The organism is Janthinobacterium sp. PC23-8 (genome assembly GCF_002250505.1).
GTDB lineage: Bacteria > Pseudomonadota > Gammaproteobacteria > Burkholderiales > Burkholderiaceae_D > Janthinobacterium.
This window is the reverse complement of sequence record NZ_NJGY01000001.1, coordinates 230687-317451: the sequence shown is the minus strand read 5'-3', so window position 1 is coordinate 317451 and position 86765 is coordinate 230687. Positions and strand designations below refer to the sequence as shown.

Sequence of the window (86765 nt, the reverse complement as noted above, 5' to 3'; positions counted from 1 at the left end):
CCATGCGGGAGTAGCTCAGTTGGTAGAGCGCAACCTTGCCAAGGTTGAGGTCGAGAGTTCGAGACTCTTCTCCCGCTCCAAGAATTCTGAAGGGAAGCGCAACTGGCTTCCTTTTTTTATCCGCCGCCTTCGATGGCGTAGCGTGATGGTAACAGCTCCATGCGGGAGTAGCTCAGTTGGTAGAGCGCAACCTTGCCAAGGTTGAGGTCGAGAGTTCGAGACTCTTCTCCCGCTCCAGTTTCAAGATGTGCCGCAACGCACATCGCAGCAGTTCCTCTGGCGAGGTAGCAAAGAGGTTATGCAGCGGCCTGCAAAGCCGTTTAGACGGGTTCGATTCCCGTCCTCGCCTCCAGTACAAGCAGTCGAAAAAAACCCGCAGCGATGCGGGTTTTTTTCGTCTGCGGACATCCCATGCGGGTGTGCCTGCTCGGTGTCAGCCGGCCGCGCGCGGTGCGTTACCGCCAGGCCCGGGCGGCGACTGCGCCGGCGGGGCCCTGAACCGAAGCAGCTGGCTGGCGCCGTCGCCGTCGTTCACATGGATCGAGTGCAGATCGGCGCCCTCGCGCTCGGCATGCACTTCGCGCGGATGGCGTATCATGTGATCGAGGCCTTCCGCCATCACGGCGAGCAAGTCATTTTTCTCGTCATAGGTGATGCCGAACAGGGGCAGCCATTTTGCGGCCAACTGGTTGCCGATCGCCAGCGAGGCGATTTCAATTTCAACCTGCCTGCCTTCGAGTTGCCTGGAAACGTGATCAAAATACGTTTTCCAGGCTGTCCTTTCAAGTTTGATGGTCTCGCTCATGATAGTTCTCCACTGGGGCTGTCGGAGTTGGACCCGCTTTGATTACGCGAGTTCATCGCCTGTCCTACCGGCATGCGCTTGCGTGGAACAGGTTCTTCCATGCTTGACCTCTGGCGGGTACTGGCTGATCCGGACGATCTTGTATAATCCGGGGCTGGCCAGGCAGCGCCGCCCGGCGCGCGGTTTATCGTCCCATTGCGCCATGCCGATGTAGTCATTGACCTTCCGATTGTTCGCCATGCGCCGGCTTCCCATGGGGCGCTGTCGCCGGCTTGTGCCTGGATGCATCGCACCAGGCGCCATTTTCTGTTTCAACCTTGGGTAGTGCAATGATCAACGCGACGTTTCGGGCCGAATGGCTGCCGAACATACAAAAAAATTTCCTCGCCGGCCTGACCACCTCGTTTGCCCTGGTGCCCGAGTGCATCGCTTTTGCCCTGGTGGCCCAGCTCAATCCACTGATGGGCTTGTATGGCGCCTTTATCATCTGCGCCATGACGGCCGTGTTTGGCGGGCGGCCCGGCATGATTTCGGGCGCGGCCGGTTCGATGGCGGTGGTGATCGTGGCGCTGGTGGCCCAGCATGGCGTGCAATATCTGCTGGCCACCGTGGTACTGAGCGGCATTATCATGGCGCTGTTTGGCATTTTGCGCCTGGGAAAATTGATCCGCATGGTGCCGCATCCGGTGATGCTGGGGTTTGTCAACGGCCTGGCCATCGTGATCGCCCTGGCGCAGCTCGAGCATTTTCGCCAGGACACGCCGCAAGGCCATGGCTGGCTGCAAGGCACGCCGCTGGCGGTGATGGGCGCGCTGGTGGCGCTGACCATGGCGATTGTTTACCTGCTGCCGCGCCTGACGAAAGCGGTGCCGCCGGCGCTGGTGGCGATTCTCGGCGTGGGCGTGCTCAGCTACGCGCTGCAGCTGCCCACGCGCACCCTCGGCGACCTGGCGCATATCGCCGGCGGCTTGCCGGCCCTGCATTGGCCTAAGGTACCGTTCGATGGCGAGACCTTGCGCATCATTTTCCCGTATGCGGCGCTGATGGCCATGGTGGGCCTGCTCGAAACCTTGCTGACGTTTAACCTGACCGATGAAATGACGGAAACGCGCGGCCAGCCCAATCGCGAATGCGTGGCGCTGGGCGCCTCGAACGTGGTGTCGGGCCTGTTCGGCGGCATGGGCGGTTGCGCCATGATCGGCCAGACCATGATCAATCTGAGCTCGGGCGGCCGTTCGCGCCTGTCGGGCCTGACCAGCGGCGTGATGATCTTGTTGTTCATTCTGTTCCTGTCGCCGCTGATCGAGCGCATTCCGCTGGCCGCGCTGGTGGGCGTGATGTTCGTGGTGGCGCAGGAAACGTTTGCCTGGGGCTCGCTGCGCGTGCTGGGCAAGGTGCCGAAACACGATGCGCTGGTGATCGTCGCCGTCACCATCATCACCGTGTTGACCGACCTGGCGATGGCGGTGGTGTGCGGCATTATTATCGCAGCGCTCAATTTTGCCTGGCAGCATGCGCGCGAGATGCGCAGCGAGATCGACGACAGCGAAGCCGGCCTGCGCGTCTATCTGCCGCATGGCACCCTGTTCTTTGCCTCGACCGCGCATTTCCAGGAACTGTTCCAGGCCGCCACCGACCCGGCGCGCGTGGTACTCGACTGCAAGCATCTGCATATGGCCGACCATTCGGCGATTGCCGCGCTGGAAAGCCTCTATGAGCGCTACGCGCGCGCCGGCAAGCATCTGCAGGTGCGCCATTTATCGAAGCGTAATGAAGCGCTGCTGGCGCGCGCCGGCGTCGACGTGGGCATGGCCTGATGGTGTTCAATCAATTAGCGGATAAAGAGGTGGCAATGCTGAAGCAGGAACAGGAACAACAATTGCAACGCAGCCTGGCGGCGTTCGATGTGTATTACGACGAGCTGGGCGCCTCGCTGGTCGGCTTTGTCGAGCGCCTGGGCATGCAGCCGGCGCACGAAGTGCTGAACAATGCGGCCGAATACCTGCCGTATATCGATGCGGCCATGCGCACGATTGCGATTCGTGATGAAAGCTGGCAATGGGTCAAGACCATGCTCGGCTACTTTTTGGGCGAGTATTTCGTGCAGACTTATGCCGGGTGCTGGTACGTGGAAACGCGTCCCCAGTCGCCGCATTTCTGCCGCACCATGGTGGGCGGCTTTGAAACGGGCCTGCCGCTGGACGCCGCCATCGAGCCCGAGGCGCTGGCGCTGGCCTTTCTGGGCCAGGCTCTGCCGCGTCAACTGGCCTGCCTGGTCAGCGACACCGAAGCGGGACTGGCCGGCAGGCACTGACAACATGATTGCGGCGCGAGCGTGGCCGCCGCCGTGGCCTGCGTGCTGCAACCTGGAAACTCTCTTAGAACTCTTCCCACTCGCCTTCGCCGCTGCCGGCCTTCGGCTTGCCGCGCTGCGCCGGCAAGCTCAAGGCGCGGGCAGGGGCCGCCTGCCGGGCCGGTGCCGGGCGTGCTGGCCGGCTGGCGCTTGCTGGTGCCGCGCTGCTGGTGTCGAGACGAAACACGCTGACCACCCGCGCCAGTTCGCCGGCCTGCTCCTGCATCGCTTCGGCGGCCGCCGAGGCTTGTTCCACCAGCGCCGCATTTTGCTGGGTGACCTGGTCCATTTCGGAAATGGCCTGGTTCACTTGCTCGATGCCCGCGCTTTGTTCTTCGCTGGCGTTGCTGATCTCGCCCATGATCGAGGTAACAAAGCCGATGCTCTGCACGATTTCTTCCATCGTGCGGCCGGCCTTGTCGACCAGGCGGGTACCGGCATCGACCTTTTGCACCGAGTCGTCGATCAGGCCCTTGATTTCCCTGGCGGCGGCGCTGGAGCGTTGCGCCAGATTGCGCACTTCGGTGGCGACCACGGCAAAGCCGCGGCCTTGCTCGCCGGCGCGGGCCGCTTCCACGGCGGCGTTCAGGGCCAGGATATTGGTCTGGAAGGCAATGCCGTCGATCACGGAAATGATATCGACGATTTTCTTCGACGACGTATTGATGTCGCCCATGGTGGACACCACGTCGGCCACCACGGCGCCGCCGCGGCTGGCGATGTCGGCCGCGTCGCCGGCCAGCTTGTTGGCCTGGCGCGCATGGTCGGTATTTTGCTTCACGGTCGAGGTCAGCTCTTCCATCGACGAGGCGGTCTCTTCCAGCGAGCTGGCCTGCTGTTCCGTGCGCGCCGACAGATCCTGGTTGCCGGCCGCAATTTCGGACGAGGCCGTGGCGATGGTGTCGGTGCCGCTGCGCACCTGGCCGACGATGGCCACCAGGCTGTCGTTCATGGTTTTCAGGGCCTGCATCAGCTGCCCCGTTTCGTCGCGGCTGGCGACCGTAATGGTGCTCGTCAGGTCGCCGGCGGCCACGGTCTGCGCCACCTTGACGGCGGCGTGGATCGGCTGCGTGATCGAGCGCGTGATGCGCCATGCAAAAGCGACGCCGACCACAATGGCCAGCAAGCCCAGTTCGATCAGCAGGTTGCGCGTGCTGGCATAGCTGTCCATGATGCTGTCGGCCACGCCGTCGGCGGCGTTGATCTGCATCGCGGCAAAGCGTTTGACTTCCGCCAGGTAGGCGGTGGTGATGGGCGCGAGGTCCTTGTAGAACATCTGCTTGGCGCCGTCGAAGTCGCCATCGGCCTTGAGCTGAAAGGCGCGGCCGCGCACGGTGACGTATTGCGTGCGCACCTTGCGCACAACCTCGAACTGCTGCTTGACGGCCGGGTTGCGCAGCGAGGCGGCGATCTGTTCCTGCAACTGGCTGGAGCGCTCGGCCTGTACTTTCAGGTCCTGCTCCATCTTGGCGCGGGCGGCCAGATCGTTCATTTCGAAGGTGGCGACGCCGCGCACGCTGTTGATCTCGATGATCTTGGCCCATTCGGCCACCATGCGCTGGTTCTTGATGCTGGTATGGATCAAACGATAGGTCAGGTCGCTGGCCGTTTGCATGCGCACGATGGCGGTCACGGTCAGCGCGGTGAGCAACAGCAAGACGACGGCAAAGCCGACGCCGAGGCGCCCGCCGATATTCAGGTTTTTCATGGTGGTCCTAGCAGTGAGTATTCATGATCGCCGCCGCCGGCAAAGGGCGGGAAAGCGCCGCAAGGCGCAGGGGATCGGGGTTTTCATGTGCCGCGTGATTCGTTGCGGCAAGCCACATCAAGCGTGGCGATGGCGGTACAGTCAGGGAAGTTTCGATTGCGACTATCGTCTTCCAACAGGCGTCGAGTATAGCATTGATGAAAATAAATAGTTTTTCAAGGAAATTTAAATATTTTTTTGATATCGATCTGCTGTGGCTTATTTACCTCAAGTTAGCTGTCTATGCGTACTGCTACTTACCTTGCGCAGCCAACACTGCTATTATTATGAGAATGGTTCTCATTCAAATACATGACAGGAGTTGTATGCAGTCGCGCAGCAAGCCAGGATTTACCCCAATCGCCATCGCCCTGCTGGGCGCGTTTGCCGCCAGCGCCTTGCCACAACTGGCCCAGGCCCAGGAAAGCCTGCCGGCCGTGACCGTCACAGCCGCAAAAGATGGTGCTGCTTATATGGCGCCCAGCTCGGGCAGCGCCACCAAAACGGACATGGCGCTGCGCGATGTGCCGCAGACCATCAATGTGGTGCCAGCGGCCGTGATCCGCGACCAGCATGCGTTGTCGATCCAGGACGTCATGAAAAACATTCCGGGCGTGGGCTTGTCGACCGGCGACGGCCAGCGCGACCAGGTGTTCATCCGCGGCTTTACGGCCATCGGCGACCAGTTTGTCGACGGTTTCCGCGACGATGCCCTGTATTTCCGCGACCTGTCGAACGTCGAGCGCCTGGAAGTGATCAAGGGGCCGGCCGCCGTGCTGTATGGCCGCGGCTCGTCGGGCGGGCTGGTCAACCGCATCACGAAAAAACCTGGCCTGGACATCACCGACGTGGCGCTGAGCCTGACCAATACGGCGGGGCGGCGTGGCGAAATCGACGTCGGCCGGGTTGGCGAGGACGTATCGTGGCGCATGACGGGCGCGCGCGAGTTGTCCGACAGCTATCGCGACCAGCAGTTCCTGAACCGCACCGCATTGGCGCCAACGGTCGCAATTCGCCTGTCCGGCGACACCCAATTGCTGCTGCAGGGCGATTACCTGGAAGACCGCCGCCTGACCGATTTCGGCATTCCGTCGTACCAGGGCCGTCCCGTCAACGTCGATCCGGCCACCTACTTCGGCGCGGCCAACGCGCGCGATGCGGACTTTTCCCAGTCGCGCGTGGTGTCGACTTCGGCCACTCTGACGCACAAGTTCAGCGACACGTTGTCGCTGCGCAATGCCTTCCGTTACTACGACTATCACCTGGACCGCAACAACACGAATATCTCGGGCAATGTCAACGAGGTGCGCGGTACCATGAGTCTCGGGCATGCCAAGCTCAACCGCGATGAAAACGGCTGGTTCAACCAGACCGAGCTGACGCAAAAGCTGGCGACGGGCAAGGTCCGCCACGAAGTGCTGTACGGCGCCGAGTTCGGTACCCAGGGCAAGGATGCCAGCAGCTGGGCCGCCACCGTGGTGGCGACCAATGTATCGATCTTCAACCCGGTGCTGCCGCAGGTTGACCGCAGCAAACTGGGCGTGCGCAGCGACACTTTCGGCACCTATGACACGGCCGCCGGCTATGTGCAGGACGCGATCACCTTCAGCGATGCATGGAAGGCGCTGGCCGGCCTGCGCTACGACCGTTACCAGCAGCGCTCGCGCCTGGTCAATGCGACCGGTACCACCACCGCCGACCTGTCGCGCACCGATTCGGCATACAGCCCGCGCGCCGGTCTCGTCTGGCAGCCTGGCGCCACCCAGTCGTATTACGCTTCGTGGAGCCGGTCGTTCCAGCCCAGCGGCGAGAACTTTGCGCTGGCCGCCAATAACGCCGACCTGGCGCCGGAGTCCACGCGCAATACCGAAGTGGGCGCCAAATACGATCTGATGGACGGACGCGCCAGCGCCACCGTCTCGCTGTTCCGCCTCGAGCGCGACAATATCAAGACCAGCGACCCCGTCACCAACCGCATCGTGCCGGTCGGCACCCAGCGCACCGATGGCCTGGAGCTGACCTTCAACGCCGACCTGCGTGGCGGCTGGAAGATGACGGCCGGCTATGCTTATCTTGACGCCACTATCACCGATTCGATCGCCGTCGACCGCAGCGTCAATACGCCGGGCAGCACTACCGCCAGCTCGGTCGCCATCAAGGGCAAGCGCGCCACATTAACTTCGCGCAATACGGCCAATCTGTGGCTGACCAAGGATCTGGGTTCCGGCTTCACGGTCGGCGGCGGCGCCAACGCCATCGGCAGCCGTTTTGCCAATCCGGGCAATACGGTGCTGCTGCCCGGCTATGTGACGGCCGACGCCATGGCCGCCTACCGCAGCGGCAGGTACGAGGTGCAGCTGAACGTCAACAATATCGGCGACACGCGCCATATCGTATCCGGCCACGGCAGCAGCCCGAACCTGAGCTTGCCCGGCGCGCCGCGCAATCTGGCGCTCACCTTGCGCTACAGCCTGTAGTTGTTCATGGGATACTGGCGTTTTGAACGCCAGTCATCGCCATGGATTCCACCGACCTTGCATTTTTTGCCGCCGTGGCGCACGGCGGCAGCATCACGCGCGCCGCCGCCCGGCTGGGCACGGTGCCGTCGAACGTCACCCAGCGTATCCAGCGCCTGGAGCAGCAACTGGGCGTGCCGCTGTTTTATCGCCACGGACGCGGCATGACCTTGAGCCACGCCGGTGAGCGCCTGCTTCCATACGCCTCCACGGTCGCGCACACCCTTGCCGAGGCCGGCAAGGCGATGCAGGCCGGTGCCGAGCCTTCGGGGCCGCTGCTGGTTGGCGCCATGGAAACCACGGCCGCGCTGCGCCTGCCCGACATGCTGGTGCGCTACGCCATGGATTTTCCCGAAGTCGACCTGATTCTGCGCACCGGCACCTCGCAGCAGATGCGCGATGCCGTGCTGGCGCGCAGCCTCGACGCGGCGCTGGTGGCGGCCAGCGTGATCGATTTGGCCGCCCAGCCCGAGCTGCTGGCGGAATTGGTTGGAGTGGAAGAGCTGGTGCTCGTCACGGCGCCGTGGGTCAGCTTGTTCGGCCCAGCCAGTATCTGGTCGAGCTTGCAAGACACCAAGTTGATCGTGTTTCGCGACGGCTGTTCCTACCGCGCACTGCTTGAATCGGTGATGCGGCGCCGTGGCACCGCCCGCTTGCGCATGATGGAACTCGGTTCGCTCGACGCCATCCTCGGCTGCGTGCGCGCCGGCATCGGCGTCAGCCTGCTGCCGCGCGCGCTGGTCGAACCGCTGCTGGTTGATGCTGGTCTGGCCAGCCTGGCCATGCATGTGCTGCCCGATGGCGCGGGCAGGGTGGAAACACTGTGCGTGCGCCGCCGCGACGGCTTTGTGTCGGCCGCGCTGGCGGCGTTCCTGCAGCGCGTGCGCCAGCAGTTCGACCATTCGGTATTGGTGACGCCAGCGTTGCCGCTGACAGAAAGCCCGCTGGCATAGTCTAATGGGGCAACCCCCTGACGAAAGGACCGCCATGACAAATAATTCGCCTGACCAACGCGTCACCCGCTTGCTGGGCGTGGACCTGCCCGTGATCCAGGCGCCGATGGTGGCTGCCGCCATGCATGAGGTGGTGGTGGCCGTGGCGCAGGCCGGCGGCCTCGGCTCGCTCGCCTGCGCCGGCCTCGACGCGCAGCAGATCCGCGCTGAAATGCAGGTCATCCGTGCCGCCACCGACAGGCCCGTCAATCTGAACTTCTTTTGCCACCAGCAGCCTGAAGCCGATGCCGCGCGCGAAGCGGCCTGGCGCGATCGCTTGCACCCATATTATGTAGAACTGGGCATCGATCCGGCGCTGCCGATTCCCACCTCGGTGCGCCGGCCTTTCGGCGAGGAGATGTGCGCGCTGGTCGAAGAACTGCGCCCCGGCGTGGTCAGCTTTCACTTCGGCCTGCCATCGCAAGACTTCCTGGCGCGGGTCAAGGCGACTGGCGCAGTGATCCTGTCGTCGGCCACTACCGTGGCGGAAGCGCTGTGGCTGGAACAGCACGGTTGCGACGCCATTATCGCCCAGGGCTGGGAAGCGGGCGGCCATCGCGGCATGTTTTTGACCGACGATATCGATGCGCAAGTCGGCACCTTCGCCCTGGTGCCGCAAATGGCCGACGCCGTGACGGTGCCGGTGATCGCCGCCGGCGGCATCGCCGACGCGCGCGGCGTGCGCGCCGCGCTGGCGCTGGGCGCCTCGGCGGTACAGGTGGGCACGGCCTATTTGCTGTGTCCCGAAGCACGCACATCGGCCATCCACCGCGCCGCCCTGGCCGCAGCGCACGACGACCAGACGCGGCTGACCAATGTCTTTACGGGGCGGCCCGCGCGGGGGCTGGCCAACCGGCTGGTGCGCGAAGCCGGACCGATGTCGGCACTGGCACCGGCGTTTCCGCTGGCCGGCGGCGCCTCCTTGCTGCTCAAGCAACAGGCCGAAGCGCAGGGCAGCGGCGACTTCAGCCTGCTGTGGTCTGGCCAGGCGGCGCGCCTGGCAGCGAGCTTGCCGGCCGGCAGCTTGACCTTGCAACTGGCCGCAGCAGCGGGATTTGTTGTATAAAAGAAACTATACTTTAGTAGAGGAAAGTATTGTATTTCAGGAATGAAGATTTCGGTGCGCGGCCTCATCCGTGATTGAGGCGTAAAATAAGGTGGTATGGCAGTGCGATGCCATCCTGACTTTTATTTTTACTCACCTCATAGAGGCCTGATATGGTTCAGATGTCAAGGCGCCAGTTCCTCCGGGTAACTGGCGCGACCATTGCCGGCTCCAGCCTCGCCATGCTCGGTTTTGCACCGGGCCAGGCGCTGGCGGAAGTGCGGCAATACAAGCTGTCCCGGACCACCGAGACACGCAATACCTGTCCTTACTGTTCGGTAGGGTGCGGGGTCCTGTTGTACGGCCTGGGCGACGGCGCGAAAAACGCCGTCTCCAGCATCATCCACGTGGAAGGCGATGCCGATCACCCCGTCAATCGCGGCACCTTGTGCCCGAAAGGCGCCAGCCTGATCGACTTCATCCACAGCCCGAACCGCCTGAAAGTGCCCGAGTACCGCGCGCCGGGCGGCACCGAATGGCAGCCGATTTCCTGGGATGTGGCGCTCGACAAGATCGCGCGCCTGATGAAGGATGACCGCGACGCCAACCTGATCGAAAAGAATGCCGCCGGCCAGACCGTCAACCGCTGGCTCTCCACCGGCATGCTGGCCGCGTCCGCCGGCAGCAACGAAGTCGGGTATCTGACCCACAAGACAGTGCGCAGCATGGGGATGCTGACCTTTGATAATCAGGCGCGTGTATGACACGGACCGACGGTGGCAGGTCTTGCCCCGACGTTTGGCCGTGGCGCGATGACGAATCATTGGGTCGATATCAAGAATGCCGATGTGATCCTGGTCATGGGCGGCAATGCAGCGGAAGCCCATCCTTGCGGCTTCAAGTGGGTGACGGAAGCGAAGGCCCATAACAAGGCCAAGCTGATCGTGGTCGACCCGCGTTTTACCCGTACCGCATCCGTGGCAGATTACTACTGCGCCACGCGTACCGGCACGGACATCGTCTTCCTCGGCGCGATCATCAATTATCTGCTGACGAACGACAAGATCCAGCATGAGTACGTGCGCAACTACACGGACATGCCGTTTATCGTGCGCGAAGATTATGCTTTCGAGGATGGCCTGTATTCGGGCTTCGACAAGGAAAAAGGCAAGTACACCGACAAGAGCACCTGGGACTACGAGATCGGCGAAGACGGCTATGCCAAGGTCGACCCGACCCTGGAGCACCCGCGCTGCGTCTACCAGATGATGAAGAAGCACTACGCGCGCTACACGACCGAGATGGTCGAACGCACGTGCGGCGTGTCGGCCGACAAGTTCCACAAGGTGGCCGAAGCACTGGCGTCGACTGCCGTGCCGGGACGCGCCGGCACCATTCTGTACGCGCTGGGCTGGACCCACCATTCGACCGGCGCGCAGACCATCCGCACCGGCGCCATGGTGCAGCTGTTGCTGGGCAATATGGGCATCGCCGGCGGCGGCATGAACGCCTTGCGCGGCCACTCGAACATCCAGGGCCTGACCGACCTGGGCCTGATGTCGAACCTGCTGCCCGGCTACATGACCTTGCCGAACGAGGGTGAGCAGGACTTCGACGGCTATATCAGCGCGCGCGCCACCAAGCCGCTGCGGCCGAACCAGCTCAGCTACTGGAGCAATTACCGCAAGTTCCACGTCAGCTTCATGAAAACGTGGTGGGGCGACTTTGCCACGGCCGAGAACAACTACGCCTTCGACTACCTGCCCAAGCTCGACAAGCCGTATGACCTGATGCAGGCCATCGAGAACATGCACCAAGGCAAGATGACCGGCTATATCTGCCAGGGCTTCAATGTGCTGGCCTCCGCGCCGAACAAGCAGAAGGTCACCGAAGCGCTGGCTAAGCTCAAGTTCCTCGTCATCATGGATCCGCTGGCGGTGGAAACCGGTGAATTCTGGAAGCCGCACGGCCAGTACCACGAAGTCGATCCGGGCAAGATCATGACCGAGGTGTTCCGCTTGCCGACCAGCTGCTTCGCCGAAGAGCGCGGCTCCCTGGTCAGCTCCTCGCGCGTGCTGCAGTGGCACTGGCAGGCGGCCGAACCGCCGGGCCAGGCGCGCAGCGACCTCGAGATCATGTCGGGATTGTTCTTGCGCATGCGTACCCTGTACCAGAAAGAGGGCGGCAAGTTCCCGGACCCGATTCTGAACCTGACGTGGAATTATGCGCGGCCGCATGATCCGCAGCCGGAAGAGATCGCCCGAGAATTCAACGGCCGTGCGCTGGCCGATCTGTACGATCCCAAGGACGCGAGCAAGTTGCTGGTCAAGAAGGGCGAGCAGCTCGCTTCGTTTGCGCAGCTGCGCGACGACGGCACCACCACCAGCGGTTGCTGGATTTTCGCCGGCAGCTGGACGCAGGCGGGCAACCAGATGGGACGGCGCGACAACAGCGACCCGACCGGCATCGGCCAGACGCTGGGCTGGGCCTGGGCGTGGCCGGCGAATCGCCGCGTGCTGTACAACCGTGCCTCGTGCGACCTGAAGGGCAAGCCATTCGACCCGACCCGCAAACTCATCGAGTGGAATGGCAGCAACTGGACCGGCGCCGATATTCCCGACTTCAAGATCGACGAGCCGCCCGAAAACGGCATGGGCCCGTTCATCATGCTCGGCGAGGGCGTGGCGCGTTTCTTTGCGCGCGGCGCGATGGCCGAAGGACCGTTCCCCGAACATTACGAGCCGTTTGAAAATCCGCTCGGCTACAACCCGATGCATCCGAAAAACCCGCAGGCGACCAGCAATCCGGCCGCGCGCGTGTTCGCCGATGACCGGAAAATGTTCGGCACGCATGAGGAGTATCCGCATGTGGCCACCAGCTACCGCCTGACCGAGCATTTCCATTACTGGACCAAGCATGCGCGCCTGAACGCCATCATCCAGCCGCAGCAATTCGTTGAAATCGGCGAAGAGCTGGCCAAAAGCATCGGCGTCGTCGCCGGCGGCGAGGTCCGTGTCAGTTCCAAGCGCGGCCATATCATCGCCAAGGCCGTCGTCACCAAGCGCATCAAGGCGTTGACGATCGAAGGCAAGCAGGTGCACACCGTCGGCCTGCCGCTGCACTGGGGCTTTACGGGGGTGGCCAAGCCGGGGTATCTGATCAATACCCTGACGCCGGGCGTGGGGGATGCGAATTCGCAAACGCCGGAATTCAAGTCCTTCCTGGTGAAGGTGGAAAAAGCATGATGGGAGCTCAATAATGGCACTGCAATCTTTGGATATCCGGCGCCTGTCCGCCACCACCGTCACCGCGCCGCAGGCGAGGACGCCGGTGACGGGCACGGTCGCCAAGCTGATCGATGTGTCGAAGTGCATCGGCTGCAAGGCTTGCCAGACGGCGTGCATGGAATGGAACGACTTGCGCGACGAAGTCGGCGAAAACCATGGCACCTACGACAATCCGACCGACCTGACGCCGCAATCGTGGACGGTGATGCGTTTTGCCGAACACGAAAGTAACGACGGCAACCTGGAGTGGCTGATCCGCAAGGACGGCTGCATGCACTGCGAAGACCCGGGCTGCCTGAAAGCCTGCCCGGCGCCTGGCGCCATCGTGCAGTACACCAACGGCATTGTGGATTTCCATCAGGAAAACTGCATCGGCTGCGGCTACTGCGTGGCCGGCTGTCCGTTCGACGTGCCCCGCATTTCGAAAAAGGACGACCGCGCCTACAAGTGCACGCTCTGTTCGGACCGCGTGGCCGTCGGCCAGGAACCGGCTTGCGTGAAAACCTGTCCGACCGGTGCCATCTTGTTCGGCACCAAGGAAGACATGAAGGTCCATGCCGAAGAGCGCATCGTCGACCTGAAGTCGCGCGGCTTTGACAACGCCGGCCTGTACGATCCGCTGGGCGTGGGCGGCACGCACGTGATGTATGTGCTGCACCATGCCGACAAGCCGCGCCTGTATTCCAACCTGCCGGACCGGCCGCGCATCAGCCCGATGGTCGGTTTCTGGAAGGGCTGGTCCAAGCCGCTGGCCGTGGCCGGCATGGCCGCGACCGCACTGGCCGGCTTTTTCCACTACACGCGTGTCGGTCCGAACGAGGTGAGCAGGGACGAAGAGCGCGAAGCCCTGGCAGAGGCCAAGCGCCTGCGGGAGGATCAGCATGAGCCACGATAATCTCCACGGGCATGACCCCTTGCGCGACAAGGACGGCAATCCGCTGATACAGCGCTACAATCCCAATGAGCGCAGCAATCACTGGATTACCGCCATCACCTTCGTGCTGCTGGCCTTGTCGGGCCTGGCCATGTTCCATCCCTCGATGGCGTGGCTGGCGCTGCTGTTCGGCGGCGGTCAATGGACGCGCATCCTGCATCCGTTTGCCGGCCTGGTGATGTTTGTCTCGTTCGCGATCCTGGTGCTGCGCTTCTGGCACCACAACCAGTTCGAGGACGGCGACAAACAGTGGCTGAGACAGATCGATGATGTGCTCAATAACCGCGAAGAGAAGCTGCCGAAGATCGGCAAATACAATGCCGGCCAGAAGATCCTGTTCTTCGTGCTGCTGTTCTGCATGGTCGGTTTGCTGCTGTCGGGCATCGTGATCTGGCGCGCGTATTTCGCGTTCTATTTCCCGATTCCCGTCATCCGCGCGGCCGCCTTGCTGCATGCGATCTGCGCCTTCGGCATCATCTGCGCCATCATCGTGCATATCTATGCCGCGCTGTGGGTCAAGGGCTCGATCGGCGCGATGGTGCGCGGCACCGTCACGTACGGCTGGGCGCGCAAGCACCATCCGAAGTGGTTCGAGGCGGTGATCCGCAACAGCAAGCGCTAGGCTTTTTTAGCCCAAGGCAACAGCTGGGGTCAGTCGTGACAGACTGGCCCCGTTCTTTTTATCGATTAAAATGCTTTACAGCACCGTTTTTTGATGGGAATTCCATTGGTACAACGCATACTCCAGCCAGGCGAAATCGAAGGCCTGGACCATAACGCGATTGCGCGCCTGCTGCTGCCGCAGCCGTCAAACCTGTTTACGGCGCGCGCGCAGCGCCTGCGCGAACTGGCGCAGGGAAACATCAAGGGCATTCCGGTCGATGCCGGCATGCGCGGTTACCTGGTGCTGATGGCCGCGCTGGCCGATGCGCAGGCGGCGGTGGTCTCGACACTGGCGCCCGGCGCCGTGTCGGTGGCCGACGCCGATGCGCTGCGCCGCGCCGTCCAGCACCGCATGCCGGTGCTGCCCGTCAGCGGCGCGCGGCCGCCCGTCTGGCGCACCATCTTCCATGATCTGCTGGGCGAACTGGCTGCCACGGCCGCCGCCCAGCCGGCATTGTCGGCCGGCCTGACGCAAGTGCTGGCGCAGCTGCGCGCGCTGGACGAGGCGGCGTTGGAGGCCTGCGCCGACGCGGTGCTCGATGAAAACGGCGACAACCTCAACCCCATGCACGCGCCGTTTGTCGCTGCTGCGCTGCAGATCCTGTGGTCCACTTCGGCCAGCCAGTTGCGCGCCACGCGCGTGCCCGACCTGGAGACGGGCACCCTGTGCCCCGTCTGCGGCTCGCACCCGGTGGCCAGCGTGATCCGCATCGGCGGCCAGTCGCAGGGCTATCGTTATCTGCACTGCGGTATTTGCGAAAGCGAGTGGCATATGGTGCGCGTGAAATGTTCGACTTGCGAGCAGAACGGCAAGATCGCCTACCAGGGCCTGGACGCCAACGACGCGGCGCCGTTCGATCCGGCCGCGGCCAAGGACGACAAACTGGCCAACAAGGCCAATGATCCGAAAAAAGTGGCGCGCGCGGAGACCTGCGACGATTGCCATACCTACCGCAAGGTCTTCAACCAGGAGCACGATTACAAGGTCGAACCGCTGGCCGACGACCTGGCCAGCCTGATGCTCGATCTGCTGGTCGGCGAGGCGGGCTACCAGCGCGCCAGCGGCAATCCGCTGCTGTGGCTGGGCAAATCCGAACCACAGGGAAGCGAAGCCTGATGAAGACTGTGCAAACCGTGCGCCTGCCGTCGGTGGACCGCATACTGGGCGACGCGGCTTGCCTGGAGCTGATTGCGCAATACGGCCGCGTGCAGACACTGGCCTGCGCGCGCGCGTTGCTGGCCGAACTGCGCGCCGCCATGCTGGCGGGCGCAGTCTGTGAGGAGGGTGCTTCGATCGCATCGATCGCCGCGCAAATGGCCGAACGGCTGCAGGCGCAGTCGCGCTCGCACTTGCGCGCCGTGTTCAACCTGACCGGCACCGTGCTGCACACCAACCTGGGCCGCGCGCTGCTGCCCGACGCGGCGGTGCAGGCCGTGGTGGAAGCGCTGCAGTGGCCGATGAACCTGGAATTTGACCTGGGCACCGGCAAGCGCGGCGACCGCGACGACCTGGTCGAGGAACTGCTGCGCGAACTGACGGGCGCCGAAGCGGCCACCATCGTCAACAACAACGCGGCCGCCGTGCTGCTGATGTTGAACACCCTCGCGCAGGGAAAAGAGGTGATTGTCTCGCGCGGCGAACTGGTGGAAATCGGCGGCGCCTTCCGCATCCCCGACGTGATGACGCGCGCCGGCGCCGTGCTGCGCGAAGTGGGCAGCACCAACCGCACGCACGTGCGTGATTACGCCGATGGCATCAATGAACAGACGGCCTTGCTGATGAAGGTCCATTGCAGCAACTATGCGATTACCGGTTTTACGAAAAGCGTGGAGTTGGACGAACTGGCGCCGCTGGCGGCCAGGCATGGCGTGCCGACTGCCGTGGACCTGGGCAGCGGCACCCTGGTCGACCTGGCGCAATACGGCCTGCCGCATGAAACCACGGTGCGCGAAACCATCGCGGCCGGGGCGGACCTGGTCACCTTCAGCGGCGACAAATTGCTCGGTGGCCCGCAATGCGGCGTGATCGTCGGCCGCGCCGATCTGATCGCGCAGATCAAGCGCAACCCATTGAAGCGCGCGCTGCGGGTCGGCAAGCTGACGCTGGCCGCCCTGGAGCCCGTGTTGCAGCTGTACCGAGCGCCCGACCTCCTGGCTGAACGATTGAGCACCTTGCGCCTGCTGACCCGTCCTGCATCGGCCATGCGCGTTCAGGCTGAAACGCTGCTGCCGCAGTTGCAAACGGTGCTCGGCGCCGCCTACGTCGTCACGACTGAGGCGATGAAAAGCCAGATCGGCAGCGGCGCCTTGCCGGTCGATCAACTGCCCAGCTTTGGCCTGGCGATCCGCAGCGCGCCGGCTTCGCGCCTGAGCAACCCGCTGGGCACCTTGGAGCAGCGCTTGCGCGCCTTGCCGTGCCCCGTGATCGGGCGCATCGCGCAAGACACTTTATGGCTCGACCTGCGTTGCCTGGAAGCGCCGCATCAATCAGCCTTTATCGACCAGCTGGAAGAACTCAATTCATGATCGTCGGCACCGCAGGCCATATCGACCATGGCAAGACCACCCTGACGCGTGCCTTGACGGGCGTGCATACCGACCGCCTGAAGGAAGAACAGGCGCGCGGCATTTCGATCGAACTCGGTTACGCCTATTTGCCGCTGGCGGACGGCACGGTGCTGGGCGTGATCGATGTGCCCGGCCACGAAAAATTCATCCGCACCATGGCCTCGGGCGTGACCGGCATCGATTTCGCCTTGCTGGTGGTGGCGGCCGACGACGGCGTGATGCCGCAAACGCGCGAACACCTGGCGATTTTGCAGCTGCTGGGCGTGACGCGCGGCGCCGTGGCGTTGAGCAAGATCGACCGCGCCGATGCGGCCAGGCTCGCCGAGGTAGAACGCGACATTGCCGCGCTGCTGGCGGCCACGCCGCTGGCCGGCAGCCCGGTCTTTCCGACCAACGCCAGCGTCGAGAACGATCCCGGCGTGGCGGCCTTGCTGGCGCATTTGTCGCAAGTGGCGCGCAGCCTGCCGCAGCGCGATGAACGGCGCTTGTTCCGCCTGGGCGTGGACCGCGTGTTCACCCTGTCGGGGCAGGGCACGGTGATTACCGGTACGGCGCTGGCCGGCCGCGCCCGGTTGGGCGACACCTTGCAGCTGGCGCCCGGAGCCGAGACGGCGCGGGTACGCAGCATCCATGCGCAGAACCGCGCGGCCGATGCCGGCATGGCCGGCCAGCGCCTGGCGCTGAACCTGGCCGGCATCGACCGCGACGCCATTGAGCGCGGCAACTGGATCGTCGCGCCCGAGCTGGCGCAGTGTTCCGAGCGCATCGACGTGGAACTGCGCCTGCTGCCAGATAGCGGCGTGCAGCTGAAAGCCTGGTCGCCGCTGCATGTGCACCTGGGCGCGGCGCACCAGCTGGCGCGCGCCGTGGTGATCGATGGTGATACCCTGGCGCCTGGCCAGGTCGGGCGCGTGCAGCTGGTGTTCGACGCGCCGATGCATGCCGTGCCCGGCGACCGTTTCGTGGTGCGCAATGCGCAGGCCACGCAGACGCTGGGCGGCGGCATGGTGCTCGACCCGTTCGGCCCCGCGCGCAAGCGGCGCAGCCCGGTGAGGCTGGCCTGGCTCGACGCCCTGGCCGCCTTCATCGCGCATGGCGACTATGCGGCGCTGCTGGCGCAAAGCCCGCTGGGCCTGCGCGAGTCCCTGCTGGTGCGCCTGTCGCTGCTGCCGGCCAGCGCGATGGCGCTGCCGGACGACACGCGCCGCATCGCCCTGCGCGGCGGCGACGCATTGCTGCTGGCGCCGCCGGCGCTGGCGGCTTTGGCGCAGCGGGTGCTGGCGGCCCTGGCCGCCTTCCATGCGCGCGCACCCGATGAAGCAGGGCCGGAACTGTGGCGCCTGAAGCGCATCCTTGACGCCGACATCGAAGACGCGTTGTGGAGCCACCTGGTCGACGCCTTGCTGGCCAGCGGCGCCGTCATGGCGCGTGGCGCCAATCTGCACCTGCCTGGCCATAGCGTCGAGCTGACGCCCGAAGAGCAGGTCATCGCCGAGCCTTTCCTCGCTGCGCTGGAGCAGGGACGCTTCGAGCCGCCATGGACGCGCGACCTGTCGCGCCGGTTCGGCGTGGAGGAAGACGAAACCCGCCGCCTGCTGCGCAAACTGGCCAAGGCGGGCCAGATCAACCAGGTGGTGCACGATTTGTTCTACCACCCGGCCGCCCTGGCCGAGCTGGCGCTGCTGGTGCGCCAGCTGGCCGAAAAAGCGGAAGCGGAAGGCGGCTTGCCGGCGGGCTCGGGCGCAGTGGGCGCGGCCGCCTACCGCGACGCCAGCGCTCTGGGCCGCAAGCGGGCGATCCAGGTATTGGAATATTTCGACCGGGTCGGTTATACTCGCCGCGTTGGCAATGGGCATCTTTTACGCCCGCACGCGCAGTGGTCATTCACGCCCGCCGCCGCCAATGGCTAGATCCTGCACCGCGGAAAGCACACTCATCCGGTGATGTGGCCGGGCTTCAAACCCGGTGGAGGGCGTCAGACGTTCTCCCGTAGGTTCGACTCCTACTGTTTTCCGCCATTTCCCTCACTAGCCGTATAGCCATCGCGCAGGTCGGATTGCGCGGCGTTGCGCATCGCTGATCCGGCCTGCACTGCCGTTCTTTTACGATGAGCGCTTGCTGGCAAATACCGCCCCCGCCAGCACGATAAAGGTTCCGACAATCACTTTCTGCCAGGTGCTTGGCACGCCGGCCAAAATCAGCACATTGTTGATCAGTGTGACCAGCAACACACCCAAAAGGGTGCCACTGACGCTGCCGCTGCCGCCGGTGATGCGCGCGCCGCCGAGGATCACGGCGGCGATCACGTCGAGCTCCATGCCGACCAGGTCGAACGGGTTGGCCAGGCGCGTGCTCGACACGTGGACGATGCCGGCCAGGCCGGCCAAAAATCCCGCGTAGCCGAACACGAAGATGTGCACGGTGCGCAGGTTGTAGCCCAGGCGCTCGGCGATCGGCAGGCTGCCGCCGATGGCGTACACGGCGCGGCCCATCAGGGTGCGGTTCAGCAGCCACCAGGTCAGGCCGGCGGCGGCGACGAGCACCAGCACGGTGGCCGGCAGCACGGCGTGCACGCCGGTGGCCGTGTCGTGGCGCCAGACGGCCAGCTTGCCGAACGCGTCCATCGAATGCGGCACGTTCATGAAGAACACGGTGCCGACAAAGGTCAGCAGAATGCCGCGGTACAGATACTGCGTGCCGATGGTGACGATCAGGGAAGGGGCCTTCAACCAGTCGACCATCAGGCCGTTGAGCACGCCCAGCAAGGTGCCACCGGCGGCGCCGGCGATCAAAATCACCGTCATGCTCGTTTCCGGGAACTGCGTCATCACCAGCTTGGTAATGCCGTACATGGTCAGCGCCGCGATGGCCGCGAACGACACGTCGATGCCGCCGGCGGCCAGCACGATCATCACGCCCAGCGCGAACAGGCCCAGCACGGTAGAAGCGCGCACGATGTCGAACACCATCGCCAGCTGGAAGAACTCGGGATTGATCGCACCGACGACCAGGCAGACGGCGACGATCAGGGCCAGCGTGAACAGCTGCGGATGGCGCGCCAGGCGCTGGCGCAGCGTGATTTTCGGCGCGCCCAGGTCGGCCGGCGTCATGGTCATGCTGCTGTTTTTCAGGGTACTCGTAGTCATGCAGCCACCTTGCTGTCGGAGATAAGGGCGTGGTACAGGGTTTCTTCGGCCAGGCCTTCGGCGTCAAACGTATTGGCGATCTGGCCCTTGCGCATCATCAGGATGCGGTCGCAGTTCTGCAGCAGTTCGGGCAGGTCGTCGCTGACCAGCACCACCGCCAGGCCGTCTTCGGCCAGGCGCTGGATGATGCGGTAGATGATGTCCTTGGAGCCGACATCGACGCCGACCGTGGGGCCGTGCAGTATCAGCACGCGCGGCTCGATCGCCAGCCAGCGGCCGATCAGCACGCGCTGCTGGTTGCCGCCCGACAGTGACTGCACCGGTCGGTCGACATCGGGCGTGGCGATCTGCAGGTCTTTCACGGTTGCCAGCGCCAGTGCCTGGGCGCGGCCCGCGTCGAGCGCGCCGAAGCGGCTGCGCAGGCGGTTCAATACCGTGGTGATGATGTTTTCGCGGATCGATTTGTCGAGAAACAGGCCTTCGCTCAGGCGGTCTTCCGGCACATAGCCGATGCGCTGCGTGATCGCGTCGCCAGGGTTGCGCAGGGTGATCTCTTTGCCGTCGAGGAAAATCGCGCCGCTGTCGGCGCCGTGCACGCCGGCCAGGGCCAGCGCCAGTTCATTGCGGCCCGAATCGAGCAGGCCGGTGATGCCGAGGATTTCGCCCTTGTGCAAGGTCAGGTCAACGCCGGAAAAATAGCCGCGCCGGCCCAGGCCCTGCACGCGCAGCAGTTCGCCGTCACCATCGACGTGCAAGCGGCGGCTGCGGTAACGCCCGCCATCGATCTGCTTGCCCGTCATGGCGTGCGTCAGTTCTGCCTTGCTGAAGTTGGCGATCGGTCCTTGCACGACCTTGCTGCCGTCGCGAAAGACGATGGCCTGGCCGCCGATGGCGTAGCATTCATCGAGCTTGTGGCTGACGAACAGCACCGCCACGCCTTGCGCGCGCAAGCCTTCGATGACGGACACCAGGTTGTCGACTTCCTTTTGCGTGAGCGAGGTGGTCGGCTCATCCATGATCACCATCTTCGCGCTGGTGGCCACCGCGCGGGCGATCGCCAGCAGCTGGCGCGTGGCGATCGGCAGTTCATCGGCGCGGGTGGACAAAAAATGGGGATCGGACGGCAGGCCGACGGCGGCCAGCGCACGCGCGGCGGTGGCCTCGACCACGCGGCGGTCGAAGCGCCGCGCCAGGCGGCCGTTGCCGGCCACCAGCTGCTCGCTCAGGGCCACGTTTTCGGCCACGCTCATGTTCGGCAGCAGCGACAGATCCTGGTATACGGTCTCGATGCCGAGCGCCAGCGACTGCAGCGGCGTCAGTGCGTCGTGCGGCTGGCCGTTGATGCGGATGCGCCCTTCGCTCGGAGGATGGGCGCCGGAAATGATCTTGATCAGGGTGCTTTTGCCGCAGCCGTTTTCGCCCAGCAAATGATAAATTTCGCCAGCTTCGATGGTCAGGTCGATGCCGCGCAGCGCATGCACGCCGGCATAGCGTTTATGGATGCCTTCGAGCTGCAGGAATACCTCGGCCTTGGCCTCGGCCTTGGCTTCGGCCTTGGCCTTCGGCGTGGCCGCCGGAATGGGGTTGGTACTGGTCATGAATCGTTTCTTTCTGCGATAGACGATGTCGCACGCGGCCGGCGTGCGCTAGACGATGCCGCACGCGGCCGGCGTGCGCTAGGCGTTGCCAGCATCGGCCTGACACGCAGGGTGCCAGGCCGATGGTCAGGACACCGTTTTAGAATGCGTATTTCTTGTAGTTGGATTTATCTACCTCGACCCACGCCTTGCCGGTGACGATAATGCCCACGCCAGGACCTTTTTTCACGGTGACCGCGTTATAGCCCGGTACGCCCATGTCCATGCCGTTGGTGATGGTCTTGCCCTGCACCAGCATCAGTGCCGCCTTGTTCATCATGATGCCGGCATCCTTCGGATCCCAGAAAGCGATGCCGCCGACCGCGCCCGATTCCAGGAACTTGGCCGCTTCGCTCGGCAAACCGGTGCCGTAGACGCAGATCTTGCCGGTCAGGCCAGCTTCTTCGATGGCGCGGCCGATGCCGAGCACGTCGAGCGAGGATGAACCCTGGAAGCCCTTGATGTCCGGGTGCTTGCGCAGGATTTCCTTGGCCTTGCCATAGGCTTTTTCAGCGTCGTTGGCGGTTTCGTTTTTCGCGTCGACCAGGGTCATTTTCGGATACTTCTTGGCGTTGTTGGCGCCGCCGTCAGCCCATTGCACTTGCGACTGGCTGCCCAGGGAGCCCAGCAAGGAGGACCATTTGCCGGTCTTGCCCATGCACTCGGCCAGGCGTTCGTTCAGACGCGCGCCGTAGGCGGTGTTGTCGAACGCTTCGATGTCGACCAGGGTGTTTTTCTGGTTGTCGGCTTCATGCGTGACGACCTTGATGCCGCGGTCGAGCGCGCGCTTGAGCACCGGTTCCAGGGTCAGCGGGTCCATCGAGACGACGGCGATGGCGTCGACCTTCTTGGCCACCAGGTCTTCCACCAGACGTTGCTGCTGCGCCGCGTCCGATTGCGCAGGGCCGATCTGGCGCGTCGTGGCCACGCCGACGTTGGCGGCGCCGAACTCCTTGACGCCCACTTCCATGCGGTTGAACCAGCTCAGGCCGGTGATTTTCACGACCGTGACGATATCGACCGGCTTTTTATTTTGTGCGTGCAGCACACCGGCGACCGACAGGGTGCCCAGGGCGATGATGGCGGCGGCGCATTTTGTTTTCGTAAGCATGTTGTCTCCAAACCCTCGTTATTTATTCGTTGAACCAGGAGGGGACTGGGTCAGCGTTGCGCTTTTGCGCGGCGTGAAAAAGTGGTAATCAGCAAGATTGATGCGGGCCGAAGCCAGGAAGCACAGCAACAGCATGCCCCAGGCGCAGTCGCGGAAGAAATTCGAGATGTCGAGCAGGTTGAAGGTGCTCGACAGCAGTTGCAAGGCGGTGGCCGAGAAGAACAGGCAGACCATGCGGCCATAGCCACCTTGCGGCCGCACGCCGGCCATCACCGCCACCAGGATGGCGATCAACAGGTAGGAGCTGCCGTAGTCGGCCTTGACGCTGGCGGTACGGGCGGCGATGATCACGCCGGCCAGGCTGGCCAGCACGCCGCACAGGGCGTAGGTGATGACCAGCATGCGGGTGCCGGGAATGCCGGCGTAGCGGGCCGCCTTGGCGTTGGTTCCCAGCAGGAACAGACGGATGCCGAAAGGGCTGTAGCGCAGCAGCCAGCCGATTGCCAGCAGCACCACCATGAAGATGATGAAAGGAATCGGCACGCCGAACAGGTTCTCGTTGCCGAGCATCGACATCGGCTCGGCGCTGGCCAGGCGCACGCTCGAACCCTTGCTTAATACAACGGCGGCACCGGTGAAGATCAGCTGCGTGCCCAGGGTGCACAGGATGGGTGTCAAGCCCACGCCGGCGATCAGCCAGCCGTTGAGCAAACCGCCGAGCAAACCCGTCGCCAGCGCCACCAGAATGAAGGTGCCCGTATAGCCCCACGGCGTGGCGTCGGCGTCGACCAGCAGCGGCACCACGGTGGCGGCGACCACGCCGGCCAGGTTGGCCATGCCCAGGCCCGACAAATCGATACCGCCATTGCCGGCGATCATGGCCAGCGAGACGCCGATGGCCAGCAGGGCCAGTTCGGGCAGCTGGCTGGCCATGGACTGGAAGTTGTACACGTCGAGGAAGTCGCCGTGCGACAGCACGGTCGCGGCAACCAGGATCAGGACGTTAATGCCCACCAAAAAATTCAGCTGTGGGTCGGAAAACTGGCGCTTCATGGCGACTCCAAAAGGTGTTCAGAAAAACAAAAACTCGGCGAAAAACTCAGTTCCTTGCCAGCAGCGCATCGACGTCCGCGCGCTGCGGCATCGACGGCGCCGTGCCGGCCCGCGTCACCGAAATGGCGGCCAACGCTGCCGCAAAGCGGGCCGCTTCCCCTGGCGCGGCGCCTTCGGCCAGCGCCGCCGCAAAGCCGCCATTGAAAGCGTCGCCGGCGCCGGTCGTCTCCAGCACGGGGCCGGCGTTGAATGGCGCGATCAAGACCGATTCGCTGGCGCTGTGCAGCAGCGCGCCTTGCGAGCCCAGCGTGATCAGTGCGCAACCGACGCCGCGCGCCAGAAAGACGTCGCCGGCGGCGCGCGCTTCATCGAGGCTGGTGACGGGCAGGCCGGTCAGGATGGCCGCTTCGTGTTCGTTGGGCGTGATGAAGTCGCACAGCGGATAGACGGCGTCATCAAAACTCAGTGCGGGCGCGGGATTGAACACCGTGATGGTGCCGGCGGCGCGGGCGATTTGCAGGCCGCGCAGGGCGGCGTCGGCGGGCTGCTCGAGCTGGGTAACAAAGACGCGCGCCTGTTCGATGGCGTCAGCGGCCGCTTCCACGTCGGCCACGCCGATCAGGCTGGCCGCGCCGGACACCACGATGATGGCGTTGTCGCCGTTTTTCTCGTTCAGGTAGATAAAGGCGGCGCCGGTCGGGTGCGTGTCGACTTGCCTGACGCGTGGCGTGATGCCGTCGCCGCGCCACAGGGCCAGCGCATTGTCGCCGAACGAGTCGCGCCCGAGGGTGCTGATAAAGGTGACCTCGGCGCCCGCGCGGGCGGCCGCCACGGCCTGGTTGGAACCCTTGCCGCCGGGGCCCATGGCAAAGCCGGAGCCGGCGATGGTCTGGCCGACGCCCGGCATGTGCGGTGCGCGGAAGGCCAGGTCGGCCACATAGATGCCGAGGATCGCGACCCCGCGTTTGGCAGAAACGGCGCCCATCTTATGCCTCGGGGGCGATTACGCCCTTTTTGAACACGAAGCAGCCGTAGAAGCGGCGCTCGCCGGTGGCGATCACGCAGTAAGCCTTGCGCGCCACATCGTAGAAGGCGAAGCGCTCGATCGAGCCCATGATGCGCTCGCGCCCTTCGGCGCGGTTGATTTCCAGCTGGACTTCGTGCTGCACCGGCAGCACGTTGTCGGGTTCACCGACGACTTCCATGCGGTGGGCGGCCACGTCGACGGCGGTGTCGAGCGCCATCACGGACAAAATGGCGCGCGCAGCTTCCCTGGTGCCGACGCCGTCGATGCGCAGCACCTTGCCCAGCATCGTCTGGCGGGCTACGGAATCGGCGGGGAAGTTGGCGTCGCACAGGATCAGTTCATCACCGTGGCCCATGGCGCGCAAGGCCTGCAGCACATCCGCATTCAACAGCGGGTCGATATTCTTTAACATTTTTGTCTCCAGATCATGATTCAATTTGTGCAGCGTTGTACGCCAGGCTTGCCGCTCGTCGTCGGCTTGCCTGGCACTGCGTTTTTACTTATTTTTTACTTACTCGCCATACGGTATCCACACATTCTTGATCTGCGTGGCATGGCGCAGCCAGACCGGGCCTTCGGCGGCCATTCCGTCGCTCCAGTCGGTGGCCAGGCCGTAGTCGACCAGCGTGCGTTTCAGGTTGCCCGTCGATAATCGCTCGGTAGTGGCCGACAGGGCCGCGTCGCCGAACGTCCAGACGGCGTCGACATCGTCGTGCTCGGCCAGGGTCGGCAGCAAGGTCGCTTGCGCGCCGGTGACGATATTGATCACGCCGCCCGGCAGGTCCGACGTTTCCAGCACCTGGTAGAAATCGGTGGCGATCAGCGCATGGCGCGTACTCGGCACGACGACCACGCGGTTGCCCATGGCCAGCAAGGGCGCGAGCAGGCTGACAAAGGCCAGCAGCGGCGACTCGTCCGGGCAGATCACGCCGACCACGCCGACCGGTTCGACCATGGCCAGGGCTACGCCGCGCATCGGCGGCACGTGCACGGCGCCTTCGTATTTGTCGGCCCAGGCGCCATAGGCGAACAGGCGGCTGATCGATTGCCCGACTTCGTTGTTGGCGGCCTCCAGGCTGACGCCGGTCAGTTCGACCAGGCGCGCGGCAAACTCCGCAGTGCGTGCCGACAGGTTCTCGGCCAGGTAGTACAAGGCTTGCGCGCGGCGGTGCGGCGTGGTGGCCGACCAGGACGCGGCGGCGTGCGCGGCGGCCACCGCATTGCGGATATCCTTGCGGTTGCCGAGGCCCACTTCGCCGGCCAGCTTGCCGTTGGCGCCAACCACGCCAAGCGACTGCTCGCCGTCGGAACGGGCCTGCTTGCCGCCCACATATAGCTTGGCGGTGCGGTCGACCAGCGGCAGGGAAGCAGCAGCTGCCACGCTGTCAACGATGGCGGCAAGCGATTTCTCGGAACTTGCCGCCTTGCGCGCCACGCGTTTGGCCCAGGCGCGCGGCTTCAGGTATTCGTAGCAGCCTTCGCGGCCGCCTTCACGGCCGAAGCCCGACTCGCGCACGCCGCCGAAACCGACGCCGGCGTCGAACAGATTGGTCGAATTGATCCACACCACGCCGGCCTTCAGGGCCGGCGCCATGGCCAGCGCCAGGCCGATGGTTTCGCTCCACACGCTGGCGGCCAGGCCGTAGCGCGAGTTGTTGGCGATCGCCAGCGCTTCATCGTGGGTGCGGAAGGTCATCGCCACCAGTACCGGCCCGAAGATCTCTTCGCTGGCCACGGTGCTGGCCGGATGCACGTTGGTGAGCAAGGTCGGCGGGAAGTAGCTGCCGCCGACCGGCATCGAGATATCGGGCTGGTAGCAGGTGGCGCCTTCCTTGACGCCGATCTCCACTAACTTGCGCACGCGCTCGTGCTGCGACGGCGCGATCAGCGAGCCGAGATCGATGGTCTTGTCGAGCGGCGTGCCGGCGCGCAGCATGCCCATGCGGCGTTTCAGGCGTGCGTAGAAGTCCTGTGCGATGCCTTCCTGTACCAAGAGGCGCGCGCCGGCGCAGCAGACCTGGCCCTGGTTGAACCAGATGGCATCGACCACGCCTTCGATGGCGGCGTCGATATCGGCGTCGTCAAACACGATGAAGGGCGACTTGCCACCCAGTTCCAGGGTCAGCGACTTGCCGCTGCCGGCAGTTTTTTCGCGGATCAGGCGGCCGACGTCGGTCGAACCGGTAAATGCGATCTTGTTCACATCCGGGTGGGCCACGATGGCCGCTCCCGTGGCGCCGTCGCCGGTGACCACGTTGAGCACGCCGCTTGGCAAGCCCGCTTGCGCGGCCAGTTCGGCGAACAGCAAGGCCGACAGTGGCGTGAATTCGGCAGGTTTCAAGACGACGGTATTGCCCAGCGCCAGGGCCGGGGCGATTTTCCATGCCAGCATCAGCAGCGGGAAGTTCCATGGCACGATCTGGCCGATCACGCCGAGCGGCACCTGGTCGGCAAATTCGCGTTCCTGCAGTTGCGCCCAGCCGGCATGGTGATAGAAGTGGCGGGCGACCAGCGGCACGTCGATATCGCGTGTTTCGCGGATCGGCTTGCCGTTGTCGAGGGCTTCGACCACGGCGAACAGGCGGGCGTGGCGCTGCACCATGCGCGCCAGGGCGTACAGGTGGCGCGCGCGGCCATGGCCGCCGATGGCGAACCAGTTTTCCTGCGCCGCGCGGGCGGCGGCAACTGCCGCGTCAACATCAAGCTGCGTGCCTTGCGCGATGCGCGCCAGCGGCTTGCCGGTGGCCGGTTCACTGGTGTCGAACAGCGAGCCTGCCGTGGCGGGCGTGAATGCGCCGTTGATGAAATGGCCGAAGCCGTCGCTGTGGCGCGCCAGCCAGGCGCGCGCGTCGGTGTCGCTTTCAGGGGCAGGGCCGTAGTCCATGGTGTCGAAGTAGTGTTTAATGCTCGTCTGGCTCATATGAATTATCCGATCGCGTGGCGGTGGAAAGCCGAGTAACGGCCGGTAACGTGGTGTTCGAGCTGGCGTTCGATATCGGCCAGCAGGGACGAGGCGCCGATGCGGAACAGGTCCGGTTCGAGCCACTCGCGTCCCAGTTCTTCCTTCATCAGGATCTGGTAATTGAGGATGTCCTTGGCCGCCGATACGCCGCCGGCCGGCTTGTAGCCCACCTTGTAGCCCGTGCGTTGCTGGTACTGGCGGATCATGCGCAGCATGATCAGGCTCACCAGCAGGGTCGCGTTGGTCGCTTCCTTGCCGGTCGAGGTCTTGATGAAATCGGCGCCTGCCATCATGCAGATCATCGAGGCCTTGGCCACGTTGCGCAGGGTTTTCAGTTCGCCCGTGGCCAGGATGGCTTTCACGTGGGCGTCGCCGCAGGCGGCGCGGAAGTCCCGCATTTCCGCGTACAGCGCTTTCCAGTTCCCGGTCAGCACGTGTTCGCGGGTGATGACGATATCGATCTCGGAGGCGCCATCGCGCACCGACGCTGCGATTTCCTTGAGCTTCAGATCATGCGGGATCAGGCCGGCGGGAAAGCCGGTCGACACGGCGGCCACCGGAATGCCGCTGCCGGCCAGCGCTTCGACGGCGGTTGCCACGTAGCGGTGGTAGACGCAGATGGCACCCGTGTGCAATTGACGGTCGCCAAAGCCCAGCGCGTCGAGCAGGTCCCGGCGCACCGGCGCGATGGCCTTGGCGCACAGGCGCTTGACGCGCTCGGTGGTGTCGTCGCCGGACAGGGTGGTCAGGTCGATGCAGCTGATGGCTTTCAACAGCCAGCCCGCTTGCGCGTCTTTCTTGACCGAGCGCCGGCCGGGCAGGGTGGCGACGCGACGCTCGGCGGCCGACAGGTTGACGCGGATATCGTCGAACCAGCTGCTGTCATACGGTACGCCCGGATTGCGCGCATGAACATGAAAGCCGGCCGGCACGATCGCTTGCACGCTGGCCGCGACGATCGCTGGCGCCGCTGCGGCGGCTTTGGCCGCTTCGGTGCGTGCGGGCGCTGCCGGGGCGACGCGCGGTGATTTGGAAGTAGTTGTCATGGTTGTGGCGACGCCGCGCAGTGGTGCACAGGCCGGTCCGAGTGATGGTGGGCGGTAGGCATAGCTTGAATCTCCGTGAACGCACTGAGCGCGTTGCATTATTGTTACTGTCCGGTGGCAAGGTGATCGAGGAAAACTCACACATTTGCACAACGGTTTTATGTTACGCCAATAACATTTATTTGTGCAACCACTTTTTTCTAATAACATGCGCAATAGTTACTGTTACAATCGCCATCTACACGTTATTAAGAACGAAAGTATTACCATGCGACAAACTGCAGGCGCCAAGGCGCGCCAACTGCGGCTGGAACGGATGCAGGCTCTAGTCAAAAGCTCGGGCCCGGCATTGTTGAGCCGTGTTGCCGAATTGCTCGGAGTGACCGAGATGACGATACGCCGCGACCTGGCGGCCGGCGACAGCACGCTGTCCTGTCTCGGTGGTTATGTTTTGGAAGCAACATTCCCAGTTGCCGCAGAAAAATACGTGCTGGCCGAGGAACTCGACCAGCATACGGTCAGGAAGCGCCTGGCCTGCCAGCGCGCCGCCAGCTTCGTCAATGACGGCGACATGCTGTTCATCGACTGCGGCACGACCATGATGCAGTTTGCTTCGGTCTTGCCAGATGAGATCGCCCTGACCGTGGTTTGTTACTCCATGAACATTGCCAATATCCTCAGCAAGCGCAGGAACACCCAGTTGATACTGCTCGGCGGCTTGTTCCAGGCCTCGTCGGAAACCTTTTATTCGGAAGAGGCGGTGCAGTACCTGGGCCACCTCGGGGTCAACAAGGCGTTTATTTCCGCCGGCGGTGCCGACCCGGTGCGTGGCGTCAGCTGTTCCCATTTTCATGAGGTGGCCGTCAAGCAGGCCGCCATCCGCAGCGCCAGCGAGCGCATACTGGTGGTCGACGAGAGCAAGCTGGGGCGGGTGCGCACGGCGTTTTTCAGCCCGCTCGACGTGTTTTCGAAAATTGTCGTTGGCGGCGAACCGACGCCGGCCCTGCGCGAGCAGTTTCAGGGTTGGCCGCTGGAGATCGCAGCGGCGTAGTTGGCTGGCAAAGCTGCCGTTGTTCAGTATCGGAGGGCAAACATGAAACAACGATCACTCGCATCGCTGCTGCTCGCCGCTGCAATGATGGCGCCCGGCAAGGCGGTGGCGCAAACCCTGCGCGTGGTCAGCGAAGTCTTGCCGCCCGCGAGCATGATGGAAAACAATGTCGTTGTCGGCCGCGAAACGGCCAAGGTGCGCGACTTGCTGGCGCGCGCCGCCATCGCCTATACGATCGAATTGCTGCCCTGGAAGCGCGCCTATGCGCAAGCGCTGCGCGAGGCCGACACCTGTATCTATTCCACCACGCGTACGCCCGAGCGCGAAGCGCTGTTTCGCTGGATCGGTCCCTTGAACGAGGCCGAATGGATCTTGTACGGCCTGGCCAGCCGCAACTTCAATTTGCGCAGCCTCGACGATGCGCGCGGCCTGGTGATCGGCACCGTGCTGGGCGACGCGCGCGACGAGTATTTGCGCGGGCGCGGCCTGGCAGTGGCGCCCGTGACGCAGGAGTGGCTCAATGCGCAAAAGCTGCTGCTGGGCCGCATCGACCTGTGGGCGGTGGGCATGGCGGCGGGCAGCCGGCCATTTGCCGGCAAAGAGTGGGAAGGCCTGGTGGTGCCGCTGCTGACCTTCAACCGCGTGCAGACTTATCTGGCCTGTAACCGGCAACTGCCGGAAAGCCAATATGGCGCCATGCAGCGCGCCGTGGCGGCCATGCGCCGCGACGGCGCGCTGGCGCGCCATGATGCGCTCAAATAAGCGGCCCGCATCATCCATCCCGCCATACGCGCACGCAATTGCGTCCGTCGCGCTTGGCCTGGTACAGTGCCTGGTCGGCATGGCTGTAGGCGTTTTCAAACGTGGTGCCGGCGCGGTTCCAGCTCATGCCCACGCTGACGGTCACCGGGCGGGTGATTGGCGCTGGCGGCTGCCGCGCGGCGATGGCGTCGCAAATGTCCTGCGCCACCTGCCGCGCTTCCTCGCGCGAGGAGGTAGGCCAGACCACCGAAAATTCCTCGCCGCCGACGCGACCGATGGGCGTGTACTGGCCCAGCAGGTCCTGCAGGCAGTCGACCACGGCGCGGATGACGCAATCGCCGGCCGGGTGGCCGAAGTCGTCGTTGACCTGCTTGAACAGGTCAATGTCGAGCACGATCAGCGCCATGTCGCCTTGCGCCAGGAGGCTTGACGCCTGTTCGATCACGGCGCCGCGATTGAGCGCGCCGGTCAGCGGATCGTGGGTAGCGCGGTATTCCAGCTGGCCGGCCAGCGCCTGCAGTTCGCGGTTGAGCACATGCATGTCGCGTTCGGCGCGGTCGCTGCGGCGTATCAGGCGGCGCGTTTCGCGCATCAGGCGTTCGTAGTGATGGACCAGCTCACCGAGCATGCGGCGCTGCGCCTCGACTGACGCACCATCATCGGCGTGCAGCGCGCGCGCGGCCGCCAGCACCGCCGATTCCTCGGTAAACAGATCGGGTTCCAGGCTTGAAGCGGACATCTGCGCGCCCACGTGCTAGTCGCCCACGGCGTGGTCGTGGAAGTCCAGCGCCGTGAAGTCCTGCTGCAGTTCCTGGCCAAATTCCAGGATGGTGTCGTCGTCCTCGTCGTGGTACCAGTTCAGGCGCACGCGGTTGCCGTCGATGGCGGCCTGGTTGAGGATATCGAACAGGGTAAACAGCATCTTGGTGCTGGAACTGTTGAAGTAGGCCAGCGAGACATGCACGGTAATCTGCGCGTCGTGGCAGGTTTCCACGTAGTTGCGCACGGCGGCATTCAGCGGACCATAAAAGGCGGCCGCGTTTTCGGGGTACGACTCGCCCTTGATCGACAGGGTGTGCTGTTCGAAGCGGAAATCGATTTCGGGCGAACTCGGTGTCGCGGCAAGGAACAACGGTGGCAAAGGGGACGATGATTGCATATGCTTTCCTGGGTCGGCTCTTTCAGATGATGGCTTTGATGCAGAAGATGGTGCTGCCCGGCTCCTGAGCGTCCTGGGCGAACTCGAATTCCAGCGGTTCGCTGGCGTCGCGCGCCAGGGTCAGAAAGCCCAGGCCGGCGCCCTTGCTGTCGGCCGGCGCCTCCTCGCGCAAGGCTTTTTTGTAGGCCAGGCGGATTTCTTCCATCGTCATCGTGTGCAGCGGTTCCAGGCGGCTGCTGATCTGCGTCACGTTTTCGGTCGAAACGGGATTGGCGCACAGCAGGAAAAAGCTGTCGCCGCGGGTGCCGATGCAAAACGAGCCGCGCCGCATCTGCTGGTCGTGCTGGGCGTTCGGCGTCAGGCTGTCGGACGAGTAGTGCATGACGTTTTGCGACATTTCGATAAACGAGGAAAAGATGCGCCGGCGCGTGGGGCCGGCCGCGCCGGCCGTGTCCAGGCGCGCCTTGATGGTTTCGGAAATGGCACTGACCACGTGCTGCGAAAAATAGCCCGTGTAGAAAAAGATGATATTGCGCTTGCGCGCCACATCCCAAAACTCGTTGAATTCTTGATACAGCACGTCAGTGCTCCTGGATGGTAATCGTTGCGGTGAGTGAAAGTGAAACGCCGCTCTACAGGCGGAAACAGAAAAACGTCAGGTCGTCGCGGCGCGGCTGCTGGCCTTGCCATGCGCCGAAGTCGTGCAGCAGGGCCGCCGCCACCTCGCCAGCTGGCGCGGTGCGGCGTGCCAGCAGCTGTTCGCGCATGCGCCGCTTGCCATAGGCGATGTCGCGCGCGCCGCCGATCTGGTCGAGCAGACCGTCGGTGGTGATAAACAGCAGGCTGCCCGGCGCGACCTCGAGCACCTGGTTGTGCCAGGCGTGGCCGGCGGGCGTATCGATATAGCCGACGCCCATGCGCGCGCCGTCCAGGCAGCGCACCTCGTCCTGCCCGGGCGCGACCAGGTACAGCGACTGTTTCGCGCCGGCAAAATGCAACTGGCCGCTGGCCTCGTCGTAGCAGATAAAGGCGCAGTCCATGCCGTCGTTCGAGCCGGCGCCATGGCTGGCGCCCGGCGTGGCGGCGTCCTGGCCCAGCAAGGTCTTGATGGCGCGGCTGACGGCGCCGATCAGGGCGGCCGGATCGCGGGGGCCAAGATCGCGCAGGGCCTGGCTCAGCGCCGAGGAGGCGATCAGGGTCATGAAGGCGCCTGGCACGCCGTGGCCGGTGCAGTCGGCCAGCGCCGCGAACCAGCCGCCCGCATGGCGTTCGAACAGATAAAAGTCGCCGCCGACGACATCGCGCGGCTGCCATTCCAGGTGGGCGTCGGGCAGGGCCGCGCGCAACTCGGCAGAAGACGAGCGCAGCAGGGCGCGCTGGATCACGCTGGCGTAATCGATGCTGTGCATGATCTGGCGGTTTTTCTCGGCCTGCAGGGTGGCCACCACGTTCATCAACTGCAAGCCGAAGCCGACGCCGGCCAGCACGCCGTCTTCGGTGATGATGAAGCCGTCGGCCAGCGCCTTTTCGCCGGCCTCGACGGCACGGAAAGTCAGGTCCTCGATGCTCGTGGCGGCGTCGACGATCAGCGGCTCCTTGTCCATGAAGGCGATGCAGCTCTTCTTGCCATACACCTCGTGATAAAACGGCTTGGACATCTGCGACATGAAGATATTGCGGCTGATCAGGCCGATCGGGCGTTGCTGTTCCGTTACAGGCAAGCTCATCATGTCGCGCCGTTCGGTAAACAGTTCCAGCACCGCGAAGTTGTTGGCGTCGGCCTGCACCGACTCGGTGGCGATGCACAGGTCGGCCGCGACCGAAGAGCGATAACGGGGAAGATGCAATCGAGAGGCGTTGAACTCCACGGGCGGCTACCTTTACAAGACGATCGGCGCCCGCTTGCCAACACCACAAGGCGGCTGGCAAAAAGGCAATCTCGATATGGTAGCGCCGGAATATGACAGGATGATTACCAACTTGCCAAACGTCTATTTGAAATGGCCGCATGGCAAGCTTTATAGTTCAAGCCAGCCTGCTTGCGAGGGTGCCCGCCTGCGCCAGCCACCGCGCGCGCTGCTGGTCCGTGGAATGAAGCAGCGGCCCGTAGCTGACGACACTGACCGGTTTGATGCCGCAAAATTCCAGCGTGGTCTTGCGCACCTGATGAATGCCCGGCATGCGGTAGACCCAGCGGAAATACCAGGGCGGCGTGTCCATTGTCACCAGCAGCTGGGCCGTGCGGCCCGCCAGCAGTTGCGCAGGGAAGGCCTTGCCGGGACGGTATTGAAAGGCAAAGCCGGGCAGTAACACGCGGTCGATGAAGCCCTTGAGCAGGGCCGGCGCACCGCCCCACCAGATCGGGTAGGCGAACACCAGGTGGCGGGCCCAGATGATCGCTTCCTGTGCGGCCAGCAGGTCCGCTTCCAGCGGCTGCACCTGGCGGTAGCCTTCATGCAGGACGGGATCAAAGGCGAGCTGGCCCAGGCGCAGCTCGCGCACCTCGTGGCCGGCGGCGCGCGCGGCCGTCACGTAGGCGTCGGCCAGGGCGGCGCAAAAACTGTCGTTCGAGGGGTGGCCGAGAATGACCAGGATGCGTTTGCGCATGAGGGCGGCTTTCATGAAGTGAGCATTCCTCATGCTAAAGCCTGTCCCATGGGGCAGAGTCAAGCGCCTTGCAAACAATCCCTGATTTGCGCATCGATGGATTCCAGCTGCGCGTTGAGCTGCCGCAGGCGGGCGATCTCGTCGTGCACGTGCGCGCGCTTGGCGGCGATATGCAGGCGCAGTGCCGCCCAGTCGGTATCGTTGCCGGCCAGGATGGGCAGCAGTTCGGCCAGGCGGAAGCCCAGGGCTTGCGCCTGGCGGATCAGGGTCACCTGTGCAAGGTTTTGCTGCGAATAGCGGCGGTAGGCACCGGTGCGCTGCACGCTTTTCAGCAGGCCCAGCGATTCATAGTGGCGCAAGGCCTTGGGGGTGGCGCCCGTCAGGCGCGCCAGTTCTCCGATATACATGCGGCTCCTTTCAACGTTGCCGCATTGTATAGCCTGGTTCCCGCACTGTCGTCAGGGCCGGCGCGCAGGAACCTTCTTTGCCGTACAGTCGGCGCAAGTGCCGTACAGCGACAGCGCGTGTTCATGCAGCACGAAGCCGCGTTCGGTGGCGATTTCGTGCTGGCGCAACTCGATGCCGTCGTCGACGAATTCATCGACCTTGCCGCAACCGGTGCAGACCAGGTGGTCGTGGTGCTGGCCCTGGTTCAGTTCGAACACGGCGTGGCCCGATTCGAAATGGCGGCGGAACAGGATGCCGGCTTCGGCGAACTGCATCAGCACGCGGTAGATGGTGGCCAGGCCCACGTCGATCTTTTCAGCCAGCAAGAGTTTATAGACCTCGTCCGCGCTCAGGTGCTTGATCGTTCCTTCTTGAAACAGTTGCAGAATCCGCAGGCGCGGTATCGTTACTTTCAACCCCGATTCGCGCAGTTCCTTCAATATATCCATCTCTTCCATCCCCTCTATGAATGCCAGATCAGTACGTATTATATCGCAAATGATTATCATTACTATTCTCATTTGACGAATGCGGCATCGGGTATTTTCGTTGCGGTGCATCATTTTCTTGATCTGTGCAAGGAAAAAATATGGGTGTTTTATGCCTTACGGCACTATTTGATGTGGATCAAAGTTTTTGCTGCACCGCACTCTTAGACTTCGCTGCGTTACTTAACGATAAAAAAGAGGGAACCAGAATGAAAAAGTCCGCAACTAAAGCCGCAATCGTTTTGGCCGCCATCGGCGCTTTCGCCGGCAACGCCATGGCACAGGAAAGTCCATGGCTGGTACGCGCGCGCGTGGTGCAGATCGATACCGCCAATAAATCCGCTCCAGTGGCTGGCGTTGGCGCATCCGACCGTATTCACGTGAGCGACAAAACCATTCCTGAAATCGATATTTCGTATTTCTTCACGCCCAACATCGCCGCTGAACTGATCCTGACCTACCCGCAAAAACATGATGTGACGCTCGACGGCGCCAAGATCGGCACCTTCAAGCATTTGCCGCCGACCCTGTCGCTGCAATACCACTTCATGCCCGAGAAACAGTTCAGCCCTTACCTGGGCGCCGGTGTCAACTACACCAATATCTCGGATGTGAAACTGCTGGGCGGCGCTGGCCGCCTGGAGCATGACAGCTGGGGTTACTCGCTGCAAGCCGGTGTCGACTACAAGCTCGACAAGAACTGGTCGCTGAACTTCGATGTGAAGAAAGTGCAGATCCGCAGCGACGTGTTTATCTCGGGCGTAAAAGCCAGTGAAGTCAAGGTCGATCCATACCTGATCGGCGTAGGCGTCGGCTACCGCTTCTGATTCATCGCACAGCCGAGAAAACGTCCATGGCGGCGTTGCACGGTCTCGCCGTACTGGCGTACTGTCTTCGACCATGCGCCTTGCCCTGAACGTTTTTCGACTGCGCGAAAAGATTGTCACATCCGGCTGCCCGCAGCCGGATTTTTTTTGCCCGTTTTTTCTTGCCGCCGCATACAATTTATATTTGTAATCAAGCGAGACCACCATGCCATTGAGTTCCTACCTGAGTACCCGGCCCGTGCTGGGCGAGCGTGTCTACCTGCACGATACGGCGCAAGTGATCGGCGACGTGCACATCGGCGACGACTGCTCGATCTGGTGCAACAGCGTGCTGCGCGGCGACGTCAACCGCATCGTGATCGGCGAGGGCAGCAATATCCAGGATTTTTCCATGGGCCATGTGTCGCACAAGAATGCGGCCAAGCCCGACGGCTCGCCCTTGACCATCGGCAAATACGTCACCATCGGCCACTCGGTGATCCTGCACGGCTGCACCATCGGCGACGAATGCCTGATCGGCATGGGCAGCATCGTGATGGATGATGCGGTGGTGGAGAAAAACGTGATGCTCGGCGCCGGCAGCCTGGTGTCGCCTGGCAAGGTACTGGAAAGCGGCCACCTGTACGTGGGCCGGCCGGCCGTCAAGGTGCGCGCGCTGACCGAGGCCGAGATCGCCCGTTTGCGCTATTCGGCCGAGCACTATGTGAGGGTCAAGAACAATTACCTTGCGGGCAAGGACGACGTTTGAGGCGCCGCCGAGGCCAGTGCTTCAACGATTGATCAAGCCTGCGGCGCGGCCGCCGGTTGCGTGTACTTGTCGAAGTTGTTGATGTAGTCGTTGAAGTTGTCGGTCAGCATGCGCTTGTACTGCTCCGTGAAAAAGGCGACCGCTTCGTCTTTTTCCTGCTGCATCTTGCTGACGTCGTTGGTCTTGCTGGCGACCAGGAAGGCATTGAAGCGGGCGGCCGCGTACAGCAGCGAGGTGGCCACGTCATTGGCCGGGTTGTGCGCACATTGTTCGTTGGCCAGGGCGATCACCTTGTCGGCGCGTTCCCAGAACTCGGGGCCAGAGGTGGGTTTGGTGGTCGGTGCGTTCATGGGATTCCTTTTCAAAGTGCGCATCAGTCTACACAGCGCATGGCGGGCTGTCCACTCACCGCCCGGCCGTCACGGCGTGATGATGGCAGGCGACTATTCTTCCAGCGTCACTTCGAGCAGGTCGATTTCGCGCAGCAGGCGCAAATGGATTGCATCGTCCAGTTCGCCTGAAATGCGCTGGCGGAACAGTTCGTCGCGTTCCGCATTGAGCGCTTCGAGGCGCAAGGCGCGTTCGGCCCTGGCCAGTTCATGCATGCGGGCCGCTTCGTCGTTGCTGCTTTCGCCATAGGCCATGCGGCGCCGGTAGGCGTCGATCAGGCGATTGGCCGCCTCGGTGACGACCTGCTCCTTGCCATCGCTGGCTATGCCCGAGCACATTTTTTCCAGCCGCGCGACAGCCGCCTCGGCGGCGGCGGCGCGGGCGTTGCGCTCCTCGCTGGAGCGGCGCGCGGGGGGCGCGAACACCAGGCCCTTGGTCAGCAGGGGCAGGGTGACGCTGGCCAGCAGCAGCGACAGCAAAATCACGCCCATGGCCAGGAAAATCACCAGGTCGCGCGCGGGAAAGCGCGTGCCGTCCGGCAAAAACAGGGGCAAGGTCAATATGCCGGCCAGGGTCAGCGCGCCGCGCACGCCGGCAAACGAGGCCACCAGCAGCAAACGCAAGCCGGGGCGGTCCTTGCTTTCCAGCGCCGTACCATTTCTGGCGGCATTTTTCTGGTGCTTGAACAAGGTCAGTTTCATCGAAATGGCGACCCACACGAAGCGCATGAAGGTCAGCCCCGCCGTGATGGCCACCACGTAGAGCGGCAGCTTCCAGGCGCTGCCCGCGCCCACTTCGGCCGAGGCCGCCTGCAGGCTGGTGATGGTGGTCGGCAGTTGCGCGCCCAGCATGACGAAGATCACGCCGTTGAGGACCAGTTGCACGGTATCCCATACGGCCTTGCGCTGGGTGCGCGTGGCGGCCAGCGGGCGGCCGATCAGGTCGGCGTAGTGCATGGACACGCCCGCCGTGGCGGCGGCCAGAATGCCCGAGCCATGGATCTGCTCGGCGCCGAGATATGCCGCGAACGGAATCAGGATGCTGATCAGGATCTGCAGGCCCGGCTCTTCGCCAACCTTGCTGACGAGCCATTTGTTGGCCAGGCCCACGCCCCAGGAAATGGCCAGGCCGATCAGGATGCCGCCGCCCGCTTCCTGCAGGAAGCTCAGCGAGGCCGCGCCGATGGAAAAGCCGCCCGTCATCATGGCGCCCACGGCAAAGGTAAAGCACACCAGGCCGGAGGCGTCATTCAACAGCGACTCGCCTTCGAGGATGTGCATCAGGCGCGGTGGAATCGGGTTGCCGGCCGCAATCGCCGACACGGCCACCGGATCGGTCGGCGACAGGATGGCGCCCAGCGCAAAGGCGACGGCCAGTGGCACGCTGGGGATCAGCCAGTCGATGAAAAAACCCATGCCCAGCACCGTAAACAGCACCAGGCCGATGGCCAGCATCAGGATCGAGCGCGCGTCGGAAAAGAAGGCGCCCTTGGGAATGCGCCAGCCATCGAGGAACAGCAGCGGCGGAATGAACAGCAGGAAAAATATCTCGGGATCGAGCGGCACTTGCAGGCCGAACAGGGCCAGGCCCGTGCCGCCGGCGATCTGAATCAGCGGCAGCGGCAGCTTGATCCAGCGCGAGCGGGCAAGAAAGCCGCACAGGACGACGGTCAGGACCAGGACAAGGATGATGGTGACGGTATGCATGAAGGAATAGGGGGGCTGGTACTAGTACGGAAACGACGATTATAAGTCGCTGCGCCCGCTTGCCGTCGTGCACTTGCTGACACAGGGCGGCGCCAGGTGCTATTGCTTACATACAACAAGTCGCAATCCGCGTAAAATCCTGCCGTTGGAGCGCGCCGCCTGCGCGCCTGTTTTATTACTGGAAAGTCTTGTTCAAGAAAATCTGTACTGGCCTGCTGATATTGCTGGGCCTGATCGTGCTCGCCGCCGGCGCCGTCTACGCCGCTTACTGGCGAGCCGCGCTGGCGCCCGTCGATCCGCCCCCGCCGAGTTCCTTTTCCGCCCAGGCCATCGCCGAGGGCCGCATCCTGGCCGGCATCGGCAATTGCAGCGCCTGCCATACGGTCAAGGGCGGCGCCGCCTACGCGGGCGGGCGCGGCCTGGCCACGCCGTTTGGCGCCATCCACGCCACCAATATCACGCCCGACCCGCAGACGGGCATCGGCCGCTGGTCGCTGGCGGCGTTTCAGCGCGCCATGCGCGAGGGCGTGGCACGCAACGGCGAGCACCTGTTTCCCGTGTTTCCCTACACACACTTCGCGCTGGCCAGCGACGCCGATATTGCCGCCCTGTATGCCTATTTCATGACGCGTCCAGCCGTGGTTGCGGTCACGCCGCCCAACACGGTACCGTTTCCCTTGAACCAGCGCGCCCTGCAGGCCGGCTGGAAACTGCTGTTCTTCAAGCCCGGCAGCTTGCCGCGCAATACTGCCCAGGGCACTGACTGGCACCGTGGCCGCTACCTGGCCGAAGGCCTGGCCCACTGCGCCGCCTGTCATACGCCGCGCAATGCGCTGGGCGCGGAAAGGACAGTCGCAGCCTACCAGGGCGCCGCCATCGACAACTGGTATGCGCCGCCGCTGACGGCCGCCAATACGGCGCCGCTGCCGTGGAGCCGGGACGAGCTGTACGCTTTCCTGCGCACCGGCGCCACCGCGCTGCACGGCGTGGCCGCCGGGCCGATGTCGGAAGTGGTGCACGAAGGCATGGATGCCTCGCCCGACGCCGATATCCGCGCGCTGGCCGCCTATTTTGCCGACCTGGCCAGGCCGCGTGATGCAAACGAGCCGGCCGTCGATACGGCGTCGGTGATCAAGGCCAGCCTGGCCCGTTCGCAAAAGGTCGGCATGGTCGACAACGACCGTGGCGCCAGCCTGTACGTGGCCGCCTGCGCCTCCTGCCATTCGAACAGCGATGGCCAGCCTGCGCTGTTGCGCCCGGAACTGAGCCTGAACAGCGCCGTCAGCGCGCCCGACCCGTCCAACCTGATCCAGGTGATCCTGCATGGCGTCGGCAAGGACGAGGGCCTGCCCGGCGCGCTGATGCCGGCCTTTGCCCATGCGCTGTCCGACGCAGACATTGTCCAGCTGGCCGCTTATTTGCGCCGCAGCCGCAGCCATCGGCCGGCCTGGACCGGCCTGGAAGCGACGGTGGCGCGCGTGCGCGCCGGCAAATAATCAAGCAAAGCGAGTCATCTCATGCATCATTTCACGCTCAATGGCCAGCCGTTTGCTGCCGATGTCGACGCCGAAACGCCGCTGCTATGGGTGCTGCGCGACGAAGCGAAATTGACAGGCACCAAGTTTGGTTGCGGCATTGGCCTGTGCGGCGCCTGCACCGTGCATGTCGATGGCCGTGCCGTGCGCTCCTGCATCACGCCCGTGTCGGCCATCTCCGGTTCGGCCGTCACCACCATCGAAGGCCTGTCGCCTGATGGAAAACACCGCTTGCAGCAAGCCTGGATCGCCATGCAGGCGCCGCAGTGCGGTTATTGCCAGTCGGGCCAGATCATGCAGGCGGCGACCCTGCTGCGCGACTATCCGCAGCCGACCGACGCCAATATCGACGCCGTGATGAGCGGCAACCTGTGCCGCTGCATGGCCTATGTGCGCATCCGCAAGGCGATCAAGCTGGCCGCCAGCCTGCGGGAGACGCCGCATGCTTAAGCTGCCGAAAGACCATGGCGCGTCCTTGCCCGCTTCGTTGGCGCGGCGCGGCTTCCTGATCGCCGCCGCCGGCAGCGGTTTTACTTTGGCCTTCCTGCGCGCCGACACCGTGCTGGCGGCCGGCAAGGCGGCCAAAGGGCCTGCCGTGATACCTGCCGCGCCCGTGTTCGACCCTGGCATCTGGTTCGAGATCGACCGGCAAGGACTGGTGACCATCAATATTGCCAAGGCGGAAATGGGCCAGCATATCGGCACGGCGCTGGCGCGCATCGTGGCCGACGAGCTGGAAGCGGACTGGACCAAAGTGAAGCTGCGTTATGTGGACAGCGATCCGAAATGGGGCCTGATGGTCACGGGCGGCAGCTGGTCCGTCTGGCAAAATTTCGAGCCGCTCAGCCGCGCCGGCGCGGCCGGGCGCCTGGCGCTGGTCGAGGAGGGCGCGCGGCTGCTGCGCCTGCCGGTGTCGGCCTGCGCGGCGAAATCGGGCGTGGTACACGGGCGCGGGCGCTCGATCACCTATGGCGATATCGTGCGGCGCGGCAAGCTGGGGCGCCACTATACGCCCGAACAACTGCTCTCCATCGTGCTCAAGACGCCGCCGCAGCGCAAGCTGGTGGGGCGCACCGTGCAGGCGCTGGACGTGCCGGCGAAAACCAATGGCAAGGCCATCTACGGTATCGATGCCGGTGTCCATGACGAGATCGAAGGCCTGGTGTATGCACGCCCCAAAATTCCACCGACGCGCTATGGCTCGATGGTAGTGTCCATCGACGACTCGGCCGCAAAGAAGATCAGGGGCTACCTGAAGTCCGAAGCCTTGATTGACCCCAGCGGCACGGTGCCGGGCTGGGTGATGGTGTATGCGGACAGCTATGCGGCGGCCAGCCGCGCGGCCGACCTGGTGCGGGTGAAATGGCGCGCCGGCGCGGCAGCCCATGTGTCGGAACAGGACATCCTGCATTACGGCGCGAAACAGATCGCCGACCCCGCCCTGGGCGCGCGCGTGGTCAATGACGAAGGCGTCGAGCAAGCGTTTGCCGGGGCGGGACTGACTCTGGAGCGGCACTACACCACGGCCACGGTGCTGCATTTCCAGCTTGAACCCGTGAACGCCATGGCGCAACTGGTCGATGGTGTCTGGCATATCCATGCCGGCACGCAATGGCAGTCGCTGATCTTGCCGGTGCTGGCCAAGGCGCTGCGGGTGCCGGAAAGCCAGGTGGTGCTGCACACCTATTTGCTCGGTGGCGGCTTTGGCCGGCGCCTCAATGGCGACTATTGCATTCCGGCCGCGCTGGGCGCGCAAGCCCTGGGAAGGCCCGTGAAAATGATCTGTTCGCGGGCCGACGATGCACGCTTCGATTCGCCGCGCTCGCCGTCGGTGCAGCACTTGCGCATGGCGTTCGACGCCGCCGGCAAGGTAAGCGCCATGCAGCATGAAGCGAGCGCGGGCTGGCCGACGCAGGCCCTGGCGCCCGGCTTGCTGGCCAGGGACAAGCAAGGCCATCCTTACGATCCATTTGCGATCGCCGGCGCCGACCACTGGTACACGGTGGGCGCGCAGCGCGTGCGCGCCATATCGAATGACCTGGCCAACAGCAGTTTCCGGCCGGGCTGGCTGCGCTCGGTGGGGCCCGGCTGGACCAACTGGGCGGTGGAAAGTTTTATCGATGAAGCGGCGCAGGCGGCCAAGGTCAATCCGCTCGATTTTCGCCTGTCGCTGCTGCAGGCCACGGGTCGCAACGCCGGCAGCGCGCCAAACGCCGTCGGCGGCGCGCAGCGCCTGGCGCAGGTGTTGCTGCGCGCGGCGGAAAAAGCGGGTTGGGGCAAGGCGATGCCGAAAGACACGGGCCTGGGAATTGCCGCCACCTTCGGCCAGGAACGCGATATGCCGACCTGGACCGCCTGCGTGGCGCGGGTGCGGGTCGACCGCAGCACCTGCATGGTGCAGGTCGAAAGACTGACGATGGTGATCGACGCCGGCACCATCGTCGACCCCGACGGCGCGCTGGCGCAGGCCGAAGGCGGCGCGCTGTGGGGCGTGAGCATGGCGCTCCACGAAGGCACGGCGTTTCTGAATGGCGAAGTGCGCGATACCAACCTCGCCAGCTATACACCGCTGCGTATCGCCGACGTGCCCGAGCTCGATATCGAATTCATCAACAGTCATGAGGCCTCGACGGGCATGGGCGAGCCGCCGACCACGGTGGTGGCGCCGGCGATCGCCAACGCCATCTTTGCCGCTGTCGGCGCGCGTGTGCGGCATCTGCCAATCCGTCCCGAAGCCGTGCTCAAGGGGCTGGACCGCTACGGTGCGGTTTGAACCTGGCGGCGAGTTTGCTACACTGAGCATGCGGCCAGGCTCCTGCCTTGGCGCCGCCCGGGAAGTCCGGACTGTACGTCAGGGAGGCAACCATGCAAGAGCAATTTGTCAGCATTACGGCAGACGAAGTGGAACTGGACGGCATACTGATGTTGCCGGAACGCCCGGTAGGCGTGGTGCTGTTTGCCCACGGCGCCAGCCTGGACGGCGGCCACCGCAATGCCGCCACGCAAGCAACCGCCATTGACTTCGTGCGCGCCGGTCTCGCCACCCTGTGCTTTGACCAGGCCGGCGTTACGCCCGGCGGCGGCGAGGGCGGCCACCGCTATTTTCTGCACGCCGATATCGTCTTGCTGGCGCGCCAGCTGGAAAAAGCGCTGGGCTGGCTGCGCATCGACCCGTCCACGCGCCAGTTGCCCTGCGGCCTGTACGGCCATGGCGCCAGCGCGGCGGTGGTGATGCAACTGGCCGCCTGGCGCGGCAGCGAGCTGGCCGCCCTGGCCGTGTGCGACGCCCAGGTGGCGCTGGCAGGCAAGGCGGCGTTGGGCAATGTGCGCGTGCCCTCGCTGTTGATCGTTTCCGGGCGCGACCCGGACGTAGCCGGCCTGAACCGGATGGCGTTCGCCGCGCTACGCGGCGACAAGCAACTGGAACAGATCGCCGCCCCCGGCAGCGTTGATGCGCGCCATCAGGCGGCCTTGCTCGCTGGCGACTGGTACACCCGGCATTTCAACGGGCGTTCCGGCGGCTGAGACTCAGGTCCCGCTGCGCAAATTGCGCGCATGAAAGCGCAGATGGTCTTCCACGAAGGTGGAAATGAAATAATAGCCGTGGTCGTAGCCCGCATGGCGGCGCAGCGTCAGGGGCTGGCCCGCGTCGCGGCAGGCCGCTTCGAAGACGTTTGGGAACAGCTGGTCGGGCAGGAATTTGTCGGCCAGGCCCTGGTCGATCAGTATGCCATCAGGAAATGGCGCAGCTTGCCCTTGCATTGCTGCCATCAGCGCGCTGGCGTCATATTGCCGCCAGGTGCTGGCGTCGCCGCCCAGGTAGCCCGTAAAAGCCTTCTTGCCCCACGGGCATTGCGAGGGCGCGGTGATCGGCGCAAAAGCCGATACCGAGCGGAACAGTCCGGGATTGCGCAGGGCCAGCACCAGCGCGCCGTGGCCGCCCATCGAATGGCCGAAGATGCCAGTGCGTTGCGGGTCGAGGTTCAGTTCCTGTTCCAGCAGCGCGCGCAGTTCCAGGATGTAGCTGTACATGCGGTAGTGCGCGCTCCATGGCGCTTCGGTGGCGTCGACATAAAAGCCGGCGCCGGCGCCGAAGTCCCAGCCATCCGTTTCGCCGGCGATATTGGCGCCGCGCGGGCTGGTGTCGGGGCTGATCAATATCAGGCCTTCCTCGGCCGCCACGCGCTGGGCGCCGCCCTTGATCATGAAGGTTTCTTCGGTGCAGGTCAGGCCGGCCAGGTAGAACAGGGCGGGCGACTTGCCTGCCTGGTCCCTGGTGCTGGCCGGAATAAATACCGAAAAGCGCATCGGCAAGCCGATCGCTTGTGCATCGTGGCGATAAAAGCGTTGGACGCCGCCAAAGCAGGCGTGTTCACTCAACAGTTCCAGCATGAATTCTCCTTGTCAATATCGTAGTATAGCCAGCCTCGCTCAGGCGAGCATGGCGGCGACCGTCGGCAGCAGTGTTTGCGCTGGCGCTGCAATCTTCAAGCCGAGCAGGTCATCGGCGCGCGTCTTGCCCAGGTTGATGGCGGCCAGCGGCTTGCCCGCTTCGGCCGCCATGCGGCACAGGCGAAAGCTGGAATACACCATCACGGACGAGCCGATCACCAGCAGGGCGCTGGCGTCCCGCATCTTGTGCGCCGCTTCGGCGGCGCAGGCGGCGGGCACGCCGTCGCCGAAAAACACCACGTCGGGTTTCAGCGTGCCGCCGCAGTGCAGGCAGCGCGGCACGGTAAAGCTGGCCAGCTGACCCGGTTCGAGCAGGGCGTCGCCATCGGGCGCCGGGGTGGCGGTGGTGCCCACCATCTGCGGGTTGTCGTATTCCAGCATGTCCTGCACCGTGCGGCGCGCATAGTGGGCGTGGCAATCGAGGCAGACCACCGCATGTATGCTGCCGTGCAATTCGGTGACGTCAACGCTGCCGGCCTGCTGGTGCAGGCCGTCGACATTTTGCGTGACCAGGCTGCCGATGCTGCCCTGCTGCGCCAGTTGCGCGATGGCCAGGTGGCCGGGATTGGCCTGCGCGCGCGACAAGGCAGGATAACCGACCATGCTGCGCGCCCAGTAGCGGCGCTGCACGGCCGGCTGGCGCCGGAAGTCCGGCCCTTGCACGGGCGCATTGCCGCGCCGCACGCCATCGGTATCGCGGTAATCGGGAATGCCGGACGCCGTGCTGATGCCTGCGCCCGTCAGCAGCAGTACGTCGGGATGCCGTTGCAGGAAGTGCGCCAGCTGTTCGGCGGCCTCGCCGTGGCTGGCGCAGGGCGGGCTGGAGGAAGTAATGGTATGCATGATTCACATGCTACGCGAAAATCCCCTTGCCCATGCGCGTCGCTGTTACGTACATGCTTACTTCAACGCAGTGCCGAACCGTGAAAATCGCGGCTGCCAGTGGTCCTGGATATTGGCCGACACCAGGATGGTCTCGGCCTTGCCGATCAGCAGTGCGCGCGGCACGAAGCCGAAATAGCGCGAGTCGGCGCTGTTGTCGCGGTTGTCGCCCAGCATCATGTAGTGGCCGGCAGGCACGGTGACGGCGGCGAAATTGCGCCGCGCCGGCACTTGCGGCAGCAGCTGGATGCGGTGCGGCTGCGCCTGGCCGCTGCCCTGTTCGCTGACCAGCTGTTCCTGCAACTGGCCGACGGCAGCGACGGTTTCCGCGACCGTGTCGAGTGCGCTGTACTGCGCCGCCTGGCCGTTGATGACCAACTGCTCATTGCGCATTGCCACCGTATCGCCGGGCAGGCCGACGATGCGCTTGATCAGGCGCGTGCCGTCAAGGGGCGAGGAAAAGGTGACGATGTCGCCGCGCTGCGGCTCGCCCGTATGTTGCAGCACGATGTCGGTCAGCGGCACTTTGAGGTTGTAGGCCAGGCGATTGACGAATACCACGTCGCCTTCGAGCAGGTTGGGCCGCATCGATGCCGAGGGGATAGGATTCCAGTCGGCCACGGCGGTTCGGAACACGCCGAACAGCATCAGGAACATGATAAAACCTTTGTTGGCGCGCAGCCAGGTGCTGATCGGCATGGTAATACTTTCTTGTCAGGGTCGGATGGTGGGGTGCTGTCTGGTTGGCAGCACCTGCCCACGATGCCCGGCGAGACTGAAGCGATTCTTAAACAGGGCGCTTGCCTGTGCAAATTGCCGTGCACTGTTGCGCGCCGGCCTCATGGGCAGGACTCAGGGCCGTCGGCAAGGCGTGGCCGGGTCGTTTCTGTCGCCCTGCAAGGGCTGGCCACGCAGCTCTTCCCATAATTCGCCCAGCGCCACCAGCAAGCCGCCGACAACCAGGGGGATCGCCACCAGCCACGGCGAACTGGCTAGCCATGGCGCGAGCACGATGGCGCAGATCAAGGCGATGGCGAGCGAGGTCAGCCAGAAACGGCGGGGATGGCGCAGGATAAGGATGGCATCCAGGGGATGGCGCGGATTCATATGTCCTCCTTCGATAACAATTGGTACAGGCGGGCGGCAAGGATGCTGCTGGCGGCAATGACGACGCAGCCATCGAGAAAAAACAGCACCATGCCGACCAGGTGCATGCCATAGACCAGATAAGCCGGCAATTGCAAGGTTTCGGCCCACTGCGTCATCCAGACCAGCACGATGGCGGCGCCGAAGATGGCCAGGGCCAACAGCAGCATCAGCAGCACGTGTTCGAACAGGCGGTGGCGCAGTTTCATGTTGGACTCGCCAAGAGAGAGAAGATTCCCGGACCTTGAGTTTGTCAGTCCGACGTTGACGTACTTTGCGCTCGATTAAAGTCGCTGGCGCTGGCGAAAAAACAGGATGGCAGCCAGGAAAGACGCTGTTTGCCGCTGCGCTTGCTATGCCTTGCGGCGCTCGAAATACAGCAGGTCGCGCCAGGCGCCATCGAAATACATGGCTTGTTCCGACGTGCCGTACTGATGGAAGCCATTACGCTGCAGTACTTTTGCCGACGCCAGGTTGGGCAGCCGCACGGTCGCTTCCAGGCGCCACAGGTCCAGCGGCCCGAACGCCTGTTCCAGCAGCAGCGCCACCAGCCGGCTGGCATAGCCGCGCCCGCCAAACTGTGCGCCGATGCGGTAGCCCAGCTGCGCCTTGTTGAAATAGGGCCGCGTCACCGCCGTCAGGTTGACACGGCCGACAATCTGTCCGTCGAGCCTGGCCAGGAACTGGTAAGACTGGTCCTGCTCGCGTTCGCGTTGCGCCTGTTCGATCATGGCGGCAACCGCGTCGAGCTCGTAATACGACTGTGCGCGGGCCGTGACCCAGGTTTCGAAGTGGGCGCGATTTTCGACCTCGAAGGCGAGCAGATCATGCGTGTCGGCGGCGGTGGGGGCGTGCAATTGCAGGCGGCTGATAGCGGTCATGATGGCGTACCAAAAAGAGATGCGCCATTATAATCAGCCCAGGGTAATACCGGTCGTCCCTGTTTGCTTCGAAAGGAAACGCATGCTGTCCCATCTTTGCCTCGGCACCAATGATTTTTCACGCGCTTATGATTTTTACGCAGCCTTGCTTGGCGAGCTGGGCCTGGTGCAGAAATTTCACGACCCGGCCAAGCCGTGGGCCGGCTGGATGACGCCGGATGTGCCACGCCCGCTGTTCGTGCTCGGCGCGCCGCACGATGGCCAGGCGGCCTCGCCCGGCAACGGGCAAATGATGGCGCTGCTGGCGAACAGCCGGGCCCAGGTCGAGCGCAGTTACCAGGTAGCGCTGGCGCATGGGGCCGTGTGTGAAGGGCCGCCCGGCCTGCGGCCCCATTATCACGACAATTATTACGGCGCCTACTTTCGCGATCTCGATGGCAACAAGCTGTGCGTCTGCTGCCACCAGGCTGAATAGTTCAGCGCGCTCCCCAGACCGATGCTTCGGTCCAGCCCAGCTGCGCAAAATCCTGCGCCCGCAGGTCCGCCTCGCCGCTGCTGAAAAATTCGTCCAGCTGCGGCGGCGCAATGGACGTGCCGGACAGCATGGCGTGCACCTGGCCCCGGTGGTGGATCTGGTGCTGGAACAGATGGGCCAGCAGGCGCATGCGCGTGTCGATCTGCGGCGTATCGCGCAAGATGGTGACGGGGCGCGCCAGGTCGGCGTCGGTCAGCTGCCGGCAGTGCGCGATCAGTCGTTCATCCGACGCGCGCTGGGCCGCCTGCAGTGCCGGGCAGTTGTCGAACGGTTCGTCCTGCGCAAAAAACACGTAACAGTCAGGGTGTGGCGGCTCGCCGCGCAGTTCGCGCTCGAGCGCATCGAGATAAAACCAGTCGCACGTCAGGATATGATTGAGCGTGGCCTGGATGGTGGGGAAAAAGCTGGTGCGCACGGCCTGGAACCCGGACGGCGACAATTGGACGCAGGCCTGGTACAGGCGGTGGTTGGCCCAGGCGTTGTTATACGCCTGGGTACTGATGTAATGCGCAAGACTGTTGTTCATGATGATCGTCCTTTCTGTCCGAAGTCGATTCGGGATCGCTTTCTGCGTCAGCACCACTGTATCACTTTGCAACAGCGGGACCAGGCTGGCCAGAATTTGCCGTTTGATCGGTGCGCTGATCAGGTAAAATCACGGGGATGATATTTCCCGATAGTGAAGCATAGAGAGCTGGGGACGGCAAAATGAGTTGGATAGGAAAATTACTCAACGGCGGCGAGGAAAAAAACAAGCCCGCGCCAGTCACCGCAGCGGCGGCACCCAAGGTCGAGCACCAGCCGGCCCCGATTGCCGAAATCGACGCTCGCTACTACCGCTGGCTTGCGGCTGTGGGGCCGGCGCAGGCGCAGGCGCAGACCGAACAGCAGATCCTGGACGAGTTGACGCGACTGGTCCGTGAGCCCATCGCTGGCGCTGCCCTGGTGCCGCGCATTCCCTCCATCATTCCGCAGTTGATGCGTACCTTGCAAGAAGATGACATGAACGCCGCCGAACTGTCGCGCCAGTTGGGCCAGGACGTGGTGCTGGTCGCCGAGGTCTACCGCGAAGCGAACCGGCCCTGCTACCAGTCGCGCTATAACGCCAGTCCATCGATCACCAATATGGACGGCGCCATCATGCTGCTCGGGCAAACCGGCATGCGCATGCTGCTGGCCCGTGTCGCCTTCCGTCCCATCGTCAGCATGCAAAGCGGTGGGCTGACCGTGCGCACGGCGCCGCTGATCTGGCAGCAGTCCGAGAAATGCGCGCTGGCCGCCAGCCTGCTGGCGCCAGCCATGCAGGCGAACACCTTCGACGCTTATCTGGCGGGCCTGATGAGCAACGTCGGCCTGGTGGTGGCGTTTCGCCTGATCGACCAGATGCATGGGGCCGATGCCTTTCCCCAGTCAAGCGCCTTTATCGCCGAGGTATTTGCGCAAGCACGGATCTTGTCGGCCAAGATCGCCGAATTATGGGAGTTTCCCGACTCCGTCACCAGCGCGATCACCCAGGCCGGACAGCTTGATGCCAACGCCCAGGCGCAAGCGCTGTCGCTGGGCGAGCGCCTGAGCAAGCTGCGCATGCTGGTCGATGCCGCCCAGTTCGATGCCGACGATCCTTTTGTGGTGGCCGGCCTGGGCAGGGGCGCGCTGGCGGCGTTTGAGAAGCTGGCCGACGAACAGGAATAAAGCTCCTAACGGGCGAAATACAGCGCGTGCAGATGCTCCAGATCGACCTCGGATGCCGTCTGCGACAGCGCCACCTTGCCGCTTTGCATCAGGTAGACATGATCTGCCACTTTCACCGCGCGCGCCGTGTTCTGCTCGACCAGCACGATGGTGCGGCGGCCGTCATTGAGCCGCGCCAGGATCTCGAACAGCTCGCCCACCACCAGCGGCGCCAGGCCCAGCGACGGCTCGTCGATGATCAGCAACTGCGGGTCCGACATCAGTCCGCGCGCCATCGCCAGCATCTGCGCTTCGCCGCCCGACAGCGAGCCGGCCAGCTGCCGTCTGCGTTCGCGCAGGCGCGGGAACATGGCGTAAGACAGTTCGAGCCGCTCGCGCACATGCGCGCGGTGCGCCTTCGGAAACGCGCCCATGATCAGGTTTTCTTCCACGCTCATGTCGCGAAACGTCATGCGCCCTTCCGGGATCATCGTCACGCTCGAATCGCTCATCTTCCAGGTCGGCGTGCCGTTCAGCACCTTGCCGTCCAGGCTGATGGTGCCCGCGCTGGCCGGCACCAGGCCCATGATGGCGCGCAGCAGCGTGGTCTTGCCGGCGCCGTTGGGGCCGATAATGGTGGTCAGCTTGCCTTTCGGTACGCGCAGCGACACGTCCCACAGTACATTGATGGCGCCATAGCCGGCGCGCAAATTGGTCACTTCAAGCATCTGCCGCTCCTGTATAACTTTTGATGACGGCCGGATCGCGGAACACCGCGTCCGGCGTGCCGTCGGCGATCAGCTGGCCAAAATTGAGCACGGCCACGCGCGGACACAGATTGCTGATGGTCTCGATATCGTGTTCGATCATTACGATCCCCACGCCGAATGTGGCATGCAGGTCCTTCAGCATGCCCATGAAGCGGCGCTTGCCGGTTGTCTCCAGGCCGGCCAGCACTTCGTCGAGCAGCAGCAGCTTCGGGTTGGTGGCCAGCGCTTTCGCCACTTCCAGCGCCTTCAATTCGGTCAGCGCCAGTTCGCTGGCCGCATCGCGCCCGGCCTTGGCGGCCAGGCTGGTGAAATCGAGGATTTCATCGATTTTTTTGTGATCGACCTGGCCCGTGCCGAAGCGCTGCGCGACGACCAGGTTTTCGCGCACCGTCAGTTCATGCATCGGTTGCGGAATCTGGAAGGTGCGCCCGATCCCCAGGCGCGCGCGCCGGTACATGGGCGTGGCCATCACGTCGCGTCCCTCGAAGCGGATCGCGCCGCTGGTCGGGCGCACCAGGCCGGAAATCGCATTGAACAGCGTGGTCTTGCCGGCGCCGTTCGAGCCCACCAGGCCGATCACGTCATTGCTGGCGATACGCAAGGTAACCGAATCGACCGCCGTCAGCCCGCCGAAGCGTACCGACACATTCTCAAGTTCAAGCATGTGTTTTCTCCCTTGCCTTTTCCTTGAACAGCGCTCTTTTCAGCCATTTTTTCAGCAGCGGCAGCAGGCCGTTCGGGCTCAGGACGATCATCGCCACCAGCAGCACGCCCAGCACCAGCTGGTGGCCGGTGGGGATCAGCGACTTGAAGATCAGCTGGTCGACCAGATAGACCACCACCGCGCCCAGCACGGGGCCGAGGATGGTGCGGTAGCCGCCGAAAATCGCCGCCACGATGGGCAAGGTCACCCACAGGCTGTTGAAGGCGTAATCGGGTTCCAGGAAGTTGATGTAGTGGGCGTTGAAGGCGCCGAACAGGCCGGCCATGAAGGCCGATACCAGCAGCATCGCGCCTTTGAGCAAGGTGCTGTTGACGCCGACCACGCGCGTGGCGTCCTCGCTGTCGTGCATGGCGCGCAGGGCGATGCCGTAGTAGCTGGAGCGGATGCGGCCGTAGGCGAACGCACAGGCCACCACCAGCGTCAGCACCACCAGGTAGGCGCCGGTCTTGCTGGCCAGGTCAACGCCGAACACGGTGGGAAGTGTCGGGATATTGGCCACGCCGCCCGAGCCGCCGGTCAGTGAACTCCATTCGGTGGCCACGATGCGGAAGATATGCGCGTAGGCGAGAATGGCCAGCGCAAAATACGGTCCGCGCAGGCGCAGTACCGGCAGCATGATGACGGCGGAGATCGTCGCGCCGACGCCGCCGAGCAGCATGGCGGCAAACACCGGCAGGCCCAGTTTCACGGTGGCGAGCGCCGAGACATAGGCGCCGACGCCGAAGAACGCCGCATGGCCGAAGCTCACCATGCCGCCCAGGTTGCCCAGCAGGGCCCAGGACAGGGCCACGCCGCCGATGATCAGGGCCGCCACCACCATGCTCATCACATAGTGATTGCCGCCCAGCGCCAGCGGCACGGCGACATAGGCGGCCAGCAGCAGCACGATCGTGGAGATTGTCGAAGCAGTTTTCATCCGCGCCTCCGTACCGCGCCAAACAGGCCGTTCGGCATGATGAACAGCACCAGCAGGAACAGCACCATGCCGGACAATTCCTGCAGCGCCGAACTGGCCAGGGTCACGGTCAGCGCTTCGGCCACGCCCAGCAGCACGGCGGCGATCAGCACGCCCGGGATCGAGCCGATGCCGGCCAGGACCGTGATGATGAAGGCTTTCACCGTCAGCGCGCCGCCGTAGGCCGGCTGGATCACGCCATAGCTGAACAAAGCCACGCCCGCAAACGCGGCCAGGATGCCGGCCACCAGGAACGACACCATTTCGGTGCGGCCCGGGTCGATGCCCATCAGCTTGGCCGCGTCGCGGTTGCTCGATACGGCGCGCACGGCGCGGCCATACCAGCTGGTCGACAGCCAGCGCCACAGCGCGGCCATCAGCGCCAGGCTGACGCCGAAGAAAATCACTTCGCTGCGCATGCTGAAGAACGGCCCGATTTCAATGCCCTCCTGCAGCCAGCTCGACGAGGTCGAGCGGATATCGGCCTTCCATACCAGCAAAATGAAATTGGTGAGGATCACGCCGATGCCGTAGGTGAGGATCAGCGAATTGATTTCGCGGTCCTTCCTGATGCGGCTGACGATGTAGTAGACGCCGACCGAGGTCAGGCTGACGATCACCAGCGCGATGGGAATGGCGAACATCGGGCCCAGGCCCAGGCCGGACTCCACGCTGTAGGCGATATAGGCGGCGAGCAGCACCAGCTCGCCGTGCGCCAGGTTGATGATCTTCATGGTGCCGAACACCAGCGCCAGACCGAGCGCGATCAGGGCGTAGGAGCCGCCCTGCAGCAGGCCCGAATACAGGGCCTGCAGGATTAATTCTGTCATGTCGTTATCCCGTCAGGCAGCCCGCCGTCGCCCTCGTGGGGCGATGGCCAGGCTGTCGTTTATCGGCGCGCGCCCGGAACCGGCGCGCGGGAGACTCAGTGCGCGCTACCAGGGCAGGGCCGGGTAGACCAGCTTGCCGGTGGCGTTTTCCTTCGGCCAGACGATCACCACTTTCTTGTCCTGGTGCTGGGCCATGCGGTGCACGAAGTTGAGGTTGTCGCCATTGGCGGCGAACTGCACCCGGCCGATCAGGGTTTCGCGGTCGGTCTTGCGCATTTCCTCGGCCACGCCGCCTTTCTTGAGCGTGCCCTTGTCGGCCGCGCGCGCGATCGCTTCGAACAGCAGCATCGACTGCACATAGCCGAACTGGCCCAGGTAATCCGGCTCCTTCTTGTACAACTGCTTGTAGGCGTCGCTGAAGGCCTTGCCGTCGGCCGTCTTGAATTCGGTCGGGAAGGGCAGGAGCGCCGTGCCGAACACGTTCGGCATCAGGTCGGGGAAGTCGGCCGCCATTTTTGGCGTGGCCAGCGACCACACGCCCACCATTGCCTTGATCTTCGGTTTCAACACGCGCGCGGCGCGGATGATGCCGACGTAGTCATTTTCATAGCCGACCATGGCCAGCACTTCCGATTTGTCCTGCAGCTTGATCTTGTTGATGATGGGCTTGAAGTCGGTAATGGCCGGATCGAACGAGTGGGTCGTCACTTTCACACCCTTGGCCAACAAGGCTTTTTCCACGTCCTTCGCCAGGCCGGTGGTGGCGTCCTTGGTCGAATAGACGATGGAGACCGACTTGGCGCCCACCTCCTGCAGCATGCCCAGCATGGCTTTTTCGTAGCCGGCCGTGTTATTGATGCGGAAAAAATTCTTGCGCCCGCTCGTCACCAGACTGTCGTCAACGCCGCCCGAGGTGATATACACCAGGCCCAGCTTGTTGGCCGTGTCCGAGGCGGGCGAGATATTGTTCGAGCCGTAGCCGCCGGTAATGGCCACCACGCCCTGGCTGGCCAGTTTTTCCACCGCAGCGATGGCTTTGGCCGGCGCCGATTCGTCGTCGACGGTCATGATTTTTACCGTGTGCTTGCCGTTGGTCTTGTTGAACACTTCGGCCGCGACCATGATGCCTTCCTGCATGCCGGCGCCGACCCGCGCCAGGTTGCCGGTCAGGGGGATTTCGGCGCCGACCAGGAATTCCTCGGCGCTGGCGGCGGACATCCAGGCGCCGGCAACCAGGGTGGCCAGGGCGATGCGTGTCAGTGTGCGTTTCATGTTTGTCTCCTCTGTTGTGCGTTTCAAGCTGCCCGCTGGTGTTTGATTGTCGGGCGTATTGGCTTTCAGTGCAAATCATTGCTGCTGCTGCTCCTGCCGCTGCTGCGCCATCTGCCGCAGCCGTCCTTTCAGGATCTTGCCGGTGGCCGCCGCCGGTAGCGCTTCCATCACGATAATGGCGGACGGGCATTTGTACGGCGACAAGGTCTGCGCCAGGTGAGCCTGCAAGGCTTCCAGGGTGGCCGGCTGGCGTGGATCGAGTTCCACGTAGGCCACCACATCTTCATTGCCATCGGCCGTGCCGCAGCCAACCACCGCTGACTGGATCACGGACGGGTGGGCGTTCAAGGCCGTCTCCACTTCCAGCGGATAGACATTGAAGCCGGAACGGATGATCAGTTCCTTGGTGCGCCCGACGATGAACAGCGCGCCATCGTCGCCCTGGCGCGCCATGTCGCCCGTATTGAGCCAGCCGCCGTCGCGCATGGTGGCGGCCGTCATTTCCGGCTCCTTGTAATAACCGGCCATCACGTTTGGCCCGCGTATCCACAGTTCGCCAGGCGCTCCGGCCGCCACGTCGCTGCCTTCGGCGTCGACGATGCGCGTTTCCACGCCGGGAATGGGCGCGCCGACCGAGTCGTCGTGGCGCGGCGAATCGAGGCGCGTCTGGCTGATGGTGGGCGAGCTTTCCGTCATGCCGTAGCCATTATGCAGCGCGGTGCCGAGCAGCAGCTCGACGTCGTGTTTGAGCGACGGCGCCAGCGGCGAGCCGCCCGCATAGGCAAAGCGCAAGCGCGTCGCCAGCGGCGTGGCCGCGCCGCCCAGGGTTTGCAGCAGCTTGGCGTACATGGCCGGCACGCCCTGCACGATGGTGATGCCGTCTTGCGTCAAGGCCGACAGCAGGCCCTCGACGGAAAAGCGCGGCACCAGCAACAGTGCAGCGCCCGCATACAGGGTGCCGAGCGCCACCGAGGCCAGGCCATACACATGCGAGATCGGCAGCACGCCATAGGCGCGGTCAAGCTGCGTCAGTCCGCGCAGTTTGCTCGAAACGGCGGCGATGAACAGCAGGTTGCGGTGCGTCAGCATCACGCCCTTGGGGTGGCCGGTGGTGCCGGTGGTGTAGATCAGTGCGGCCACCTGTTCATTGTCCGCTTGCGTCGCTTCGGCCACCGCTTCCTGGTTCAGGGGGCCGGCCAGCAGTTCGCCCATGCCGTCGATGGCCACCGCGATGCTGTCCACGCGCTGCGCATGGGCCGCCGTTTCCTGCGATGCGTGGTGCAGGTACAGCACCCGCCGCGCCGTCGAATGGGCAACGATGGTATCGATCTCGCGCGCCGACAGGCGCGCATTGACATTGACGATCCAGGCGTCGATGCGGGCGGCGGCGAAAATCAGGGCCACCTGCAGCGCGCAGTTTTCGCCGACCACCACCAGTCGGTCGCCGGCACGCACATCGAGCTCGCGCAGCCGCCGCGCGGCATCCTCGACGCTGTGCCGCAGCTGGGCGTAGCTCCAGTGGCGCGGGCCTTCGTGCAGCGCCGGTGCGTCGGGGGTGTCTGCGGCCCAGCGCTCGGGGATGTCCGACAGGCGCGCCGGCAAGCTGGCCAGCAGGGCGGGGATATCCTCCATCGCGGCGTCCTTCACTTTTGTGCTGCCTTGATCATGTTGCGGGCGATAACGATCTGCTGGATCTGCGTCGTGCCCTCGTAGATGCGGAACAGGCGCACGTCGCGGTAGAAGCGCTCGGCCGCGTATTCGGAAATATAGCCGGCGCCGCCGTGGATCTGCACCGAGCGGTCGGCCACCCGGCCACACATTTCGGAGGCGAACAGCTTGCAGCACGACGCCTCCGTCGAAATATCCTGCTTGTTGTCGCGCCGGCGCGCCGCGTCCAGCACCATGCTGCGCGCTGCATAAATTTCCGCCTTGCTGTCGGCCAGCATGGCCTGGATCAATTGAAATTCGGCGATCGGCTGGCCGAACTGCTGGCGCTGCATCGCATAGGCCAGGGCGTCGGCCAGCATGCGTTCGGCCGCGCCCACGCAGACGGCGGCGATATGCAAACGGCCCTTGTCGAGCACCTTCATGGCCGTCTTGAAGCCCACGCCTTCCTTGCCGCCGATAATGTTGGCCGCCGGCACGCGGCAGTTGTCAAAGATCACGTCGCAGGTATGCGCGCCTTGCTGGCCCATCTTCCTGTCGATCTTGCCCAGGGACAGGCCCGGCGTATCCTTTTCCACGATAAACGCGGAAATCGCCGAGGCACCACGTTTGGCCGGGTCGGTGCGCGCCATCACGGTGAAGATGCTGGCCTCGGGCGCATTGGTAATATAGCGCTTGCTGCCGTTGAGGATGTAAAAGTCGCCATCGCGCACGGCGCTGGTGCGCAGCGAGGCCGCATCGGAACCGGAGCCCGCTTCCGTCAGCGCGAACGAGCCGATGATCTCGCCGGCCGCCAGCTTGGGCAGATAATATTGTTTCTGTTCTTCCGTGCCGTCGATCACGATGCCCTGCGAACCGATGCCGTTGTTGGTGCCGATCAGCGAGCGGAAGGCAGGCGAGGTGTGGGCGATTTCAAAGGCGACGCGCACTTCCTCTTCCATGCTCAGTTGCAGGCCGCCGTAGGCTTCGGGGATCGACAGGCCGAACAGGCCCAGTTCGCGCATCTGCGCCACGATGGCCGGCGGGATGGTATCGGTTTCGGCCACCAGGTTTTCGTTCGGCACCAGCACTTCGCGCACGAAGCGGCTGATGCTGTCGAGCAAGATATTGAGGGTTTCTTCGTCGCGTATCATGGTGTCCTTCGAGGTTGAATAGCGGGCGCAGGGCGTGGAAATCAGCTGCGGCCCAGATTGGATTCGATTGTTTTCACCAGCGCCACCAGGCGCGGGCCCAGGTCCGATTCGAGCTGCTCGCGCGACAGCAAAAAGGCGGGGCCACCGCAATTGAAGGCCATTACCTGCCCGCCGTCCGCACCCGGCATGGGCACGCCCACGGCGTGGATATCGTTCTGCCATTCGCCGGCCGAGATGCAAAAACCGCGGTCCTGGTAATCCCTGAAGCCCTGTTCGACGCCGGCGCGGATGCGCGGCCAGCGTTCGGTGTCGTGCGTGCGCGCATGGTCCATCAGGTAGTCGCGTTCGGACTGCGGCAGGATGCACAGCAGGGCCTTGCCCATGGCCGTCGTCATCAGGGGGATGCGCGAACCGACGTCCAGGCGCAAGGTGACATTGGCGCTGCTGCGGCAGGTTTCCACATACACCATGCTGAGACGGTCGCGCGTGCCCATCGACACCGACGCCTGCGCATGCTCGGCCAGTTCTTCCATCAGCGGGCGCGCCATCTTGCGCACGTCCAGGTTCGACAGCATGCGGTAGCCCAGCGCCAGCACGCCGGCGCCCAGCTGGTACTTGCCCAACTGCTCGGAATAATTGAGGTAGCCCAGTTTCGTCAGCGTATAGGTCAGGCGCGAGATGGTCGGTTTCGGGATCGCCGTGCGCCTGGCCATGTCGGCGTTCGACAGGTGGATTTCGCCGGGACGAAAGCAGCGCAGCACTTCCAGGCCACGCGCCAGCGCGTTGACGAACTGGCGGTCCTTGCCCTCGTCCTCGTCGCTGAACACGACGATGTCGGGATCGCTTGCTGGCTGCAGGTTTTTCATCTTGGCGTTCATTTTGACTCGCTCCTGCAGACCAGTTTGCCTAGCCGGCTACACCGTGTCAATCGTTTTTTGGAACATTCGTTCGCATAGCGAAATGGTGCGGCGCACTAAAATGGTGCCGAATCTGGCCCGCAGGTGGTCACCATCGGTCGTCATCAGACGGTAACAGGAAGGTGCTATCGTGCCGGCACTCTCAACCCACCCCTTGGAAAACATGATGCCGCTTTACCCACGCCTGTCCCCGCGCTACCTGATGATCCCTGCCGCGATTGCCATCGGCATCGTTGCCGTTGCCTGCGGCGGCGACGATACCTTTGTCGTCCCGCCTGTCCCCCAAGGCCGCTGGATCGCCGGCGACCTGCATACCCATACCGCGCAGTCGGCCGACGCCGATGTCAGCCAGACCCTGGACAAGGTGCTGGGCAAGGCATTCACGACGTTCGGGCTGGACTGGATGGCTGTCTCCAATCACCTGCGCGTGTCGACCCGCGACGACAAGGGCAATCTGCTGGCTGCGCCGATACCGATGGCGACCGGCGTCGAACGCTACGAACTGCCGCGCCTGAACGCGCTGCAGGCGCCGGGCGCCGTCTACGCCGACAAGCTGATTTTCTCGGGCTTCGAATGGGATATGCCGACCCATGACCATATCGGCATCGGCATCTTCGACGGCGCCGACAAGCTGGCCGTCAGCACCCGTGGCGTGCGCGAATTCGAATATCTGTTTACCACGCGCGACGCCACCATGTTCGACAGCGCCGATATCGCGGCCTGGAAGGCCAAATATGGCGAGACGCGCTACAACAAGACCGGCGACGATGCGCTCAAGGCCATCAGCTGGCTCAAGGACAATTACCCGAACACCAGCTATGCGGTGATCAACCACCCGTCGCGCAACAAGGGCAGCTACACGGTGGAAGACTTCCGCCGCTTCAACGACATCGCGCCGAACATCGTGTTCGCCATCGAAGGCATGGTTGGCAACCAGATGGAGCCGGACCGTGGCGGCTATACTGCCGCTTACACGCCGGAGAACGCACCGCTGCGCGCCTATGGCGGCGTCGACTATGTGGTGGCCAGGGTGGGCGGCATATGGGACGCCTTGCTGGGCGAAGGACGCCGGGTATGGAACCTGACCGATTCCGACACCCACTTCAAGATCGTCGGCAACAACAGCAGCGGCTATTTCCCGGGCGAGTACGCAAAAAACTATGTGTTCAACAGCGCCACCGGTGCCGCCAACGCGAAAGACCTGCTGCAGGGCCTGCGTTCGGGCAAGATGTTTTCGGTCTATGGTGACCTGATCAACGCGCTCGACTTCAACCTGGCAGGCAGCAAGGAACGCAAGGAAATGGGCGGCGAGCTCCAGGTGGTCAGTGGCGAGAAGGTGACCATTACCATCAGGTTCAAAAGTCCGGCGAAAAACAACTACGAAAAGCCGGTCGACAGCGGCATGACGGCCAGCGTCAAGCCGGTGGTCGACCATATCGACCTGATTGCCGGCGATGTGGGCGCCAAGGCCGCGCAGGGTACAAAGGCGTATGCGGTGGCGACCAACGTCTCGACCCGCGTGGTCAAGCGCTTCACCAGCGCCGACTGGAAGCTGGGCACGGACGGCTATTACACCATCAGCTATGACACCGTCGCTTCAAAAAACCAGTACTACCGCCTGCGCGGCACCAACCTGGGACTGGACGTGGCCGGCCTGACCCAGGGCGGCGAACCGCTGGCCGACCAGCGCACCGCCGGCGCCGACAATACCCAGCGCTTCAACGACATCAACGACCGCAACTACCGCAGCCTGTGGTTCTATTCGAATCCGGTGTTCGTCACGGTGCGCTGAACGCTCCCAGATCCGGCGCCGTGCCCTTGAATGGCAGGCCGACATCGACGCCCTGGCCGATCAAGGCACTGCTGCTGCGCAAGTGATAGCTGCGCAGCAGCGGCAGGCTGCCGTCGGCCTGGCGCGGCGCATCCCAGCCGGTGGCGGAGATGTCGTCGAAATCGCTGTCGCTCACCGGCGCCGGCAAGGTCCATGAATTGTGCGCCATGTCCAGGCCATCGGCATGGACGATCAGGCGGCCCTTGTAGGCGAGGTTGTTGCGCAGATTGCCGGCACTGATGCTGGAGCCGTCGGGCGCGATGCCGAGCATGTCGAAGTTGCTGCCGTTGCCAAACGCAGTATTGTTAAAGAAGTCGATCGCCAGCGGATGGTGGTTGGCATAGAAGCCTGCCGCCTTGTTCAGAAAAGCCACCGAAAAGCGCACCGTGTGCTTGACGCCGTTCGGCACATACACGCCGCCATAGCCGCCGGCCTTGATGCCGTTGCCATTGCCGGCCGCCAGCGGCGTGGTGGTGCCGGGCAGATAGCCTTGCCGCCAGGCCCAGGACGATTCGATGGTGACGGGCGAATAGGCGTTGATCAGGTCGAAGCCGTCATCGCTGTTGGCCCAGGCGCGGCAGCCGCGAAACACATTGCCCGGCTGGTTCGCCTTCACATGGGCGCCGAAGCCGTCGGCGCTTTGTCCGGCCCCATTCGAGGTGTACGGGTCATAGTTGTGGTGCGAGTCGCTGTTGAGCACCAGGTTATGGCTGCCGTTCTGGATGAACAGGCCCGGTCCCATATTGTGATGCAGGTCGAGCTGCTCGAACCTGTCGTGGCTGCCGTTGATCCACACGCCCCATGATTCGTGATTGAGGCGATTTTGCGGCTGCTGCGGCGCGCCCGTGATTTCCAGCCCCTTCAGGTGTACCCAGCTGGCCTTGACGGTCAAACCCTTGACCCGGCAATCGTCTTTCATGGCGCTGAAGTCGAATACGGGCTTTTCGCCCGGATACGCCCAGTAGCGTATCGGCCGGCCGGCACTGCCGCTCTTGTCGATCAGGATGGCGTCGACCACCGCAGTACGGCTGGCGCACGTGTTGACGCCGGCCGTGATGGCGTAGCGGCCGCCACGAAAATACACGGTGTCGCCCGGGCGCGCCTGCGACTGCGCATGCATCAGCGTGGCCCAGGGCGCCGCCTGATTGCCGGCGGCCTGGTCGTCGCCTTGCGGCGCCACGTAAAAATCGGCGGCCTGCGCCACCGATGGAGCGAGGCTGGCGCAAACCAGCGACAAGGCGGCAAGGTATTGGTTCATGCCGCCTATTCTAGACTGCGCAAGCCGGCCCTGGCGCCGGCTTGCGCTCAGCCTGGTGCGTGCGATTCGGAGGTCGACTTGATGTCATGCGCATTGGCGCGTTCGAAAATTTCCTTGACGACCTTGATCTGGTCCGACGATTCGGTGTGCACCGAGATCAGGATATTGCCGTTGCGGACCTTGTCGTCGTACTGCTTGGCTTCCAGTTCCGGAATGCCCATGCCGACCAGGCCGCCGACGATCCCGCCAGCTGCGCCGCCGATGGCCGCGCCACCGAGCGCTGCCATGATCGGACCGGCCGCGATGAAGGGACCGACACCGGGAATCGCCAGCGAGCCGATGCCCACCAGCCAGCCCAGCACGGCGCCGGTGCCCATGCCGGCGACGCCGCCGGTGGCCGCGCCTTCGGGCATCTTGGTGTTCTGCTCATGGGCGAAATCACGGGTGCCGGTCTTGTCCGGGAACAGCACCGAGATGTCGTTGTTCGAAAAGCCGGCGTCCTTCAGCGAGTTGACAATGACTTCGGCCTGGGTGTGTTCCTGGGCGATGCAGTAAACGGCGTTCTTGCTCATGGTAGATCTCCTTGATGGGTTTGCTTAGTTGGTCTTGATGTCGAGTTTGTTGGCTATGCTGTTCACGCCGGCCAGCGGCTTGATCAGTTCTTCAACTTTGGTTTTTTCCTCGGCCGATTTGACCGGGCCGCGCAGGGTGACCACGCCGTTTTTCACGAGGATTTTCACGTTATGGGCGGTGGTGGACAGCGACTCGTCCTTGACCACGGCCTTGCGCGCTTCGGCCAGCAGGGTGCGGTCGCTCCTGGCGTTCGACTGCTTCTGCGGCGTCTGGCTGGCAGTACCCTTGTCGCGTGCGTTCATGTCCGAGTTGTCGGCGGCAGGGCTGGCTACGCCAGGCTTGCCTTGATCGTTGGCATGCGTCGCCGTTTGCGCGGTGGCCATCGAGGCGCTGCACGCCAATGCCAGGGTCAGGCTGATAAGTTTCATTGCATTTCGCATTCCATGCTCCTTGTAAGTACCGGCGGTTGTGGTGCCGAGAACTTCAGCATAGAACAGACAAGATTGACACGGTGTTAAGTACTTCACCTTGCGGCGAAGTAAATGGCTGCCGCAAAAAAAGTTGCCGGTGATAATTTTTTTATATTGCTTTGAGTAATCTCTGGACTAGACTCGACGCAACCGTTGGTCCATGGAGTCCCTCATTTTTCCGCCTGCCCGCCGCCTGACGCTTTCTTTTCTGCTGAGCCTGCCCCTGTTCGCCCACGCGCTGCCCTTGCCGCTCGAGGCGCGTCTGCGCGAAGAAATCATCATGCTGCCGTCCGGCGACGGCGGCCGCGAGCGGCTGGAAACGACCATCTTCCGGCCACCCGGCCCCGGGCCGTTCCCGCTGCTGCTGATGAATCACGGCAAGCAGCCCGGGCCGGCACGGCAACAGCCGCGCGAACGCTTTATTTATATGGCGACCGAATTCGTGCGCCGAGGCTACGCCGTGATGCTGCCGATGCGCGCCGGCTATGCCGGCTCGACGGGCGCCTACCGCGACCATGGCTGCGACATGGCCGCCAATGCCGCCGGCCAGGCGCGCGACGTGGGCGATGCGCTGGCCTATGCGCGGCGCCAGAGCTGGGTCGACGCCAGCCGCATCGTCCTCGCCGGCCAGTCGTATGGCGCCCTGGCGGCGCTGTCGCTGGCCACGCAGGTGCTGCCCGGCGTGCGCGGCGTGCTCAATTTCGCCGGCGGCCTGCGCCTCGATGACGGCGTGTGCGACTGGCAGGCAGCGCTGGGCCAGGCCTTTGCCGCCCTGGGTGCGGCCAGCCGGGTGCCCGGCTTGTGGCTGTATGGCCAGAACGATGGCTATTTCGCGCCGCCGCTGGTGCGCCGCCTGCATCAGGCTTATACGGCGGCCGGCGGCCAGGCCGAGCTGCTCGCCTACGGCGCCTTCAAGCGCGACGCGCACCTGACCCTGGGCAGCCGCGACGGCGTGGCCGTCTGGCTGGTGCCCACCGAGCGCTTCCTGCGCCGCATCGGCATGCCCGCCGCGCCGGTGGTGGCGTTGCCCGAACGCCTGGACCTGCCGGCCACGCGGTTTGCCAGCCGCGCCGATATCGGCGCCGTGCCCTACCTGGCCGACGGTGGCCGCGCCGCCTACCGCGCCTTTCTCGGCAAGCTGCAGCCGCGCGCGTTTGCGGTCTCGTCCAGCGGCGCCTGGGGCTGGGCCGAGGAGGGCGAAAGCCCGGAGGTGCGCGCGCTGGACGCGTGCCAGCAGGGCAGCAGCGCGCCCTGTCATTTGTATCTGGTCGATGACCAGGTGGTGTGGCCGGCGGGCGGCCAGTAGGGGCGCGTACGACAAGAGTACGATAAGAGTTCGTGAAAACGGGGGCGGGCGAATATACTATGGGAAATAACGGGTGGCATCAGCCGCCCAGGCAGGCCTGCTGCGACTGCCCGCTTCGGTATAATCGGGGCAGGCCAACCCATTACTTGAGAACAAATTCCTATGGCGTCATCCCCAGAAAACCTCAGCATGGCCGTGTTTTGCGACTTTGAAAACGTCGCGCTCGGCGTGCGCGATGCAAACTACGAAAAATTCGACATCAAACCCATCCTCGAGCGCCTGCTGCTCAAGGGCAGCATCGTGGTCAAGAAGGCCTATTGCGACTGGGACCGCTACAAAAGCTTCAAAGGCACCATGCATGAAGCGAACTTCGAGCTGATCGAGATCCCCCATGTGCGCCAGTCCGGCAAGAATTCGGCCGACATCCGCCTGGTGGTCGATGCGCTCGACCTGTGCTACACCAAGGCCCATGTGAACACTTTCGTCATCATCAGCGGCGACTCCGACTTCTCGCCGCTGGTATCGAAACTGCGCGAAAACGCCAAGCAGGTGATCGGCGTCGGTGTCAAGCAGTCGACCTCCGACCTGCTGGTGGCCAACTGCGACGAATTCATTTTTTACGACGACCTGGTACGCGAAAGCCGCCGCACGGCCGCCAAGCGCGGCGACGCGCGCGATGAGCGCGACACGCCGGCGCCGAAGCGCTCGCCCGACGAAGAAGTGCGCCGCAAGGAAAAATACGAGTCGCGCAAGACCGAGGCGATCGAGATGGCCGTCGCGACCTTCGATGCGCTGGTGTCCGAACGCGGCGACAGCGGCAAGATCTGGGCCTCGATGCTGAAAGAGGCGATCAAGCGCCGCAAGCCCGATTTCAGCGAATCGTTCTACGGTTTCCGCACCTTCGGCAACCTGCTGGAAGAAGCCCAGGCGCGCGGCCTGCTGGAGTTTGGCCGCGATGAAAAATCGGGCGCCTATGTCTACCGCAGCAGCAGCCAGGTGGCCGCCGCCGCGCCGGTTGCGGCCAATGCCGACACCGCCAGCGACAGTGTGACAACAGAAGTTGTCGTCGCGGCGGAAGAGAACAACCGCGAGAATGGCAACCCCGGCAACCCCGGCAACCCCGGCAACCCCGGCAACCGCCGCGACTCGCGCCGCAATGGCCGGGGCGGGCGCAAGCAGAATGACAATCGTCGCAATGACACCGCGCCGCAGGCCTTTGTGCCGGTGGCCGAGACCGAGGTGGAAACGCCGCTCGCCGTCATTGAAGCGGCCGAGGAAGCACCGGTCGTCATCGACTTTGTACCCGAGACCGTCACTGAAGAGAACAACGCCAAGCGTGGCTCGCGCCGCAATGGCCGTGGTGGCCGCAACAACCGCGACGCGCGCGCTGCGGTGGTGGAGGTGGTCGACGCTGCGCCGGTGGCGGAATTGGTGCCGGAGCCGGAGCCGGTCGTCGAGCCTGTGAGCGAAACGCCTGCGGAAGTCCAACCGAAGGCAAAGCGCACACCGGCCCGCAAGGCGGCTGCTGCCAAGAAGCCGGCCAAGGCGGCCGTCGAGGTGGTGGTCGAAGCCGAACCGGTGGCCGAGGCGGCGCCACCAGCGCCACCAGCGCCAGTGGTGGCAGAGCAGCCAGCCAAGGCACCGCGCAAGACGCCAGCGCGTCGTCCTGCGCGCAAGAAGGCTGAAGAAGCTTGATCGTCTGCGCAAGCTCGTCCTGAGCATGTACCCCGGCGAACGCTTCAACAGCATCTCCCACGTGGTCGGCGCCGTGCTGGCCGCCATCGGCGGCGTGGTGCTGATCGTGGTGGCGGCGCTCACTGGGGATGTCTGGAAAATCGTCAGCTGCGGCGTGTATGCGGCCATGCTGCTGACCTTGTATCTGACTTCCTCCCTGTATCACAGCGTGCGCAGTCCCAGGGTCAAGGCGGTATTGCAGCGCCTCGACCATTGCGCCATCTATCTGCTGATAGCAGGTACTTACACTCCCTTCATGCTGGTGACCCTGCGCGGACCGTGGGGCTGGTCGCTGTTTGGCGTGGTGTGGGCTCTGGCCGTGATCGGTATCGTGCAGGAATACCTGTACGCCAGGGGTGCGCGCATCCTGTCGCTGGTGATCTATGTGCTGATGGGCTGGCTGATCGTGATCGGCTTGAAGCCCTTGCTGGCGGCGCTCGAGTGGAACGGCTTTCTGTGGCTGGCCGCTGGCGGCGTGTGCTACACGGGCGGCATCGGATTTTACGCCACCGACCACAAGCTGCGCCATGGCCACGGCATCTGGCATCTGTTCGTGCTGGCCGGCAGCATCTGCCATTTTGTCGCCATTTTGTTCTACGTTGCCTGACGTCGAGGGTGAGCCTGGCGCCCTGCCTGACTATTGCCAACAATCTATTATAATGCCCTGATTTGTGAAACAAGGGCAACAATGGACATCCACTCGGACGACCTGAAAATCTTCGTCACCGTGATCGACAGCGGGACCCTGAGTGCCGCCGCGGTGCATCTGGGGCAAACCACCTCGGGCGTGAGCCGTGCCTTGTCGCGGCTGGAAGACAAGCTGGCCACTTCTTTGCTCACGCGCACCACACGGCGCATGGAACTGACGGAAGAAGGGCAGTTGTTCCTGGCGCGCGCGCGCGCCATCCTGGCGTCGATGGAAGAGGTGGAAGAAGCGATCCGCATCCGCCGCCAGAAGCCTGCCGGGCGCTTGTGCGTCGATGCGGCCTCGCCCTTCATGCTGCACTGCGTGGTGCCGCACGTGGCCGAGTTTCGCGCCATGTACCCCGAGATCCGGCTCGAACTGACCAGCAACGACCAGATCGCCGACCTGCTGGAACACCGCACCGATATCGCCATCCGCATCGGCGCGCTGGCCGACTCCACCCTGCATGCGCGCGCCTTGAGTTCCAGCCCGCTGCATTTGCTGGCCACGCCGGCCTACCTGGCGCGCCATGGCGCACCGAGCACGCCGGAAGACCTGGCCCATCACGCGCTGCTGGGCTTTGCCCAGTATGACCTGGGCAATCACTGGCCGTTGCGCCACGAAGCCGGCAACAGCCTGCAGATCGTGCCGGCGCTGGCCGCCTCCAGCGGCGAAACCTTGCGCCACTTGGCGCTGCGCGACCAGGGCATCGTCTGCCTGTCGGACTTCATGACGAAGGGCGACATCGCCGCCGGGCGGCTGGTCAAGGTGCTGCAGCCGTTTTATACCGGCTACCGCCAGCAGATCCACGCCGTCTATTACCGCAACACGCAGCTGGCGCAGCGCATCAGCTGCTTCCTGGAGTTTTTGCAGCAGAAGCTCTAGCGCTCCACGCACGCCGCGCCGCGCAGCAGCAGTTCCACCTCGTGCGCCGGCAGCGGGTGGCTGAAGTAAAAGCCTTGTGCTTCGTCGCAGCCGTGGCGGCGCAGGTAGTCCAGTTGCTCGGCCGTCTCCACGCCTTCGGCCACCACGCGCAGCTTCAGGTTGTGCGCCAGCGCGATGATCGACACCACGATGGCGGCGTCATCAAGGTCGCTGGCGACGTCGCCGACAAAGCTGCGGTCGATCTTCAGCACGTCGATCGGGAAGGTGCGCAGGTAGGCGAAGCTGGAGTAGCCGGTGCCGAAGTCGTCGATCGACAACTGCACTCCCAGCGCCTTCATGTCGTGCAGCTGGCCCACCGCCAGCGCCACGTCGTGCATGAACAGGCTTTCCGTCAGTTCCAGTTCCAGGCAGCCCGGCGCCAGGCCCGTTTCGGCCAGCACGCCGGCGATCAGGGCCACCAGGTTGGGCTCGTTGAACTGGCGCGCCGACAGGTTCACCGCCAGGCGCAGTTGCCCGAGGCCGGCCGCATGCCAGGCTTGCATCTGCGCGCAGGCCTGGCGCAAGACCCAGGCGCCGATCGGCACGATCAGGCCGGTGTCCTCGGCCAGCGCGATAAAGCGGTTGGGCGCCACCATGCCCAGCTCCGGATGGCGCCAGCGCAGCAGCGCTTCGACGCCGACGATGCGCCCGCTCTCCAGGTCCAGCTGCGGCTGGTAGTACAGCACGAACTGGTCGCGCTCGAGCGCGTTGCGCAGCGCCGTTTCGATGCGCAGCCGCTCCAGCGTGGCCTGGTTCATCGCCTTGGTATAGAACTTGATGTTGTTGCGGCCCTGTTTCTTGGCGCTGTACATGGCGATGTCGGCCTGCTCGATCAGATTTTGCGTCTCGCCGCTGAGGGTCATATCGCCGGGCGCGTCGAACTGCGTGGTGTCGTAGACGGCGACGCCGATGCTGCAGGTAACAAAGAATTCCTTGCCATCGAGCAACATCGGCTGCGCCACGGCATCCATGATGCGCTGCACCACCGCCTGGCTCAGCACTTCACCGGGCTGCTCGCACAGGATGGCGACGAATTCGTCGCCCGACAGGCGCGCCACGGTGTCGCTGTCGCGCAGGCTGGCCTGCAGGCGCGCGGCGATGGTTTTCAACAGCAGGTCGCCGGCCTTGTGACCGAGGCTGTCGTTGACGAACTTGAAGCGGTCCAGGTCGATCAGCAGCACCCACAGCGCGCGGTGCTTGCGGCGCGTCAGCGCCATCGCCTGCGCCAGCCGGTCGCGCAGCAAGCCGCGGTTGGGCAGGCCCGTCAACACGTCATGGTGGGCGATATGCTGGATCTGCTGCTCGGCCAGCTTGCGCTCGGTAATTTCGGAACCGGTGCCGCGATAGCCCTTGAAGTCGCCCTGGTCATCGAACAACGGTTCGCCATTGATGCTGAACCAGCGCAGCTTGCCGTCGCGGTCTTCCATCGCGTATTCGAGATGGAAGAAGGGCAGGTGGGCCTGCAGGTTGGCGATATGCTGCAGGCCCCAGCGCGCATTGCGCATCTCGGCGTTGTGCTCCCAGCGCGTGGCGCCGATAAAGCGCTCGAGCGGCATATTCGATTTGTCGGCAAAGCCGCTGGTGATATGGGTGAAGCGGAAGTTCGCATCCTGTTCCCAGTACCAGTCCGAGGACAGGGCCAGCAGGCGGCGAAAGCGATTTTCGCTTTCCTGCAGCGCCCGTTCGGTACGCTGGCGCGCGCGCACGTCTTCGCTGAGCAGCTCGTTGCTGCGTTTGAGGGCGACCGTGCGCTGCTCGACCAGCAGTTGCACGCGGCGCGAGCGCTGCGTCAGCGATTGCACGAAGGCGGCCGTCAGCAGGCTGAACAACAGGCCCGCGAGCAGGGTGAATAATGAGCCCAGGTGGTCGGCCATGAAGGGGCGCGGATGGGCCGCCACGCGCACGTGCCAGGAGCGGCCGGCGGCGGCAAAGCCGCTGTCGTAGTGGTTGTGGTAAGCAAAATGCAGCCGGCGCGGAAGGATAGGCCAGAGCGCGGCCGGGTCTTCTTCGGCCACCGCGCCGTGCTGGAAGATGCGCTTGGCGGCTTCGGCGGCGGCGCCCGCGTACACGCTGATTTCGAGCTGCGGGTCGGCCAGCAGTTCGGCGCCGGACAGGATTTTTTGTACCAGTTCGCTGGCGCGGATGACGGCGGCTGTGTCGCCGATCAGGGCTGCGCGGCGCTGCGCGACGGTAGCGAGCGGCACCCCGTGACGGTACACGGGGCGCAGGATGACGAAGCCCTTTTCCGGCCCCTGAGCCAGGTTCAGCAGGCCTGTCGCCACCGTCAGGTTGCCCGTCACCGCCTGCTCGAGCGCGTCGGCCAGCAGGCCGTCGGGGCGCACGTTCAGGCCAAAGGCGGGCAGGTTGCCCTGCATCGGTTCGAGGTAATCGACCACCAGGTAGGCGGCACGCCTTGGCGCTTCCAGCATCGCGCCGTCATGCATCTCGAGCATGCGGTAGCCGGGCACGATGGCGCGCAATTGGGCCTCCAGCGCGGCGCGCTCGCCGTGCGTCACGCGGCGGTGGAAATTGAAGGCCTGGATAAAGGGATGGCGCTGCAGCAGCGGCGTGGTGAAGTCGTGGAACTGCTGGCGGGTGACGGGCACGATGGCCGAAAACAGCTGGTTGGTGATGGTCAGCACTTCGACCGCGTCGTCCAGGCCCTGCTCGATGGCGGCCACGCGCGCGCCGGCGCGCTGTTGCAGGCTCAGGCTCATCTTGTCGTACTCGAGCTGGCTGATGGCGGCAAACAGCACGATGGTGACCGACAGGCCGCAGGCAAACGTCAGTGCGGCCGCAGCGGAAATGGAATAGGGCAGACGGCCACGCAGCATGGAAAGAAGTCTCGTTCAGGATGACCATGACCCATGGAGACAGCGGGCCGGCAGAGCCGGTAGTGTGTCATAAACGCTGTCTGGCGTGCTGATTTTGCAGCTGTGCGGTGCCATTCTGCAACAGAGTTTCAGTCCGGCAGCCGCTGGCGCCGCCGCAGGCGCCACAGCTGCCAGGACGGCAGCAGCCGGTTCAGGAAGCCCAGCCCGAACAGGGCGCGCCAGCGTACCAGCGCTACCATGCGCACGGCACGGCCCGGCTGCGTGGGTTCCGGCTTGGCGGCAAAGATGATGCGGTTGTTGCCGGCGATGCCGTCGAAACTGCAGACACTGCCGCGAAAGGTCAGCATCAGGCGGCCCAGCATGGCCGCATAGTGCGGGTCGTAGTTGAACAGGTTGGCCACCAGCACGCCGCCCGGCACCAGCGCGCGCAGGCAGTCGGCATAGAAGCGCGCGCTGCCCAGCGCCGGCGGCAGGCCGCTGGCGTCGAAGCCGTCGAGCAGCAGTACGTCGGCGCTGCCAGGGTGCTGGCGGATATAGCTGACGGCGTCGGTCTCGATGATGCGCAGGCGCGCGTCGTCGGGCGGTACCATGAATTGGTCGCGCAGCGCGATCACGTCGGCGCGCAGCTCGAGCACCGTGATGCGCGCCCCGGGCAGGTGGCGGTGGCAGAATTTCAGCAGCGAGCCGCCGCCCAGGCCGACCATCAGGATATGCCGCGGGCGCGGCACGAACAGGGTAAAGCACATCATGGCGCGCGCATAGCGCAGCAGCAGGTGGTCGGGGCGCGACAGCAGCATTTCGCTCTGGATCATGCCGGGACAAAACTCCAGCCGGCGCCGGTCGCCGTCGGTATGCACGAGGGGAGGGTGGTTGGTGGCCTGTGCGTCGATGGGCATGAGTGAACGGGTGGAAAGGATGCCAGGTTTTGTTGCATTCAAAGAAATCTGATAAGCTTCCGACAGCATACTCGATTTATCATCCCCATAGGGCCGCGGCGCTCTGGCCCACGGCCGCGCAGCCGCACCATCGGGCACCATGGAGACAAACATGTTTTTGGATCACCCCACCATTACGGCCACCAACAGTTTTACCGAACCTGACCGCATCGAGCGGCTCACGCGCGTCTACGGTTATGCCGCAGCCATGGCCGACCAGGCCGGCAACGCACAGTTCATCGAAAAAGTGGCGCAGATCCACGACCACAAGGGTACCTTGATCGTGTTCTGGTACGACGCGCCGACGGAAGAGGAAAAGCATTATTTCGTGCAGGCCTGGGCCAGCAAGGTGGGCGATGGCAGCACCAATGTCGAACACGAGATCTGAGTTGGCGCGCAGCGACCGGCGGGCATAAGCGATGGATATCAAGACCCTGGTACTGGCGCTCGCGCTGGGCAACCTGAGCCTGTGCGCGGCGCTGTTCTTCTTTGAATACGAGCGCAAGAAATCGTTCGCCATGTCGACCTGGGCGCTGGCCAAGCAGTGCCAGGCGGTGGCCTGGTGCCTGCTGTACCTGCGTGGCGTGGTGCCCGACTTTTTCGCCATTTTGCTGGGCAACAGCCTGCTGTTTGCCGGCATGGCGCTCGACGCCGGCGCCTTGTGGCAGGCAGCGGGCAAGAGCGGCTGGCGCCACCGTTTGCTGCCGGCGCTGGGCGTGGCCGTGCTGCTTTTCGCGCTGTGCTATATCTTCGAGGTGGCGCCGCTGCTGCGCAGCGCGGGCGGCTCGCTGATCGTCGCCGGCTTCTTCCTGTCCGGCGTGGCCGCCCTGTCGCTGAAGTGGCGCGAAGCGAGCATGTTGCGCCGCTTCCTGGCCGTCGCCATGGGCGTGCTGTCGCTGCTGATCGGCGCGCGCGGCGTGCTGGCCGCCTTCGTGCCCGATTTCGACGCGCAACGGATGCAGCTGGCCGGCTTTGGCGCACTGTACCTGATGATGCTGACCAACGCCTTCGGCTATCTGCTGCTGACGCGCGAAAAACTCGGTGGCGAGCTGGCGCGCCTGGAAGTGGTCGATCCTGCCACGGGCGTGCCGAACCGGCGCGGCTTTTACCAGGCGCTGGCGCCGTGGATGGCGCTGGCGCGCCGGCCCGGCCTGCCCACCGCGCTGGTGGTGCTCAATGTCGACGATTTCAAGCGCGTCAACGACAGCTACGGCCATCCGGTCGGCGACGCGGTGCTCAAAAGCGTGGTCGATATCTGCCGCCAGCAGCTGCGCGACAGCGACCTGATGGGTCGCCTGGGCGGCGCCGAATTCGCCGTCTTGCTGCCGCGCACCAGCCTGGTCGACGCGTTGATGGTGGCCGAACGCATCCGCACCGCCGTCGCCGCCTTGCCCGTCAAGACCGAAAAAGCCGTGCTGAACCTGACGGCCAGCCTGGGCGTGACGACCATCCGCGCCGAAGACAGCACGGTGGCGCTGTTCAAGCGCGCCGACGAGGCGCTGCAGGCGGCCAAGGAGGCGGGGCGCAACCGCGTGATGGCGGCGCCGGAGACCGCCACACTGGACATATAAGCTCTAACTTATATTTAAGCCAAGCAAGTTATGATGCGAAAGACCTTGTCTTTCGCATGCATTTTCCCACTCTTGCCAGGCCTTATCATGAAAAGTCTCACTTCCCTGCCCGTATGGCCACTGGCCGCCCCGATCGCCGGCTGGCTGTTGCTGGGCGGCGCCAGCTTCGGTTTCGGCGGCGCCTACCAGATCCTGCTGGTGCTTGGCCTGATCGCCAGCGTGCTGGCCGCCGTCTACCACGCCGAAGTGGTGGCGCACCGCATCGGCGAGCCGTACGGCACGCTGGTGCTGGCGCTGGCCGTGACCCTGATCGAGGTGGCGCTGATCGTCTCGCTGATGCTCGCCGGCGGGCCGGAGACGACGGGCCTGGCGCGCGACACCGTGTTCGCCGCCATCATGATCATTTTGAACGGCATCGTCGGCATCTGCCTGCTGCTGGGCGCCGGGCGCCACAGGGAGCAGACCTTTGGCCTCCTGGGCGTGAGCGCTTCGCTGGCCACCCTGGCGGCAATCGCCATTCTGACCCTGGTGCTGCCGAACTATACGTCGAGCGCGGCCGGACCGTTCTACACGTCCAGCCAGCTGATCTTCATCGCCGTCATTTCGCTGGTCCTGTACGGCACGTTCGTGCTGGTGCAGACGGTGCGCCACCGCGATTACTTTTTGCCCAAGGAGGCCGTTGGCGACGAAGAAGTGCATGCCGAGCCGCCCACGCCGACGGTGGCCTGGATCAGCGCCATCGCGCTGCTGGTATGCCTGGGCGCCGTGGTGCTGCTGGCCAAGTCGCTGGCGCCCGCGCTGGAGACGGCGATTGCCGCCATGGGCGCGCCAAAGACCCTGGTCGGCATCGTGATCGCCGCCATCGTGCTGCTGCCGGAAGGCCTGGCGGCCGTGCGCGCGGCGCGCGCCAATCGTCTTCAAACGAGTTTGAACCTGGCGCTGGGTTCGGCCCTGGCCAGCATCGGCCTGACGATTCCGGCGGTGGTAGTGGTGTCGCTGGCGACCGGCCTGACGATCACCCTGGGGCTGGACGTCAAGTCGACCGTGCTGCTGCTGCTGTCGCTGATGGTGGCCACCCTGTCGCTGGGCACGGGCCGCACCACGGTGATGCAGGGCACGGTGCACCTGGTGATCTTTGCGGTCTACCTTTTCACCACCATCGTGCCGTAAAAACCGGGCCTTGCCTGTCACGATCCTGTCATGCCCCTGTCATATCATGGCGGTAGTGTGGTAGGATTTTTAAATCGTTTAAATGATTTATATAATTTCCCTGCCAGGCAGGCCTGTTTCGGTCCGGCCGGCGGGGCAGTGACCAGACAAGAGGCCAGTATGTATGCAGCAGTGGACCTGGGGTCCAACAGTTTTCGTTTACACGTCGGCAAGCATGACGGCGACACCATCCGCGTCATCAAGAGCGTGCGCGACCCGATCCGCCTGGCCGCCGGCCTGGACGCCCATGGCGACCTGACCGATGCGGCCATGCAGGGCGCGCTGGCCTGCCTGCAGCGCTTTCGCACGGTGCTCCAGGGCTACCAGCTCGAGGCGGTGCGCGTGGTGGCCACTTCGGCCATGCGCGTGGCGCGCAACGGCGCCGTGTTTCTGCCGCTGGCCGAACAGGCCATCGGCTACCCGATCGAGATCATCTCGGGCGAGGAAGAGGGGCGCCTGATCTACATGGGGGTGGCCAATTCGCTGGCGATACCCGGCGAGCGGCGCCTGGTGATGGATATCGGCGGCGGCTCGACCGAACTGATACTGGGCCGTGGCCAGGACGTGGAGCGGGTCGAATCGTTCAGCCTGGGCACCGTCAAGCAGAGCCTGTCGTTCTTTATCGGCGGGCGCATCGACGCGCCGTCGTTCGAGGCGGCGATTCTGTCGGCGCGCAGCCATTTCGAGGATGGCGCGCCGCCCTATATGCCGCAGCACTGGAAGACCGCCTACGGTTCTTCGGGCACCATCCGCACGATCGCCGACATCATCTCGCGCAACAAGCTGGGCGACGGCCTGCTGAGCGCTGTCAGTCTCGACGCGCTGGCGCGCCGCTTCATCGAACTCGGTCATACCAGCAAGATCGACCTGCCCGGCTTGCGGCCCGACCGCGCCGGCACCATCGTCGGCGGCCTGGCGATCCTGATCGGCCTGTTCCGCGAACTGGCCATTCCCGTGATGACGCCGATCGAGGCGGGCCTGCGCATGGGCGTGATGTGGGACCTGTTCCTGCGCTCGACCAAGCGCGACCGCCGCGAGCAGTCGGTGCGGGCCTGCATGGAAAAATTTCATGTCGACCAGCGCCGCGCGCAGCGCGTGGCCGAACAGGCGCTGGCGCTGTACGCGCAACTGAAACCGACTTCCGAGGCGCTGGTCAAGCCGCTGCGCTGGGCCAGCCTGCTGCACGAGACGGGCATGGTGGTGTCGCAAACCGGTTATCACAAGCATGCGGCCTACATCATCGAAAACGCCGACCTGCCCGGTTTTACCACGCGCGAACAGAAGACCATGAGCCGGCTGATCCTGGTGCAGAAGGGTAACCTGCGCAAGATCGACGACGTGCTGGCCGACCCCGACTTTACCAAGGCGGTGCTGGCGCTGCGCCTGTCGATTCTGCTGATGCACGCACGCATCGAGGCCGATTTCAGCGAATTGCGTTTGCGCATGAAAAGCCGCATCGACCTCGATATCAAGCGCGGCTGGGTGGCGCATCATCCGACAGTGTCGTTCTGGATCGAAAAGGAGCAGGAGTTCTGGGATGAAGTGGGCGTCGATTTCACCATCCGCGCCAGCGCCTGATGATTTTTGACGAGCAAAAATTCTAAAAACCGTATATATTGTTTATATTCTTTATTTGATTGGATAAGACATGACCAAAACCGCGCCAGCAAAAAAGCCCGTCGCCGCTCCCGCCTCGATGTTCCCGACCAGCGAATCGATCAAGGCGGCAGTCGCCGTTGACGCCGCGCCTGCAACCGCTACCGCCACCAAGCCTGCGGTGAAAGCGCCGGCCAAGCCGCGCGCCAAGCCGGCGGCGCCAGTTGCCGCAGCCAAGCCTGTCGCCGCCAAGCCGGCTGCGGCCAAGGCCGCAGTAGTTGCCAAGCCGGTTGCCAAGCCAGCCGCCAAGCCAGCCGCCAAGCCGGCGCCAGCCGCCGCAAAACCGGCGGCCAAAGCTGCGGCCAAGGCCGCCGTGAAGCCAGCGGCCGCGAAAAAAGCGCCCGCCGCCAAGACCGCCGCCACCGCCGCCGTCAAGGAAAAGGCCCGCAAGCCGAAACTGGTGCGCGACAGCTTCACCATGCCGGAAGCCGAGTATGAAGTGCTGGGCCAGGTGAAAAAAGCCTGCCTGAAAGCCGGCTTCGAGATCAAGAAAAGCGAATTGCTGCGTATCGGCGTGGCCCTGATCAGCCAGATCGACCTGGCGACCCTGCAAAACGTGCTGGCCGGCCTGCCGCAGCTCAAAACGGGACGTCCAAAGAAGGACTGAGGCAGGCACTGACTGCTGGCTTTCTGCCGGCGCGGCGATTCTGGTTTACCATGGGGGCTGTATTGAAACCCCATGGCAGCCATGTCCGCAGACACTGAAACATCCGCAATGACCGAAACCGAACGCGCCGGCTTCGTCGAGCGCGCCATCGTGCGCCATCGCGGCGACAGCCGCACCTGCGCCATCGACCATGTCGCCGAGGAGATCCCGGTCGCGCTGGTCTTCAACGGCATTTCCCACGTGGTCATGATGGCCACCCCGCGCGACCTCGAAGCGTTCGCTTACGGCTTTGCGCTGACCGAAGGCGTGGTGGCGTCTGCCGCCGCCATTTTCGACTGCGAAGTATGGTTGCGTCCTGACTCCGCCGAGGTGGCGATGATTATCGCCCAGGAGGATTTCATGCGCCTGAAAGACCGGCGCCGCGCGCTGACCGGGCGCACCGGCTGCGGCGTGTGCGGCATCGACAGCCTGGAGTTGCTCGACCTGCGGCCGCAAGCGCTGCCGCCGTCGGTGATCAAGGTCGACCTGCCGCAGGCGCTGGCGAAGGCGGCCGCCGGCCTGCGCGCGCACCAGGCGCTGATGGACGCCACCGGCGGCGTGCACGCGGCCGCTTGGTGCACGCCGCAGGGCGAGATCGTGCACGTGTTCGAGGATATCGGCCGCCACAACGGTCTCGACAAGCTGATCGGCCACCTGGCCCTGCAAGGCGCGGACCTGCGGCGCGGTTTCGTGTTTCTGTCGAGCCGGGGCAGCTACGAGCTGGCGCGCAAGGCGGCGCGCATGCGCATTCCGCTGCTGGCGACCATCTCCGCCCCCAGCTCGCTGGCGATTCAGATCGCCACCGAGGCCGGCATGAAACTGGTCGGCTTCTGCCGCCAGGACGCTTTTGTTGATTACACGCCACACATCTTGCTGTAGCCATCTTGCTGTTGCCATAGGGGTTTGACTTGCGTCATGGAAATGACATTGCGCTGTCATTTTCCTGACATATTAGGCAAGTACGCTGGGGTCGTCTTGTTCACCAGGGATGACACCATGCAAAACATAATCGCTACAAACGACGCCAAGTCACGGCCGGTACAATTGGTACTGAGCCAGGCAAGCACGCCCGAAGAGCTGCGCGAAGTACAGCGCCTGCGCTACAAGGTCTTTATCGAAACCATGGGCTTGAGCTCGCTGGCCAATGCCGACGGCCTCGACAGCGATGAGTTCGACGCCCATTGCGATCACCTGATCGTGCGCGACGCCGACACCCTGAAAGTGGTGGGCACCTACCGCGTGCTGAGCGCGTCAAAAGCCGGCAAACTGGGGCGCCTGTATTCCGAGAACGAATTCGACCTGAGCCGCTTGAATCATCTGCGCGGACGCATGGTCGAGGCAGGGCGTGCCTGCATCCATCCCAAGTACCGTGGCGGCAGCGTGATCATGCTGCTGTGGTCGGGCCTGGCCGAATACATGCGCCGCGAGCGCTGCGATTACCTGGTCGGTTGCGCCAGCATCAGCCTGGCCGACGGCGGCCACAATGCAGTGGCCGTGTACCAGGCGCTGGCGGCAAAGCACCTGGCGCCGTCCGAGTACCGCGTCACGCCGCACCTGCCTTTTCCCATCCATCAGGTGGAAGCGGCGCAGAAGCCTCAGGTGCCGCCGCTGATCAAGGGTTATCTGCGTTCAGGCGCGTGGATTTGCGGCGAACCGGCCTGGGATCCTGATTTCGAGAGTGCCGACATGTTCATGATGATGCCGCTGGCGAATCTGGACGAGCGCTATGCGCGTCATTACGGGGTGAAGCCGGTCTGATGACGTGATGGGATAGGGCGAGGAAAAACCTGGTGGCAGAAACAGACAGCATGGTTTGGGCTGTGCTTCCGTGATGTTGCCAGTGTTGCTCCGTGCGGAGCGGACTGCGAACCGTGATGGCCGGATTGGGCGGCGCCATGAGCGCGGGCCAGGCCAGGCAGGAGCATGAAGATCAGTGGGTTGCGGTCGAGGACAGTTCTTTCAGGTCGCGGATCGAGAGTTCCGATTTCTCATGCATGCGCAACAAAATCGTCGCGCCCACGGCCAGTTTGCCGTGGCGTATCTTGCTGATGATGGGCGGCTGCACTTCCAGCACGCGGCACAATTCCGCATCATTTTTCAAATTGAGCTTTTCGATCAGGGTGTCGAGCAGCTTGTTGGGTACGAAGCTCGATGGTTCCAGCGCACGCGCCCGGTTCATCGCTTCGATCATTTCCAACTTCTTTTGCCGAACGTTCATATACTCCTCCTTCAGGCCAGGGTAGGGACGGCGCCGTTTCCGGTGCCGCGGTGGTTGCTATCGTAATATTGTATTACTGCCATGGATGAACATATTATTAACCAACATTGGCACCAAGGCAATTATATAGATAATACTACGATAACAAATTTTGTGAAAGATGGTCAGCAAAATTAACTAAATGTTTCGTCCATTTGTGGGGATGTTGTTGTATTTTGTAATCCATTGCGTGTCAGTATCATGGTCCGGTCCGCCATTTCGGCGGCCGCCAGCGAATGCGTGACCATGATGGCGCAGCTGCCATTGGCCTTGATCTCGGCGCGCAGCAGTTGCAAGATGCCGTGCGCGGTTTCCGGGTCCAGATTGCCGGTCGGTTCGTCGGCCAGCACCAGCGCCGGTTTGTGCACGAGGGCGCGCGCGATCGCCACGCGCTGCATCTCGCCGCCCGACAACTGCTGTGGAAAGTCGCCGCCACGCCCGCCCAGTCCCACCGCATCGAGCATGGTGGCCGCGCGTTCTTGCGGCAAGCCGTTGAGCAGCAGCGGCAGCGCCACGTTTTGCAGCAACGTCAGGTGCGGCAGCACATGAAATGCCTGGAAGATGAAACCCATGCGGGCACGGCGCAAGCGTGTCGCGGCGGTGTCGTCAAGGCTGGACATGGCGATGCCATCGATCAGTATCGGTTGCGATTCGGCGCCGGCGTCGGGCGTGTCGAGGCCGGCGATCAGGTTGAGCAGGGTCGACTTGCCGACGCCGGAGTCGCCCATGATGGCAATGAACTCGCCCGCCTGGAAGCGGCACGACAGATTGGCCAGCACCGGGCGCGCGTTGGCATAGGACTTGGACAGATGGCGTAATTCGAGCATGATAGTGGCGATCTAAAAAGTGCGGCGCGCGGGGAAGAGGGGCGCCTGGGAGAAGCATTGAAGCGCGGCGGATTGGTGGGCCGGCAATGTGGAGTATACGACAGGCTTGTCCCTTTTGCTTGCACAACTGCGTTTACGCAACAAATCTCGCAGTCGATTGAGGGGATGGTAAAAAAAAGCGTGGAAAGCGTAAGTGAACTGGCGTACGGCTGGGGTCTGGATATTCGGCTATGATGGGAAAACGTCATCGGTTTTGCCGGGCCGGCGCAGTTGCCAGCTGCCCGTTTCTCCTATGACGCGATGTCGGCGTGGCGCCGTTTGCCAGCGCGCTTGCCACCATATTGTGACCGTCTTCGCCACCCCTAACGCCACCAGCCAACCCATGACCATGACCTTTGCGCAGCCATCGACCGATTTTCGCCAGCCCGCCGCCAGGCCCCCTTTGAAAGCGACAGCGACTCCCGCAACGATAGCCGAGGTCGCGCAAGGCCTGCTGGCGCCGTCCGCCTGGACCTCGCCCAAGTACTTATATGACGCGCTGGGCTCCAAATTGTTCGAAGCCATCTGCGTCTTGCCCGAGTACTACCCGACGCGCACCGAGGCGGCCATCTTTGCGCGTCACGGCGCTGACATTGCCGCAGCCGTGGGTCCGGGCAGCACCCTGGTCGACCTGGGCGCCGGCAATTGCGCCAAGGCCGCCAGCCTGTTTCCGCTGTTGCAGCCGACCCAATATGTGGCGATCGATATCTCGTATGATTTCCTCAGCGAGTCACTGGGCCGCCTGCGGCAGCGCTTTCCGGCGATCGACATGCTGGGACTCGGCCTCGACTTTTTCAGCGGCCTCGACCTGCCCGAGACGGTGCGCGACAGCAAGCGCCTGTTTTTCTATCCCGGTTCCTCGATCGGCAACTTCACGCCGGACCAGGCCATCACCTTTCTACGGCAGGTGCGCGCCAACGCCGGGGGCGACGGCGGCCTGCTGATCGGCGTCGACCTGATCAAGAACGACGCCGTGCTCGATGCCGCCTACGATGATGCGCTGGGCGTCACTGCCGCCTTCAACCTGAACATGCTGCGCCACCTCAACACCCTGCTGGGTGCCGATTTCGACGTGCGCCAGTGGCAGCACCACGGTTTTTTCAACCCCCTTGAGAGCCGCGTCGAGATGCACCTGGAAGCGCGCAGCGAGCAGCTGGTGCGCTGGCAGGGCGGCCAGCGGCGCTTTGCCAAAGGCGAACGCATCCATACGGAAGACAGCTATAAATATACGCGGGCCAGTTTCGTCGGCTTGCTGGAACAGGCCGGCTTTGCTGCGGCCCATGTCTGGACCGATGAGCAAAACTGGTTCGCCGTGATCCACGCGCGCGCCATTCGCGATTAAGGAGCCGCCATGCACGCCATCAACTCTGCCGCCAGCCATCCCTTGCTGGAACACTACCGGCGCGTGCGCCAGCACTCGCTGCAATTGGCCGCCCCGCTGTCCGACGAGGATTGCGGCGCGCAGTCAATGCCCGACGCCAGTCCCGTGAAATGGCATCTGGCCCACACCACCTGGTTTTTCGAAACGTTTATCCTGGAAACGCTGGAAGAAGGTTTTGCGCCGTTCCACCCGGCCTTCCGGGTGCTGTTCAATTCCTATTACAACGGTATCGGCGACAAGCATCCGCGCGCCCGGCGCGGCTTGCTCACGCGCCCCGCCATGGCCCAGGTGCGCGCCTACCGCGCCGATGTCGACGCGCGCGTGGCGCGGCTGATGGACGGCGGCACGACGCCGGCGCAGCTGGCCATGCTGCTGACCCTGGGACTGGAACACGAACAGCAGCACCAGGAGTTGCTGCTGACCGACGTCAAGCATTTGCTGGCGCAAAGCGCGCTGTTTCCCGCCTACCTGGAGCCGCCGGCGGCGCGCGTGCTGCCGGCGCCGGCAAGCAAGGCGGGCTGGATCGCGTTTGACGGCGGTTTGAGCGACATCGGTCATGCGGGCGAGGGTTTCTGCTTCGACAATGAATTGCCGCGCCACCGGCAATTCGTCGCGCCATTCGAACTCGCTGCCAGCCTGGTGACCAATGGCGAATATCTCGCCTTTATCGAGGCGGGCGGCTACCGCAATGCCAGCCTGTGGCTGGCCGAAGGCTGGGACTGGGTGCGCAGCCAGGGATTGCAGTGTCCGCTGTACTGGCAGCGCGATGAGACGGGCAACTGGCTGGAATTTACCCTGCATGGCCTGCAGTCGCTTGAGCTGGACCTGCCGGCCACGCATTTGTCGCTGTTCGAAGCGGACGCCTACGCCCACTGGGCCGGTGCGCGCCTGCCGACGGAAGCGGAATGGGAGCTGGCGGCGCACGGCGTGCCGATGCAATGCGGCCAGCTGCATCCTGCTGCTGCGGTAGCGGGCGCCGGCCTGCGGCAGATGTTCGGCCACTGCTGGCAATGGACCAGCAGCAGCTACGCGCCGTATCCGGGCTACCGTACCGCGCCCGGCGCGCTCGGCGAATACAACGGCAAGTTCATGCTGAACCAGTACGTGCTGCGCGGCTCGTCGTGCGCCACGCCGGCCGGCCATGCGCGCGCCAGCTACCGCAATTTCTTTCCGGCCGGCGCGCGCTGGCAATTTACAGGGGTCCGCCTGGCGCGCCAGCCTGATTAAGTCCTCGCCAGCCGGTGCGGCATTTGCCTGGCCTGGTCGAGCTTGAACTGGCTGACCAGGGTTTCGAGCTCGCCGGCCTGGTCGTGCATGGCGGCCGCCGCTGCGGCGGCCTGCTCCACCAGCGCCGCGTTTTGCTGGGTGGTCTGATCCATCTGCATGATGGCGGCATTGATCTGTTCGATGCCTTCGCTTTGTTCATGGTTGGCCACGCTGATCTCGCCGACGATCGCGCTGACCCGGCCCACGCTGGCCACCACTTCATCCATGGTGACGCCGGCCTGGCTGACCAGATGCGCACCCTGGTCGACCTGGCTCACGGAGTGGGCGATCAGGTCCTTGATTTCTTTCGCTGCGGCGCTCGAGCGCTGCGCCAGGTTGCGCACTTCGCTGGCCACCACGGCAAAGCCGCGCCCCTGTTCGCCGGCGCGCGCCGCTTCCACGGCCGCGTTCAGCGCCAGAATATTGGTCTGGAAGGCGATACCGTCAATGACGCCGATAATGTCGACAATTTTCTTCGACGACGTATTGATGGCGTCCATGGTGCCGACCACCTGCGCCATGGCGACGCCGCCGCGTTGCGCCACCTCGGCCGCCGAGCGGGCCAACTGGTCGGCCTGGCGCGCGTTATCGCTGTTGCTGCGCACGGTGCCGGTCATCTCGATCATCGACGAGGCGGTCTGTTCCAGTGCGCTGGCTTGCGCTTCGGTGCGCGCCGACAGGTCGGCGTTGCCGCTGGCAATTTCACTTGACGCCACGGTAATGGCGCCGGTGCCGCCGCGCACCTTTCCCACCAGTCCCGCCAGGTTGCCGTTCATCTCGCGCAGCGCCTGCAGCAACTGCCCCGTTTCATCCTTGCTATCGGCCACGATCTTGCTGCTCAGGTCGCCGGCGGCCACGGCCCGCGCCACCTTCAGCGCGTACGCCAGCGGCGTGGTGATCGAACGCGTGACCAGCCAGGCAAAGACCACGCCCAGCAGTACGGCGGCGGCGCCCAGCGCCGACATCAGCAGATTGGCCATGGAAATGTTTTTTTGGATCAGCTCGCCACCTTGCAGTACCAGGCCGCGTTGCAGGTCGTTCAGGGTATTGACGGTCGCTTGCAAGTTGGCCAGGGCCGGCAGGGTATCCTTGCGCACGTGCTCGGCCGCCGCCTCGCGCTGGCCGGCCATCAACAGCTTGTCCGCCTGGCTGAACGAGGCGACATAGGCCTTGCGCTGCTGTTTCAGGGTTGCCAGCAGGCTCTTGCCTTCGCTGCTGGCGACCAGGCGGTCGAGCACTTCCAGCGCCTTGGTGATGGTGACTTTATTGACATCGATCTCGCCGTGGATGGCGCCCGACCGTGCCGCATCGTCGTGGATGAACAGTTCGAGCACCAGCGCCGCATTCGAGCGCGTGGTGCTGCGAATGGTGGCGATGGCGTCGGCCTTGGCCCAGTCGCTCTGGATAATGGCTTCGCTCAGGCCGCCGATCTTGTCGAGGCGTGACAGGCCGGTGGCGATCAGCACCACCATCAGCAGCAATACCATGCCAAACCCCGCGCCCAGCCGCGTGCCTATCTTCATGTCTTTCAGTTTCATGATGCTTTCCGATTGTTAACAATAAAAGGTACGTTCCCGCTTGTCTTCTTGTCATTGGATTATACGTTTTTCAATACCTGGAATGCATCACTAATTGACATACGGAAATGAAAAAGCGGAACGACCGTCAAGTCATCCCGCTTTTTTCTCCTGCGAGGGAGCGCTGCCGCCGGGCTTACGCGGCGCCGGCCGGCGTTGCCGCGACTGTTGTTTTTTCGCCTTCCGTCTGCTTGATGCGGCGGTTCACGGCCGACAGCACGGCCTTGAACGAGGCGGTGACGATATTGCTGTCGATGGCGGCGCCGAACAGGGTAGGTCCGTTATCGAGGCGCAATTCGACATAGCAGGCGGCCTGGGCGTTGGCGCCCGAACCGATCGAGTGCTCATGGTAGTCCATCAGCTTGATGTCGAGGCCCAGCGCATTGACGAAGGCGTCGATCGGGCCGTTGCCGCCGCCTTGCAGCGCCAGTGGCGACTGGCGGTGCGACAGGCTGATATCGATCTGTACCGATTCGTCGCTGCTGGTGTCTTCCACCATGCGATGCGCAGTGTAGGCATAGGGCGTGCTCTGTTGCAGATATTCCTTCTGGAAGATCGCGTGGATGTCTTGCGCGGCGATTTCGCGGCCGGTGGCGTCGGCCACGGCTTGCACGGCGCGCGAAAATTCGATCTGCAGGCGGCGTGGCAAGACCAGCCCGTATTCCTGTTCCAGCAAGTAGGCCATGCCGCCCTTGCCGGACTGGCTGTTGACGCGGATTACGGCGTCATAGCTGCGGCCCAGGTCGGCAGGATCGATCGGCAGGTAGGGCACTTCCCAGATGCTGTCGGGCTGCTGCTTGGCGAAGCCTTTTTTGATCGCATCCTGGTGCGAGCCGGAAAACGCAGTAAACACCAGGTCGCCCGCATACGGATGGCGCGGGTGGACCGGCAACTGATTGCACTCTTCCACGCATTTGCGCACGGTGTCGATATCGGAGAAATCGAGGCCGGGATGCACGCCTTGCGTATACAAGTTCATCGCCAGGGTCACCAGGTCGACGTTGCCGGTACGCTCGCCATTGCCGAACAGGCAGCCTTCGACGCGCTCGGCGCCGGCCATCACGGCCAGTTCGGCCGAGGCGACGGCGGTGCCGCGGTCATTATGCGGGTGCACGCTGATGATGATGGAATCGCGGCGCGCCAGCTTGCGCGACATCCATTCGATCTGGTCGGCATAGACGTTCGGCGTGCTGCATTCGACGGTCGACGGCAGGTTGATGATCATCTTGTTGGCCGGGGTCGGCTTCCAGATGGCGCTGACGGCGTCGCAGATATGCTTGGAAAAATCGAGTTCGGTGGTCGAGAACGATTCAGGCGTGTATTCGAAGCCCCATTGCGTTTGCGGGTGCTGCGCCACCAGTTGCTTGACCAGTGTGGTGCCGGTGGTGGCAATATTGGTGATTTCTTCGCGCGACATGCCGAACACGACCTTGCGGAACACGGGCGCCACCGAGTTGTACAGGTGGACGATGGCGCGTTTGGCGCCAGCCACGGACTCGACCGTGCGACGTATCAGTTCGTCGCGCGACTGGGTCAGCACGATAACGGTGACGTCGTCCGGGATGCGGTTTTCATCGACCAGGCTGCGCACGAAATCGAAATCGGTTTGCGAGGCGGAGGGAAAACCCACTTCGATTTCCTTGAGGCCGATGGCGATCAGCATTTCAAAAAAACGCAGCTTCTTTTCCACGCTCATCGGCTCGATCAGCGACTGGTTACCGTCGCGCAAGTCGGTGCTCATCCAGATCGGCGGCTTGTCGATGATCTGGTTCGGCCACTGGCGGTCGGTCAATTTCACTGGCGGAAAAGCGCGGTATTTGGAAGCTGGATTTTGCAACATCATGATCGGGTACTCCTGAAAATGGGGGGGAATTGAAATCGGCTGTGGCGCAAGCTTGCCGGGCGGCCACGCAACGCTAGGCCAGGCAAGCGATCGGTAGCGATAGACGCTCAAAGACAGCGGCAGTGGCTGCGGGGATTGCGTTGTGTATCGGGGATGGTGCAAACATCATCAAACCTTCCAGGGTTTTTTCAAAACACGCCGGCGTGTAGCCAGGCGCAGCAAAGCGGCAACTCAGGCGCGTGCCAGTAGTAGTCGCGGTAGCGACAGCAGGGAAGGGGATGGAAGTTTGAAGGAGGACATGCAGCCAATGTAATGGAGTTTGTGTTTGGCTGTCAAGCATATTTCGGTCGGCAAGCGTGCGCGCAGCACCGCCATGCGGCAAGTTGAGCAGAGCAGGCATCGTTTGTTCCTGCGCAAATTGCAATGCAACAATTATTTTATCATCGCAGTTCCATCGACGGCGATTGCGGCTTCGCAATGACCAGGAGAGCGCGCATGAGGACGTTGTTGAAGTACTACGAAGAGGAACTGGGCCTGCTGCGTGCGCATCAACAGGAGTTTGCCGTGCGCTATCCCTCCATTGCCGGCGCGCTGGGTGTGGCGGGCGGTGACTGCCAGGATCCGCAGATCGAACGCCTGATCGAGGCATACGCCTTGTGCAATGCGCGTACGGCGAAAAAGCTGGAGGACGGGCGCAAGATCTTTACCGAATCCATGCTGGAAGTAAATTTCCCTCACTATCTGAGGCCATTTCCGTCGTGCTCGATTGCGCATGTGGACGCCAGTGGGACGCTGGGCATGGTGCGTGACGGTATCGATACCATTGCGCGCGGCACCGTGATGCATGCGTCTTTGCATCAAGGCGTGGTCTGCAAGTTTCGTACTGCGTATGACGTGGTGCTTGCGCCCCTGTCTTTGCCGGCCGCGCGTTTCATCCCGTTTCCCGATCGCTCCGGTATCGAGCTGCCGCCTGACATCAACACCGCCATCGCCATCGATATTGCGTCCACTTCTGCGGTGGGCGCATTGGAGCGGCTGACGTTGTCGAGCGTGCGCGTCTACATCGCCGGCGCGGCCTCGATGTCCGCCACGCTGCGCGATGCCTTGTTCTTGCATGCCGCCAGTGCCTGGATCGAGGTGGGCGGCGTCAGGCACAGGCTGGCGCAAGTACCGTTGCGCGCTGCTGGCTTCCTGCCGCAAGAAGCGCTGTTGCCGCGCCAGCCAGGTTCGCATCGCGCCTACTGCTTGCTCACCGAATACTTTGCGTTTCCCGAAAAATTCCAGTTTTTCGATATCGATCTGGCTGCCATCAAGGCCTGCCTGCCAGCGGCTTGCCAGCGCTGCACGCTGTACCTGGGCTTGCGGGAAGTGACAGCCGATGGCGGCAGCGGGCGCCTGTTGCGCTCTTTGTCATCAGAAAATTTCCTGCTGGGCTGTACGCCGGTGGTCAATCTGTTTGCGCAGGCCGCTTCGCCTTTCCAGCTGACACACACGCAAA

General features: G+C 63.9%; 80 protein-coding genes and 4 tRNA genes (1 of these 84 cut by a window edge). 40 read left to right on the top strand and 44 right to left on the bottom strand.

Going from position 1 to position 86765, the window contains the following annotated elements; translation table 11 throughout:
* Positions 1-4: 4 nt before the first annotated feature.
* The 3 genes from CD932_RS01400 to CD932_RS01390 all read left to right on the top strand — a co-directional run bounded on the left by CD932_RS01400 (position 5) and on the right by CD932_RS01390 (position 352).
* Positions 5-80, top strand: a tRNA-Gly gene (locus CD932_RS01400).
* Between the two features lie 81 nt (positions 81-161).
* Positions 162-237 (top strand) — tRNA-Gly (locus CD932_RS01395).
* A gap of 41 nt (positions 238-278) precedes the next feature.
* A tRNA-Cys gene (locus tag CD932_RS01390) sits at positions 279-352 on the top strand.
* Between the two features lie 81 nt (positions 353-433).
* On the opposite strand, the gene CD932_RS01385 is transcribed toward CD932_RS01390, so the two are convergent.
* Positions 434-805 (bottom strand): DUF5335 domain-containing protein, encoded by a 372-nt coding sequence (locus CD932_RS01385; RefSeq protein ID WP_094441075.1) that lies wholly within the window; start codon positions 803-805, stop codon positions 434-436.
* Positions 806-1134: 329 nt separating this feature from the next.
* On the opposite strand from CD932_RS01385, the gene CD932_RS01375 reads away from it, so the two are divergent.
* Together CD932_RS01375 and CD932_RS01370 are read left to right on the top strand one after the other, a co-directional pair.
* Positions 1135-2622 carry a SulP family inorganic anion transporter gene (locus CD932_RS01375; protein ID WP_094441073.1) on the top strand — a complete coding sequence of 496 codons (1488 nt, stop codon included), beginning with the start codon at positions 1135-1137 and terminating at the stop codon, positions 2620-2622.
* 35 nt (positions 2623-2657) lie between these two features.
* Positions 2658-3119, top strand: a complete 462-nt coding sequence (locus tag CD932_RS01370; protein ID WP_141213146.1) for a hypothetical protein — start codon at positions 2658-2660, stop codon at positions 3117-3119.
* 64 nt (positions 3120-3183) lie between these two features.
* Here CD932_RS01370 and CD932_RS01365 read toward each other — a convergent pair whose 3' ends face one another.
* On the bottom strand, positions 3184-4866 hold the full coding sequence (locus CD932_RS01365; protein WP_094441071.1) for a methyl-accepting chemotaxis protein: 1683 nt from the start codon (positions 4864-4866) through the stop codon (positions 3184-3186).
* Positions 4867-5231: 365 nt separating this feature from the next.
* On the opposite strand from CD932_RS01365, the gene CD932_RS01360 reads away from it, so the two are divergent.
* From CD932_RS01360 to CD932_RS01315, 10 genes are all read left to right on the top strand, one after another.
* A complete protein-coding gene (locus CD932_RS01360) occupies positions 5232-7382 on the top strand; it encodes a TonB-dependent siderophore receptor (protein WP_094441070.1) in 2151 nt (716 codons plus the stop codon).
* A gap of 41 nt (positions 7383-7423) precedes the next feature.
* The gene (locus tag CD932_RS01355; protein ID WP_094441069.1) at positions 7424-8374 is read left to right on the top strand and encodes a LysR family transcriptional regulator; all 951 of its coding nucleotides are present in this window, start codon (positions 7424-7426) and stop codon (positions 8372-8374) included.
* Between the two features lie 34 nt (positions 8375-8408).
* Complete coding sequence (locus CD932_RS01350; protein ID WP_094441068.1) at positions 8409-9479, top strand: nitronate monooxygenase family protein; 1071 nt, start codon at positions 8409-8411, stop codon at positions 9477-9479.
* 152 nt (positions 9480-9631) lie between these two features.
* Positions 9632-12703 carry a formate dehydrogenase-N subunit alpha gene (fdnG, locus tag CD932_RS01345; RefSeq protein WP_094441067.1) on the top strand — a complete coding sequence of 1024 codons (3072 nt, stop codon included), beginning with the start codon at positions 9632-9634 and terminating at the stop codon, positions 12701-12703.
* Between the two features lie 13 nt (positions 12704-12716).
* Positions 12717-13640 (top strand): formate dehydrogenase subunit beta, encoded by a 924-nt coding sequence (fdxH, locus tag CD932_RS01340; RefSeq protein WP_094441066.1) that lies wholly within the window; start codon positions 12717-12719, stop codon positions 13638-13640.
* Positions 13627-14301, top strand: coding sequence for a formate dehydrogenase subunit gamma (locus CD932_RS01335; protein WP_094441065.1), 675 nt, complete (start codon positions 13627-13629; stop codon positions 14299-14301). The genes fdxH and CD932_RS01335 overlap by 14 nt, the downstream gene beginning before the upstream one ends.
* Positions 14302-14406: 105 nt before the next feature.
* Positions 14407-15459, top strand: coding sequence for a formate dehydrogenase accessory protein FdhE (fdhE, locus tag CD932_RS01330; protein ID WP_094441064.1), 1053 nt, complete (start codon positions 14407-14409; stop codon positions 15457-15459).
* A complete protein-coding gene (gene selA / locus CD932_RS01325) occupies positions 15459-16868 on the top strand; it encodes an L-seryl-tRNA(Sec) selenium transferase (protein ID WP_094441063.1) in 1410 nt (469 codons plus the stop codon). The genes fdhE and selA overlap by 1 nt, the downstream gene beginning before the upstream one ends.
* Positions 16865-18820, top strand: a complete 1956-nt coding sequence (gene selB / locus CD932_RS01320) for a selenocysteine-specific translation elongation factor (RefSeq protein ID WP_094441062.1) — start codon at positions 16865-16867, stop codon at positions 18818-18820. The genes selA and selB overlap by 4 nt, the downstream gene beginning before the upstream one ends.
* Before the next feature lie 12 nt (positions 18821-18832).
* Positions 18833-18928 (top strand) — tRNA-Sec (locus tag CD932_RS01315).
* 84 nt (positions 18929-19012) lie between these two features.
* Here CD932_RS01315 and CD932_RS01310 read toward each other — a convergent pair.
* The 8 genes from CD932_RS01310 to deoC form a co-directional block, all read right to left on the bottom strand.
* Positions 19013-20026, bottom strand: coding sequence for an ABC transporter permease (locus CD932_RS01310; protein ID WP_254926592.1), 1014 nt, complete (start codon positions 20024-20026; stop codon positions 19013-19015).
* Positions 20027-20052: 26 nt separating this feature from the next.
* A complete protein-coding gene (locus CD932_RS01305) occupies positions 20053-21654 on the bottom strand; it encodes a sugar ABC transporter ATP-binding protein (protein WP_094441060.1) in 1602 nt (533 codons plus the stop codon).
* Between the two features lie 139 nt (positions 21655-21793).
* The gene (locus CD932_RS01300) at positions 21794-22804 is read right to left on the bottom strand and encodes a substrate-binding domain-containing protein (RefSeq protein WP_094441059.1); all 1011 of its coding nucleotides are present in this window, start codon (positions 22802-22804) and stop codon (positions 21794-21796) included.
* 18 nt (positions 22805-22822) lie between these two features.
* A complete protein-coding gene (locus tag CD932_RS01295) occupies positions 22823-23857 on the bottom strand; it encodes an ABC transporter permease (protein ID WP_094441058.1) in 1035 nt (344 codons plus the stop codon).
* 46 nt (positions 23858-23903) lie between these two features.
* Positions 23904-24842, bottom strand: a complete 939-nt coding sequence (locus CD932_RS01290) for a ribokinase (protein WP_094441057.1) — start codon at positions 24840-24842, stop codon at positions 23904-23906.
* Between the two features lies 1 nt (position 24843).
* On the bottom strand, positions 24844-25296 hold the full coding sequence (locus CD932_RS01285; protein ID WP_094441056.1) for an RbsD/FucU family protein: 453 nt from the start codon (positions 25294-25296) through the stop codon (positions 24844-24846).
* Between the two features lie 99 nt (positions 25297-25395).
* A complete protein-coding gene (locus tag CD932_RS01280; RefSeq protein WP_254926420.1) occupies positions 25396-27804 on the bottom strand; it encodes an aldehyde dehydrogenase family protein in 2409 nt (802 codons plus the stop codon).
* Positions 27805-27809: 5 nt separating this feature from the next.
* The gene (gene deoC / locus CD932_RS01275; protein ID WP_176460841.1) at positions 27810-28892 is read right to left on the bottom strand and encodes a deoxyribose-phosphate aldolase; all 1083 of its coding nucleotides are present in this window, start codon (positions 28890-28892) and stop codon (positions 27810-27812) included.
* A 268-nt stretch (positions 28893-29160) separates the two neighbouring features.
* Between deoC and CD932_RS01270 the strand changes: the two genes are divergently transcribed.
* Both CD932_RS01270 and CD932_RS01265 read left to right on the top strand, forming a co-directional pair.
* A complete protein-coding gene (locus CD932_RS01270) occupies positions 29161-29943 on the top strand; it encodes a DeoR/GlpR family DNA-binding transcription regulator (RefSeq protein ID WP_094441055.1) in 783 nt (260 codons plus the stop codon).
* A 42-nt stretch (positions 29944-29985) separates the two neighbouring features.
* Positions 29986-30705 (top strand): ABC transporter substrate-binding protein, encoded by a 720-nt coding sequence (locus CD932_RS01265; RefSeq protein WP_254926419.1) that lies wholly within the window; start codon positions 29986-29988, stop codon positions 30703-30705.
* Between the two features lie 10 nt (positions 30706-30715).
* Here CD932_RS01265 and CD932_RS01260 read toward each other — a convergent pair whose 3' ends face one another.
* From CD932_RS01260 to fur, 7 genes are all read right to left on the bottom strand, one after another.
* Entirely contained in the window at positions 30716-31444 is a 729-nt protein-coding gene (locus tag CD932_RS01260) for a GGDEF domain-containing protein (RefSeq protein ID WP_094443381.1), read from the bottom strand.
* A 15-nt stretch (positions 31445-31459) separates the two neighbouring features.
* Positions 31460-31846 carry a DUF1987 domain-containing protein gene (locus CD932_RS01255; RefSeq protein ID WP_094441054.1) on the bottom strand — a complete coding sequence of 129 codons (387 nt, stop codon included), beginning with the start codon at positions 31844-31846 and terminating at the stop codon, positions 31460-31462.
* A gap of 40 nt (positions 31847-31886) precedes the next feature.
* Positions 31887-32444 carry a SiaB family protein kinase gene (locus CD932_RS01250; RefSeq protein ID WP_094441053.1) on the bottom strand — a complete coding sequence of 186 codons (558 nt, stop codon included), beginning with the start codon at positions 32442-32444 and terminating at the stop codon, positions 31887-31889.
* 52 nt (positions 32445-32496) lie between these two features.
* Positions 32497-33711, bottom strand: a complete 1215-nt coding sequence (locus tag CD932_RS01245) for a SpoIIE family protein phosphatase (RefSeq protein ID WP_254926418.1) — start codon at positions 33709-33711, stop codon at positions 32497-32499.
* 178 nt (positions 33712-33889) lie between these two features.
* Positions 33890-34486, bottom strand: a complete 597-nt coding sequence (locus CD932_RS01240; RefSeq protein ID WP_254926417.1) for an NAD(P)H-dependent oxidoreductase — start codon at positions 34484-34486, stop codon at positions 33890-33892.
* Positions 34487-34530: 44 nt separating this feature from the next.
* Positions 34531-34878, bottom strand: a complete 348-nt coding sequence (locus tag CD932_RS01235) for a MerR family transcriptional regulator (protein WP_094441052.1) — start codon at positions 34876-34878, stop codon at positions 34531-34533.
* 51 nt (positions 34879-34929) lie between these two features.
* On the bottom strand, positions 34930-35367 hold the full coding sequence (gene fur / locus CD932_RS01230; protein WP_094443378.1) for a ferric iron uptake transcriptional regulator: 438 nt from the start codon (positions 35365-35367) through the stop codon (positions 34930-34932).
* A 248-nt stretch (positions 35368-35615) separates the two neighbouring features.
* Between fur and CD932_RS01225 the strand changes: the two genes are divergently transcribed.
* Both CD932_RS01225 and CD932_RS01220 read left to right on the top strand, forming a co-directional pair.
* Complete coding sequence (locus CD932_RS01225; RefSeq protein ID WP_094441051.1) at positions 35616-36233, top strand: OmpW family protein; 618 nt, start codon at positions 35616-35618, stop codon at positions 36231-36233.
* Positions 36234-36438: 205 nt separating this feature from the next.
* Positions 36439-36981: a gamma carbonic anhydrase family protein gene (locus tag CD932_RS01220; RefSeq protein ID WP_094441050.1), complete on the top strand. Its 543-nt coding sequence runs from the start codon at positions 36439-36441 to the stop codon at positions 36979-36981.
* 32 nt (positions 36982-37013) lie between these two features.
* Here CD932_RS01220 and CD932_RS01215 read toward each other — a convergent pair whose 3' ends face one another.
* Positions 37014-37331, bottom strand: coding sequence for a DUF3144 domain-containing protein (locus CD932_RS01215; RefSeq protein WP_094441049.1), 318 nt, complete (start codon positions 37329-37331; stop codon positions 37014-37016).
* Positions 37332-37424: 93 nt separating this feature from the next.
* On the bottom strand, positions 37425-39077 hold the full coding sequence (locus tag CD932_RS01210) for a Na+/H+ antiporter (RefSeq protein ID WP_094441048.1): 1653 nt from the start codon (positions 39075-39077) through the stop codon (positions 37425-37427).
* Positions 39078-39265: 188 nt separating this feature from the next.
* Between CD932_RS01210 and CD932_RS01205 the strand changes: the two genes are divergently transcribed.
* From CD932_RS01205 to CD932_RS01190, 4 genes are all read left to right on the top strand, one after another.
* On the top strand, positions 39266-40573 hold the full coding sequence (locus CD932_RS01205) for a cytochrome c (RefSeq protein WP_094441047.1): 1308 nt from the start codon (positions 39266-39268) through the stop codon (positions 40571-40573).
* Positions 40574-40594: 21 nt separating this feature from the next.
* Positions 40595-41062 (top strand): (2Fe-2S)-binding protein, encoded by a 468-nt coding sequence (locus CD932_RS01200; RefSeq protein WP_094441046.1) that lies wholly within the window; start codon positions 40595-40597, stop codon positions 41060-41062.
* A complete protein-coding gene (locus tag CD932_RS01195) occupies positions 41055-43385 on the top strand; it encodes a xanthine dehydrogenase family protein molybdopterin-binding subunit (RefSeq protein WP_094441045.1) in 2331 nt (776 codons plus the stop codon). Before CD932_RS01200 ends, CD932_RS01195 begins: the two co-directional genes overlap by 8 nt.
* A gap of 92 nt (positions 43386-43477) precedes the next feature.
* The gene (locus tag CD932_RS01190; protein ID WP_094441044.1) at positions 43478-44137 is read left to right on the top strand and encodes a dienelactone hydrolase family protein; all 660 of its coding nucleotides are present in this window, start codon (positions 43478-43480) and stop codon (positions 44135-44137) included.
* A 3-nt stretch (positions 44138-44140) separates the two neighbouring features.
* Here CD932_RS01190 and fghA read toward each other — a convergent pair whose 3' ends face one another.
* The 6 genes from fghA to CD932_RS01160 all read right to left on the bottom strand — a co-directional run bounded on the left by fghA (position 44141) and on the right by CD932_RS01160 (position 47973).
* Complete coding sequence (gene fghA, locus CD932_RS01185) at positions 44141-45004, bottom strand: S-formylglutathione hydrolase (protein ID WP_094441043.1); 864 nt, start codon at positions 45002-45004, stop codon at positions 44141-44143.
* Between the two features lie 39 nt (positions 45005-45043).
* On the bottom strand, positions 45044-45907 hold the full coding sequence (locus tag CD932_RS01180; RefSeq protein WP_094441042.1) for an NAD-dependent protein deacetylase: 864 nt from the start codon (positions 45905-45907) through the stop codon (positions 45044-45046).
* Between the two features lie 57 nt (positions 45908-45964).
* The gene (gene lepB, locus CD932_RS01175) at positions 45965-46639 is read right to left on the bottom strand and encodes a signal peptidase I (RefSeq protein WP_094443377.1); all 675 of its coding nucleotides are present in this window, start codon (positions 46637-46639) and stop codon (positions 45965-45967) included.
* Positions 46640-46798: 159 nt separating this feature from the next.
* Entirely contained in the window at positions 46799-47053 is a 255-nt protein-coding gene (locus tag CD932_RS01170; RefSeq protein ID WP_094441041.1) for a hypothetical protein, read from the bottom strand.
* A complete protein-coding gene (locus CD932_RS01165; RefSeq protein ID WP_094441040.1) occupies positions 47050-47301 on the bottom strand; it encodes a hypothetical protein in 252 nt (83 codons plus the stop codon). The genes CD932_RS01170 and CD932_RS01165 overlap by 4 nt, the downstream gene beginning before the upstream one ends.
* A 144-nt stretch (positions 47302-47445) precedes the next feature.
* The gene (locus tag CD932_RS01160) at positions 47446-47973 is read right to left on the bottom strand and encodes a GNAT family N-acetyltransferase (protein WP_094441039.1); all 528 of its coding nucleotides are present in this window, start codon (positions 47971-47973) and stop codon (positions 47446-47448) included.
* Between the two features lie 82 nt (positions 47974-48055).
* On the opposite strand from CD932_RS01160, the gene CD932_RS01155 reads away from it, so the two are divergent.
* Positions 48056-48448 carry a VOC family protein gene (locus tag CD932_RS01155; protein ID WP_094441038.1) on the top strand — a complete coding sequence of 131 codons (393 nt, stop codon included), beginning with the start codon at positions 48056-48058 and terminating at the stop codon, positions 48446-48448.
* 1 nt (position 48449) lies between these two features.
* On the opposite strand, the gene CD932_RS01150 is transcribed toward CD932_RS01155, so the two are convergent.
* A complete protein-coding gene (locus CD932_RS01150; RefSeq protein ID WP_094441037.1) occupies positions 48450-49034 on the bottom strand; it encodes a DinB family protein in 585 nt (194 codons plus the stop codon).
* A gap of 182 nt (positions 49035-49216) precedes the next feature.
* Here CD932_RS01150 and CD932_RS01145 point away from each other — a divergent pair, with 182 nt between their 5' ends.
* Positions 49217-50200, top strand: a complete 984-nt coding sequence (locus CD932_RS01145) for an HDOD domain-containing protein (RefSeq protein WP_094441036.1) — start codon at positions 49217-49219, stop codon at positions 50198-50200.
* 5 nt (positions 50201-50205) lie between these two features.
* Here CD932_RS01145 and CD932_RS01140 read toward each other — a convergent pair whose 3' ends face one another.
* The 8 genes from CD932_RS01140 to CD932_RS01105 all read right to left on the bottom strand — a co-directional run bounded on the left by CD932_RS01140 (position 50206) and on the right by CD932_RS01105 (position 58406).
* Positions 50206-50907: an ABC transporter ATP-binding protein gene (locus CD932_RS01140; protein ID WP_094441035.1), complete on the bottom strand. Its 702-nt coding sequence runs from the start codon at positions 50905-50907 to the stop codon at positions 50206-50208.
* Positions 50900-51613: an ABC transporter ATP-binding protein gene (locus CD932_RS01135; protein WP_094441034.1), complete on the bottom strand. Its 714-nt coding sequence runs from the start codon at positions 51611-51613 to the stop codon at positions 50900-50902. The genes CD932_RS01140 and CD932_RS01135 overlap by 8 nt, the downstream gene beginning before the upstream one ends.
* Entirely contained in the window at positions 51606-52589 is a 984-nt protein-coding gene (locus tag CD932_RS01130) for a branched-chain amino acid ABC transporter permease (RefSeq protein ID WP_094441033.1), read from the bottom strand. The genes CD932_RS01135 and CD932_RS01130 overlap by 8 nt, the downstream gene beginning before the upstream one ends.
* Positions 52586-53458, bottom strand: a complete 873-nt coding sequence (locus CD932_RS01125; protein ID WP_094441032.1) for a branched-chain amino acid ABC transporter permease — start codon at positions 53456-53458, stop codon at positions 52586-52588. The genes CD932_RS01130 and CD932_RS01125 overlap by 4 nt, the downstream gene beginning before the upstream one ends.
* Positions 53459-53563: 105 nt before the next feature.
* Entirely contained in the window at positions 53564-54730 is a 1167-nt protein-coding gene (locus tag CD932_RS01120; protein ID WP_094441031.1) for an ABC transporter substrate-binding protein, read from the bottom strand.
* Between the two features lie 75 nt (positions 54731-54805).
* A complete protein-coding gene (locus CD932_RS01115) occupies positions 54806-56362 on the bottom strand; it encodes a class I adenylate-forming enzyme family protein (RefSeq protein ID WP_094443376.1) in 1557 nt (518 codons plus the stop codon).
* 11 nt (positions 56363-56373) lie between these two features.
* Complete coding sequence (locus CD932_RS01110) at positions 56374-57528, bottom strand: acyl-CoA dehydrogenase family protein (protein ID WP_094441030.1); 1155 nt, start codon at positions 57526-57528, stop codon at positions 56374-56376.
* Between the two features lie 41 nt (positions 57529-57569).
* Entirely contained in the window at positions 57570-58406 is an 837-nt protein-coding gene (locus CD932_RS01105) for an IclR family transcriptional regulator (protein ID WP_254926416.1), read from the bottom strand.
* 202 nt (positions 58407-58608) lie between these two features.
* Here CD932_RS01105 and CD932_RS01100 point away from each other — a divergent pair, with 202 nt between their 5' ends.
* Positions 58609-60237, top strand: coding sequence for an S-layer protein (locus tag CD932_RS01100; protein ID WP_369679798.1), 1629 nt, complete (start codon positions 58609-58611; stop codon positions 60235-60237).
* Here the strand turns inward: CD932_RS01100 and CD932_RS01095 are convergent.
* The 3 genes from CD932_RS01095 to CD932_RS01085 are packed head-to-tail and all read right to left on the bottom strand — an operon-like array spanning position 60224 to position 62535.
* On the bottom strand, positions 60224-61534 hold the full coding sequence (locus CD932_RS01095) for a right-handed parallel beta-helix repeat-containing protein (protein ID WP_094441029.1): 1311 nt from the start codon (positions 61532-61534) through the stop codon (positions 60224-60226). The two genes, CD932_RS01100 and CD932_RS01095, sit on opposite strands and share 14 nt — an antisense overlap.
* A gap of 47 nt (positions 61535-61581) precedes the next feature.
* On the bottom strand, positions 61582-62106 hold the full coding sequence (locus CD932_RS01090) for a hypothetical protein (protein ID WP_094441028.1): 525 nt from the start codon (positions 62104-62106) through the stop codon (positions 61582-61584).
* Between the two features lie 24 nt (positions 62107-62130).
* Entirely contained in the window at positions 62131-62535 is a 405-nt protein-coding gene (locus tag CD932_RS01085; protein WP_254926415.1) for a BON domain-containing protein, read from the bottom strand.
* A gap of 202 nt (positions 62536-62737) precedes the next feature.
* Here CD932_RS01085 and CD932_RS01080 point away from each other — a divergent pair, with 202 nt between their 5' ends.
* The 4 genes from CD932_RS01080 (at position 62738) to CD932_RS01065 (ending at position 67187) form a co-directional block, all read left to right on the top strand.
* Positions 62738-63883 carry a dienelactone hydrolase family protein gene (locus tag CD932_RS01080; protein ID WP_094441027.1) on the top strand — a complete coding sequence of 382 codons (1146 nt, stop codon included), beginning with the start codon at positions 62738-62740 and terminating at the stop codon, positions 63881-63883.
* 162 nt (positions 63884-64045) lie between these two features.
* Positions 64046-65578 carry an NYN domain-containing protein gene (locus tag CD932_RS01075; protein WP_094441026.1) on the top strand — a complete coding sequence of 511 codons (1533 nt, stop codon included), beginning with the start codon at positions 64046-64048 and terminating at the stop codon, positions 65576-65578.
* Positions 65579-65603: 25 nt separating this feature from the next.
* Positions 65604-66224, top strand: a complete 621-nt coding sequence (locus CD932_RS01070) for a hemolysin III family protein (protein WP_094441025.1) — start codon at positions 65604-65606, stop codon at positions 66222-66224.
* Positions 66225-66305: 81 nt separating this feature from the next.
* The gene (locus CD932_RS01065; RefSeq protein WP_094441024.1) at positions 66306-67187 is read left to right on the top strand and encodes a LysR family transcriptional regulator; all 882 of its coding nucleotides are present in this window, start codon (positions 66306-66308) and stop codon (positions 67185-67187) included.
* Here CD932_RS01065 and CD932_RS01060 read toward each other — a convergent pair.
* Both CD932_RS01060 and CD932_RS01055 read right to left on the bottom strand, forming a co-directional pair.
* Entirely contained in the window at positions 67184-70060 is a 2877-nt protein-coding gene (locus tag CD932_RS01060; RefSeq protein ID WP_094441023.1) for an EAL domain-containing protein, read from the bottom strand. The two genes, CD932_RS01065 and CD932_RS01060, sit on opposite strands and share 4 nt — an antisense overlap.
* 128 nt (positions 70061-70188) lie before the next feature.
* A complete protein-coding gene (locus CD932_RS01055) occupies positions 70189-70956 on the bottom strand; it encodes a transferase spermidine synthase (RefSeq protein WP_094441022.1) in 768 nt (255 codons plus the stop codon).
* A 151-nt stretch (positions 70957-71107) separates the two neighbouring features.
* Here CD932_RS01055 and CD932_RS01050 point away from each other — a divergent pair, with 151 nt between their 5' ends.
* The 7 genes from CD932_RS01050 (at position 71108) to CD932_RS01020 (ending at position 77835) form a co-directional block, all read left to right on the top strand.
* Positions 71108-71383, top strand: coding sequence for a hypothetical protein (locus tag CD932_RS01050; RefSeq protein ID WP_094441021.1), 276 nt, complete (start codon positions 71108-71110; stop codon positions 71381-71383).
* A 31-nt stretch (positions 71384-71414) separates the two neighbouring features.
* Positions 71415-72566 carry a GGDEF domain-containing protein gene (locus CD932_RS01045; protein WP_094441020.1) on the top strand — a complete coding sequence of 384 codons (1152 nt, stop codon included), beginning with the start codon at positions 71415-71417 and terminating at the stop codon, positions 72564-72566.
* 87 nt (positions 72567-72653) lie between these two features.
* Positions 72654-73736 (top strand): calcium:proton antiporter, encoded by a 1083-nt coding sequence (locus CD932_RS01040; protein WP_094441019.1) that lies wholly within the window; start codon positions 72654-72656, stop codon positions 73734-73736.
* 159 nt (positions 73737-73895) lie between these two features.
* Positions 73896-75353, top strand: coding sequence for a Ppx/GppA phosphatase family protein (locus tag CD932_RS01035; RefSeq protein ID WP_094441018.1), 1458 nt, complete (start codon positions 73896-73898; stop codon positions 75351-75353).
* 70 nt (positions 75354-75423) lie between these two features.
* Positions 75424-76038, top strand: coding sequence for a hypothetical protein (locus tag CD932_RS01030; protein WP_094441017.1), 615 nt, complete (start codon positions 75424-75426; stop codon positions 76036-76038).
* 108 nt (positions 76039-76146) lie between these two features.
* On the top strand, positions 76147-76956 hold the full coding sequence (gene fdhD / locus CD932_RS01025) for a formate dehydrogenase accessory sulfurtransferase FdhD (RefSeq protein ID WP_094441016.1): 810 nt from the start codon (positions 76147-76149) through the stop codon (positions 76954-76956).
* A 117-nt stretch (positions 76957-77073) separates the two neighbouring features.
* Positions 77074-77835: a GNAT family N-acetyltransferase gene (locus CD932_RS01020; protein ID WP_094443372.1), complete on the top strand. Its 762-nt coding sequence runs from the start codon at positions 77074-77076 to the stop codon at positions 77833-77835.
* Between the two features lie 172 nt (positions 77836-78007).
* On the opposite strand, the gene CD932_RS01015 is transcribed toward CD932_RS01020, so the two are convergent.
* Positions 78008-78295 carry a hypothetical protein gene (locus CD932_RS01015; protein ID WP_094441015.1) on the bottom strand — a complete coding sequence of 96 codons (288 nt, stop codon included), beginning with the start codon at positions 78293-78295 and terminating at the stop codon, positions 78008-78010.
* A gap of 173 nt (positions 78296-78468) precedes the next feature.
* Positions 78469-79161: an ABC transporter ATP-binding protein gene (locus tag CD932_RS01010; RefSeq protein ID WP_094441014.1), complete on the bottom strand. Its 693-nt coding sequence runs from the start codon at positions 79159-79161 to the stop codon at positions 78469-78471.
* A 388-nt stretch (positions 79162-79549) separates the two neighbouring features.
* Here CD932_RS01010 and egtD point away from each other — a divergent pair, with 388 nt between their 5' ends.
* Complete coding sequence (egtD, locus tag CD932_RS01005) at positions 79550-80542, top strand: L-histidine N(alpha)-methyltransferase (protein ID WP_094443371.1); 993 nt, start codon at positions 79550-79552, stop codon at positions 80540-80542.
* A 9-nt stretch (positions 80543-80551) separates the two neighbouring features.
* Positions 80552-81808, top strand: a complete 1257-nt coding sequence (gene egtB, locus CD932_RS01000) for an ergothioneine biosynthesis protein EgtB (protein WP_094441013.1) — start codon at positions 80552-80554, stop codon at positions 81806-81808.
* Here egtB and CD932_RS00995 read toward each other — a convergent pair.
* The 3 genes from CD932_RS00995 to CD932_RS29125 form a co-directional block, all read right to left on the bottom strand.
* Positions 81805-83385 (bottom strand): methyl-accepting chemotaxis protein, encoded by a 1581-nt coding sequence (locus CD932_RS00995; RefSeq protein ID WP_176460839.1) that lies wholly within the window; start codon positions 83383-83385, stop codon positions 81805-81807. The two genes, egtB and CD932_RS00995, sit on opposite strands and share 4 nt — an antisense overlap.
* 175 nt (positions 83386-83560) lie before the next feature.
* The gene (gene leuA, locus CD932_RS00990) at positions 83561-85267 is read right to left on the bottom strand and encodes a 2-isopropylmalate synthase (RefSeq protein WP_094441012.1); all 1707 of its coding nucleotides are present in this window, start codon (positions 85265-85267) and stop codon (positions 83561-83563) included.
* Between the two features lie 73 nt (positions 85268-85340).
* Positions 85341-85667: a hypothetical protein gene (locus CD932_RS29125; RefSeq protein WP_141213145.1), complete on the bottom strand. Its 327-nt coding sequence runs from the start codon at positions 85665-85667 to the stop codon at positions 85341-85343.
* Between the two features lie 95 nt (positions 85668-85762).
* Here CD932_RS29125 and tssF point away from each other — a divergent pair, with 95 nt between their 5' ends.
* Positions 85763-86765, top strand: partial view of a type VI secretion system baseplate subunit TssF gene (tssF, locus tag CD932_RS00985; protein WP_176460837.1) — the 5' portion only. It continues 836 nt past the right edge of the window; only the first 1003 of its 1839 coding nucleotides appear in the window; it begins with the start codon at positions 85763-85765; its stop codon lies off the right edge, out of view.

Bases quoted from the DNA above. Each gene is read 5' to 3' on its own strand.
- fur (WP_094443378.1), bottom strand. From the start codon at position 35,367: ATGGATATATTGAAGGAACTGCGCGAATCGGGGTTGAAAGTAACGATA.
- CD932_RS01020 (WP_094443372.1), top strand. From the start codon at position 77,074: ATGCAAAACATAATCGCTACAAACGACGCCAAGTCACGGCCGGTACAA.
- CD932_RS01040 (WP_094441019.1), top strand. From the start codon at position 72,654: ATGAAAAGTCTCACTTCCCTGCCCGTATGGCCACTGGCCGCCCCGATC.
- selA (WP_094441063.1), top strand. From the start codon at position 15,459: ATGAAGACTGTGCAAACCGTGCGCCTGCCGTCGGTGGACCGCATACTG.
- CD932_RS01350 (WP_094441068.1), top strand. From the start codon at position 8,409: ATGACAAATAATTCGCCTGACCAACGCGTCACCCGCTTGCTGGGCGTG.
- CD932_RS01260 (WP_094443381.1), bottom strand. From the start codon at position 31,444: ATGTCCGCTTCAAGCCTGGAACCCGATCTGTTTACCGAGGAATCGGCG.
- CD932_RS01035 (WP_094441018.1), top strand. From the start codon at position 73,896: ATGTATGCAGCAGTGGACCTGGGGTCCAACAGTTTTCGTTTACACGTC.
- CD932_RS01160 (WP_094441039.1), bottom strand. From the start codon at position 47,973: ATGACCGCTATCAGCCGCCTGCAATTGCACGCCCCCACCGCCGCCGAC.
- CD932_RS01120 (WP_094441031.1), bottom strand. From the start codon at position 54,730: ATGAAACGCACACTGACACGCATCGCCCTGGCCACCCTGGTTGCCGGC.
- CD932_RS01190 (WP_094441044.1), top strand. From the start codon at position 43,478: ATGCAAGAGCAATTTGTCAGCATTACGGCAGACGAAGTGGAACTGGAC.
- CD932_RS01045 (WP_094441020.1), top strand. From the start codon at position 71,415: ATGGATATCAAGACCCTGGTACTGGCGCTCGCGCTGGGCAACCTGAGC.
- CD932_RS01285 (WP_094441056.1), bottom strand. From the start codon at position 25,296: ATGTTAAAGAATATCGACCCGCTGTTGAATGCGGATGTGCTGCAGGCC.
- CD932_RS01290 (WP_094441057.1), bottom strand. From the start codon at position 24,842: ATGGGCGCCGTTTCTGCCAAACGCGGGGTCGCGATCCTCGGCATCTAT.
- CD932_RS01055 (WP_094441022.1), bottom strand. From the start codon at position 70,956: ATGCCCATCGACGCACAGGCCACCAACCACCCTCCCCTCGTGCATACC.
- leuA (WP_094441012.1), bottom strand. From the start codon at position 85,267: ATGATGTTGCAAAATCCAGCTTCCAAATACCGCGCTTTTCCGCCAGTG.
- CD932_RS01305 (WP_094441060.1), bottom strand. From the start codon at position 21,654: ATGACCAGTACCAACCCCATTCCGGCGGCCACGCCGAAGGCCAAGGCC.
- CD932_RS01365 (WP_094441071.1), bottom strand. From the start codon at position 4,866: ATGAAAAACCTGAATATCGGCGGGCGCCTCGGCGTCGGCTTTGCCGTC.
- CD932_RS01385 (WP_094441075.1), bottom strand. From the start codon at position 805: ATGAGCGAGACCATCAAACTTGAAAGGACAGCCTGGAAAACGTATTTT.
- fdxH (WP_094441066.1), top strand. From the start codon at position 12,717: ATGGCACTGCAATCTTTGGATATCCGGCGCCTGTCCGCCACCACCGTC.
- CD932_RS01030 (WP_094441017.1), top strand. From the start codon at position 75,424: ATGACCAAAACCGCGCCAGCAAAAAAGCCCGTCGCCGCTCCCGCCTCG.
- CD932_RS01265 (WP_254926419.1), top strand. From the start codon at position 29,986: ATGAAACAACGATCACTCGCATCGCTGCTGCTCGCCGCTGCAATGATG.
- CD932_RS01115 (WP_094443376.1), bottom strand. From the start codon at position 56,362: ATGGAGGATATCCCCGCCCTGCTGGCCAGCTTGCCGGCGCGCCTGTCG.
- selB (WP_094441062.1), top strand. From the start codon at position 16,865: ATGATCGTCGGCACCGCAGGCCATATCGACCATGGCAAGACCACCCTG.
- CD932_RS01075 (WP_094441026.1), top strand. From the start codon at position 64,046: ATGGCGTCATCCCCAGAAAACCTCAGCATGGCCGTGTTTTGCGACTTT.
- CD932_RS01295 (WP_094441058.1), bottom strand. From the start codon at position 23,857: ATGAAGCGCCAGTTTTCCGACCCACAGCTGAATTTTTTGGTGGGCATT.
- CD932_RS01140 (WP_094441035.1), bottom strand. From the start codon at position 50,907: ATGCTTGAAGTGACCAATTTGCGCGCCGGCTATGGCGCCATCAATGTA.
- CD932_RS00995 (WP_176460839.1), bottom strand. From the start codon at position 83,385: ATGAAACTGAAAGACATGAAGATAGGCACGCGGCTGGGCGCGGGGTTT.
- CD932_RS01125 (WP_094441032.1), bottom strand. From the start codon at position 53,458: ATGACAGAATTAATCCTGCAGGCCCTGTATTCGGGCCTGCTGCAGGGC.
- deoC (WP_176460841.1), bottom strand. From the start codon at position 28,892: ATGACAACTACTTCCAAATCACCGCGCGTCGCCCCGGCAGCGCCCGCA.
- CD932_RS01220 (WP_094441050.1), top strand. From the start codon at position 36,439: ATGCCATTGAGTTCCTACCTGAGTACCCGGCCCGTGCTGGGCGAGCGT.
- CD932_RS01085 (WP_254926415.1), bottom strand. From the start codon at position 62,535: ATGAAACTTATCAGCCTGACCCTGGCATTGGCGTGCAGCGCCTCGATG.
- CD932_RS01370 (WP_141213146.1), top strand. From the start codon at position 2,658: ATGCTGAAGCAGGAACAGGAACAACAATTGCAACGCAGCCTGGCGGCG.
- CD932_RS01010 (WP_094441014.1), bottom strand. From the start codon at position 79,161: ATGCTCGAATTACGCCATCTGTCCAAGTCCTATGCCAACGCGCGCCCG.
- CD932_RS01195 (WP_094441045.1), top strand. From the start codon at position 41,055: ATGCTTAAGCTGCCGAAAGACCATGGCGCGTCCTTGCCCGCTTCGTTG.
- CD932_RS01300 (WP_094441059.1), bottom strand. From the start codon at position 22,804: ATGCTTACGAAAACAAAATGCGCCGCCGCCATCATCGCCCTGGGCACC.
- CD932_RS01015 (WP_094441015.1), bottom strand. From the start codon at position 78,295: ATGAACGTTCGGCAAAAGAAGTTGGAAATGATCGAAGCGATGAACCGG.
- CD932_RS01280 (WP_254926420.1), bottom strand. From the start codon at position 27,804: ATGAGCCAGACGAGCATTAAACACTACTTCGACACCATGGACTACGGC.
- CD932_RS01240 (WP_254926417.1), bottom strand. From the start codon at position 34,486: ATGAAAGCCGCCCTCATGCGCAAACGCATCCTGGTCATTCTCGGCCAC.
- CD932_RS01215 (WP_094441049.1), bottom strand. From the start codon at position 37,331: ATGAACGCACCGACCACCAAACCCACCTCTGGCCCCGAGTTCTGGGAA.
- CD932_RS01135 (WP_094441034.1), bottom strand. From the start codon at position 51,613: ATGCTTGAACTTGAGAATGTGTCGGTACGCTTCGGCGGGCTGACGGCG.
- CD932_RS01070 (WP_094441025.1), top strand. From the start codon at position 65,604: ATGTACCCCGGCGAACGCTTCAACAGCATCTCCCACGTGGTCGGCGCC.
- CD932_RS01210 (WP_094441048.1), bottom strand. From the start codon at position 39,077: ATGCATACCGTCACCATCATCCTTGTCCTGGTCCTGACCGTCGTCCTG.
- CD932_RS01355 (WP_094441069.1), top strand. From the start codon at position 7,424: ATGGATTCCACCGACCTTGCATTTTTTGCCGCCGTGGCGCACGGCGGC.
- CD932_RS01270 (WP_094441055.1), top strand. From the start codon at position 29,161: ATGCGACAAACTGCAGGCGCCAAGGCGCGCCAACTGCGGCTGGAACGG.
- CD932_RS01200 (WP_094441046.1), top strand. From the start codon at position 40,595: ATGCATCATTTCACGCTCAATGGCCAGCCGTTTGCTGCCGATGTCGAC.
- CD932_RS01375 (WP_094441073.1), top strand. From the start codon at position 1,135: ATGATCAACGCGACGTTTCGGGCCGAATGGCTGCCGAACATACAAAAA.
- CD932_RS01155 (WP_094441038.1), top strand. From the start codon at position 48,056: ATGCTGTCCCATCTTTGCCTCGGCACCAATGATTTTTCACGCGCTTAT.
- CD932_RS29125 (WP_141213145.1), bottom strand. From the start codon at position 85,667: ATGCCTGCTCTGCTCAACTTGCCGCATGGCGGTGCTGCGCGCACGCTT.
- CD932_RS01110 (WP_094441030.1), bottom strand. From the start codon at position 57,528: ATGATACGCGACGAAGAAACCCTCAATATCTTGCTCGACAGCATCAGC.
- CD932_RS01225 (WP_094441051.1), top strand. From the start codon at position 35,616: ATGAAAAAGTCCGCAACTAAAGCCGCAATCGTTTTGGCCGCCATCGGC.
- egtD (WP_094443371.1), top strand. From the start codon at position 79,550: ATGACCTTTGCGCAGCCATCGACCGATTTTCGCCAGCCCGCCGCCAGG.
- CD932_RS01150 (WP_094441037.1), bottom strand. From the start codon at position 49,034: ATGAACAACAGTCTTGCGCATTACATCAGTACCCAGGCGTATAACAAC.
- CD932_RS01065 (WP_094441024.1), top strand. From the start codon at position 66,306: ATGGACATCCACTCGGACGACCTGAAAATCTTCGTCACCGTGATCGAC.
- egtB (WP_094441013.1), top strand. From the start codon at position 80,552: ATGCACGCCATCAACTCTGCCGCCAGCCATCCCTTGCTGGAACACTAC.
- CD932_RS01335 (WP_094441065.1), top strand. From the start codon at position 13,627: ATGAGCCACGATAATCTCCACGGGCATGACCCCTTGCGCGACAAGGAC.
- CD932_RS01145 (WP_094441036.1), top strand. From the start codon at position 49,217: ATGAGTTGGATAGGAAAATTACTCAACGGCGGCGAGGAAAAAAACAAG.
- CD932_RS01050 (WP_094441021.1), top strand. From the start codon at position 71,108: ATGTTTTTGGATCACCCCACCATTACGGCCACCAACAGTTTTACCGAA.
- CD932_RS01090 (WP_094441028.1), bottom strand. From the start codon at position 62,106: ATGAGCAAGAACGCCGTTTACTGCATCGCCCAGGAACACACCCAGGCC.
- CD932_RS01100 (WP_369679798.1), top strand. From the start codon at position 58,609: ATGATGCCGCTTTACCCACGCCTGTCCCCGCGCTACCTGATGATCCCT.
- CD932_RS01180 (WP_094441042.1), bottom strand. From the start codon at position 45,907: ATGCATACCATTACTTCCTCCAGCCCGCCCTGCGCCAGCCACGGCGAG.
- fdhD (WP_094441016.1), top strand. From the start codon at position 76,147: ATGACCGAAACCGAACGCGCCGGCTTCGTCGAGCGCGCCATCGTGCGC.
- CD932_RS01080 (WP_094441027.1), top strand. From the start codon at position 62,738: ATGGAGTCCCTCATTTTTCCGCCTGCCCGCCGCCTGACGCTTTCTTTT.
- CD932_RS01130 (WP_094441033.1), bottom strand. From the start codon at position 52,589: ATGAAAACTGCTTCGACAATCTCCACGATCGTGCTGCTGCTGGCCGCC.
- CD932_RS01310 (WP_254926592.1), bottom strand. From the start codon at position 20,026: ATGACCATGACGCCGGCCGACCTGGGCGCGCCGAAAATCACGCTGCGC.
- fghA (WP_094441043.1), bottom strand. From the start codon at position 45,004: ATGCTGGAACTGTTGAGTGAACACGCCTGCTTTGGCGGCGTCCAACGC.
- CD932_RS01095 (WP_094441029.1), bottom strand. From the start codon at position 61,534: ATGAACCAATACCTTGCCGCCTTGTCGCTGGTTTGCGCCAGCCTCGCT.
- CD932_RS01165 (WP_094441040.1), bottom strand. From the start codon at position 47,301: ATGAAACTGCGCCACCGCCTGTTCGAACACGTGCTGCTGATGCTGCTG.
- CD932_RS01360 (WP_094441070.1), top strand. From the start codon at position 5,232: ATGCAGTCGCGCAGCAAGCCAGGATTTACCCCAATCGCCATCGCCCTG.
- CD932_RS01105 (WP_254926416.1), bottom strand. From the start codon at position 58,406: ATGAACGCCAAGATGAAAAACCTGCAGCCAGCAAGCGATCCCGACATC.
- CD932_RS01060 (WP_094441023.1), bottom strand. From the start codon at position 70,060: ATGCTGCGTGGCCGTCTGCCCTATTCCATTTCCGCTGCGGCCGCACTG.
- CD932_RS01170 (WP_094441041.1), bottom strand. From the start codon at position 47,053: ATGAATCCGCGCCATCCCCTGGATGCCATCCTTATCCTGCGCCATCCC.
- CD932_RS01235 (WP_094441052.1), bottom strand. From the start codon at position 34,878: ATGTATATCGGAGAACTGGCGCGCCTGACGGGCGCCACCCCCAAGGCC.